This is a genomic window from Sphingomonas crocodyli (assembly GCF_004005865.1).
GTDB classification, from domain to species: domain Bacteria; phylum Pseudomonadota; class Alphaproteobacteria; order Sphingomonadales; family Sphingomonadaceae; genus Rhizorhabdus; species Rhizorhabdus crocodyli.
This window is the reverse complement of sequence record NZ_SACN01000001.1, coordinates 113,041-224,644: the sequence shown is the minus strand read 5'-3', so window position 1 is coordinate 224,644 and position 111,604 is coordinate 113,041. Positions and strand designations below refer to the sequence as shown.

At 65.9% G+C, this 111,604-nt stretch carries 113 protein-coding genes, 2 tRNA genes and 1 pseudogene (2 of these 116 running past the window's edge); 71 read left to right on the top strand and 45 right to left on the bottom strand.

Features of this window, described 5'->3' with window-relative positions:
- The 3 genes in view from EOD43_RS01135 to EOD43_RS01125 are tightly spaced (at most 54 nt apart) and all read right to left on the bottom strand, a layout consistent with a single transcriptional unit that may run on beyond the window.
- On the bottom strand, positions 1–708 hold the 5' end (the start) of the coding sequence (locus tag EOD43_RS01135; RefSeq protein ID WP_127740284.1) for an AMP-dependent synthetase/ligase. Its footprint begins 1,062 nt before the window's first position; the window shows 708 of its 1,770 coding nt (coding positions 1–708); it begins with the start codon at positions 706–708; the stop codon falls past the left edge of the window.
- Between the two features lie 54 nt (positions 709–762).
- A complete protein-coding gene (ggt, locus tag EOD43_RS01130; RefSeq protein ID WP_240653035.1) occupies positions 763–2,487 on the bottom strand; it encodes a gamma-glutamyltransferase in 1,725 nt (574 codons plus the stop codon).
- 39 nt (positions 2,488–2,526) lie between these two features.
- On the bottom strand, positions 2,527–3,561 hold the full coding sequence (locus EOD43_RS01125; RefSeq protein ID WP_127740282.1) for a quinone-dependent dihydroorotate dehydrogenase: 1,035 nt from the start codon (positions 3,559–3,561) through the stop codon (positions 2,527–2,529).
- 297 nt (positions 3,562–3,858) lie between these two features.
- Between EOD43_RS01125 and EOD43_RS01120 the strand changes: the two genes are divergently transcribed.
- The 18 genes from EOD43_RS01120 to EOD43_RS01035 all read left to right on the top strand — a co-directional run bounded on the left by EOD43_RS01120 (position 3,859) and on the right by EOD43_RS01035 (position 18,481).
- On the top strand, positions 3,859–4,740 hold the full coding sequence (locus tag EOD43_RS01120; protein WP_164857052.1) for a helix-turn-helix domain-containing protein: 882 nt from the start codon (positions 3,859–3,861) through the stop codon (positions 4,738–4,740).
- A 77-nt stretch (positions 4,741–4,817) separates the two neighbouring features.
- Complete coding sequence (locus tag EOD43_RS01115) at positions 4,818–5,243, top strand: SUF system Fe-S cluster assembly regulator (protein ID WP_127740278.1); 426 nt, start codon at positions 4,818–4,820, stop codon at positions 5,241–5,243.
- Positions 5,240–6,712, top strand: coding sequence for a Fe-S cluster assembly protein SufB (sufB, locus tag EOD43_RS01110; protein ID WP_127740277.1), 1,473 nt, complete (start codon positions 5,240–5,242; stop codon positions 6,710–6,712). The genes EOD43_RS01115 and sufB overlap by 4 nt, the downstream gene beginning before the upstream one ends.
- 73 nt (positions 6,713–6,785) lie before the next feature.
- On the top strand, positions 6,786–7,529 hold the full coding sequence (sufC, locus tag EOD43_RS01105) for a Fe-S cluster assembly ATPase SufC (RefSeq protein WP_127740275.1): 744 nt from the start codon (positions 6,786–6,788) through the stop codon (positions 7,527–7,529).
- The gene (locus EOD43_RS01100; RefSeq protein ID WP_127740273.1) at positions 7,526–8,269 is read left to right on the top strand and encodes a SufD family Fe-S cluster assembly protein; all 744 of its coding nucleotides are present in this window, start codon (positions 7,526–7,528) and stop codon (positions 8,267–8,269) included. The genes sufC and EOD43_RS01100 overlap by 4 nt, the downstream gene beginning before the upstream one ends.
- Complete coding sequence (locus EOD43_RS01095) at positions 8,266–9,456, top strand: cysteine desulfurase (RefSeq protein ID WP_127740271.1); 1,191 nt, start codon at positions 8,266–8,268, stop codon at positions 9,454–9,456. The genes EOD43_RS01100 and EOD43_RS01095 overlap by 4 nt, the downstream gene beginning before the upstream one ends.
- Positions 9,456–9,920 (top strand): SUF system Fe-S cluster assembly protein, encoded by a 465-nt coding sequence (locus EOD43_RS01090; protein WP_127744564.1) that lies wholly within the window; start codon positions 9,456–9,458, stop codon positions 9,918–9,920. The genes EOD43_RS01095 and EOD43_RS01090 overlap by 1 nt, the downstream gene beginning before the upstream one ends.
- Positions 9,920–10,273: a HesB/IscA family protein gene (locus EOD43_RS01085; RefSeq protein ID WP_127740269.1), complete on the top strand. Its 354-nt coding sequence runs from the start codon at positions 9,920–9,922 to the stop codon at positions 10,271–10,273. The genes EOD43_RS01090 and EOD43_RS01085 overlap by 1 nt, the downstream gene beginning before the upstream one ends.
- 170 nt (positions 10,274–10,443) lie before the next feature.
- On the top strand, positions 10,444–12,414 hold the full coding sequence (locus tag EOD43_RS01080) for an OPT family oligopeptide transporter (RefSeq protein WP_127740267.1): 1,971 nt from the start codon (positions 10,444–10,446) through the stop codon (positions 12,412–12,414).
- Positions 12,414–13,061: a nicotinate-nucleotide adenylyltransferase gene (locus tag EOD43_RS01075; protein ID WP_127740265.1), complete on the top strand. Its 648-nt coding sequence runs from the start codon at positions 12,414–12,416 to the stop codon at positions 13,059–13,061. The genes EOD43_RS01080 and EOD43_RS01075 overlap by 1 nt, the downstream gene beginning before the upstream one ends.
- A 77-nt stretch (positions 13,062–13,138) precedes the next feature.
- Entirely contained in the window at positions 13,139–13,468 is a 330-nt protein-coding gene (gene rsfS / locus EOD43_RS01070) for a ribosome silencing factor (RefSeq protein WP_240653214.1), read from the top strand.
- A gap of 21 nt (positions 13,469–13,489) precedes the next feature.
- Complete coding sequence (locus EOD43_RS01065) at positions 13,490–13,912, top strand: 23S rRNA (pseudouridine(1915)-N(3))-methyltransferase RlmH (protein WP_127740263.1); 423 nt, start codon at positions 13,490–13,492, stop codon at positions 13,910–13,912.
- Positions 13,902–15,086: a murein hydrolase activator EnvC family protein gene (locus EOD43_RS01060; RefSeq protein ID WP_240653034.1), complete on the top strand. Its 1,185-nt coding sequence runs from the start codon at positions 13,902–13,904 to the stop codon at positions 15,084–15,086. The genes EOD43_RS01065 and EOD43_RS01060 overlap by 11 nt, the downstream gene beginning before the upstream one ends.
- Before the next feature lie 130 nt (positions 15,087–15,216).
- Positions 15,217–16,563, top strand: coding sequence for a S41 family peptidase (locus EOD43_RS01055; RefSeq protein ID WP_127740259.1), 1,347 nt, complete (start codon positions 15,217–15,219; stop codon positions 16,561–16,563).
- 79 nt (positions 16,564–16,642) lie between these two features.
- Positions 16,643–17,110: a disulfide bond formation protein B gene (locus EOD43_RS01050; RefSeq protein WP_127740257.1), complete on the top strand. Its 468-nt coding sequence runs from the start codon at positions 16,643–16,645 to the stop codon at positions 17,108–17,110.
- Positions 17,107–17,610, top strand: coding sequence for a demethoxyubiquinone hydroxylase family protein (locus tag EOD43_RS01045; protein ID WP_127740255.1), 504 nt, complete (start codon positions 17,107–17,109; stop codon positions 17,608–17,610). The genes EOD43_RS01050 and EOD43_RS01045 overlap by 4 nt, the downstream gene beginning before the upstream one ends.
- A gap of 29 nt (positions 17,611–17,639) precedes the next feature.
- Complete coding sequence (locus tag EOD43_RS01040; RefSeq protein WP_127740253.1) at positions 17,640–18,032, top strand: hypothetical protein; 393 nt, start codon at positions 17,640–17,642, stop codon at positions 18,030–18,032.
- 59 nt (positions 18,033–18,091) lie between these two features.
- Positions 18,092–18,481, top strand: coding sequence for a hypothetical protein (locus EOD43_RS01035; RefSeq protein ID WP_240653033.1), 390 nt, complete (start codon positions 18,092–18,094; stop codon positions 18,479–18,481).
- Here the strand turns inward: EOD43_RS01035 and EOD43_RS01030 are convergent.
- On the bottom strand, positions 18,478–19,374 hold the full coding sequence (locus EOD43_RS01030; protein ID WP_240653032.1) for a LytR/AlgR family response regulator transcription factor: 897 nt from the start codon (positions 19,372–19,374) through the stop codon (positions 18,478–18,480). The genes EOD43_RS01035 and EOD43_RS01030 overlap by 4 nt on opposite strands.
- Positions 19,375–19,398: 24 nt before the next feature.
- On the opposite strand from EOD43_RS01030, the gene EOD43_RS01025 reads away from it, so the two are divergent.
- Positions 19,399–19,926 carry a DUF2306 domain-containing protein gene (locus tag EOD43_RS01025; protein WP_127740249.1) on the top strand — a complete coding sequence of 176 codons (528 nt, stop codon included), beginning with the start codon at positions 19,399–19,401 and terminating at the stop codon, positions 19,924–19,926.
- On the opposite strand, the gene EOD43_RS01020 is transcribed toward EOD43_RS01025, so the two are convergent.
- Entirely contained in the window at positions 19,923–20,456 is a 534-nt protein-coding gene (locus EOD43_RS01020) for a nuclear transport factor 2 family protein (RefSeq protein ID WP_164857051.1), read from the bottom strand. The two genes, EOD43_RS01025 and EOD43_RS01020, sit on opposite strands and share 4 nt — an antisense overlap.
- 77 nt (positions 20,457–20,533) lie before the next feature.
- On the opposite strand from EOD43_RS01020, the gene aat reads away from it, so the two are divergent.
- Positions 20,534–21,250: a leucyl/phenylalanyl-tRNA--protein transferase gene (gene aat / locus EOD43_RS01015; protein WP_127740245.1), complete on the top strand. Its 717-nt coding sequence runs from the start codon at positions 20,534–20,536 to the stop codon at positions 21,248–21,250.
- Between the two features lie 35 nt (positions 21,251–21,285).
- Here the strand turns inward: aat and EOD43_RS01010 are convergent.
- From EOD43_RS01010 to EOD43_RS00985, 6 genes and pseudogenes are all read right to left on the bottom strand, one after another.
- Positions 21,286–21,771 (bottom strand): annotated as a pseudogene (locus tag EOD43_RS01010) (DUF2155 domain-containing protein); the annotation flags it as partial.
- Entirely contained in the window at positions 21,768–22,259 is a 492-nt protein-coding gene (mlaD, locus tag EOD43_RS01005) for an outer membrane lipid asymmetry maintenance protein MlaD (protein ID WP_127740243.1), read from the bottom strand. The pseudogene EOD43_RS01010 and the gene mlaD, both read right to left, overlap by 4 nt.
- Positions 22,260–22,296: 37 nt before the next feature.
- Positions 22,297–22,686 (bottom strand): NADH:ubiquinone oxidoreductase subunit NDUFA12, encoded by a 390-nt coding sequence (locus EOD43_RS01000; RefSeq protein ID WP_127740241.1) that lies wholly within the window; start codon positions 22,684–22,686, stop codon positions 22,297–22,299.
- A gap of 55 nt (positions 22,687–22,741) precedes the next feature.
- Positions 22,742–23,215, bottom strand: coding sequence for a DUF192 domain-containing protein (locus EOD43_RS00995; protein ID WP_127740239.1), 474 nt, complete (start codon positions 23,213–23,215; stop codon positions 22,742–22,744).
- 5 nt (positions 23,216–23,220) lie between these two features.
- The gene (locus EOD43_RS00990) at positions 23,221–23,787 is read right to left on the bottom strand and encodes a cold-shock protein (RefSeq protein WP_240653031.1); all 567 of its coding nucleotides are present in this window, start codon (positions 23,785–23,787) and stop codon (positions 23,221–23,223) included.
- A 117-nt stretch (positions 23,788–23,904) separates the two neighbouring features.
- Positions 23,905–24,438 carry a regulatory protein RecX gene (locus EOD43_RS00985; RefSeq protein ID WP_206363470.1) on the bottom strand — a complete coding sequence of 178 codons (534 nt, stop codon included), beginning with the start codon at positions 24,436–24,438 and terminating at the stop codon, positions 23,905–23,907.
- A 176-nt stretch (positions 24,439–24,614) separates the two neighbouring features.
- On the opposite strand from EOD43_RS00985, the gene EOD43_RS00980 reads away from it, so the two are divergent.
- The 8 genes from EOD43_RS00980 (at position 24,615) to EOD43_RS00945 (ending at position 31,235) form a co-directional block, all read left to right on the top strand.
- On the top strand, positions 24,615–26,339 hold the full coding sequence (locus tag EOD43_RS00980; RefSeq protein ID WP_127740233.1) for a fatty acyl-AMP ligase: 1,725 nt from the start codon (positions 24,615–24,617) through the stop codon (positions 26,337–26,339).
- Between the two features lie 17 nt (positions 26,340–26,356).
- On the top strand, positions 26,357–27,067 hold the full coding sequence (locus EOD43_RS00975) for a hypothetical protein (protein WP_127740231.1): 711 nt from the start codon (positions 26,357–26,359) through the stop codon (positions 27,065–27,067).
- A 67-nt stretch (positions 27,068–27,134) separates the two neighbouring features.
- Positions 27,135–27,210: transfer RNA gene (locus EOD43_RS00970), tRNA-Trp, on the top strand.
- Between the two features lie 102 nt (positions 27,211–27,312).
- Positions 27,313–27,510 carry a preprotein translocase subunit SecE gene (gene secE, locus EOD43_RS00965; protein ID WP_127740229.1) on the top strand — a complete coding sequence of 66 codons (198 nt, stop codon included), beginning with the start codon at positions 27,313–27,315 and terminating at the stop codon, positions 27,508–27,510.
- 14 nt (positions 27,511–27,524) lie between these two features.
- Positions 27,525–28,064: a transcription termination/antitermination protein NusG gene (nusG, locus tag EOD43_RS00960; RefSeq protein WP_127740227.1), complete on the top strand. Its 540-nt coding sequence runs from the start codon at positions 27,525–27,527 to the stop codon at positions 28,062–28,064.
- Between the two features lie 134 nt (positions 28,065–28,198).
- Positions 28,199–28,630: a 50S ribosomal protein L11 gene (rplK, locus tag EOD43_RS00955; RefSeq protein ID WP_127740225.1), complete on the top strand. Its 432-nt coding sequence runs from the start codon at positions 28,199–28,201 to the stop codon at positions 28,628–28,630.
- A 4-nt stretch (positions 28,631–28,634) separates the two neighbouring features.
- Positions 28,635–29,333: a 50S ribosomal protein L1 gene (rplA, locus tag EOD43_RS00950; RefSeq protein WP_127740223.1), complete on the top strand. Its 699-nt coding sequence runs from the start codon at positions 28,635–28,637 to the stop codon at positions 29,331–29,333.
- 474 nt (positions 29,334–29,807) lie between these two features.
- Positions 29,808–31,235 (top strand): M20/M25/M40 family metallo-hydrolase, encoded by a 1,428-nt coding sequence (locus EOD43_RS00945; RefSeq protein WP_127740221.1) that lies wholly within the window; start codon positions 29,808–29,810, stop codon positions 31,233–31,235.
- A 31-nt stretch (positions 31,236–31,266) separates the two neighbouring features.
- Here the strand turns inward: EOD43_RS00945 and EOD43_RS00940 are convergent, their stop codons facing one another.
- Positions 31,267–32,019: a hypothetical protein gene (locus EOD43_RS00940; protein WP_127740219.1), complete on the bottom strand. Its 753-nt coding sequence runs from the start codon at positions 32,017–32,019 to the stop codon at positions 31,267–31,269.
- Between the two features lie 384 nt (positions 32,020–32,403).
- On the opposite strand from EOD43_RS00940, the gene rplJ reads away from it, so the two are divergent.
- The gene (rplJ, locus tag EOD43_RS00935; protein ID WP_127740217.1) at positions 32,404–32,919 is read left to right on the top strand and encodes a 50S ribosomal protein L10; all 516 of its coding nucleotides are present in this window, start codon (positions 32,404–32,406) and stop codon (positions 32,917–32,919) included.
- A 63-nt stretch (positions 32,920–32,982) separates the two neighbouring features.
- A complete protein-coding gene (gene rplL, locus EOD43_RS00930) occupies positions 32,983–33,366 on the top strand; it encodes a 50S ribosomal protein L7/L12 (RefSeq protein ID WP_127740215.1) in 384 nt (127 codons plus the stop codon).
- A 66-nt stretch (positions 33,367–33,432) separates the two neighbouring features.
- Here rplL and EOD43_RS00925 read toward each other — a convergent pair whose 3' ends face one another.
- Both EOD43_RS00925 and EOD43_RS00920 read right to left on the bottom strand, forming a co-directional pair.
- Entirely contained in the window at positions 33,433–34,188 is a 756-nt protein-coding gene (locus EOD43_RS00925; protein ID WP_127740213.1) for a VOC family protein, read from the bottom strand.
- A 10-nt stretch (positions 34,189–34,198) separates the two neighbouring features.
- Positions 34,199–34,936 carry a DUF899 domain-containing protein gene (locus tag EOD43_RS00920; protein WP_127740211.1) on the bottom strand — a complete coding sequence of 246 codons (738 nt, stop codon included), beginning with the start codon at positions 34,934–34,936 and terminating at the stop codon, positions 34,199–34,201.
- Between the two features lie 58 nt (positions 34,937–34,994).
- Here EOD43_RS00920 and EOD43_RS00915 point away from each other — a divergent pair, with 58 nt between their 5' ends.
- Positions 34,995–35,441 (top strand): MarR family winged helix-turn-helix transcriptional regulator, encoded by a 447-nt coding sequence (locus EOD43_RS00915; RefSeq protein ID WP_127740209.1) that lies wholly within the window; start codon positions 34,995–34,997, stop codon positions 35,439–35,441.
- Positions 35,442–35,477: 36 nt separating this feature from the next.
- Positions 35,478–36,944, top strand: coding sequence for a sulfatase family protein (locus EOD43_RS00910; RefSeq protein ID WP_127740207.1), 1,467 nt, complete (start codon positions 35,478–35,480; stop codon positions 36,942–36,944).
- Positions 36,945–36,947: 3 nt separating this feature from the next.
- Here EOD43_RS00910 and EOD43_RS00905 read toward each other — a convergent pair whose 3' ends face one another.
- Positions 36,948–37,919 (bottom strand): L,D-transpeptidase, encoded by a 972-nt coding sequence (locus EOD43_RS00905; RefSeq protein ID WP_127740206.1) that lies wholly within the window; start codon positions 37,917–37,919, stop codon positions 36,948–36,950.
- A 291-nt stretch (positions 37,920–38,210) separates the two neighbouring features.
- Between EOD43_RS00905 and rpoB the strand changes: the two genes are divergently transcribed.
- From rpoB to EOD43_RS00865, 8 genes are all read left to right on the top strand, one after another.
- Positions 38,211–42,359 (top strand): DNA-directed RNA polymerase subunit beta, encoded by a 4,149-nt coding sequence (gene rpoB, locus EOD43_RS00900; protein ID WP_127740204.1) that lies wholly within the window; start codon positions 38,211–38,213, stop codon positions 42,357–42,359.
- 80 nt (positions 42,360–42,439) lie between these two features.
- Complete coding sequence (rpoC, locus tag EOD43_RS00895) at positions 42,440–46,717, top strand: DNA-directed RNA polymerase subunit beta' (RefSeq protein WP_127740202.1); 4,278 nt, start codon at positions 42,440–42,442, stop codon at positions 46,715–46,717.
- 202 nt (positions 46,718–46,919) lie between these two features.
- Entirely contained in the window at positions 46,920–48,185 is a 1,266-nt protein-coding gene (locus tag EOD43_RS00890; protein WP_127740200.1) for a glycoside hydrolase family 130 protein, read from the top strand.
- A gap of 32 nt (positions 48,186–48,217) precedes the next feature.
- Positions 48,218–48,928 (top strand): glutathione binding-like protein, encoded by a 711-nt coding sequence (locus tag EOD43_RS00885; protein WP_127740198.1) that lies wholly within the window; start codon positions 48,218–48,220, stop codon positions 48,926–48,928.
- 173 nt (positions 48,929–49,101) lie between these two features.
- Complete coding sequence (locus EOD43_RS00880; RefSeq protein ID WP_127740196.1) at positions 49,102–50,283, top strand: DUF459 domain-containing protein; 1,182 nt, start codon at positions 49,102–49,104, stop codon at positions 50,281–50,283.
- Positions 50,280–51,722 carry an SGNH/GDSL hydrolase family protein gene (locus tag EOD43_RS00875; protein WP_127740194.1) on the top strand — a complete coding sequence of 481 codons (1,443 nt, stop codon included), beginning with the start codon at positions 50,280–50,282 and terminating at the stop codon, positions 51,720–51,722. Before EOD43_RS00880 ends, EOD43_RS00875 begins: the two co-directional genes overlap by 4 nt.
- Positions 51,723–53,120 (top strand): MBOAT family O-acyltransferase, encoded by a 1,398-nt coding sequence (locus EOD43_RS00870; protein WP_127740192.1) that lies wholly within the window; start codon positions 51,723–51,725, stop codon positions 53,118–53,120. It begins immediately after the preceding gene.
- 14 nt (positions 53,121–53,134) lie between these two features.
- Positions 53,135–53,464 carry a hypothetical protein gene (locus tag EOD43_RS00865; RefSeq protein ID WP_127740190.1) on the top strand — a complete coding sequence of 110 codons (330 nt, stop codon included), beginning with the start codon at positions 53,135–53,137 and terminating at the stop codon, positions 53,462–53,464.
- A 98-nt stretch (positions 53,465–53,562) separates the two neighbouring features.
- On the opposite strand, the gene ybaK is transcribed toward EOD43_RS00865, so the two are convergent.
- Positions 53,563–54,036: a Cys-tRNA(Pro) deacylase gene (ybaK, locus tag EOD43_RS00860; RefSeq protein ID WP_127740188.1), complete on the bottom strand. Its 474-nt coding sequence runs from the start codon at positions 54,034–54,036 to the stop codon at positions 53,563–53,565.
- A 73-nt stretch (positions 54,037–54,109) separates the two neighbouring features.
- Positions 54,110–54,682: a cell wall hydrolase gene (locus tag EOD43_RS00855; RefSeq protein ID WP_127740186.1), complete on the bottom strand. Its 573-nt coding sequence runs from the start codon at positions 54,680–54,682 to the stop codon at positions 54,110–54,112.
- 462 nt (positions 54,683–55,144) lie between these two features.
- On the opposite strand from EOD43_RS00855, the gene EOD43_RS00845 reads away from it, so the two are divergent.
- Positions 55,145–56,302 (top strand): AI-2E family transporter, encoded by a 1,158-nt coding sequence (locus EOD43_RS00845; RefSeq protein ID WP_240653212.1) that lies wholly within the window; start codon positions 55,145–55,147, stop codon positions 56,300–56,302.
- A 104-nt stretch (positions 56,303–56,406) separates the two neighbouring features.
- Positions 56,407–56,483 (top strand) — tRNA-Asp (locus tag EOD43_RS00840).
- A gap of 139 nt (positions 56,484–56,622) precedes the next feature.
- Here EOD43_RS00840 and EOD43_RS00835 read toward each other — a convergent pair.
- From EOD43_RS00835 to EOD43_RS00815, 5 genes are all read right to left on the bottom strand, one after another.
- Positions 56,623–58,437 carry a DUF885 domain-containing protein gene (locus EOD43_RS00835; RefSeq protein ID WP_127740180.1) on the bottom strand — a complete coding sequence of 605 codons (1,815 nt, stop codon included), beginning with the start codon at positions 58,435–58,437 and terminating at the stop codon, positions 56,623–56,625.
- A 115-nt stretch (positions 58,438–58,552) separates the two neighbouring features.
- Positions 58,553–59,182, bottom strand: a complete 630-nt coding sequence (locus tag EOD43_RS00830; protein WP_127740178.1) for an arylesterase — start codon at positions 59,180–59,182, stop codon at positions 58,553–58,555.
- Positions 59,183–59,220: 38 nt separating this feature from the next.
- Positions 59,221–59,823 (bottom strand): M23 family metallopeptidase, encoded by a 603-nt coding sequence (locus EOD43_RS00825; RefSeq protein ID WP_164857050.1) that lies wholly within the window; start codon positions 59,821–59,823, stop codon positions 59,221–59,223.
- Between the two features lie 7 nt (positions 59,824–59,830).
- Positions 59,831–60,814 carry a L,D-transpeptidase family protein gene (locus tag EOD43_RS00820; protein WP_420822429.1) on the bottom strand — a complete coding sequence of 328 codons (984 nt, stop codon included), beginning with the start codon at positions 60,812–60,814 and terminating at the stop codon, positions 59,831–59,833.
- A gap of 65 nt (positions 60,815–60,879) precedes the next feature.
- Positions 60,880–62,466 carry a peptide chain release factor 3 gene (locus tag EOD43_RS00815; protein ID WP_127740176.1) on the bottom strand — a complete coding sequence of 529 codons (1,587 nt, stop codon included), beginning with the start codon at positions 62,464–62,466 and terminating at the stop codon, positions 60,880–60,882.
- 56 nt (positions 62,467–62,522) lie between these two features.
- Between EOD43_RS00815 and EOD43_RS00810 the strand changes: the two genes are divergently transcribed.
- Positions 62,523–63,695, top strand: coding sequence for a BaiN/RdsA family NAD(P)/FAD-dependent oxidoreductase (locus tag EOD43_RS00810; RefSeq protein ID WP_127740174.1), 1,173 nt, complete (start codon positions 62,523–62,525; stop codon positions 63,693–63,695).
- Here EOD43_RS00810 and EOD43_RS00805 read toward each other — a convergent pair.
- Positions 63,650–64,801 carry an acyltransferase family protein gene (locus tag EOD43_RS00805; protein WP_240653030.1) on the bottom strand — a complete coding sequence of 384 codons (1,152 nt, stop codon included), beginning with the start codon at positions 64,799–64,801 and terminating at the stop codon, positions 63,650–63,652. The two genes, EOD43_RS00810 and EOD43_RS00805, sit on opposite strands and share 46 nt — an antisense overlap.
- A 179-nt stretch (positions 64,802–64,980) precedes the next feature.
- Here EOD43_RS00805 and EOD43_RS00800 point away from each other — a divergent pair, with 179 nt between their 5' ends.
- Positions 64,981–66,678, top strand: coding sequence for a DEAD/DEAH box helicase (locus EOD43_RS00800; protein WP_127740172.1), 1,698 nt, complete (start codon positions 64,981–64,983; stop codon positions 66,676–66,678).
- Here EOD43_RS00800 and EOD43_RS00795 read toward each other — a convergent pair.
- A complete protein-coding gene (locus EOD43_RS00795; protein WP_127740170.1) occupies positions 66,675–67,091 on the bottom strand; it encodes a response regulator in 417 nt (138 codons plus the stop codon). The genes EOD43_RS00800 and EOD43_RS00795 overlap by 4 nt on opposite strands.
- A 194-nt stretch (positions 67,092–67,285) precedes the next feature.
- Between EOD43_RS00795 and EOD43_RS00790 the strand changes: the two genes are divergently transcribed.
- The 11 genes from EOD43_RS00790 (at position 67,286) to EOD43_RS00740 (ending at position 77,752) form a co-directional block, all read left to right on the top strand.
- Positions 67,286–69,127 (top strand): methyl-accepting chemotaxis protein, encoded by a 1,842-nt coding sequence (locus EOD43_RS00790; RefSeq protein ID WP_127740168.1) that lies wholly within the window; start codon positions 67,286–67,288, stop codon positions 69,125–69,127.
- A gap of 70 nt (positions 69,128–69,197) precedes the next feature.
- A complete protein-coding gene (locus EOD43_RS00785) occupies positions 69,198–70,589 on the top strand; it encodes a methyl-accepting chemotaxis protein (protein ID WP_127740166.1) in 1,392 nt (463 codons plus the stop codon).
- 14 nt (positions 70,590–70,603) lie between these two features.
- Complete coding sequence (locus EOD43_RS00780; RefSeq protein WP_127740164.1) at positions 70,604–70,897, top strand: STAS domain-containing protein; 294 nt, start codon at positions 70,604–70,606, stop codon at positions 70,895–70,897.
- The gene (locus EOD43_RS00775; RefSeq protein ID WP_127740162.1) at positions 70,894–73,041 is read left to right on the top strand and encodes a chemotaxis protein CheA; all 2,148 of its coding nucleotides are present in this window, start codon (positions 70,894–70,896) and stop codon (positions 73,039–73,041) included. The genes EOD43_RS00780 and EOD43_RS00775 overlap by 4 nt, the downstream gene beginning before the upstream one ends.
- 16 nt (positions 73,042–73,057) lie before the next feature.
- Positions 73,058–73,918, top strand: a complete 861-nt coding sequence (locus tag EOD43_RS00770) for a CheR family methyltransferase (RefSeq protein WP_127740160.1) — start codon at positions 73,058–73,060, stop codon at positions 73,916–73,918.
- The gene (locus tag EOD43_RS00765) at positions 73,915–74,943 is read left to right on the top strand and encodes a protein-glutamate methylesterase/protein-glutamine glutaminase (protein WP_127740158.1); all 1,029 of its coding nucleotides are present in this window, start codon (positions 73,915–73,917) and stop codon (positions 74,941–74,943) included. Before EOD43_RS00770 ends, EOD43_RS00765 begins: the two co-directional genes overlap by 4 nt.
- Before the next feature lie 26 nt (positions 74,944–74,969).
- Positions 74,970–75,449 carry a chemotaxis protein CheD gene (locus EOD43_RS00760; RefSeq protein WP_240653029.1) on the top strand — a complete coding sequence of 160 codons (480 nt, stop codon included), beginning with the start codon at positions 74,970–74,972 and terminating at the stop codon, positions 75,447–75,449.
- Positions 75,450–75,540: 91 nt separating this feature from the next.
- The gene (locus tag EOD43_RS00755) at positions 75,541–75,909 is read left to right on the top strand and encodes a response regulator (protein ID WP_127740154.1); all 369 of its coding nucleotides are present in this window, start codon (positions 75,541–75,543) and stop codon (positions 75,907–75,909) included.
- Between the two features lie 21 nt (positions 75,910–75,930).
- Entirely contained in the window at positions 75,931–76,380 is a 450-nt protein-coding gene (locus tag EOD43_RS00750; protein ID WP_127740152.1) for a chemotaxis protein CheW, read from the top strand.
- A 24-nt stretch (positions 76,381–76,404) separates the two neighbouring features.
- Positions 76,405–77,448, top strand: coding sequence for a chemotaxis-specific protein-glutamate methyltransferase CheB (gene cheB, locus EOD43_RS00745; protein WP_127740150.1), 1,044 nt, complete (start codon positions 76,405–76,407; stop codon positions 77,446–77,448).
- Positions 77,449–77,458: 10 nt separating this feature from the next.
- The gene (locus EOD43_RS00740; protein ID WP_127740148.1) at positions 77,459–77,752 is read left to right on the top strand and encodes a hypothetical protein; all 294 of its coding nucleotides are present in this window, start codon (positions 77,459–77,461) and stop codon (positions 77,750–77,752) included.
- 16 nt (positions 77,753–77,768) lie between these two features.
- Here EOD43_RS00740 and EOD43_RS00735 read toward each other — a convergent pair whose 3' ends face one another.
- The 11 genes from EOD43_RS00735 to ispG form a co-directional block, all read right to left on the bottom strand.
- Positions 77,769–78,089 (bottom strand): hypothetical protein, encoded by a 321-nt coding sequence (locus EOD43_RS00735; protein WP_127740146.1) that lies wholly within the window; start codon positions 78,087–78,089, stop codon positions 77,769–77,771.
- Between the two features lie 33 nt (positions 78,090–78,122).
- On the bottom strand, positions 78,123–79,310 hold the full coding sequence (locus EOD43_RS00730) for a glycosyltransferase family 4 protein (protein WP_127740144.1): 1,188 nt from the start codon (positions 79,308–79,310) through the stop codon (positions 78,123–78,125).
- Positions 79,310–80,443, bottom strand: coding sequence for a Gfo/Idh/MocA family protein (locus tag EOD43_RS00725; protein ID WP_240653028.1), 1,134 nt, complete (start codon positions 80,441–80,443; stop codon positions 79,310–79,312). Before EOD43_RS00725 ends, EOD43_RS00730 begins: the two co-directional genes overlap by 1 nt.
- Before the next feature lie 115 nt (positions 80,444–80,558).
- Positions 80,559–81,224, bottom strand: a complete 666-nt coding sequence (locus EOD43_RS00720; protein ID WP_127744557.1) for a JAB domain-containing protein — start codon at positions 81,222–81,224, stop codon at positions 80,559–80,561.
- Positions 81,140–81,577 (bottom strand): hypothetical protein, encoded by a 438-nt coding sequence (locus EOD43_RS00715; RefSeq protein WP_127740142.1) that lies wholly within the window; start codon positions 81,575–81,577, stop codon positions 81,140–81,142. Before EOD43_RS00715 ends, EOD43_RS00720 begins: the two co-directional genes overlap by 85 nt.
- Before the next feature lie 67 nt (positions 81,578–81,644).
- Positions 81,645–81,992, bottom strand: coding sequence for a hypothetical protein (locus tag EOD43_RS00710; protein WP_127740140.1), 348 nt, complete (start codon positions 81,990–81,992; stop codon positions 81,645–81,647).
- 85 nt (positions 81,993–82,077) lie between these two features.
- The gene (locus tag EOD43_RS00705) at positions 82,078–82,611 is read right to left on the bottom strand and encodes a helix-turn-helix domain-containing protein (protein ID WP_127740138.1); all 534 of its coding nucleotides are present in this window, start codon (positions 82,609–82,611) and stop codon (positions 82,078–82,080) included.
- A gap of 250 nt (positions 82,612–82,861) precedes the next feature.
- Positions 82,862–83,317 (bottom strand): hemerythrin domain-containing protein, encoded by a 456-nt coding sequence (locus tag EOD43_RS00700; protein ID WP_127740136.1) that lies wholly within the window; start codon positions 83,315–83,317, stop codon positions 82,862–82,864.
- A gap of 70 nt (positions 83,318–83,387) precedes the next feature.
- Entirely contained in the window at positions 83,388–83,870 is a 483-nt protein-coding gene (locus tag EOD43_RS00695; RefSeq protein WP_127740134.1) for a GNAT family N-acetyltransferase, read from the bottom strand.
- Entirely contained in the window at positions 83,867–84,757 is an 891-nt protein-coding gene (locus EOD43_RS00690; protein ID WP_127740132.1) for a DMT family transporter, read from the bottom strand. Before EOD43_RS00690 ends, EOD43_RS00695 begins: the two co-directional genes overlap by 4 nt.
- A gap of 106 nt (positions 84,758–84,863) precedes the next feature.
- Complete coding sequence (gene ispG / locus EOD43_RS00685; RefSeq protein WP_127740130.1) at positions 84,864–85,994, bottom strand: flavodoxin-dependent (E)-4-hydroxy-3-methylbut-2-enyl-diphosphate synthase; 1,131 nt, start codon at positions 85,992–85,994, stop codon at positions 84,864–84,866.
- Positions 85,995–86,086: 92 nt separating this feature from the next.
- Between ispG and EOD43_RS00680 the strand changes: the two genes are divergently transcribed.
- Positions 86,087–87,043, top strand: a complete 957-nt coding sequence (locus tag EOD43_RS00680; RefSeq protein WP_127740128.1) for an isoaspartyl peptidase/L-asparaginase family protein — start codon at positions 86,087–86,089, stop codon at positions 87,041–87,043.
- A gap of 142 nt (positions 87,044–87,185) precedes the next feature.
- Here EOD43_RS00680 and EOD43_RS00675 read toward each other — a convergent pair whose 3' ends face one another.
- Complete coding sequence (locus EOD43_RS00675; protein WP_240653027.1) at positions 87,186–88,421, bottom strand: phospholipase D-like domain-containing protein; 1,236 nt, start codon at positions 88,419–88,421, stop codon at positions 87,186–87,188.
- Positions 88,422–88,475: 54 nt separating this feature from the next.
- On the opposite strand from EOD43_RS00675, the gene EOD43_RS00670 reads away from it, so the two are divergent.
- The 3 genes from EOD43_RS00670 (at position 88,476) to EOD43_RS00660 (ending at position 90,146) form a co-directional block, all read left to right on the top strand.
- Entirely contained in the window at positions 88,476–89,333 is an 858-nt protein-coding gene (locus EOD43_RS00670) for a S1/P1 nuclease (protein ID WP_127744556.1), read from the top strand.
- Positions 89,334–89,433: 100 nt separating this feature from the next.
- Positions 89,434–89,880 carry a hypothetical protein gene (locus EOD43_RS00665; protein ID WP_127740124.1) on the top strand — a complete coding sequence of 149 codons (447 nt, stop codon included), beginning with the start codon at positions 89,434–89,436 and terminating at the stop codon, positions 89,878–89,880.
- Between the two features lie 2 nt (positions 89,881–89,882).
- Positions 89,883–90,146: a hypothetical protein gene (locus EOD43_RS00660; RefSeq protein ID WP_127740122.1), complete on the top strand. Its 264-nt coding sequence runs from the start codon at positions 89,883–89,885 to the stop codon at positions 90,144–90,146.
- Between the two features lie 216 nt (positions 90,147–90,362).
- Here EOD43_RS00660 and rplT read toward each other — a convergent pair whose 3' ends face one another.
- Both rplT and rpmI read right to left on the bottom strand, forming a co-directional pair.
- Complete coding sequence (gene rplT / locus EOD43_RS00655; protein WP_127740120.1) at positions 90,363–90,740, bottom strand: 50S ribosomal protein L20; 378 nt, start codon at positions 90,738–90,740, stop codon at positions 90,363–90,365.
- A 14-nt stretch (positions 90,741–90,754) separates the two neighbouring features.
- On the bottom strand, positions 90,755–90,958 hold the full coding sequence (gene rpmI / locus EOD43_RS00650; protein ID WP_066968311.1) for a 50S ribosomal protein L35: 204 nt from the start codon (positions 90,956–90,958) through the stop codon (positions 90,755–90,757).
- 154 nt (positions 90,959–91,112) lie between these two features.
- Between rpmI and EOD43_RS00645 the strand changes: the two genes are divergently transcribed.
- Complete coding sequence (locus tag EOD43_RS00645) at positions 91,113–93,242, top strand: AsmA family protein (protein ID WP_127740118.1); 2,130 nt, start codon at positions 91,113–91,115, stop codon at positions 93,240–93,242.
- 39 nt (positions 93,243–93,281) lie between these two features.
- On the opposite strand, the gene EOD43_RS00640 is transcribed toward EOD43_RS00645, so the two are convergent.
- Genes EOD43_RS00640 through EOD43_RS00630 form a run of 3 tightly spaced genes read right to left on the bottom strand, consistent with a single transcriptional unit; the run spans position 93,282 to position 96,001 of the window.
- Positions 93,282–93,800 (bottom strand): GNAT family N-acetyltransferase, encoded by a 519-nt coding sequence (locus tag EOD43_RS00640; RefSeq protein WP_127740116.1) that lies wholly within the window; start codon positions 93,798–93,800, stop codon positions 93,282–93,284.
- Positions 93,797–94,561 (bottom strand): histidinol-phosphatase, encoded by a 765-nt coding sequence (gene hisN / locus EOD43_RS00635; protein WP_127740114.1) that lies wholly within the window; start codon positions 94,559–94,561, stop codon positions 93,797–93,799. The genes EOD43_RS00640 and hisN overlap by 4 nt, the downstream gene beginning before the upstream one ends.
- A gap of 36 nt (positions 94,562–94,597) precedes the next feature.
- On the bottom strand, positions 94,598–96,001 hold the full coding sequence (locus tag EOD43_RS00630) for a helix-turn-helix domain-containing protein (protein ID WP_127740112.1): 1,404 nt from the start codon (positions 95,999–96,001) through the stop codon (positions 94,598–94,600).
- A gap of 248 nt (positions 96,002–96,249) precedes the next feature.
- On the opposite strand from EOD43_RS00630, the gene EOD43_RS00625 reads away from it, so the two are divergent.
- From EOD43_RS00625 to EOD43_RS00585, 9 genes are all read left to right on the top strand, one after another.
- Positions 96,250–97,782 (top strand): acyl-CoA carboxylase subunit beta, encoded by a 1,533-nt coding sequence (locus EOD43_RS00625; RefSeq protein ID WP_127740110.1) that lies wholly within the window; start codon positions 96,250–96,252, stop codon positions 97,780–97,782.
- Positions 97,783–97,791: 9 nt separating this feature from the next.
- Positions 97,792–98,052, top strand: a complete 261-nt coding sequence (locus EOD43_RS00620; protein WP_127740108.1) for a hypothetical protein — start codon at positions 97,792–97,794, stop codon at positions 98,050–98,052.
- Positions 98,049–98,492, top strand: a complete 444-nt coding sequence (mce, locus tag EOD43_RS00615) for a methylmalonyl-CoA epimerase (protein ID WP_127740106.1) — start codon at positions 98,049–98,051, stop codon at positions 98,490–98,492. The genes EOD43_RS00620 and mce overlap by 4 nt, the downstream gene beginning before the upstream one ends.
- Positions 98,492–99,274 (top strand): enoyl-CoA hydratase-related protein, encoded by a 783-nt coding sequence (locus EOD43_RS00610; protein WP_127740104.1) that lies wholly within the window; start codon positions 98,492–98,494, stop codon positions 99,272–99,274. Before mce ends, EOD43_RS00610 begins: the two co-directional genes overlap by 1 nt.
- Positions 99,275–99,276: 2 nt before the next feature.
- Complete coding sequence (scpA, locus tag EOD43_RS00605; RefSeq protein WP_127740102.1) at positions 99,277–101,418, top strand: methylmalonyl-CoA mutase; 2,142 nt, start codon at positions 99,277–99,279, stop codon at positions 101,416–101,418.
- On the top strand, positions 101,418–102,428 hold the full coding sequence (gene bioB / locus EOD43_RS00600) for a biotin synthase BioB (protein ID WP_127740099.1): 1,011 nt from the start codon (positions 101,418–101,420) through the stop codon (positions 102,426–102,428). Before scpA ends, bioB begins: the two co-directional genes overlap by 1 nt.
- Before the next feature lie 34 nt (positions 102,429–102,462).
- Entirely contained in the window at positions 102,463–104,445 is a 1,983-nt protein-coding gene (locus tag EOD43_RS00595) for an acetyl-CoA carboxylase biotin carboxylase subunit (RefSeq protein WP_127740097.1), read from the top strand.
- Positions 104,446–104,593: 148 nt separating this feature from the next.
- The gene (locus EOD43_RS00590) at positions 104,594–104,941 is read left to right on the top strand and encodes an energy transducer TonB family protein (RefSeq protein WP_127740095.1); all 348 of its coding nucleotides are present in this window, start codon (positions 104,594–104,596) and stop codon (positions 104,939–104,941) included.
- A gap of 130 nt (positions 104,942–105,071) precedes the next feature.
- Positions 105,072–105,344, top strand: coding sequence for a hypothetical protein (locus EOD43_RS00585; RefSeq protein WP_127740093.1), 273 nt, complete (start codon positions 105,072–105,074; stop codon positions 105,342–105,344).
- Positions 105,345–105,346: 2 nt separating this feature from the next.
- Here the strand turns inward: EOD43_RS00585 and glk are convergent, their stop codons facing one another.
- From glk to zwf, 4 genes are read right to left on the bottom strand one after another with little or no spacing between them, the layout of a single operon-like run.
- On the bottom strand, positions 105,347–106,312 hold the full coding sequence (gene glk / locus EOD43_RS00580) for a glucokinase (protein ID WP_127740091.1): 966 nt from the start codon (positions 106,310–106,312) through the stop codon (positions 105,347–105,349).
- 1 nt (position 106,313) lies between these two features.
- A complete protein-coding gene (gene edd, locus EOD43_RS00575; RefSeq protein WP_127740089.1) occupies positions 106,314–108,134 on the bottom strand; it encodes a phosphogluconate dehydratase in 1,821 nt (606 codons plus the stop codon).
- A 16-nt stretch (positions 108,135–108,150) separates the two neighbouring features.
- Complete coding sequence (gene pgl / locus EOD43_RS00570) at positions 108,151–108,855, bottom strand: 6-phosphogluconolactonase (RefSeq protein WP_127740087.1); 705 nt, start codon at positions 108,853–108,855, stop codon at positions 108,151–108,153.
- A gap of 11 nt (positions 108,856–108,866) precedes the next feature.
- Positions 108,867–110,327 carry a glucose-6-phosphate dehydrogenase gene (gene zwf, locus EOD43_RS00565; RefSeq protein ID WP_127740085.1) on the bottom strand — a complete coding sequence of 487 codons (1,461 nt, stop codon included), beginning with the start codon at positions 110,325–110,327 and terminating at the stop codon, positions 108,867–108,869.
- A 275-nt stretch (positions 110,328–110,602) separates the two neighbouring features.
- On the opposite strand from zwf, the gene efp reads away from it, so the two are divergent.
- Positions 110,603–111,166, top strand: a complete 564-nt coding sequence (gene efp / locus EOD43_RS00560) for an elongation factor P (protein ID WP_127740083.1) — start codon at positions 110,603–110,605, stop codon at positions 111,164–111,166.
- 46 nt (positions 111,167–111,212) lie between these two features.
- Positions 111,213–111,604, top strand: partial view of an inositol monophosphatase family protein gene (locus EOD43_RS00555; RefSeq protein WP_127740081.1) — the 5' end (the start) only. Its footprint extends 430 nt past the window's final position; the window shows 392 of its 822 coding nt (coding positions 1–392); it begins with the start codon at positions 111,213–111,215; the stop codon falls past the right edge of the window.

The window sequence follows — 111,604 nt, the reverse complement described above, 5'->3', positions numbered from 1 at the left end:
CGAATGCTCATAAGCGTGGCTCAGCGGCAGGAAGCTCAGGAACACCTCCTCGCTCGTGCCGAAATCGGCCGCGATGATGTCGATGCAGCCTTCGACGTTGAGCAGGATCGCGCCATGATGCTGGCGCACGCCGCGCGGGGCGCCGCCGGTGCCGCTGGTGTAGATCAGGCAGGCGAGGTCGGATCGCTTGAACGCCGCCGCCGCCGATCGCGCCTCACCGACATCGGCCGGGCCGGAGCACATCGCGTCGAAACCGACGCAGCGCACGCTGCTCTGCCCCAGCGGCTCCATCGGGATCACCAGTTCGCACGCGGTCGATCGCACCACGGCGGGCAGGAGGGTCTGCGCGAGCTTCGCATTGGAGACGATCGCCGCGCGCGCGCCGCTATTTTCAAGGATGTGCGCGTGATCGCGCTCGGTATTGGTGGTGTAGGTCGGCACGGTCACGCAGCCCGCCGCCATGATGCCGAGATCGGCGATGCACCAGTCGGGCCGGTTCTCGCTGACCAGCACCACGCGATCGCCGGGGTTCAGCCCTTCGGCACGCAGCGCCTTGGCGAAGGCGGCGACGCGGCGTGCAGCCTCGTTCCAGCTGATCGGGGTCCAGGCGCCATCCTGCTTGGACCAGAGGAAGGGGGCGTCGCCCTTCTCCGCCGCGCGCGTGAAGAACATCGCGACGAGGCTATCGAAGCGTTCAAATCCGGGCATGGTCTCTCCTCGTCGCCGTTCTTCAAATGACGGCGATCTATTCTGGTTCCTAGCTTATTCGGACGGGCGGTTCACCTGGTCGCCGATCGGCTTCGGTTTTACTGCCTTGCCGTCGAGCCCCATCGACACGCCTTCGCTGCGCGGATCGGCCGCACCGCGCGACGTGCCGCCGACGAACTCGATCGCATTGGCCTTCAGCCCCAGCGGCGCGACGACCACCTTTTCGCCCAGCGCCTGCAGCGCGGGCACCATCGCCTCGCGCTCCGTACCCTTTTCGGCGACGGCGTTGAGCGTGGGGGCGTAGAGCAGGCCCATCGAGATCGCGTCCTGCGCGCTCAGTTTCCAGTCGACGACGCCGATGATCGCCTTGGCGACCTGCGCGATGATGGTGGAGCCGCCCGCCGCGCCGATCGACAAGCGCACCTTGCCTTGCGGGTCATAGACGATCGTCGGCGACATTGAGCTGCGCGGGCGCTTCCCGCCCTCGACCCGGTTGGCGGCGCGATAGCCGTCTTTGACCGGGAAGAAATCGAAATCGGTCAGTTCGTTGTTCAGGAAGATGCCGTTGGTGGTCAGCCCCGATCCGAACACGCTTTCGATCGTGACCGTTGCCTGCGCCACGTTGCCGGCGGCGTCGACGACGGTCAGCGAACTGGTGCCATGTTCGGGCTGCAGATCGGCGCGGACGCGCTTGGGGGCGCCGGCGGGCATGCCCGGCTCGACGCTCGCCATCGTGCTGGTTTCGGAAATCAGCGCCGAACGCTTGGCGATATAATCCTTCGCCAGCAGCCCCGCGATCGGCACTTGCACATATTGCGGATCGCCGAGCCAGGTGTCGCGATCGGCATAAGCGAGGCGCGAGCTTTCGGCGAACAGATGCCACGCGACGGGTGAATCCTTGCCCAGCTTCGCCATGTCGAAGCGTTCGAGCTGCTTGAGGATTTCGAGCACGATCACCCCGCCCGATGCCGGCGCGCCCATCCCGCAAATCTTGTAGCCGCGATAGGTGCCGCACACCGGCTGGCCTTCGCGCGCGCTGTAGGTGGTGAGGTCGCCCGCCGTCATCTTCGATGGGTGACGCGCCGATCCGTTGACCGTGGCGACGATGTTCTGCGCGACGGGGCCGGTGTAGAAATAGCCCGGCCCGACCGTCGAAATCTTCGTATAGAGATCGGCGATCTCGGGGTTCTTCAGCACCGTGCCGACCGGCTTGGCTGTCCCGTCCGGATTCTTCAGATAATCGGTCGCCCAGGGGGTGAAGAAGCTGGCGGGCATGCGCGACACGAAATTGTAGAAACGTGGGCTTATCGCCCAGCCGTCGCGCGCATAGGTGATCGCCGGCTGGAAGAGGTCCGCCCACTTGAGCTTGCCATGTTCGCGATGCGCGGCCTCCATCAGGCGCAGTTCGCCCGGCACGCCGACACTGTGCCCGCTGTTGATCGCGTCGCGGAAGGGAAGCGGCTTGCCGTCGGCGCCGAGGAACCAGTTGCCGTCGGCCGCCGCAGGCGCGGCCTCGCGCGCATTGTAGGTCGAGACCTTCTTCGTCTTCGCATCATAATAGACCAGGAAGCCGCCGCCGCCGATGCCCGAATGGCCGGGCTCGACCACGCCCAGCGCGGCCATCACCGCCACCGCCGCATCGGCCGCCGTGCCGCCCTGCTTCAAAATCTCGATGCCCGCCGCAGCGGCGCGCGGATCGGCCGCCGACACCATCGGTTCGGCCGCGAGTGCGGGCACGGATGCGGAGATCAGGAGGGCGGCGGCAAGGAGCTTTCTCATGGAGAAAGACCCTAGCCCGCTTTGCCGCGCGGGCAAGCCTCAGGCGGTGCCGATCGCCTCGGAAATGCTCGAAAAACCGTCGCGCGCCATCAGTGCGGGCAAGGCGCGCTTGATCCGCATCGCCAGATCCGGCCCTTCATAGACGAGTGCCGAATAAATCTGGACCAGGCTCGCCCCCGCACGGATGCGCGCCCAGGCGTCGTCGGCGGTCTCGATCCCCCCCGCCGCGATCAGCGGAACGGTGCCGCCGGTCGCGCGGCGGAAGTCGCGCAGTCGTTCGAGCGCCAGTTCCTTCAGCGGCGCGCCCGAAAGCCCGCCCGTCTCGCCCGCATGCCGCGATCTCAGCGCCGGCCGGCCGATCGTAGTGTTCGATACGATCAGCCCGTCGAGCGGCCGATCGGCGAGCGCGGCGGCGATGTCGTCGATATCGGCGGGCTCCAGATCGGGCGCGACCTTGAGGAAGATCGGCGGCCCGTTCTCGCCCCGCGCCTCGCGCACCGCCGCGAGCAGTTCGTCCAGCGCGGCGCGATCCTGCAACGCGCGCAGGCCCGGCGTGTTGGGGGAGGAGATGTTGACCGTCAGATAGGTCGCGACGCCCGACATCACCCGCACGCCATTGGCATAATCGGCGATGCGATCGGTCGCGTCCTTGTTGGCGCCGATATTGACGCCGACGATGCCCGGCCGATCGCGCCGGCGCAGCAGCCGTTCATAGGCCGCCGCCTGCCCGCCATTGTTGAACCCCATCCGGTTGATGACGGCGCGGTCCTCGGCGAGTCGGAACAGGCGCGGGCGCGGATTGCCGGCCTGCGCGAAGGGGGTCAGCGTGCCCACCTCGACGAAATCGAAGCCGCGGCCCAGCATCGCATCGGGCACCTGCGCGTCCTTGTCGAACCCGGCGGCGAGGCCGATCGGCCCCGGAAAGGCGATCCCCGCCACCGACACGGCCAGCCGCGGATCGGGCGCGGGCGCGGTTCCGTTCGGCATCACACGCAGCCCGTAAATGGCCATGCAATGCGCGCGTTCGCCATCGATCTGGAACAGGAAAGGGCGGATCAGCGCATAGGTCGACATGCCAGCCGCTTAGCGGCAATTCCCGCCCGAAGGAAAGTCTCACCAAAACGGAGATGCCTCTCCCCCAAATCGGGGATGCGCGCGCACTCGATCGCGAGCAAATGAGAACCAGAAGCAGATCGTCGAATCCGTGCAATTTTTCGACGAGAAGCTTGCATAGTTAAGCGAGGCGACCCGAGGGGCGCGGCCTGTGGACGGCAGCACCCTCAACAACTGGATCCGACACGTTCGCGTGTCGGATCCAATTTTGATATGGGAATCACGGTCGCTTCGTTTGGGGGGACTGTTGATATGCCAATGATGGCGATGTTCAGGCGATTGGAGCGCGCTTCGCCCATCGGTCTGCGTCATGTCGCGCCCTCGCCCGCGCTGCGACCCTATGTGTCCAGTTTCTCGCTGTTCCACGCCGATCTGGCGGAGATCGAGGAGCCGTTGCGCGCCGATCTGCCCCAGTTGCGCTTCGTTCTGGCGGGGCAGAGCGAGGTGTCGCTGGCCGGTCGACCCGCCGAACCCCTGCTGCCGATCAGCCTGGTCGGCCCGATGATGGCCGCGGCGCGATTCCGCGCGAAGGGGCCGGTGCTGATGTTCTCGGCGACTCTGCTGCCCGCGGGCTGGGCCGCGCTCGTGCGCGAGGATGCTATGCTCTATCGCGACCGGCAGATCGATGCGACGCACATCTTCCCGTCTGCCGGCGACGTGCTCGACACGATGATGAAGCTGCCGATGGTGTCGGCGATGACCGAGGCGCTCGATCGGCTGTTGATCGGATCGCTGCCGGGGCCGCGCACGCGCACCGATCTGTCGAGCCGCTTCACTGCGATCACCGACAAATGGCTGCTGGGCGCCCCATCGCCCGAGGTTGGCGATTTGCTCGGCCAGCTCGAATTGTCGGCGCGGCAGGTCGAACGGCTGGCGGGCCGGCTCTATGGCGCGCCGCCCAAGCTGCTCGCCCGCAAATATCGCGCGCTGCGCTCGGCCTCGCTGCTGCGCCACGATCCCGCGCAGTGGCAGGCGACCGCGGCGGAGGCCTTTTACGATCAGTCGCACATGATCCGTGAAGTGCGCCATTTCACCGGCCTCACCCCGCGCCGGCTGCAGATCGACCCGCCGATCATGATGCGTTTGAGCCTCGATCGACGGAATCTCGACATACTTCCCCCGCTCGCCGCGCTCACCTAAGGGGTTGACGAGCGAGGGCGAAGCGCCCACCTGCCCAATCGGATCGAATCAGTCCGATTGAAAGGTTTTTGCGCGAGATGCGCCTGTCGAGCTTAGCCGATTATGCCGTCGTGATGTTGTCGGCCGCCGCCCGCCACGGGATTGGTGGCCGCCTGACCGCGACGAATCTGTCCGAAGAAACCGGCGTTCCGCTGCCCACCGCGCAGAAATTGATGGGGCGGCTGGCGGCGGCGGGGCTGCTCGTCTCGGCGCGCGGCACCGGCGGCGGCTTCGCGCTGGCGCGCGATCCGGCGGCGATCAGCCTGGCCGATATCGTCGAGGCGGTTGAAGGGCCGATCGCGATGACGGCGTGCGTCGACGATCATCGCCACGATTGCGGGCTGGAAAGCGCGTGCCGGGTCAAGCCGCACTGGGGCGTCGTCAACGACACGATCCGCGGCGCGCTGGGCGGGGTCAGCCTCGAAACGCTGTCCGGGGTGCAGCCGGTGGAGGCGTCGGCATGAGCGACGTCCGTAACGCCGAAGCGCAGGCCGCCGCTGATCGCGCGTCGACCTACGAATGGGGCTTCACCAGCGATATCGAGCAGGATTTCGCGCCGAAGGGCCTGTCCGAAGACACCGTCCGTTTCATCTCCGCCAAGAAGAACGAACCGGAATGGATGTTGGAGTGGCGGCTCAAGGCCTATCGCCACTGGCTGACGATGACGCCGCCCGACTGGGCGAAGCTGAACGTGCCGCCGATCGATTATCAGGACGCCTATTATTACGCCGAACCGCGTAAGAAGGAGGGGCCGGCGAGCCTCGACGAGGTCGATCCCGAAATCCTGAAGGTGTACGAAAAGCTCGGCATCCCGATTGAGGAGCAGAAGGTGCTCGCGGGCGTCGAGGGCAGCCGCAAGGTCGCGGTCGATGCGGTGTTCGACAGTGTGTCGGTCGCCACCACCTTCCGCGCGGAGCTGGAAAAGGCCGGAGTCATCTTCCGTTCGATTTCGGAAGCGATCCGCGAATATCCGGATCTGGTGAAGCGCTGGCTGGGCAAGGTCGTGCCGATGCACGACAACTATTTCGCCACGCTCAACTGCGCGGTCTTTTCGGACGGCACCTTCGTGTACATTCCGGAGGGTGTTCGCTGCCCGATGGAGCTGTCGACCTATTTCCGCATCAACGCGGAAAATACCGGCCAGTTCGAACGCACGTTGATCGTCGCCGACAAGGGTTCGCACGTCAGCTATCTTGAAGGCTGCACCGCGCCGATGCGTGACGAGAACCAGCTGCACGCCGCGGTGGTCGAACTGGTCGCGCTGGACGATGCCGAGATCAAATATTCGACCGTCCAGAACTGGTATCCGGGCGACGCCGAAGGGCGCGGCGGCATCTACAATTTCGTCACCAAGCGTGCGCTGTGCCAGGGCAGGAACAGCAAGGTGTCGTGGACGCAGGTCGAAACCGGATCGGCGATCACCTGGAAATATCCCAGCTGCGTGCTGGCGGGCGAGAACAGCGTCGGCGAATTTTATTCGGTCGCGGTGACCAACAATCGTCAGCAGGCCGATACCGGCACCAAGATGATCCACCTCGGCAAGAATACGAAGTCGACTATCGTGTCGAAGGGCATTTCGGCCGGGCGCAGCGACAACACCTATCGCGGGCTGGTGCGTGTCGCCCCGACCGCCGAGGGTGCGCGCAATTTCACCCAGTGCGACAGCCTGCTGCTGGGCAGCACCTGCGGCGCGCACACCGTCCCCTATATCGAGGTGCGCAATCCGTCGGCGCAGATCGAGCATGAGGCGACGACCAGCAAGATCAGCGACGACCAGCTCTTCTACGCCATGTCGCGCGGGCTGGATCAGGAGGCCTCGGTTGCCCTGATCGTCAATGGCTTCGCGAAGGAAGTGCTGCAGCAACTCCCGATGGAGTTCGCGGTCGAGGCGCAGAAGCTGCTGGGCATTTCGCTCGAAGGTTCGGTCGGATGACCATCACCCATCACGTCATGCCGGATCAAGTCCGGGGTGACGAAGTAGAGACCAAGGGACTGTGACAGAGCAGATGCTCAAAATTGAAAACCTCCACGCCGAAGTCGATGGCAAGGCGATCCTCAAGGGGCTGTCGCTCACGATCAATCCGGGCGAGATCCACGCGATCATGGGGCCGAACGGGGCCGGCAAATCGACGCTGAGCTACACGCTCGCGGGGCGGCCCGGCTATGACGTGACCGAGGGCGAGGTGACCTTCGACGGGCAGGATCTGCTCGATCTCGAACCGCATGAGCGCGCGGCCGCCGGCCTGTTCCTGGGCTTCCAGTACCCGGTCGAGATTCCGGGCGTCTCCAACGTTCAGTTCCTGCGCGAGGCGCTCAATGCGCAGCGCAAGAAGCGTGGCGAGGATGCGCTGTCGGGCGGCGATTTCCTGAAGCGCGCCAAACGCCAAGCGGACGAACTGGGCCTGAGCATGGACATGCTCAAGCGCCCGGTGAATGTCGGCTTTTCGGGCGGCGAGAAGAAGCGCAACGAAATGGTGCAGATGGGGATCATCGATCCCAAGCTCGCGATCCTCGACGAGACCGATTCCGGCCTCGACATCGATGCGCTGCGCACCGTTGGCCACGGCATCAACACGATCATGCGCAAGCCCGACAAGGCGGTGCTGCTGATCACCCACTATCAGCGGCTGCTCGATTATGTGAAGCCCGACTTCGTCCACGTCCTCGCGGGCGGGCGGATCGTGCGCACCGGCGGCGCGGAGCTTGCGCTCGAACTGGAGCGTGAGGGCTATAAGGACATTGCGGCGTGACGAGCCTGCCTTCCCGGCATGACGAGGCGTGGCGCTATAGCGATATCGACGCGCTCGCCCGCGTCTGGCCGATCGCGACCGAGACGATCCACGTAGCGGCGGGCGAAAGCGCCACGCGCCAGTTGATCCGCAACGCCGGCGGCGACGCGGTCGAGGTGCGCGACTTCGCGATCACCGTCGAGGCGGGTGCGCGGCTCGATCTTCACATCCTCAATGCGGGCGGTGCTTATGGCCGCTTCGCGCTCGATATCACGCTGGGCGAAGGCGCCGAGTTCCATCTGGGCGGTGTCCAGATCGGCGGGGGCACTGCGACGCTGGAGATCGTGACGGTGATGCGCCACACGGCGCCCGGCGCGGTCAGCCGGCAGATCGTCCGATCCGTGCTCGGCGACAAGGCGACCGGCACCTATCTCGGCAAGGTCGCCGTCGCGCGCGATGCGCAGCACACCGACAGCACCCAGTCGGTCAAGGCGATGCTGCTGGCGCGCACCGCGACCGCCAATGCCAAGCCCGAACTCGAAATCTTCGCCGACGACGTGAAGTGCGCGCATGGCGCGGCGGTCGGCGAACTCGACGCGCAGGCTTTGTTCTATCTGATGAGCCGCGGCATTCCCCCGGTCGAGGCGAAGCGGCTGATGCTGCAGGCGTTCATTGCCGAAGTGTTCGTCGACGTCGCCGACGATGCGGCGCGCGAGGCACTCGAAGCCGCCGCGCTCTCCGCGCTGGAGCAGCTGCAATGAACGCCTGGGCAAAGGACTTCCCGGCCATCCCCGAGGGCTGGCACTATCTCGATACCGCCGCGACCGCACAGAAGCCGCGGCAGGTGATCGACGCGATCGAGCGGGCTTATGCGCGCGATTATGCGACCGTGCATCGCGGGGTCTATCGCCGCTCGGCCGACATGACGATCGCTTATGAGGCCGCCCGCGCCCGCGTCGCGCGTTTCCTCAACGCCGCTTCGGCCGACGAAGTCGTTTTCGTGCGCGGCGCGACCGAGGCGATCAACCTCGTCGCGCAAAGCTGGGGCGTCGCCAATCTCAAGGCCGGCGATCGCATCCTCGTTTCGCAGCTTGAGCATCATTCGAACATCGTGCCGTGGCAGATCATTCAGGATCGCACCGGCGTGGAAATCGACGTCTGCCCGCTCACCGAGGACGGCAAGATCGATCTCGACGCCGCAGAGGCGATGCTGACCGAGGCGCACAAGCTCGTGGCCTTTGCGCATGTCTCGAACGTGCTCGGCTCGGTTCTCGATGCAAAGCGCGCGACCGAACTCGCGCACCGCGTGGGCGCGAAGATCCTGATCGACGGATGCCAGGCGGTGCCGCGCATCGGCGCGGACGTGCAGGCGATCGGCTGCGACTTCTACGTTTTCTCGGGCCACAAGCTCTACGGGCCGACCGGGATCGGTGCGCTGTGGGCGAAGGGCGACATCCTGAACGCGATGCCGCCGTGGCAGGGGGGCGGATCGATGATCGATCGCGTCACCTTCGCGAAGACGACCTGGGCGCCAGCCCCGCAGCGTTTCGAGGCGGGGACGCCCAACATCGTCGGCGCGCTCGGCCTCCACGCCGCGATCGATTATGTCGAAGGGATCGGCCTGCCGCTGATCCACGCGCACGAAGCCGCGCTGGTAAAGGCGGCGCGTGAAGCGCTGGGCGCGATCAACAGCGTCAAGCTGTTCGGGCCGGCGGATTCGGCGGGGATCGTCTCCTTCGCGATCGAGGGGGTGCATCCGCACGACATCGGCACCATATTGGACGAAGGCGGGGTGGCGATCCGGGCCGGGCATCATTGCGCCCAGCCCTTGATGGAGCATCTCGACATTCCCGCCACGGCGCGCGCGAGCTTCGGCATTCACAATGACGAGGCCGACGTTGCGGCGCTGGCGAAGGGCATCGAACGCGTGACACGGATTTTCGGATGATGGACGAGCAGGAACCGGTGAAGGTCGAGGAAGTCGAGGCGGTGGCATCGCCCCCCAAGGCGCGTGTCGATCAGGTCGAAGAAGCGGCCCCGCGCCAGCGCGACTATCTCGGCGATTTTCTCGCGGAAAAGCCCAAGCCCCTGTCGGGGCATGAGCCGGGCGGCGATCTCTATGAGGGCGTGATCGACGCGCTCAAGGAAATCTACGATCCCGAAATCCCGGTGAACATCTACGAACTGGGGCTGATCTACGGGGTCGACATCACCACCGACGGCCATGCCGCGGTCACCATGACGCTCACGACGCCGCACTGCCCGGTTGCGGAATCGATGCCGGGCGAAGTCGAACTGCGCGTCGGCGCGGTGCCGGGGATCGGATCGGCCGAGGTCAACCTCGTCTGGGATCCGCCGTGGGATCCGCAGAAGATGTCGGACGAAGCCAAGCTCGAACTGGGGATGTTGTGATGACCACGACCACTCGTGCCCGCCCTGCCGCGCTCACCCTCACCGCTTCCGCCGAAGCGCGCATCGCGCATCTGATGGCGCAGGCGCCCGCCGACGCGATCGGCGTCAAGCTGTCGACCCCGCGTCGCGGGTGCTCGGGCCTTGCCTATTCGGTCGATTACGTCACCGAAGCGGACGCCTTCGACGAAAAGATCGAGACCCCCGGCGGCACCTTCTATGTCGATGGCGCGTCGGTGCTCTACCTGATCGGTTCGGTGATGGACTGGGTCGAGGACGACTTTACGGCCGGCTTCGTGTTCCAGAACCCGAACGCCAAGGGCAGCTGCGGCTGCGGCGAGAGCTTTACGGTCTGACTTCAAAATCCTCCCCGACACGGGGAGGTGGCATGCCGCAGGCATGACGGAGGGGGCAGGAGGCCGGGCGGATCGCCTGTGACGATCCCCCTCCACCGCTTCGCGGTCCCCCTCCCCGTACCGGGGAGGATCAAATTGCCTTTCCCGTCGCCCTCCCCCAATATGCCCGCATGGCAAGCCTTCCCGCCGCGACACGCGAGCTGACCGTCCGGGGTATCGTCCTCGGCATCCTCATCACCTTCGTCTTCACATCGGCGAACGTCTATCTGGGCCTCAAGGTCGGTCTGACCTTCGCGACGTCGATCCCGGCGGCGGTGATATCGATGGCGGTGCTGCGCTTCGTGCGCAACGCCACGATCCACGAGAATAATATCGTTCAGACGGTCGCGTCGGCGGCGGGGTGCATCGCGTCGGTGATCTTCGTCCTGCCCGGCCTGATCATGGTCGGCTGGTGGCAGGGCTTCCCCTTCTGGCAGACGTTCCTGCTGTGCGCATCGGGCGGGATGATGGGCGTGGTCCTCTCGGTGCCGCTGCGCCGCGCGCTCGTGACCGGATCGGATCTGCCCTATCCCGAAGGCGTCGCCGCGGCCGAAGTGCTGCGCGTCGGCACGCAGACGCGCGAGGGCGCGGAAGAGAGCCGGGTCGGCCTGCGCGTCATCCTCGTCAGCTCGCTCGCCTCGATCGGCTTCGCGATCCTTTCGGCCACCAAGCTGGTCGCGGCGGAGGCGGCGACATGGTTCCGCATCGGGGGCACGAGCGCCGCGACGGGTCTCTGGGGCTCGCTCAGCTTCGCTTTGCTCGGCGCAGGGCATCTCGTCGGGCTGTCGGTCGGCATGGCGATGCTGCTCGGCCTCGTCATCGCCTTCGGGATCGCGACCCCGATCCTGAGCTTCATCGCCGCCACGCCGGGCGAAGCCGCCGATGCTGCTTTGGGCGCGTGGAGCGGACAGGTGCGCTTCCTGGGCGCGGGCGTGATCGGCGCGGCGGCGATCTGGACCCTGGGTCAGCTCGTCCGCCCGATCTGGAACGGACTGATGGCGGCGGCCGCTGCCTCCAAGGCGCGCAAGAATTCGGCCGAACTCCTCCCGATCGAAGAACGCGATCTGCCGGTTGGCTGGATGGGCGTGATCACCCTCGTCACCGCGCTGCCGATCGTCGGGCTGCTCTGGCATTTCGTCGCGCAGGGGCCGCTCTCGGCCTATGCGATCCCGCTGTCGTTGGGCTTCTGGCTCTACGTCCTGCTCGCGGGCGCGTTCGTCGCGGCGGTGTGCGGCTATATGGCGGGGCTGATCGGATCGTCGAACAGCCCGGTCTCGGGCCTCGCCATCCTGGCGGTGCTGGGGTCGGCGGTGCTGCTGGCGGTCGCCGTCCGCCCGCTGGTGAATGGCGATGCGGTGCCGCAGCTTGTCGCTTTCGCCTTGTTCGTGACCAGCTTCGTTCTTGCCTGCGCGGTGATCGCCAACGACAATCTGCAGGATCTCAAGACCGGCCAGCTGATCGGCGCGACGCCGTGGAAGCAGCAGGTGGCCCTGATGGTCGGCACGATCGCGGGCGCGGCGGTGATCCCACCGATCCTCGATCTGCTCAACGGCGCTTATGGCTTCGCGCCGCTGCCGGGCGTGGCGGGCGATCCGCGCGATCCCCTGCCCGCCCCGCAGGCGACTTTGATCTCCACGCTGGCACGCGGCGTGCTGGGCGCGGGTGATATTCCCTGGAACATGGTGGGCATCGGCGCAGTGCTGGGCCTCGCGCTCGTAGCGCTCGATGGTGTGATGGGGCGCAAGGGTTGGTTGCGTCTTTCGCCGCTTGCGGTCGGCATCGGTATCTATCTGCCGATGTCGGTGACTTTGCCGGTCGTGATCGGCGCGCTGATCGGCCACTATTACGAACGTAAGCGCCCCGATCCGATCTCGCAGCGCATGGGCGTGCTGCTCGCTTCGGGTTTCATCGTCGGCGAAAGCCTGTTCGGGGTGCTGCTCGCGGGCCTGATCGTCGGCACCGACAGCGGATCGCCGCTCGCCCTGATCGGCGAAGGCCATGAAGGCGTGACGATGGCGGCGGGCACCTTGCTGGTCGTCGCGATGCTGGCGGGTCTCTATCGCTGGACGGCGCGCGCCGCCGATCGCGCGGCCGCGGCCTGATGATCCCCACCGGATTGCTGGGCGGCAGTTTCAACCCCGCGCATCGCGGCCACCGCCATATCAGCCTGCACGCGCTGGACGCGATGGGGCTGGAGGAGGTGTGGTGGCTCGTCTCCCCCGGCAATCCGCTGAAGGCCGGCGCATCGGACATGGCGCCGATGGCCGCGCGCTATGCCTCCGCCCGCAAGATGGCCGCGCGCGCGAAAATCCGCCCCACCACGATCGAGGCGCGGCTGGGCACACGCTACACCGCCGATACGCTGAAGAAACTGGTGCGCCGTTTCCCCAACCGCCGATTCGTGTGGATCATGGGGGCGGACAATCTGGTCCAGTTTCACAAGTGGCGTGATTGGCGGACTATCGCGCGGACGGTCACCATTGCCGTGATCGCGCGACCGGAGTATGATGGCCCTGCCCGCGCTTCGAGGGCGATGGGTTGGCTGCGGCGCTTCGTCCGGCCCGCAAGTCAGGCAAGGCAGTGGACGACGTGGAGTCCGCCCGCGCTCGTGTTGTTGCGCTTTTATCCCGATCCCGCGTCGGCGACGCAGTTGAGGGCGGCCAACCCGCGCTGGCATCTGTCATATAATCAGAAGGGTCCCGACGGTGCCGCCGCGCCGCCGATCCCGGTACATCAGGAGGCACATTGACCGCCCAAAGTAGCATCGAGCCCCCGGCTCCGAACGAGCCCGCTCATGATGCCGACCCGATCGACGCGCTGCACCAGATGGTGCTCCAGTCGCTCGATGATGACCAGGCCGTGGAAACGGTCAGCATCCCGCTAGCCGGCAAGTCGTCGATCGCCGATCACATGGTGATCGCCAGCGGCCGGTCGACGCGTCAGGTCGCGTCGATGGCGACGAAGCTCGCCGACAAGATCAAGCAGATGACCGGCCGTGCCGTGCGGATCGAAGGTCTGCCGACGGCGGATTGGGTGCTGATCGATGCGGGGGACATCATCGTCCACCTGTTCCGCCCGGAAGTGCGCAGCTTCTACAATCTTGAGCGGATGTGGAATTTCGGCGACGCGCCGGCCCCCACGATGGCGCAAGCCTGATCCGCATCCTCTGACGCGCCCGTGCTGCTGCATATCGTCGCGCGCGGGCGCATCGGGCGCAGCCCGGAGGCCGATCTGGTCGATCGCTATATGAAGCGGATCGGCTGGCCGACGCGCATCACCGAATTGCCCGATACCGGCGGCAAGATGCCCGAACGCGCGCCCAACAGCGTGCTGATCATGCTCGATGAAAAGGGCGAACAGCTTCCCTCGACGATATTCGCGGAAAAGCTCGGCCGCTGGCGCGATGACGGGCGGCGCGAGGCGCGCTTCCTCATCGGCGCGGCGGACGGGTTCGACGATGCGCAAAGGAAGGATGCCGATCTGCTGATCGCCTTCGGGCGGATGACGTGGCCGCACATGATGGCGCGCGCGATGCTGGCCGAACAATTGTGGCGCGCGACCAGCATATTGGCCGGGCATCCTTATCATCGTGAGGGCTAGGGCACTTCTCGCCGGGGCGCTCGCCCCCATTCTGCTGTCCGCCGCCGATCCGACGGTGGTGGCGCAACGGCGTGCCTTGGTGACGGCGCAGGCATCGGCCAGGGCGGCGGAGCATCGCGCCACCGATCTCGATCGGCAGGCGAAGGCGATGGGCAAGGCGGCCGAACGATCGCAGGCCGATCAGGTCGCCGCTGCCGCCGCGATCCAGGCGGCCGAGGCGCGGATCGAGGCCGCAAAAGGCCGTGTCGCCCTGATCGATCGGCTGCGCGCGATCCAGCGGGCGCGGTTGGCCGAGCGGCAGGGGCCGGTCGTGCGGCTCACCGCCGCATTGCAGACGATGGCGCGCCGCCCCGCTGCGCTCGCGCTCGTCCAGCCCGGATCGGTCGACGACATGATCCACGTTCGCGCCTTGCTGGGATCGACCCTGCCGGTGATCCGCGAACGGACCGCAGGCTTGCGCGCCGAGGTCGCCCGTGCCGATGCGCTGCGGCGGCGGGCGGACGCGGCGGTCGCCGAACTGCGCCACGATCGCGAACAGCTTGCCATCCGCCGCACCGCGCTCGCCCGATTGGAGGCGGTTCAGCGCCAGCAGCAGCAGGGGCTGGTCGACGATGCGATGGCGCAGCAGGATCGCGTGTTGGCGATGGGCGAAAGGGCGCACGATATCGCCCAGCTGATCGAGACGCTGGGCGAACAGTCCGACGTGCGCGATCGGCTGATGAACCTGTCCGGCCCGATCCTGCGCCCCAATGTGCCGGGGCAGGTGGCGACCGCGCCCGACACGCTGATGCAGGCGGGCGTCACCGCCGCCCCGCCCTATCGCCTCCCGGTGATCGGCCGGCTGGTGTCGGGCATGGGCGAGGTCGGCGATTCGGGGGTGCGGGCGCGCGGCATCACGCTGTCCACCGCGCGCGCCGCGCAGGTGGTCGCCCCCGCCGCGGGCCGCATCGCTTATGCCGGGCCGTTTCGCGGCTATAAGGGCATCGTGATCATCGATCATAATGACGGCTGGGCCACGCTCGTCACCGGCTTGCGCGTCGCCGCGATCCGCCCCGGATTGTCGGTTTTGCAGGGAAGTCCGCTGGGCACGGCGGACGGCGCGGATCCGCGCATCACGGTCGAGCTGCGTCACGCCGGAAGCCCGGTCGATATCGTGCCCCTGCTGGCGCGTTAACCAGGTTTGCGCGACAAAAGTCTAACGCCCGTCGCAAAGTGCAATGTCTGGTCAAGGTTCGCGTGATATTTGCCTGAACCCTGAGATGCCGGTAGCATCCCCGTTTCCTCATGCTTGGACGACGAAGCTGATGAACAAGAGCCTGTTGCGTAGTTTGGGTCTTTTCGGCGCCGGTGCGATGGTCGCCACGCTCGCCCCCGCCATCGGCGCGGTGGACATGAACACCTATAAAGAACTCGACCAGTTCATGTCGGTGTTCGAGCGCGTCCGCACCGACTATGTCGACAAGGTTGACGATCGCAAGCTCATCAAGGGCGCGATCGACGGCATGCTCGCCAGCCTCGATCCGCACAGCTCCTATCTCGACGTCCGCGATCGGCAGAATATGCGCACCCAGACGCAGGGCGCCTATGGCGGCCTCGGCCTTTCGGTCACGATGGAGGACGGCGCGGTCAAGATCATGACCCCGCAGGAAGACACGCCGGCGTGGAAGGCGGGGCTGAAGGCGGGCGACTATATCACCCACCTGAACACCAACCTGCTCTATGGCGGCACGCTGGACGAGGCGGTCGATCAGATGCGCGGCAAGCCGGGCAGCAAGATCACGCTCACGATCGTCCGCCCCGGCCGCGACAAGCCGTTCGACGTCACGCTGACCCGCGAGCTGATCCAGCTCAAGCCGGTCAAGTGGGAGGTGAAGAACGGCGTCGGCGTCATCAACATCAACACCTTCGTCAATTCGAACACCGCCGATTCGGTGCGGGCGGCGATCATGGGCATCCAGAAGACGGTCGGCCACGATCCGTTGGGCTATGTGATCGATCTGCGTTCGAACCCCGGCGGTCTGCTCGATCAGGCGATCGACGTGTCGGACATCTTCCTGGAACGCGGCGAGATCGTGTCGCAGCGCGGCCGCGAGAAGACCGATATCGAACGCCGCTTCGCGACGCCGGGCGATCTGGCCCACGGCCTGCCGATCATCGTGCTGGTCGATGCCGGCTCGGCCTCGGCCGCCGAGATCGTCGCGGGCGCGCTGCAGGATCAGAAGCGCGCGCTGGTGATGGGCGAACGCAGCTTCGGCAAGGGTTCGGTGCAGACCGTGCTCGAACTGTCGGACGATACCGCGCTCAAGCTCACCACGGCGCGTTATTTCACGCCGTCGGGCCGTTCGGTGCAGGAAGGCGGGATCAATCCCGACATCGCGGTGCCGCAGCTGTCGGATGCCGATTACAAGGATCGCCCGCGCCTGCGCGAAGCCGATCTGCGCCGCCATCTTATCAACGAGGCGAAGGTCGACGACAAGGTGCTCGAGGATGACGGCAAGCCCGATCCCCGCTTCATCCTGACCGCCGATCAGCTTAAGAAGGATGGCGTCGAGGACTTCCAGCTCGATTATGCGGTCAAGACGATCGCCCGCATGGCGCAGCCCGCGCTCAAGACGGCGATGTCGGGCGCACGCACCGGCGCGCGTCGCTGATCTGATACGCTGATCCGAACAGCCCCTCCCTTGCAGGGAGGGGCTTATTTTTGGTGACGCGGGCTTCTATACCGCCCCCATGACACCGTTCGCCAAGGCGCGCCTCGCCACCCTGTCGCTGCCCGCCGCTCTGATGGCCGGCGCGCTCGGCTCGCAATATATCGGCCATCTGTTCCCGTGCGAGATGTGCCACTGGCAGCGCTGGCCGCATTATACCGCGATCGTCCTCGCGTTCCTCGCCTTCCTCGTCCCCGCCAGGATCGGCCGCGCCCTCGTTGCGCTGGCGCTGGTCGCGGTGCTGGTCAGCGGCGGGATCGGCGTCTTCCATGCGGGTGTCGAATATCATTGGTGGCCGGGCATCACCCGCTGCGCCGCGACGATGGCGACCGGATCGCATGCCGACATGCTCGCGCAGATCATGGCGACCCCGATGATCCAGTGCGATGTGGCGCAGTGGACCCTGTTCGGTATCTCGCTGGCCGGCTTCAACGCGATCATCTCGATCCTGGGCGGGCTGGGCATCTTTTTGTGGTGGAGGGGGCGATGAAAGACGAGATCATCCGCGTCGATCAGGCCGGCGAGTACGGCGCGACCCGCATCTATGCCGGGCAGCTTGCGATCATGGGCGGCCGCCATCCGATGGCCGGATCGATCGCGCGCATGGCGGCGCAGGAGGAGGTTCACCGCGAACGCTTCGACGCCTTGATCGCCGAACGCGGCGTGCGGCCCACCTTGCTCCAGCCCTTCTGGAACGTCGCCGGTTTCGCGCTGGGCGCGGCAACCGCGTTGATCGGGCCGAAGGCGGCGATGGCCTGCACCGCCGCGATCGAGACCGAGATCGATCGCCATTATGGCGAGCAGCTCGATCGGCTGGGCGACAGCGACCCCGAATTGTCGGGCGTGATCGCGGAGTTCCGCGCCGAGGAGGTCGAGCATCGCGACACCGCGATCGCCAATGGTGCGGAACAAGCGCCCGCCTATCCGCTTTTGTCAGGGGCGATCAGGCTCGGTTGCCGCATTGCCATCAACCTGTCGCGCCACATATAGATAAGAACCAGCAGCTTAGGATGACGCCGATGAAGATGGTTCGTGCTTTCGCCCCGGCGCTTCTGATCGCGCTGGCCCTCCCCAGCGTCACCGCGCCCGTCGCCGCCCAGCGCAGCGAGCGCGTGCTCGTGATCTACGGCAACGACAAGTGCCCGACCAGCGGCGGCGAGGAAATCGTCGTCTGCTCGCGCAAGCCCGAGAGCGAGCGCTATCGTATCCCCGAAGAGCTGCGCAAATCCGATTCGCGCGCGAACGAGACGTGGGGCGATCGCGCCAGCAGCCTCGAATATGTCGGCAAGACCGGCGTCACCAGCTGTTCGCCGATCGGCCCCGGCGGCGCGAATGGCTGCGTCCGCGAACTCGCGCGCAAGGCGTGCGACGAGGATAAGGCCGACGGCAAGAAGTGCGGGATCAAGTTCTGATCCGCTGAGGGTCTGAACGTTCAGATACGCGAAAGCCGTTCGGGCGCACCGCTGCGATCATGCTGATCCTCCCCCTCCTGATCGCCGCCGCATCGGTGCCGGCCGTCACGCCCGAACCGCCGCCGGCGCAGATTTCGACGCTGGTGGTGTTCGGCAACGATCCGTGCCCGCGCAGCAAGGATGACGAGATCGTCGTCTGCGCGCGCCAGCCCGAAAGCGAGCGTTACCGCATCCCCAAGGCGCTGCGCGACAAGCGCAAGAAGGACGCGCCCGTCGAAAGCTGGGTCGCGCGCGCCCGCACGATGGACGTGGTGTCGAAACAGGGCCTGCCCAACAGCTGCTCGCCGATCGGCACCAACGGCCAGACCGGCTGCTTCCGCCAGTTCCAGGATTTCATGCGCGCGCAGCGTGCCGCCGACCGCGCGGAGGCGGCGGCCGAAAAGCCCTAAAGCCAGCCCTGCTCGCGCAGTTCCGGAACGACGTTCCGCGCGACGGGGGCGGTCAGCCCGCCGCGCAGTTCGAGCCGGACGTTACGGCCGTCGCGCGCCACCTTCTCGATCGCGTCGCGCGCGACCCACCAACTGCGATGCACCTGCGCGCCGTCAACCCCGCCGAGTTCGGCGACCGCGTCGCGCAGCCGCAGCAGGATCAGGTCCGATCCTCTGGTCGTGTGCGCGCGGACATAATGATCCTCCATCTCCAGCGCGATCAGATCGCGCCCCAGATGCGGCGGCAGGCGATCAAGGAAGGGTGATGGCGCCGCCGCGGCCATGACGCTGTCGGCCTGCGGCATCGGGGTCTCCGCGCGCGAGCGGCGGAACCAGAAGATCAGGCACACGATCGCCGACACGACCACGATATAGAAATAGAGGGTCAGGATCGTGTCGATCGCCAACGGCCTGTCCGCGCCCACCATATGATTGGCAAGCCAGACCACGATGGTCATCGGCGCGCTCATCGCCAGGCAGGTCGCGGCCCACAGGCCTGGCATCGGCAGCGCGAGCGCGGGGCCGCGCGCCGATACGAAGCGCATCGCGGGGAAGAAGATCGCATAGCCGGCGATCGCCAGCACCAGCCAGTAGAGCAGTCGGATCGAAAGCGGCATCGCAAAGGTGCCGAACGGGCCGAGCAGGGCGAAGGCGATGGCAAGGAATCCCATCACCGTCAGATCGATCAGGAAGCCGCGCAGGATCATGATCGGCTTGGTCGCCTGTCGGCGGGTGCGATGCAAGCCGCCCGTTCGCGCTTCGTGAACGGGCAGTTCGTCGCCGCCCGCGAAGCAACCCGCCCGGCGACGCAGGCGGCGTTGCGCAAGGCCCGGTTTCGGCCAGTTGGAAGCCATCGACCCCGATGGAGACGCCCCGACATGGCCACCCTGCCCGCCACCGCCCCCAAGCCCCTGCCGACCGACATCCACCCGCTTCTGCGCGCCGCGATGATCGCGGGCGGCGGGCTGGTGACGATGCTGTCGATCGTCGCGGTGCTGCGCTGGACGGCGGGCATGGCGCCCGATCATCCCGCGCTGAAGCAGGCGGCGGTCGCGATCCACCTTGTGGTCGTGCTCCCTGCGGTGCCGCTGGGCCTCGTCCTGATGCTCCGGCGCAAGGGCGGGCGTTCGCATCGGACGCTGGGGATGATCTGGATGGCGCTGATGCTGGCGACCGCGCTGTCGGCCATCTTCATCCGCAACATCAACGGCGGCGGCTTCAGCATCCTCCACCTGTTCATCCCGCTGACGCTGTTCGCGGTGGTCCGCGCGATCGGCACCGCGCGTCAGGGCCGGATCGACAAGCACAAGCGCGTGATGCTCAGCTTCTATCTGGGCGGGCTGATCCTGCCGGGGCTGTTCGCCTTCCTGCCCGGCCGGCTGATGTCGCTCTGGCTGCTCGGTTAAGCGCGCTGGCCTGCGAACATCGGCAACTGCGCATAGATCGGGTCGTTCGCATCGGGCGCACCCAATAGCGTGCCGTCGGTTGGTCGGGGCACCGACGCGCGCTTCTCGTTCCAGTCGAGCACGACGGTGCGGTGTGCATAGCGCCAGATGCCGTCGCGCTTCGCATAACGATCCAGATAGCGGCCATGCGCCACCCATTCGCGCTCGCCGTCGCGATGCCGATGATAGGCGGTGAAGCACACCTCGCCTTCCGCCGCGTCGCCATCGACCAGGAACAGCATGTTGGTCAGCCGGTGCGCGGACAGCTGCCATTTCGACAGGATCGTGGGGAGCCAGGCGACATAGCCATCGGCCGATCCGCGGAACATCGGCCCGTGATCGTCGGTCGCATCATCGTGATAGAGCGATCGGACCAGCGCATAATCCTGCCGGTCGACGGCATGGCAATAGGTGAAATTGAGCTGTTCGAGCGCTGCCTTGTCGAGCATTTCGTCGACAGTCATGGGGTGGGGTGCAAGCGATGCCGGCATCAAACTCTCCCTTTTTCCCAACCTACCATATTGGCGGATCATCGGCAGTCGGATAGGCTGTTTTCCGAAGGAGCCGGATGAAAGTCATAGATCCCGAGCTGCTGTTGCGCGCCTATTCGATCGGCGTCTTCCCTATGGCCGACAGCCGGGGGGCCGATGACGTATTCTGGGTCGAACCCAAGATGCGCGGCGTCCTTCCCCTCGACGGATTCCGCCTGTCACGCTCGCTGGCGAAGACGTTGCGGTCCGATCGCTTCACCGTCACCGCCGATCGTGCCTTTTCCGAAGTGGTCGCGATGTGCGCGGAGAGCACGGAGGGGCGGCCCGACACCTGGATCAACCCCGCGATCGAGACCGCCTATGCCGATCTCCACCGGCGCGGCCATGCCCATTCGATCGAAACGTGGCGCGACGGGAAACTGGTCGGCGGGCTCTACGGCGTCACGCTGGGCCGCGCCTTTTTCGGCGAAAGCATGTTCAGTCGGGAAAGCGACGCGTCGAAGGTCGCGCTCGCGCATCTCGTCGCGCGGATGCGCGTCGGCGGGTTTCAGCTGCTCGATTGCCAGTTCATCACCGATCACCTCGCCTCGCTGGGCGCGGTGGAGGTGAGCCGCGATGCCTATGTCGCGTTGCTCGATTCGGCGCTGGGGGTCGGCGCGGGCGCTTCGGCATCGACCGGCTGGGCGGGGGCGGACTTCTTCGCGATCGACGGCGCGGTCGATCCCGAAACGCGCACCGTCGCCGGGCCGATATCGGGATGCGTCATCGTGCAGCTCTTGGGCCAGACGTCGTAAACCGGATCCTGCACCGCGTTCAGCGACGGCGATTCCTTGTAGAGCCAGCCGGAGAAAGCGCGGCGATAGCCGCCCTCGCGCCGCTGAACATCCAGTTGCACGAAGGCGCCGGTCAGCTTCTGGTCCTCCCACGGCGCGGTCGTCTCGCACGATGCGAGGCGGACGATCACGTCGCGCACGCGCACGGCCTGTCCGGGGCGCAGCGTCAGTTCGCGCGATTCCCCGTTGCGCTTGTTGAGCAGGCCCAGCACGGCGACGCGTTCGTTCAAAGGAGTCTCGGCCGTCGCCAGCGGCGTATCGGCGGGAACGGGGGCTTTGGCGACTTCCTTGGGCGCTTCGGCGGCAGGCGCCTCTTCCTCGGCCGGGGCGGCAGGCGCCGGCGCGGCGGCAGCGGCCGCCGCTTCGTCGGGCACCGCCTCGATCTCGGCCTGCTGGAAGGCGTCGGCTTCCCAGGCTACCAGCCCGGCCGCGCCCAGCACCGCGATGCCGAGCGTCAGCGCGCCCAGCGTTGTCCGGTTCATTTCGTGGCGTCGGCCGGCGCGTCAGCCTTGGCGTCGCCGGACTTGTTGATGAACTGACCGACCATGCTCATCAGGTCCATCGCGCCCTGCGTGTCGGCGATCGTGTCGCCATCCTTCAGCGGCACGGTGTCGCCGCCGGGGATGAGCGCGACGAAGTTGGAGCCGAGGAAACCTTCGGACGTCACGGCCGCACTGCTGTCGGCTGGCAGCTTGACCGACGGATCGATCGCGAGGGTCAGCTTCACCTGAAAGCTTTGCGGGTCCAGCGTCTGCTGGGTGACTGTGCCCACCTTCATGCCCGCGACGCGTACGTCGCTGCCCACGTTGATCCCGCTCGAATTCGGGAACAGCGCCGCGACATGGATCGCGCCCGCCTTCGTGCCGCCGCCGGTCTGCCCCCAGGCGAACCAGACGAACCACGCCGCGAAGACGACGACGAACAGGCCGACAAAGGCCTCGCCCAGATGATCGCGCAGCACAGCCTTCATTGTGGTCGGGAGCCTTCCTGGAAGTTCTGGCGGCGCCTCAATTGGGCGACCATGCCTCATAATCGCCGGTCGCCGCAGCGCGCACGCCGCCGCGTTCCATCGCGCCCGACGGAAGATAAGCGGCCTCGGTGCCCGTCAGGTTGGGCAAGGGCTGCTTCTGCCAGGTGCGCGGGGCCGGCAGCTGATCGGGGGTGATGTCGGTCGTGTGGTGCAGCCAGGTGTGCCATTCGGCGGGCACGCGGCTGGCGTCGTTCGAACCGTTGTAGATCACCCAGCGGCGCTTGCGGCCGTCGGTGGTCGTACCCCCTTCGAAATAGACGTTGCCCAGCGCATCCTCGCCAACGCGGGTGCCGTTGCGGCTGCTGAAGAGACGCGTGCCGATCGTGGCGCCGTCCCACCAGGTGAAGATCGATTTGAGCAGACCCATGAGCGCCGCTTAGCCCGGATAACCGCCCCTACGCAATATAGGGGCGCGTGCAATATCAGTGATGGCGGGCGGGATCGGCCCAGATCACGCGATCACCCTCGGCAATCCCGGCCTTGGCCGCGCCGCCGCCCACGATTTCGAGCACCGCGGCGACCGGCTCGCCCGAATCGACCGTGTCGAGCGTCTCGGGCTGGGCGGTCGCGATCCGCGCGATCGTGCCGTCGGCGCGGATGAAGATCATGTCGAGCTGGATCAGCGTGTTCTTCATCCAGAAGGTCGCCACCCGATTGGGCACCATCGGGAAGATCATGCCGCCCTGCGGGGGCAGGCTGGTGCGAAACATCAGCCCGCGCTCCTGCTCTTCAAAAGTGCGCGCGACCTCGACCAGGAAATGGCGTTCGCCCGTCGCCGTCTTGATCGTCAGCGGAACCGCCGCCTTCGCGTCGGCCTTGGCGGCGGTGGTGGCGGTCGGCGCACAGGCAGCCAGCGTCGCGCAGGCGAGCGCCACGGCAATACGAAAACGCAGCATGGAAATCAGTCCGTGATCAGTTCGACCGCGAGCGGCCCCTTGCGGCCCGCGGCGATCCGCGCGCGCATCCGCGTTTCGGGAAGGAGATCGGCGAGGCCGGCACGGCGCACCGTCTCCATATGGACGAAGATGTCCTGCGTATCGCCGTCGCGCACGACGAAGCCGTAACCCTTCAGCCGGTTGAACCATTTAACGATCACGGGCTCGGGCTCGCCGGCATCGTCGATCAGCGCGATCGGATCGACGCGGTCGGCATTGCGGCGGGCGATCAGATCGGGATCGGGGCCGGTCGCGGTTGACAGGTCGATTGCCAGGATGCGGCGCGCCTGCAGGCCGCGATCGCGCGCCACGACTTCGCAAGCCACGCGCGCGCCTTCGGGCAATGTCCGGCGGCCATGATCGCGCAGAACCGAGAAGTGGACCAGAACGTCGCCGCGCCCGCCATCGGCCGCAATGAAACCGAAGCCGCGGGTGGCGTCGAACCACTTGACCGCACCGACTACGGTTTCGGCAGGTTCATTGGCTGCAGACACAAGACGACCGTCGTCGGCGACATCGCCGGAATCGCGCATGGATAGGGACGCAACCGACTGTTCGTTCATTATCGAAACACCTGCCCTTTACCGGCTAAGTTAACATATAACATTTGTGAAACGAAGCTGCTTATAACTCGATTTCAATCGATGTTTTTACGGCCAATCATCCAATTCGGTCCCGTCGAGGGACGGATCGAGATCGATGATCCGCCGTGCGATCGCGGGGTTATGTCCTGCGCGAAGCATCGCCGCAAGCGCGCGGTTCCGCGATTCGCGATCAACCGTGCCGGTGGCGAAGGGGCCGATCCGCTTGCGCCGGGCAAAGGCGATCGCGGCGGCTTCGGCCTGTTCCTCGTCGGGCGCGGCGTCTGCCGCCACATCGCGATCGATCCCGGCGGCGGCGAGCGCGGCGGCGATCCGGCGTCCGCCATAGCCGCGCCGTGACAGCGAGTCGGCGCGCGATCGGGCAAAGCTTTCGTCGTCGACGTAGCGCAGCTCGCGCATCCGATCGACGATCGCGTCGACCGGCGCCGGCCCTTCCCCGGCCCAGCCATGCTCCCGCAGCTTGCGGCGCAGATAGTCCGCCAGCTTGGCGCGCGTCGTCGCATAACGGCCGACATAAGCGAGGGCTATCCTGTCGAGGCCGGCGCGGTCATAGGGGCGCGGCTTTCGGGTTTCGTATGGCATGCGCCATCTTTGTGCCACAGTCGGGCCGGATTTTGAACGCGGGAGCGATTGTAAAAGCGTAACATTGCGGGCCTTGGGCCCATTAACCCGACCGGGTTTCCGCGCGCGAATATCGGCAGAAAATGCCGGTTTTGCGCGGCGCGGACGACCCCGATCGAGTGAGGAAAAGAACGATCATGGCCCTTGTGCCGACGCCGACGACCGACACGCTTGCCCGACGTTTCGCCGACTTCGACACGCTCGATGAGGCGCTCGATTATGCCGCCAGCGGCGTGCGCGGCCTCAATTTTCATGATGCGCGCGGCAATCTGGCGCGCCCGTACAGCTTCGCCGAACTGCGTGCGGATGCGATCGTCCACGCGCATCGCCTGATCGCCGCGGGCATTGCGCCTGGCGATCGCATCGCGCTGGTCGCCGAAACCGGTGTCGATTTCGCGGTGGCCTTCTTCGGTGCGGTCTATGCGCGTGCGTGGCCGGTGCCGCTGCCGCTACCGACCAGCTTCGGCGGCAAGGACAGCTATATCGATCAGCTGGCGGTCCAGCTCGGCTCGTCGGACCCGCGCCTGTTCCTGTTCCCGGCCGAACTCGCCGAAATGGCGGGTGCCGCGGGCGCGCAGCGCGGCGTGGAGAGCGTCTCCTACGAAGATTTCAACGCGGCCGACGCCCCGGCGGTCGATCTGGTCCGCGCCGATGGCGACGACATCGCCTATCTTCAATATTCGAGCGGATCGACCCGCTTCCCCCACGGCGTCGCCGTCACGCACCGCGCTCTGCTCAACAATCTCGCCGCGCATTCGCATGGCATGGAACTGGTGGACGGTGATCGCTGCATTTCGTGGCTGCCCTGGTATCACGACATGGGTCTGGTCGGCTGCTTCCTGTCGCCGGTCGCGAACCAGGTGTCGACCGACTATCTGAAGACCGAGGATTTCGCCCGCCGTCCGCTCGCCTGGCTCGACATGATCAGCCGGAACGAGGGCACGAGCATCAGCTATTCGCCGACCTTCGGCTACGATATCTGCGCACGCCGCATGTCGAGCCAGACCAAGGCGGCCGACCGCTTCGATCTGTCGCGCTGGCGGCTTGCCGGCAACGGCGCGGACATGATCCGTCCGGACGTGATGCAGGCCTTCGTCGATGCCTTTGCCGAGGCGGGGTTCAAGGCCAATGCCTTCCTGCCCAGCTACGGCCTGGCCGAAGCGACCCTCGCCGTCTCGATCATGCCGCCGGGTGAAGGCATCCGCGTCGAACTGGTCGAGGAGACCCAGCTGTCGGGTGGCGACCATAGCCAGGATCGCCCGCGCCGCTTCCGCTCGATCGTCAATTGCGGCAAGCCGGTGCGCGACATGGCCGTCGAGATTCGCGACGAAGACGGCGCCGTCCTGCCCGAAAAGATGATCGGCAAGCTGTGGGCGAAGGGCCCGTCGATCATGACCGGCTATTTTCGCGACGACGAAGCGACCGCCGCCTGCATGGTCGACGACTGGCTCGACACCGGCGACATGGCCTACATTTCGGACGGCTATATCTACATCGTCGGCCGCGCCAAGGACATGATCATCATCAACGGCAAGAACCATTGGCCCCAGGATATCGAATGGGCCGTGGAGCAATTGCCGGGCTTCAAGGCGGGCGACATCGCCGCCTTCGCGATCACGACGCCAGGCGGCGAGGAAACCCCCGCCGTCCTCGTCCAGTGCCGCACGTCGGACCCCGAGGAGCGTGCCCGCCTGCGCGAACAGATTCGTGAGAAGGTGCGCGCGATCACCGGCATGCACTGCGTCGTCGAACTGGTGCCGCCGCGCACCCTGCCGAAGACCAGCTCGGGCAAGCTCAGCCGCGCCAAGGCGCGCAACCTCTATCTGGCGGGCGAGATCCAGGGCTACGACATCGCGGCCTGATCGGGCATAGAGGGCGCATGCGCGCTCTCCTCCTCGTTCTCATAGCCCTGGCCGTCCCGGCCGCCGCCGCCCCGCTCGATCCGATGGCGGGGGCGCAGGAAATGGCGCGCCAGCTCGACGCGATCAACGCCAAGCCGCTGCCCGAGGGCGAGCCGCTGGCGCGCGCCGTCGCCGATGTGCTGCGCGTCGATGCCGAACGGCGCGGCGGCTGCATGCCCGCCGCTGTGAAGCTGGGCGTGCTGCGCCCCGTCACGCTCGACAATTTCGTGACGCAGGCGATCGTCGCAGGGCGGATCGAAAATGGCTGGCTGGTCTCGGCGACGGTCGAGAATTGCCCCGACGAAGACCCTGCCCGCATCCTCGTCCTGCGCGGCGCGGACGGGCAGTCGCTGAGCGCCTTTTATGACGGGCGCGGCGAAGGGCTTGCCTGGCCCTCGCTCGCTCGCGCGGTGATGCCCGCGATCGTCCGGCCTGCCCTCGCAAAGCTCGCGCTGTCCGATCCGCGCTGCAAGCCGGTGGGAATCGCCCCGGTCGCGGTGCGCGTCGCCAGTCGCAGTGCCGATCTGTCGCCCGACCGGCTGGGCCTGCGTTACAAGGGATCGTGGAGCGAGGTTTGGAGCTTCGCGCCGTGCGGCCACCGAATCGCCGTTCCCGTCACCTTCACTGCCGACGGCAAGGGCGGCGCCGGATGGGATGTGGCGGAAGACAAGATCGTCTATAAACCCTGATCCTGCGCGCTCCCAGCCACTTGCGCTTGGATGGTCGCACCGCTATGTGCCGCCGTCTCCGATCCGGAGGAGTGTAGCTCAGTTGGTAGAGCATCGGTCTCCAAAACCGAGGGCCCACGGTTCGAGTCCGTGCACTCCTGCCATCCTTTGGATGTTGGATCGCGAGAGAGACGAGGTCAGGTTCGCCGGCCGAAAGGCTTGAAAGGCGGATCGCGGCCTCGTGTCGCTATTAGGAAGGTTTGTTGGTGGCGAAGACTTCACCGGGCGAGTTCATCCAGCAGGTCAAGGCCGAGACCGCGAAGGTCGTGTGGCCCAGCCGCAAGGAAACGATCATGACCACGGTCATGGTCGGCATCATGACGATGGTGCTTGGCCTGTTCTTCTTCGGCATCGACCAGCTGTTCAGCCGCATCGTTCAGATGCTGCTGTCGCTGCTGGGCTAAGGGATACGGATCGCGTGGCGCGCTGGTACATCATTCACGCCTATTCGGGCTTCGAAAACAAGGTGAAGGAAGCCATCCTCGCCGATGCGACGCGCCTGGGCCTTGAACAGCTCGTCGAGGCTGTCGAGGTTCCGACCGAAAAGATCACCGAGGTTCGCCGCGGCAAGAAGATCACGTCGGATCGCAAGTTCTTCCCCGGCTATGTGCTGGCGAAGCTGAGCATGAACGACGACGTCTATCACCTGGTGAAGAACACGCCGAAGGTGACGGGCTTCCTGGGCTCTTCGGGCAAGCCGCAGCCGATCAGCGAAGCTGAAGCGGCGCGCATCCTGAACACCAAGGAAGAAGCGGCCGCCGCTGCGCCCAAGGCGAAGCTCAAGGTCGATTACGAGATCGGCGATCAGGTCAAGGTGCTCGACGGCCCCTTCGCCAGCTTCAACGGCACCGTCGAGGAGCTCGATTTCGATCGCAGCCGCGTCAAGGTGTCGGTGTCGATCTTCGGCCGCGCGACCCCGGTCGAGCTCGAGTTCGAGCAGGTCGAGCGCGTCAAGTAATTCGCGCCCTCGGGTGCACAATGAATTCCGGCTTCGGCCGGGATGTTCGCGGGAGGGGGCTTCGGCCGCCGCATGAACCGCTAAACTTGAACCGGCGGCGCCTTCGGGCATCGCCTCTACAGAGTGAGTGAAACATGGCTAAGAAGATTACAGGTTATATCAACCTGCAGGTTCCGGCCGGCAAGGCGAACCCGTCGCCGCCGATCGGCCCCGCGCTCGGTCAGCGCGGCGTCAACATCATGGAATTCTGCAAGGCGTTCAACGCCGCGACTGCGGATCAGGAAGTCGGCACCCCGCTGCCGACCAAGATCACCGTGTATGCCGACCGCAGCTTCTCATTCGAGACGAAGACCCCGCCGGCGACCTATCTGATCAAGAAGGCGCTCAACCTGAAGTCGGGCTCGAAGGCGCCTGGCAAGGAAAGCGCCGGCAAGATCAAGCGTTCGCAGCTGGCCGACATCGCGAACATCAAGATGAAGGATCTGAACGCGAACGACATCGACGCGGCGACCCGCATCATCGAAGGCTCGGCCCGCGCGATGGGCCTCGAAGTGGTGGAGGGCTGATTCGATGGCCAAGCTGAGCAAGAAGCAGAAGAACCAGGCCGCCTCGGTCGACGCGAACAAGCTGTACGGCGTCGATGAAGCGATCGCGATCGCCAAGAGCAACGCCACCTCGAAGTTCGACGAGACGATCGAAGTCGCGCTGAATCTCGGCGTCGATCCGCGGCACGCCGACCAGATGGTCCGCGGCGTCGTCACGCTGCCCAAGGGCACCGGCAAGGACGTTCGCGTCGGCGTGTTCGCGCGCGGCGCCAAGGCTGACGAAGCCAAGGCCGCCGGCGCCGAAGTCGTCGGTGCCGAAGACCTGCTCGAACAGATCCAGGGCGGCACGGTCGATTTCGATCGCTGCATCGCGACCCCGGACATGATGGGCCTCGTCGGCCGCCTGGGTAAGATCCTGGGTCCGAAGGGCCTCATGCCGAACCCGAAGCTGGGCACGGTGACCATGAACGTCGGTGAGGCCGTGAAGGCCGCCAAGGGCGGTCAGGTCGAGTTCCGCGTCGAAAAGGCCGGCATCATCCACTCGGGCATCGGCAAGGCGTCGTTCCCGGCGGAAGACCTGCGCGCCAACTTCGACGCCTTCGTCGACGCGATCGTCAAGGCGAAGCCGGCCGGCGCCAAGGGCAAGTACCTCAAGAAGGCCGCCATCAGCTCGACGATGGGCGCGGGCATCAAGCTCGACGTCGCCGACGTTTCGGCCGCCTGATAGGTTCACGCCTTTCGAAACAGAGAGGGCCGGGAGCAATCCCGGCCCTTTTTGTTTGCGCGCCTTCTATCCTCAAACCGTCACCCCGGACTTGATCCGGGGTCCCGCTTCTTCCTTCTGAAGCCTTCTCCCGCGTGCGGGAGAAGGTTTGGATGAGGGTCTTCTTTCTTCTTTTATCGTCGCGAGGAGGAGAGGGAGCAAAGAAGCGGGACCCCGGATCAAGTCCGGGGTGACGAACATAGAGCAGGCGCTGTCCTACATGCCCGCCCGGCGTTACGCAGATCGCATGTCGAACTACCCCACCTTCGGCGTGCATCATGTCACCGGGCCGTATCGGGGAAGCGATTCCGAAGCCGACGTAGTGACAAGTTTGACAACTTTCGCCGAATCGTGCGCCCTCTGAATCGCCCCTTCCGTCGCGCCCTGCCGATGTGCTTTGATGGCATCATCAGGGACATGAAGAGGGCGGGCAGCATGCGGGCATGGGCGAAGTTGATGGCGGCGAGCGCGCTGGTGGCGGCGCCTGCGCTGGCGCAGGATGCCGGGCCGCCGATGGGGCCGCTGCGCCCCGATCAGGTCGAGTTTCGCGCGCTCTATAAGGAACTGGTCGAAACCAACACGACCCTGTCGGCGGGCAGCTGCACGTTGGCGGCCGAGAAGATGGCCGCGCATCTGAAGACCGCCGGGTTCAAGGACAGCGAGCTGACCCTGTTCGCCACGCCCGAAAATCCCAAGGAAGGCGGCCTCGTCGCGATCCTTCAGGGCCGTTCGAAGACCGTGAAGCCGATGCTGCTGCTCGGCCATCTCGACGTGGTCGAGGCGAAGCGCGAGGATTGGACCCGCGATCCGTTCACCCTGATCGAGGAGAACGGCTATTTTTACGCGCGCGGCACATCCGACATGAAGGCGATGGACGCGACCTGGGTCGATATCCTCGCGCGGATGCGTAAATCGGGGCAGGTGCCCAAGCGCACGATCAAGCTCGCGCTCACCTGCGGTGAGGAGACGACCTACGCCTTCAACGGCGCCGATTGGCTGGCGAAGAACAAGCCCGATCTGATTGCGGCCGAATTCGCGCTCAACGAAGGCGGCGGCGGGCGCAGTGACGGGCATGGCAAGGTCGTCTCGCAATCGATCCAGGTCGGCGAGAAGGCGGTCCAGAATTACAAGATCGAGACGTTCAATGCGGGCGGGCACAGCTCGGTCCCGATCCGCGACAATGCGATCTACGAGCTGTCCGATGCGATCGCGAAGGTGCGCGATTTCGAGTTTCCCGTAACGCTCAGCGACACGACCCGCGCCTATTTCGCCAAGCTTGGCGCGTCGCGGAAGGATGCGATGGGCGCGGCGATGCTCGCCATTTCGAAGAACCCGGCCGATGCGGAGGCGGCGGCGACCTTGTCGACCGATCGCAGCTTCCATTCGATGCTGCGCACCACCTGCGTCGCGACCCTGCTCGATGGCGGCCATGCCAATAACGCGTTGCCGCAGCATGCGACCGCCAACATCAACTGCCGCATCTTCCCCGGCGAAAGCGTCGAACAGGTGCAGGCGAAGCTGACGGAGGTGATCGGCGATCCGAAGGTGAAGATCAGCCTGGTTCCGCCGATCCGCCCGCCGGCGGTGCCGCCGCCCCTCGACCCGAAGATCGTCGGCCCGGCCGAAAAGCTGGTCGCCAAATATTATCCGGGCGTGCCGCTGATCCCGTCCATGTCGACCGGCGGGACCGACGGCATCTTCCTCGCGGCGATCGGTATCCCGGTTTACGGCGCGCCGGGCGGGTGGGGCGATCCCGACGGCAATGGCGCCCACGGCCTCAACGAACGCCGCTCGGTCCGCTCGGTCTTCGTCGGCCGCGATTTCCTGACCGAACTGGTCAAGACCTACGCCGAGATGGATTGAGGAAAGAGATCCTCCCCCGGTGGGAGGATCATCAATCCGGCTTCTTGCTGTTGGAAATGTTGAACCGGATGCGGACCCAGCTGCCGATCAGGGTCTTGCCGCCCACGCGCGGGGGGCGGACCTTGAACTGCCAGGAGGCGAGCCGCACCGCGCGGGCGAGGCCGGTTCCGGGCGGGGATTCGTCGAGCTCGTGGCAATCCTCGACCCGCCAGTCGGGCGCCGTGCGGCAATAGACGTCGCCCCACGCGCCGTCGGGGATCTGGCGCTTGGGCATGTAGGTCGCCATTTCGGCGTCGGTCGGCTCGCGATACCAGGCGGCGTCGTACAGTCGCTCGCCATTGGGTGCGCGCGCGCCCTGCGACATGGCGTCGCCGCCCTCGGCGACCTGCGCATTGCCCGCGGCGGCGCCCGATCGCGGCAGATTGGCGATGTCGCCCGCGCGAAACTCGTCGCTGGTGACGACGATCATGTTGAGCGCGCGGGTTTCGGGCGTGGGCGGCGGGACGCTGGGGGCGGCCGCCTGCTGGACGGAGACGGTCGGCGTCTTCTCCTGCTCCTTCTGCGCGCGGGCGGCCTTCTTCTCCTCCTGCTTCTCGCCGTCGATCTGGATCAGGGAGAAGTTCTTGAGCAGGCCCGACTTGCGCAGATCGGCGGCGGGGGCGAGCGTCAGGAACGCCCACAGCAGCAGCGCGTGGATAAATGCGACGATGATCAGGGTGACGGCGCGGCGGCGCACCGAAGGGGCATGCGGGTCGGCCGAGAATCGTAACAGTGCCGCGCGCATCACAAAGGCGCGTTAAACTGCCGCTCGGCCGCCCGCAACGGGGCAAAGCCCGCTCCGGTCATCGTGGCGAAAGGCGCAGGGGGCCGCGCTGGGAGTCGACAAGGCTCCCCCGATCCTGTAGGGGCCGCGCCTCATGGTTTCGGAGCATCCTTTCGGGTGATTCGGGCCTGTGCCGTCCGAGACAGCAGGTGCGGGGGATTTGCCCCGCTTAATGCCCTGCCTAGACGGGGAAAAGTTTTACCGGGCATCTGCCCGGGTCTGCCGCGCTCCTAAGTGTGCCCGGCCAGGCGACCGACCCCTCGGACGGGTCATGGAGCGGCGTTTTTGCTCCGTGGCTCAAAACTTCGGCGGATGTTCTGCCGAGGTGGTTTGAAGGAGTAAGGCATGGATCGGGCTCAGAAGACCGAGCTGGTCGCCGAACTGAAGAGCACCTTCGAAGGCACGAGCGTGGTGATCATCACCCGCAATCTCGGCCTGACCGTGGCGCAGTCGACTGCGCTGCGTACGAAGATGCGCGAAGCCGGTGCCAGCTACAAGGTTTCGAAGAACAAGCTCGCCAAGATTGCCACCGAGGGCACGTCCTACAGCGCGATCAATGATCTGCTGGTGGGTCCGACCGCTCTGAGCACCTCCGTCGATCCCGTGGCTCCGGCCAAGGTGATCGTCGATTTCGCGAAGACCAACGACAAGTTGGAAATCGTGGGTGGTGCGATGGGCGAAACCGTCCTCGATGTCGCTGGCGTGAAGGCGCTGGCCGAACTGCCGTCGCTCGACGAGCTGCGCGCCAAGATCGTGGGCCTGGTTCAGGCTCCCGCGACCAAGGTCGTTCAGATCGTGCAGGCGCCGGCTGGCCAGCTTGCCCGGGTGTTTGGCGCATACGCCGCCAAAGAAGACGCCTGATCTTCGATATCCATCGATTGAACGAAACACTTTGGGGCGCGATGCCCCGTATGGAGACTACACATGGCTGACCTGCAGAAGCTTGTTGACGATCTTTCGGCTCTCACCGTTCTCGAAGCCGCGGAGCTCTCGAAGCTCCTCGAAGAGAAGTGGGGCGTTTCGGCCGCTGCGGCCGTCGCGGTTGCGGCTCCGGCCGCTGGCGGCGCCGGCGGTGGCGCTGCCGCTGCTGAAGAGAAGACCGAGTTCGACGTGATCCTCACCGGCGACGGTGGCAAGAAGATCAACGTCATCAAGGAAGTCCGCGCCATCACCGGCCTGGGCCTGACCGAAGCCAAGGCTCTCGTCGAGTCGGCTCCGAAGGCTGTCAAGGAAGGCGTCAGCAAGGACGAAGCCGAGAAGCTCAAGAAGCAGCTCGAAGAAGCCGGTGCGACCGTCGACCTCAAGTAAGCTTCTTCTCGCTTCGGCGACAAGAACAGGAAGGGCGGCCTCTCGGGGCCGCCCTTTTCCTTTGCCTTAAGCCGGCGGATTGGGTCGCATGCCGACCATCGCGAACAAGGCGCCTTGCGGATCGATCGCGGGGATCACCCAGGCGCCGCCCGGCACCTCCATCGGCCCTTCGGGCACGGTGCCGCCCGCCGCCTTCACCCGCGCCTCGGCCGCGTCGATATCGTCGCAGCCGATATAATAGAGCCAGTGCGGCTTATCCGACCCGATGTTGAACATGCCGCCGATCGCATTCCCGCCTGCGGCGAACAATTGGTATGTGCCCATCGGCCCCATGTCGACGGGGGTATCCTTGGTCCAGCCGAACAGCCCCGAATAGAAGGCGAAGCCCGCCTCCCAGTCGCTCGTGTTCAGTTCGTGCCAGCTGATCGATCCGGCGGTCATGAAGGGCGGCAGTGCCATGTCCATGCCGGGCAGCCCCTTGAACAGGACGAAGGGCGCGCCCTGCGGATCGGCCACCATCGCGAAGCGGCCGACCTGCGGAATGTCGCTCGGCCCCATATGGACGGTGCCGCCCGCAGCTTTGACCTTGTCGGCATAGCCATCGACATCGTCGACCGCGACATAGCCGAACCAGCTCGGCGGCGGGCCGTTTTCCAGGCTCATCACCCCGCCCAGCGGCACGCCGTTCGCGTGGATGATCGAATAATCCATGCCGGGCAGGCCGGAATCGGTGAAGGTCCATCCCGCCACCGCGCCATAGAAGGTCTTGGCGGCTTGCGGATCGCTGGTGATCAGTTCGTACCAGCAGAATTGGTTGGGCATCGTGCTCTCCTTATTCGGCGGCGTGACAGCAGGAATGGACGGGGGCCGCCGCATATTCGTCGTGGCGCTTGAGGAAGCTCATGGTCCCCGTCTCGTTGCGACCGAGCGGCGCGCGATCGAGGATCATCATCGTCGACATCCAGTTTTCGATCCCGCGCGCATAGCTCGAATAGGTGTGGAACAGGCTCGCATCGGGATCGCGCCAGAAGCTGCTCATCCCGTGCAGCTCGTCATGCCCCTGATCGGAGGGGAGGGCTTCGTAATTATAGTCGATCGTCCCGCTCGCCATCTGCTCGGGCGTGAAGGAGACGTTGAAGTCGTAATTGAAGTCCGATCCGTGCGACGAAACCCACGGGAAGCGCCAGCCCATCCGCGCCTTATAGGCCGCGATCTCCGCCATCGGCGCGCGCGACACCGCGACCCAGCTGACGTCGTGATTGTTCAGGTGGACGAGCGTGCCGTCGATATGGTCGCCGATGAACGAGCAGCCAGGGCATCCCGCCGCCCAGCCCGGCCCGAGCATGAAGTGATAGACGATCAACTGGCGGCGCCCTGCGAACAGATCGCCGAGCGACGCGGCGCCGTCCGGCGTCTCGAAGCGATAGTCCTTCTCCACCCGCTCCCACGGCAGTGCGAGGCGGGCGGCGTTGACGCGATCGCGCAGATGCGTCTCTTCGCGCTCCAGATCGAGCAGCGCCTTGCGCGCTTCCAGCCAGGCCTCGTGGTCGACGATCTTGTGGTCGGGCATTCGGACCTCTCCTCTTCGCGACTCTTGACTTTTGAGTTGATATCAACCTAAATAGGTCATGTCAAAACGACCGGTTCCCTTCGAGACGACGATCCATGTGCGCGATCATTGCCTGTGCCTGCATGTGCAGCGCGCGGCGCGGATGCTGGCGCGGCATTTCGATCAGGCACTGAAGGGTCTGGGCCTCACCAACCAGCAATTCTCGCTGCTGATGGCGCTCAATCGGCCCGGCCCCGCTCCGATGGGGCCGCTTTCCGCCTTGCTGGGGATGGACCGCACCTCGCTCACCGCCGCGCTCAAGCCGCTCGAACGGCGCGGACTCCTCAAGGTCGCGGTGTCCGAAAGCGACAAGCGCGCGCGCGAACTGACGCTGACGCCCGATGGCGAGGCACTGCTCGCACGCGCGGTGCCGATCTGGGTCGAACATCATGGCGCGATCGAGGCGGCGATGGGCGATGGCGTGGCCGATGCGCTGCGCGGCAATCTGGTGAAGATCGCGGCCTGATTGCCAATCCGGGCGCGCGCCGCCATCGTCGCGCGCATGACCATATCCCGTCGTCACCTGCTGGGCGCTGCCGCCGCCACGGCCGCTGTCTCCCGGCTCGGAGCTGCGCCGCAACGCCGCCCCAACATCCTCCTGATCCTCGCCGACGACTGGAGCTGGCAGCCTGAGGATGACAAAGACCGGTTGATCGATCATCTGCCGACCTTCGCGCGGCTGCAGCGTGAGGGGACAACCTTCCGCAACGCCTTCTCGGCCTCGCCGAGCTGCACCGCGTCGCGCGGCGGCATCCTGACCGGCCAATATCCTTGGCGACTGGCCGAGGGTGCAAACCTCGCCTCGATCCTGCCGCGCCGGTTCAAGGTCTATCCCGATGCGCTGGAGGGGGCGGGCTATCATGTCGGCTATGCGCGCAAGGGGTGGGCGCCGGGCCAGATCGATCCGGCGCGGCGCACGCGCAATCCGGCGGGCAAATCCTACGAAGATTTCGATGCCTTCCTGGCCGCGCGCGCCAAGGATGCGCCCTTCGCCTTCTGGTTCGGATCGCACGATCCGCATCGGCCCTATGTAAAGGGCGCAGGCGTCGCGGCGGGCGGCGATCCGAAGGCGGTGACGGTGCCGCCCTACCTGCCCGACACGCCGGTCGTGCGATCGGACATCGTCGATTATCGGTATGAGATCGAACGGCTCGACCGCGAGGCGGGGGCTTTGCTCGCGAAGCTCGAGGCGATGGGCGAACTCGACAATACGATCGTGGTGATGACCGGCGACAATGGCTGGCCGTTCCCGCGCGGCAAGGCGACGCTCTACGATGCGGGCTGGCACGTGCCGCTCGCGATCCGCGGCCCCGGCGTGCGGGCGGGCGCGGTAAGCGAGGTTCCGGTCAGCCTGATCGATCTGGCGCCGACCTTCCTGGGCGCGGCGGGCCTGCCGGCCCCGGCCGAGACGACCGGGCGCGATCTGCTGCCTTTGCTGTCCGGGCGTGGCAAGTTCGGGCGCGATCATGTGCTGGGATCGATGGAGCGCCATATGGACGGGCGCACCCATCCGGGCGAGGGTTATCCGATGCGCGCCTATCGCACCGCGCGGCACCTCTATATCCGCAACTTCAGGCCCGATCGCTGGCCGGCGGGCGATCCGAGCGGCCGCCCGCGCGATCGCGCCGAGATCGAGGCGGGATCCTATGCGGGCTTCGCCGATATCGACGGCGGGCCGACCAAGGCCGAACTGATCCTGCGGCAGGACGAGGCCGCCGTGCATCCGGCGTTCGAACGCGCAACCGGCCGGCGGCCCGCCGAGGAATTGTTCGACATCGTCGCCGATCCCTGGTGCCTGACCAACCTTGCGGCTGATCCGAAGCATCGCGCGCTTGTGCGGTCGTTCGCCGCGAAGCTCGACGCCGAATTGCGCGCGAGCGGCGATCCGCGCGCCCTGGGCAATGGCGACGTGTTCGACGATTATCCGAGCTATAGCGATCCGGGCTTCGGGCGTCCGAAGGAGATCTGACGCCTACTTCTTGTCAGTCGTCAGCACGGTCATCTTCGTGCCGGTGCCACCGCTGCGCAGCGTATCGGGGGTGACGACCACGGTGGTTCCGGGCGTCACGACCGAGGCCATCGACAGGCGGATATCCTCCGGCACGACCAGCCGGTCGCGCTCCTCCTGGCTGACAGGCTCGGGGGCGCTCAACCCCTGGCCGGGCAAAGGCAGGCGGCTCCAGCGGTAGTTCTCGCCCTCGATCGCGGTCAGCGTATAGGCGGTGGCGCCCGGCACGGCGCCGTGGATGCGGACCGGGGAGGAGCCGATCGGCACGCCGTTGCGCAGCACCAGCATCCGTTGATCGGCGGCCGAGATGATGATCGAGACGGGGCCGCTCGTCGATCGTTCGGGCTGCCACAGGCTTCCGCCCATCAGCCATTCGTCGGCATGGCTGGCAGCACCCTTGGCCATGAAGGCGGGGGTGGGCGCGACGCGTGGCACTTGCGCATCGTCGGTGATGATCACGGTCAGGCCCAGCTTGGTGATGCCGTAGAGCAGTTTGGAGAAGGCCAGCGGCATCCGCACGCAGCCGTGACTGGCGGGATAGCCGGGCAGATTGCCCGCGTGCATCGCGATCCCGTCCCACGTCAGCCGCTGCATGTAGGGCATCGGCGCGCTGTTATAGAGGTTCGACTTGTGGTCGATATTCTTCTGCAGCAGCGTGAAGACCCCGGTGGGCGTCTCATGCCCCTTCTTGCCCGTCGATACGGTGGTGATGCCGATCGGAATGCCGTTGCGATAGGCATAAGCGCGCTGCTGCGGGATCGAGACGACGATCACGACGGGGCCGCCGGGTGCGATATCGGGCGCCCACAGATAGTCGCCGGGCTTCATCTTGGTGACGATGTCCGCCACCGCCCCGTCGGACAGCGCGATCTGCGCGACAGCGGGTGCAGCGAACAGGGCGCTGGCGAACAAGAATGTCAGCAACCGGCGAATCATATGGGCCATCCCCCTTCCCAAACATATGGTCGGGGACTATATAGCCGTCTTCCAGACATCGGCAGAAGCCCACGAAACGCGATCGTGGGTGCCGCCCTTGCCGCCTCGGGACACGGACCGCCTTGCGCACGGTTCGCGACGAATTGGGGCCGGTTATACAAGGGTTTCATCAGACGCTGCAGTGCGGTTCCGACAGCCCGGACCCGCACTTTTTTGCGTGGGATCGCGCCCGCGAATCGGCTGCTTTCCGCTGCAAGGCGGCGAAAAAATTTGACGCGAGGGATCAACTCAATGGCCACCAAGGCAGTTCCGGCGACCGCCAAGAAGCGCATCCGCAAGGTCTTCGGCAACATCCACGAAGTCGTGCAGATGCCGAACCTGATCGAGGTTCAGCGCGAAAGCTACGAACAGTTCCTGCGCTCGGACCCGTCGACGGGCTATGTTTCGGGCCTCGAAAAGACGCTGCGCAGCGTTTTCCCGATCCGCGACTTCGCCGGCACCGCCGAGCTCGATTTCGTCCAGTACGAGCTGGAAGATCCCAAGTACGACACTGACGAGTGCCGCCAGCGCGGCATGACCTATGCCGCGCCGATGCGCGTCACTTTGCGCCTGATCGTGTTCGAGGTGGATCCCGATACGGAGACCCGCTCGGTCCTCGATATCAAGGAGCAGGACGTTTACATGGGCGACATGCCGCTCATGACCGAGAACGGCACCTTCATTGTCAACGGCACCGAACGCGTCATCGTCTCGCAGATGCACCGTTCGCCGGGCGTGCTGTTCGATCATGATCGCGGCAAGACCCATGCGTCGGGCAAATATCTGTTCGCTGCGCGCGTGATTCCGTATCGCGGTTCGTGGCTCGATTTCGAATTCGACGCCAAGGACATCGTCAACGTCCGCATCGACCGCAAGCGCAAGCTGCCGGTCACCAGCCTGCTCTACGCGCTGGGCCTCAGCGGCGAAGACATGCTCAACTATTTCTACCGCACGCAGACCTATGTCCGCGGCGAAGGCGGCTGGAAGGTGCCCTTCGTCGTCGAAAACTGGCGCGGTCAGAAGCCGGCGTTCGACGTCGTCAATGGCGAGACCGGCGAAGTCGTGTTCCCCGCGGGCACGAAGATCTCGCCGCGCGCCGCCAACAAGGCCGGCAAGGACGGTCTTTCGACGCTGCTGATCCCCACCGATCAGATCTACGGCCGTTATTCGGCGTTCGACCTGATCGATGAATCGACCGGCCGCATCTACATCGAGGCCGGCGACGAAGTGACGCCGGAAAATCTCGAGGCGCTGGACAAGGCGGGCTTCGACCATGTCGACCTGCTCGACATCGATCATGTCTCGACCGGTCCGTGGATCCGCAACACGCTGAAGGCCGACAAGGTCGAGGAGCGCGATCACGCGCTCAGCGAAATCTATCGCGTCATGCGCCCTGGCGAACCGCCGACAAAGGAAACCGCGGAATCGCTGTTCGCCGGCCTGTTCTTCGATCCGGAACGCTATGACCTCTCGGCCGTCGGCCGCGTGAAGCTCAACATGCGCCTCGAACTCGACGTCGAGGACACGGTGACCACGCTGCGCGCCGAGGACATCCTGGCGGTCGTGAAGACCCTGGTCGACCTGAAGGACGGCAAGGGCGAAATCGACGACATCGACAATCTCGGCAACCGCCGCGTGCGTTCGGTGGGCGAGCTGCTGGAGAACCAGTATCGCGTCGGCCTGCTCCGCATGGAGCGCGCCGTGAAGGAGCGTATGTCGTCGGTCGACGTGTCGACCGCGATGCCGAACGACCTGATCAACGCCAAGCCGGCGGTGGCCGCGGTTCGCGAATTCTTCGGCTCGTCGCAGCTGTCGCAGTTCATGGACCAGACCAACCCGCTGTCCGAAGTGACGCACAAGCGTCGCGTCTCGGCGCTCGGGCCGGGCGGTCTGACGCGTGAGCGCGCGGGCTTCGAAGTCCGCGACGTTCACCCGACCCACTATGGCCGTATCTGCCCGATCGAAACGCCGGAAGGCCCGAACATCGGTCTGATCAACTCGCTGGCGTCGTTCAGCCGCGTCAACCGCTACGGCTTCATCGAGACGCCGTATCGCAAGATCATCGACGGCAAGGTGACCAACGAGGTCGTCTATCTGTCGGCGATGGAAGAGGCCAAGCACACCATCGCGCAGGCGAACGCCGAGCTCGACGGTGAAGGCCGCTTCGTCGAGGATCTGATCTCGGCGCGCGAAGCGGGCGAATTCCTGATGGCCCCGCGCGATCAGGTGACCCTGATGGACGTGTCGCCGAAGCAGCTCGTTTCGGTCGCGGCCTCGCTGATCCCGTTCCTGGAAAACGACGACGCGAACCGCGCGCTCATGGGCTCGAACATGCAGCGCCAGGCGGTGCCGCTGGTTCGTGCCGAGGCGCCGTTCGTCGGCACCGGCATGGAAGAAACCGTTGCGCGTGACTCGGGTGCGGCGATCGCCGCGCGTCGCGCCGGCGTGATCGACCAGGTCGATGCGACCCGTATCGTCGTCCGTGCCTCGGGCGCGGTCGAAGCGGGCAAGTCGGGCGTCGACATCTACACGCTGATGAAGTTCCAGCGTTCGAACCAGTCGACCTGCATCAACCAGCGTCCGCTGGTGAAGGTGGGCGACGTCGTGCAGGCCGGCGACATCATCGCCGACGGCCCGTCGACCGAGTTCGGCGAACTGGCGCTGGGTCGCAACGTCCTCGTCGCGTTCATGCCGTGGAACGGCTACAACTACGAAGACTCGATCCTGATCAGCGAGCGCATCGTGAAGGACGACGTGTTCACGTCGATCCACATCGACGAGTTCGAGGTGATGGCCCGCGATACCAAGCTTGGGCCGGAAGACATCACCCGCGACATCCCGAACGTCGGCGAGGAAGCTCTGCGCAACCTCGACGAAGCGGGCATCGTCTATATCGGTGCCGAGGTCGAGCCGGGCGACATCCTGTGCGGCAAGATCACGCCGAAGGGCGAAAGCCCGATGACGCCGGAAGAAAAGCTCCTGCGCGCCATCTTCGGTGAAAAGGCCAGCGACGTGCGCGACACTTCGCTGCGTCTGCCGCCGGGCGTGTCGGGCACCGTCGTCGACGTGCGCGTGTTCAACCGTCACGGCATCGACAAGGACGAGCGCGCGATGGCGATCGAGCGCGAAGAGATCGATCGCCTGACCAAGGACCGCGAAGACGAACGCGCCATCCTGAACCGCGCAAACTATGCGCGTCTGCGCGAAATGCTGCTTTGCCAGACCGCCAGCTCGGCGCCCAAGGGCGTCAAGAAGGGTGGCGAGATCACCGATGAGCTGCTGAACGAAGTCGAGAAGCGTGAATGGTGGAAGTTCGCGGTCGCGGACGACGCCGTTCAGGCCGATCTCGAAGCCGTGAAGGCGCAGTACGACCAGGCCGTCAGCCTGATCGTCAAGAAGTTCGAGGATCGCGTCGAAAAGCTGCAGCGCGGCGACGAGCTGCCGCCGGGCGTGCTCAAGATGGTCAAGGTCTTCGTCGCGGTGAAGCGCAAGCTGCAGCCGGGCGACAAGATGGCCGGCCGTCACGGCAACAAGGGCGTCATCTCGCGCATCCTGCCGAACGAGGACATGCCGTTCCTGGCGGACGGCACCCCGGTCGACATCGTGCTCAACCCGCTGGGCGTGCCTTCGCGCATGAACGTCGGGCAGATCTTCGAAACCCACCTCGGCTGGGCTTCGCGCGGTCTGGGCAAGCAGATCACCGAGGCTCTCGAAAACTGGCGTGAAGCCAATCCCGACGCGACCGGCGGCAAGCCGCCCGAAGCCGTCGTGGAGCGGATGAAGGCCGTTTATGGCGAGCATTATCACGCCGACATCGAAAGCCGTTCGGCCGACGAGATCGTCGAGATGGCGAAGCTGCTGAAGAACGGCGTGCCGATGGCGACGCCGGTGTTCGACGGCGCCCGTGAATCGGACGTGTCCGACATGCTCGAACTGGCCGGGGTCGATACCTCGGGTCAGTCGGAGCTGTTCGACGGCCGCACCGGCGACACCTTCGATCGCCGCGTGACCGTGGGCTACATCTACATGCTCAAGCTCCACCACCTGGTCGACGACAAGATCCACGCGCGTTCGATCGGGCCCTACTCGCTCGTCACCCAGCAGCCGCTGGGTGGTAAGGCGCAGTTCGGTGGCCAGCGCTTCGGCGAAATGGAGGTGTGGGCGCTCCAGGCCTATGGCGCGGCATACACGCTGCAGGAGATGCTGACGGTGAAGTCGGACGACGTGGTCGGCCGCACCAAGGTGTACGAAGCGATCGTCAAGGGCGACGACACCTTCGAAGCCGGCATCCCCGAGAGCTTCAACGTGCTCGTCAAGGAAATGCGCTCGCTGGGCCTCAACGTCGAACTGTCCTCGATCGAGGATGCGGGCGACGACGACATCGCCGAGGCGGCGGAGTGATTGGATCGGTGCAGCGGTTTACAAAACCGCTGCACCGTCCCTCCGCTCACCAGATTTGACCCTCCAGAGGGACGAAAGACATGAACGAACTGACCAATTTCGCGAACCCGGTCGCCAAGCCCGAGACGTTCGACCAGATCCAGATCGGGATCGCCAGCCCGGAGCGTATCCGCAGCTGGTCCTTCGGCGAGATCAAGAAGCCGGAAACGATCAACTATCGCACGTTCAAGCCCGAACGTGACGGCCTGTTCTGCGCGCGCATCTTCGGTCCGATCAAGGATTACGAATGCTTGTGCGGCAAGTACAAGCGCATGAAGTATAAGGGCATCGTCTGCGAAAAGTGCGGCGTCGAGGTTACCGTCTCGAAGGTCCGTCGTGAGCGGATGGGCCATATCGAACTGGCGGCGCCCGTCGCGCACATCTGGTTCCTGAAGTCGCTGCCGTCGCGCATCGGCCTGCTGCTCGACATGCAGCTCAAGCAGCTCGAGCGCGTGCTCTACTTCGAAAGCTATATCGTGATCGAGCCGGGCCTGACCCCGCTTGAGAAGTATCAGCTGCTCACCGAAGACGAGCTGCTCGAAGCGCAGGACGAATATGGCGAAGACGCCTTCTCGGCCGGCATCGGCGCCGAAGCGGTTCGCCGCATGCTCGAGGATCTCGATCTCGAGGGCGAGCGCAAGGAGCTGATGGAAGAGCTCGCGGTCACCAAGTCCGAGCTCAAGCCCAAGAAGATCATCAAGCGCCTGAAGGTCGTCGAGAGCTTCATCGATTCGGGCAACCGCCCGGAATGGATGATCCTCGAAGTCGTTCCGGTCATTCCGCCCGAACTGCGCCCGCTGGTGCCGCTCGACGGCGGCCGCTTCGCGACGTCGGATCTGAACGATCTCTATCGCCGCGTGATCAACCGTAACAACCGCCTCAAGCGCCTCATGGAGCTGCGCGCGCCGGACATCATCGTCCGCAACGAAAAGCGCATGCTGCAGGAGTCGGTCGACGCGCTGTTCGACAACGGCCGCCGCGGCCGCACGATCACCGGTGCCAACAAGCGTCCGCTCAAGTCGCTGTCCGACATGCTCAAGGGCAAGCAGGGCCGCTTCCGCCAGAACCTGCTCGGCAAGCGCGTCGACTATTCGGGCCGTTCGGTCATCGTGACCGGTCCGGAACTCAAGCTGCACCAGTGCGGCCTGCCGAAGAAGATGGCGCTCGAACTGTTCAAGCCGTTCATCTACGCGCGTCTCGACGCCAAGGGTCTGTCGATGACCCTGAAGCAGGCGAAGAAGTGGGTCGAAAAGGAGCGCAAGGAAGTCTGGGACATCCTCGACGAAGTCATTCGCGAGCATCCCGTCCTGCTGAACCGCGCGCCGACGCTCCACCGTCTGGGCATCCAGGCGTTCGAGCCGGTCCTGATCGAAGGCAAGGCGATCCAGCTGCACCCGCTCGTCTGCTCGGCGTTCAACGCCGACTTCGACGGTGACCAGATGGCCGTCCACGTTCCGCTGTCGCTCGAAGCGCAGCTGGAAGCGCGCGTGCTGATGATGTCGACCAACAACATCCTGAGCCCCGCGAACGGCAAGCCGATCATCGTGCCGTCGCAGGACATGGTGCTGGGCCTTTATTATCTGTCGATGATGAAGGAAAACGAGCCGGGCGAAGGCACGTTGATGTCGAGCATGCAGGAGGTGCATCAGGCGCTCGCGGCCAAGGCCGTGACGCTCCACACCAAGATCATCACCCGCGTCCCGCAGACCGACGAGGACGGCAATCAGTATATGAAGCGCGTCGAAACGACGCCGGGTCGTATGCTGCTGGGCGAAACCCTGCCGAAGTCGCACAAGGTGCCGTTCGAAACGGTCAACCGCCTGCTGACCAAGCGTGAGATCGGCGACGTCATCGACATCGTCTATCGTCACACCGGCCAGAAGGAGACCGTGCTGTTCGCCGACGCCATCATGGCGCTGGGCTTCCGTCACGCTTTCCAGGCCGGCATCTCGTTCGGCAAGGACGACATGATCATCCCCGACGCGAAGGAACCGCTGGTCGAAGAGACCCGCGCCCTCGTGAAGGACTTCGAGCAGCAGTATCAGGACGGCCTGATCACGCAGCAGGAGAAGTATAACAAGGTGATCGACGCCTGGTCGCGTTGCGGCGACCGTGTGGCTGCCGAGATGATGAAGGAGATCCAGGCGGTCAAGAAGGACCCCGAGACCGGCCGTGAAATGCCGATCAACGCGATCTACATGATGGCGCACTCCGGTGCCCGTGGTAGCGCCGCGCAGATCAAGCAGCTCGCCGGCATGCGCGGCCTGATGGCCAAGCCGTCGGGCGAGATCATCGAAACGCCGATCATCTCGAACTTCAAGGAAGGCCTGACCGTCCTTGAATATTTCAACTCGACCCACGGCGCCCGTAAGGGCCTGGCCGACACCGCGCTCAAGACGGCGAACTCGGGTTACCTGACCCGCCGTCTGGTCGACGTGTCGCAGGATTGCGTCGTCGTCGAACTCGATTGCGGCACCGAACGCGCGCTCGACATGAAGGCGATCGTTCAGGGCGGCGCCACCATCGCGTCGCTGGGCGAGCGCATCCTGGGCCGAACCACGGCCGAGGACGTGATCGACGTGAAGTCGGGCGAAATCGTCGTCGCGGAGGGTGTCCTTCTCGACGAGCCGATGGTTGCGGCGATCGAGGCGGCCGGCGTGATCGGTGTCAAGATCCGCAGCCCGCTGGTCTGCGAATCGAAGGGCGGCGTCTGCGGCGCATGCTACGGTCGTGACCTTGCCCGCGGTACCCCGGTGAACATCGGCGAAGCCGTCGGCGTCATCGCGGCGCAGTCGATCGGTGAACCGGGCACGCAGCTGACGATGCGTACCTTCCACATCGGCGGCGCGGCGCAGCTCAACGAGCAGTCGAACCTCGAAGCGGTGTCGGACGGCAAGATCGAATATCGCGAACTGCGCACGATCACCGATCCGCGCGGCCGTCGCGTGTCGCTCAGCCGTAACGGCGAGTTCGCGATCCTCGACATGGAGGGCCGCGAGCGTGCGGTCCACCGTCTGCCTTACGGTGCGCACCTGCTCGTCGACGACGGCGCCGTCGTCTCGAAGGGCGATCGCATCGCCGAGTGGGATCCCTTCACCATGCCGGTCATCACCGAGACGGGCGGCGTCGTGAAGTATCAGGACCTGATCGACAACCAGACGCTCACCGAGCAGACCGACGAAGCGACCGGCATCAGCCAGAAGGTCGTGATCGAGTATCGCGCCACCAGCCGGAAGGAAGATCTCCGTCCGCGCCTGACGCTGCTCGATGACTCGTCGGGCGAAACCGCGCGCTACATGCTGGCGCCGGGTGCGATGCTCTCGGTCGAGGACGGCCAGACGGTGAAGGCGGGTGAGGTTCTCGCCCGTGTCAGCCGCGAGTCCGCCAAGACCCGCGACATCACCGGCGGTCTGCCGCGCGTCGCCGAGCTGTTCGAAGCGCGCAAGCCCAAGGAAAACGCGATCATCGCGAAGGTCTCGGGCCGCGTCGAATTCGGCAAGGACTATAAGGCGAAGCGCAAGATCATCATCCGTCCGGACGATGGCGCGGAGCCGGTCGAATATCTGGTGCCCAAGTCGAAGGTGATCGACGTTCAGGAAGGCGACTACGTCAAGCGTGGCGACAACCTGATCGGCGGTTCGCCCGATCCGCACGATATTCTCGAAGTGCTCGGCATCGAGCCGCTCGCCGAATATCTCGTGTCGGAAATCCAGGAAGTCTATCGACTCCAGGGCGTGAAGATCAACGACAAGCACATCGAAACGATCGTTCGTCAGATGCTGCAGAAGGTCGAGATCACCGCGGCCGGCGACACCACCCTGCTCCCCGGCGAGCAGGTGGATCGCGAGGAGATGGACGAGGTCAACGCCAAGGTCGTCGCCACCGGCGGCCAGCCGGCGGAGGGCAAGCCCATCCTGCTCGGCATCACCAAGGCGTCGCTCCAGACCCGGTCGTTCATCTCGGCCGCGTCGTTCCAGGAAACGACCCGCGTGCTCACCGAAGCTTCGGTGCAGGGCAAGATCGATACGCTCAACGGCCTCAAGGAGAACGTGATCGTCGGTCGCCTGATCCCGGCCGGCACCGGTGCGGGCATGTCGCGTCTGCGCGTCACCGCATCCAGCCGCGACGCCGCGCTTCGTGCGCAGCAGCGCAGCTGGCAGGCCTCGCTCATCGCGCCGCAGTCCGCGGCCGAGGAGCATGAGGCGGAACTGCGCCGCAGCCCGCGTGACGCCGCCGGCACCGGCGATGATGCGCTGGGTGAGGTGGTCTCCTCGGGCCACGGCACCGATGCGGATGCGGGCGACTATCTGAACGATTGATCGCCGGCCTAGCCGACAGAATTGGCCTCGCCGGAGCGATCCGGCGGGGCTTTTTCATGCGCGGTGCCCATAAAGCTGACGGGGAATCGGCCCGTTTCAGTATGTTAACGATTGCGTATTGCGCGACGCGCCGAGCCGCGCGCAAAGAGGGGCCACGCTACGGCCGAAAAGAGCCGGGCACCCCCGTTTCCCCGAGTATTCTTTGTTCGACATCATCCACTGTTCGCTGCGGCTCAAGGCCGATCCCACCCGCCGCGTCGTCCGTCCTTTCCACCCCGCCAACGGATCCAATGGCAGCGATGTTCGCCGGATCGTCGACTATGTGGCCGCGCTCGATGAGGCGACGGCAGGCGACGAGCTGGAGCGCGTGCTGCGCGATTTCGATCCGCGCCGCTGGCAGGCGCGGAACATGTTCGATGCCCGTTTCGCCCGGATCGAGGCTGAACTGGGCCTTGGCCATGCCGGCTTGTCCGAGGTGCGCAGGCGGCTGATCGGCGCCTTCTTCTGCCACGCTCACGGCTATGCCGCCGCCGCGCTCACCAATCCCGGCGTCGTGCCGCATCCCGATCAATCGGGCATGGGCAGGGATGCCGTCCGCATCATCATCTCGCTGCGCGCGGTCGGCGAAGGCCATATCGGCTCGGTCGCCTTTCGCGAGGGGATATTGGGGCCGGGGCCGGTTCTGGATCTGATGCCCGAGCCGCCCTTCGCCACCGCCGCCGATGGCGCGGGCGATCCGGGCGGTGATGCGATCGCAATCCACCGCCACCGCGACAGCTCACTATCGGGCACGGTACTGTTCCCGATGACCGAGGCGCAGCGCGAGGGGCTGGAGGATCTCCGCCTCGTCCGCTTCACGCATGACGACGGCGCCGTCGAATGGCTCGGTACCTATAGCGCGCATGATGGGGTGCGGCGCCGGCCGGAGCTGCTGCGCACGTCGGATTTCCGCAGCTTCACGCTCGCGCCCATGTCCGCTCCGGCGGCGCAGGGCCGGGGCATGGCGCTGTTCCCGCGCAAGATCGGCGGGCGCTACGCGATGATCGGACGGCGCGACAATGCCACGATCGTTCTGATGACATCGGACCGGCTCGACGCGTGGGGCGAGGGCGTGCCGCTGCTCAGCCCCGTCCATGCCTGGGAACAGGCACAGATCGGCATTTGCGGATCGCCGATCGAGATCGACGAGGGCTGGATCGTGCTGACTCACGGCGTCGGCGCGATGCGCAAATATGCGATCGGCGCGGTGCTGCTCGACAAGGCCGATCCGTCGAAGGTGATCGGTCGCGCTGAACTGCCCCTGATCGCCGCCACGCAGGAGGATCATGAGGGCTACAGGCCCAACGTCGTCTATAGCTGCGGCGCGATGCGCCACGGCGAACATCTGTTCGTTCCCTATGGCGTGGCGGACAGTTCGGTCGCCTTCGGCTTCGTCGCGCTCGGCGAATTGCTGGCCGCTCTGAAATGAAGCAATCTCCCCTCCAAAAGAGGAGGGGGGACATGATCGATCTCTATTATTGGGGCACGCCCAACGGGCATAAGATAACCCTGTTTCTGGAAGAAGCGGGCCTGCCCTATCGGGTGAAGCCGGTGAACATTGGCAAGGGCGAGCAGTTCGCGCCCGGCTTCCTGAAGATCGCGCCGAACAACCGCATCCCCGCGATCGTCGACAGCGAGCCGACGGGCGGCGGCGCGCCGATCTCGATCTTCGAATCCGGCGCGATCCTGCTCTATCTGGCCGAAAAGACCGGGCAATTCCTGCCCACCGGCGTCAGGGCGCGGGCGGACGTGCTGCAATGGCTGTTCTGGCAGGTCGGCGGGCTGGGGCCGATGGCGGGGCAGAACCACCATTTCAACGGCTATTCGCCCGAAGACATTCCCTATGCCCGCCAGCGTTACGTTCGCGAAACCGCGCGGCTCTACGGCGTGCTCGACCGGCGGCTGACCGATCACAGCTTCGTGGGCGGGGAGGATTATTCGATCGCCGACATGGCGATCTATCCGTGGATCGTCCCCCATGAACGGCAGAAGCAGGATCTGGACGACTTCCCGCACGTGAAGCGCTGGTTCGACGAGATCGCCGCGCGCCCGGCCACCGCGCGCGCTTATGCCGTCGCCGACAGTTTGAAGAACCTGCCCCCGCCCGATCCGGTCGAGTTTGCGCGCATCCTATTCGGGATTGAGCCGCCCAAGCCCGCGAAGAAGGTGTGATCGCGACCGAAAGTCCCGGCTTCGACTCGTCTCACCGCAGCCATGCGCCGATCGGCTCGACAGGGCGGCGCGCGCTGCGATAGGAGCGGGGTGACGACGTCCCGCCCGAGCCCGTTCAGCGCCCGTTTCGGTTCGTTTCGATTAGAAGATGCGGACGGTTCGCGAAGGGTAGAATGAGGGCGGCGCTTTTCCTGTTCGATCGCACGGCGGTCCTGTTCCTCGGCGTCGCCGCGGGGGCGGCGATCGGCTATGCCTTTGGCGTCCACACCGCAACCGAGCCTGTCGCGCCGCCGATCGAGGTCGGCACGTCCGACGTGGCGGCGCCGCTTGGCACCGATGCCAATCCGGGCGATGCGCTGCCGACGCAGCCGGCCGATGCGCCCAAGCCTGCGCCTGGTGCGCTGCCCGAACAGCCGACGGTCGCCGAAAGTCGCCCGATCCAGCCCGGCATCGTCAATGCGATCGCCGCCGGCCGGCCGGTGCGCATCGGCGTGTTCGGCGACAGCTTCGGCGACGGCATCTGGTCTGCGCTCTACAATCAGCTCAGCCGGAAACAGGGCTATCAGGTCGTCAAGTTCAGCCAGCAGGCGACCGGCTTCACCCGGTACAAGACGCTGAATCTGGAGGAGCATGATCGCGCCCGCCTGGCCCCCGCGCCGGTCGATATCGCGGTGATCAGCTTCGGTGCGAACGACATGATGGGCGTCGCGGCGAACGGCCATGTCTATGCGTTGCTCAGCCCCAATTGGAAGGCGGAGATCGCGCGGCGCGTGACCCGCTATGTCGCCATGCTGCGCGGGCAGGGGGCGATCGTCTATTGGGTCGGCCTGCCCAAGATGCGCGAGGCGGCCTATGATGCCGACGTCGTCCGCATGAATGCTTTCTACCGCGATCTGATGGCGCAGCTGGGCGTCGCTTATGTCGAAACCGCGCCCTACAGCGTCGATGCCGACGGGCGCTATGCGGCCTATCTGCCGGGCGCCGATGGTCGGCCGATGCTGATGCGCGCCAATGACGGCATCCACATGTCGATGAACGGCTATGTCCGGATCACGCGCGGGTTGGCCGGGCGCATCCGCACCTATGTCGATCGCGCGCGCAGTGAGGCGGGGGGCGATGCCGCGCCGCCGCCGCCCGTGGTCGCCCCGCCTCCACCCCCGCCGCCTGTCGCGCGAGTGAAGCCGCCAAAGCTGGAAGATCCGCTGGCCGCGCCGCCGCCCACCGCCGCCACCGCGCCCACCACGGCCCCGCCGCCGGTGGCGACCGAACGCCGTGCGCCGCCTGCCAAGGGCGCGCCCGTTGATCTGCTGCCGCCCGATCTGCGCGGTGAGGAAGAGGGCAATCGCAGCGAATGATGTCGCTGCTCGCCCTTGCCGCGGCGGCTGCCGCTACGCCTGCCGTCACCGCCGATTGTGCGGGCGGCCTGTGCGGCTATCCGGCGCTCAAATCCTATTTCGAAAAGCTGGCGACCTCGCGCGGCCGTTCGGGCAAGCCCGTTCATATCCTCCAGATCGGCGACAGCCATACGGCGGGCGATGCGATCACCGGCGCGTGGCGCGAAATGCTCCAGGCGCGCTACGGCAGCGGCGGACGCGGCGTGATGCCGCCGGGCAAGCCGTTCAACGGATACAATCCGCGTGGCGTGAGCGTCGACATGTCGGACGGCTGGTCGATCGCGTCGATCTTCGGCCCCGGATCGCAATCGCCGCGTCCGCCGATCGGCCTGTCGGCCTACAGCCTGACATCGACCCGCGACGGCGCGCGCATCTCGATGGTCGCCGGCGCCAACGAACAGTTCGATCGCTTCGTCGTCTGTGCGCTCGCGCAGCCGGGGGCGGGCACGCTGGCGATCAGCATCGGCGGCAAGACCGAGCGGATGGACCTCAACGCCTTCCTCTCGCGCCCCGAATGCAAGGAGCTGACCTTCGATAGCCCGCAGGTCGCGGTGTCGGTGGTGGCGGAAGGCAATCCCGTCACGATCACCAGCTGGGCCAGCTTCCGCGACGCGGGCGGGGTCGCCCTGTCCAATGTCGGCGTGGTCGGATCGCAACTCGTCCACTTCTCGCGCAACGACGATGCCGTCGTTGCGGAGGAGCTGCGCAGTTACGATCCTGACCTGATCGTCGTCGCCTTCGGCACCAATGAAGGCTTCGCGCCGCGCATCGCGCCGCAGGAATATGAGATCACCCTGCGCACCCAGATCGGCCGCATCCGCCGCCTGGCGGGGCGTGTGCCGATCCTGCTGCTGGGCGCCCCCGATGCGCTGACCCGGCGCAGCGAACTGCTCTCCAACGCGCCGACCGTGACGCCCGCGCCCTGCCTCGAGCCCGCGCCGCTGCCGCCCACCGCGCCCGTCGCGCAGACGCCGCCGCCTTCGCAGGCCGCGCCCGACAGCATCGAGGATATTTTGGGTGAGCTGGAGGCGCAGGCGACCCAGACGGTCGACGGCCGCCGGATGATCACCACGCCGCCGCCCGCAACCGCGCCGGTGCTGGCGCCGCCCCCGGTCACGCAACCGACCCAGATCGGCTGGTCGATCACCGCGCGGCCGCTTTTCCCGCCCGCCGGCCTCAAGATGGTTCGCGACGTGCAGCGCCGCGTCGCGCAGCAACTGCGCCTCGGCTTCTGGGATTGGGAAGCGCGCATGGGCGGGCGCTGCACCGCGGTCAGCTGGGTCAAGCTGCAGCCGACCCGGATGCGCGGCGACTATGTCCACTTCAACAGCCTGGGCGGGCAGGAGATCGCGACGCGGCTCCAGACCGATCTCGACGCCGCAGCCGGCGCGGTCCGCTAGATGCTCTTTCCGACGCTCGACTTCGGGCTGTTCTTCCTCGCGGCCTTCGCGATCATCTGGGCCGTGTCCGGATCGAACGAGTGGCGCAAGATCCTGCTGCTGCTCGGCAGCTGGGTGTTCTACGGCGCGTGGGACTGGCGCTTCGTCGCCCTCCTGATCGCCTCGGCCTTCCTCAACTGGGGCGCGGCGCGGCTGATCTACGCGGCCGATACGCGCGGTACGCAGAAGACGGTCGTGACGTTGGGGGTGATCGCCAATCTCGGCATCCTCGGCTTCTTCAAATATTACGACTTCTTCCTGGAGCAGTTGGGCGTCCTGTTGGGCAGCTGGGGGATGGCGCGCGATCTGCCGCTGATGCAGATCGTGCTGCCGGTCGGCGTGTCCTTCTTCACCTTCCAGGGCATGTCCTACCTGATCGACGTTTATCGCGGGCGGGTGCGCGCGGCGGGGCTGCTCGACATCACTTTGTTGATGAGCTTTTTCCCGCACCTCGTGGCCGGCCCCATCGTGCGCGCGTCCGATCTGCTGCCGCAGTTCGAAAAGACGCCCCGGCTCAACCGCGACATGATCGCGATGGCGCTGCTGCTGATCGTGTGGGGGCTGTTCAAGAAGGCGGTCGTCGCGTCCGAATTGTCGGTCAACCTCGTCGATCCGGTCTTCTTCGATCCGGCGGCGCACTCCAGCCTCGATCTGCTGCTCGCCGCCTATGGCTATGCGGTGCAGATCTACTGCGATTTCTCGGCCTATTCGGACATGGCGATCGGGATCGCGGCCCTGTTCGGCTATCGCTTCCCGCGCAATTTCAACCAGCCCTATCGCGCGCAATCGCTGCAGGATTTCTGGCGCCGCTGGCACATCAGCCTGTCCAGCTGGCTGCGCGACTATCTCTATATCGGCCTCGGCGGCAATCGCGGCGGGCTGTTCGGCCAGTGCCGCAACATCCTGATCACGATGTTGTTGGGGGGCTTCTGGCACGGCGCCAAATGGACCTTCCTCATCTGGGGTGGCCTGCACGGCGGTGTTCAGGTCATTGAAACGCTGTGGCGCAAGGCTGGGCTGCCGGGCCTGCCCAAGCTGCTCGCGATCCTCGTCACCTTCCACATCGTGACGTTGGGCTGGATCTTCTTCCGCGCGGACACCTTCGACGGCGCGATCAGCTTCATCGGCGGCATGGCGGGCGGCGACTGGCGCAACACGATGACGACGCCTTTGCTCGCCGGGCTGATGGTGCTGGGCATGGCGTTCCACTTCACCCCGCCTGGGCTGGCGCAGGGTGTTGCGCTGCGGCTGCGGCTGATGCCCGCCTGGGCGCTGGGCCTGCTCACGGCGGTCGCGATCATCGTGATCGATGCGATGCGCTATGAAGGGGTCGCACCCTTCATCTATTATCAGTTCTGACGGGAGACGGTCGGATGGCGCGCGAGATGAAGGAGCATGAGCTGGCCTCCCCGGTCGATCTGCCCGCAGAACCGATCGAGGGCGGTCATCCGCTGGCTTATGCCAGCGTCGCGATCATCGTGGCGACGTTGGTGCTGTTCTTCGCCAATGCCGGCACGCTCTCCGCCTGGGTCGACGAAAAGCCGCCGAGCGACGTTCAGCTGCGCGCCTCCGAAGCCGCAAGCGGCTGGGCCGCGACGATGGACGCGATCGGCATCGGCAAGCCGCGCACCGCGCTCCACGATGGCTGGAAAAAGCTGCAGGCCGCGCGCTTCGGGGATGAGGCGGCGGGCGGCATGCAATAAAGCTCCTCATCCCAGCGGAGGCCGGGATCTCAGGAGGCTCCTGCGGCTAACTCGTCCCTAGATGCTCGCTGAGATCCCGGCCTCCGCCGGGATGACGGTTACGCGGTGAGCGCCGTCACGATCGCGTCGGCCGCCTTCGCCGCATCGCCCGGCGCGAGCCTGACCTGAAGCCCGCGCTGGCCGCCGTTGATGAAGACGAGCGGAAGCGCCATCGCGTCCGCCTCGATCGCCGTCGGCACGCGCTTCTTCTGGCCGAAGGGGCTGATCCCGCCCACGACGAAGCCGGTCGCGCGCTCGGCATCGGCGGGTTTCATCATCTGCGCGGACTTGCCCCCGAAGGCCGCGGCCGCCTTCTTCATCGACAGTTCGCGGTCGGATGGGATCACCGCGCAGGCGGGCTTGCTGTCGACGAGGATCATCAAAGTCTTGAGCACCTCACCCGGATCCGCGCCCAGCGCCTCGGCCGCCTGCAGCCCGACGCGTTCGGCATCGGGATCATAGGTGTAGCTGTGGACCGTGAAGGGGACGCCGGATCGGGTGAGCGCCTGCGTGGCGCGGGTGGTGCGGGACATGATCCCACCTAGCCCCAAAACACAAAACCCCGCCAGATGGCGGGGCCTGTGATCCAACCGGCAGTGAAGCCGATCAGCGGTAGAAGATGTGATCGCCGACGCTGGCCAGCTTGGTGCGCGTGCGGAAGAAGGCGTTCGGGCGGGCATAGGCCGCGTGGTAGAAGACCGCGCCGGGAACGACGGCATCGCCGTCGCCAGCCATCGCCTGCCGCGAAACTTCGACCGCGTTCGCCCAACGCTCGCCATCGCGGCGCGGATTGTAGCCGGCGGTACGGAAGAACTGGCCCGGCTGGTTCACGACTTCGCAAACCGTCTCGCCAAAGCGATCCTGGCCGACGCGGTTGACGATCAGCTGCGCAACCGCAAGCTGGCCTTCGCGCGGCTGATTGGCGGCTTCGTGCATCACCACCTTGGCAAGGCATTCGAGCTGCTTGTCGATCTTCGCCGTCGAAGCGGCGGCTTCTTTGTAGAGAACCTGGTCGATCCCGTCGTCGGCAACGATTGCGTCGGCCGTGATCTGGGTATCGAGATTATAGGCGAGCTGGGGCTCGCTCGTCGGAATAGCCGCATAGCCCATCACGCCAGTCGCAGCAGCAATCAGCATCGCCGCGATCATCAGCGGATGTTGAGCCAGTTTCGCAGCCATTCAGCACTCCATGCCATGCGCCAATGGCCGAATCCGTCCCGATAAACTCACAACAAAACCCAGGGACGGGCGGTCATTCACGACTTGTCGCAGGCAGGGTGAGTGACATGGATTGTCTGCCCCCCGGCGACCGGATCTGGCGCGCCCATGCGGGACAAACCTTAAAATGGCAACCAATCCACGGTGAATCGTTTCACCTGCGCGGTGGACGGAGGAACAAATATGGCCGTTTCGGGCGCAAAATTACGCTGATTTTGCCTTTGAACCGACACGAAAACCCTGTCTTTATGTAATAATTGCGCGGGTCGTACGGCCTGCGGATCGAGACGCGTCGGATCGCCTGCGATAGTGTGCGATTCGGCATGTGAGGGCTTGGGAGCGCGGATTTTGGCGGAAGCCGACGACAATCGGTTGGCGGATGAGGCGGCGCAGGCCGAGGAACGGCGCGAACGCGTCGTTGAGATCGTGCGCGAATCGATCGTCGCGAGCGCCGATCATGCCTTCCGCCGCGATCGTCTGCTGGCCTGGCTCGCCTTGTCGGCGGGCGCGGGCCTCGTTCTCGCCATCCCCTTCGCCTTGCGCGCGGGCGCCGAATTCTTCCTGCCGACCACGACCGCCCTGGTGATCGCGATCGCGCTGGTGCCGCTGCTCGAATGGATGGAGCGGCGCGGCCTGCCCTCGGGCCTTGCAGCCCTGTCTTGCGTGCTGCTGTTCCTGACGGTCGCCAATGTCGCGATCGCGTCGATCGTGGTACCGGCGACCGACTGGTTCGCGCTGCTGCCGTCGCGCATCGCGCAGATACGGCGCAATCTGTCGCCGCTGATCGATCTCTATTCGGCGTTCGAACGCTTCATCGATCAGACGATGGGCGCGATCATGCGATCCTCGGCATCGAGCGCGCGCACCGTGCGGGTCGAATCGCCCAATTCGCTGTTCGATCTGGTCGCGACCTCCGCGCCGCACGCCATCGTCCAGATGGTGTTCGCGACGCTGGTCGTCTATTTCTTCCTCAGCGGCTGGACGCGGATGCGCCGCCGCACGATCACGAGCCGGGGCAGCTTCTCCAGCGCGATGACGACTGCGCGCGTGATTCAGGAAATGGTCGATCGCACATCGGCCTATCTGGCGACGATCACGCTGATCAATATGAGTCTGGGCGTGATCGTCTCGCTCGTCCTGTGGTTCGTCGGCATGCCGACCCCGGTGATGTGGGGCGGGCTGGTCGCGATCCTCAACTATATCCCCTATTTCGGGCCGGTCGCGGCGGCGGGCCTGCTGGGCGTCGGCGGGCTGATGACCTTCGCCGATCTCGGCTATGCGCTGGTGCCCGCGGCGATGTTCGTCGGCCTCCATCTGGTCGAGGCGAATCTGTTCACGCCTTTGCTGGTCGGCCGGCGCCTGACGATCAACCCGCTGCTGATCCTGATCGCGTTGAGCTTCTGGAGCTGGGTGTGGGGGACGACGGGCGCGTTGCTCGCGGTGCCGCTGCTGATCATCGTCAAAACGATTCTCGATGCGGCGGGGCGGCCCGACATCGCCGGCTTCCTGTTCGCGGAGGGGACGTTCACCAACGGTCCCGACGATGAGGACTCGACCCCGTCGGCGCCATTGGGGCGCTGAGTTCGGGCACGAAGGCGAACCGTTTCGCCTTACGTCAAAAAATCGTCGCATCACGCTGTTGACAGGCTACCGACCCTCCACTAGGTGCCCCCTCCACGCCATATGCGGGTGTAGCTCAGTTGGTTAGAGCGCCGGCCTGTCACGCCGGAGGTCGCGGGTTCGAGCCCCGTCACTCGCGCCACTTTCCAGATGGAAAAAGGCGCATGAAAAAGGGCGGGATCGCAAGATCCCGCCCTTTTTGTTTGATCCGCTCACGCAGATAGTGCGGCACCGGCCCGCTCCCGCCGCTGGTCCGGCAAAGCCGGACCAGCCACAGAAGATCACGCTTTGCTGCGCTCCGCCACGCGGGCTTCCAGCATCGTCAGCGGCAGCGCGCCGTCCAGCAGGACCTGGTGGAACTGCTTGAGGTCGAACTTCGCGCCCAGCGAAGCCTTGGCGGCCTCCCGCGCCTTCATCCAGCTCATATGGCCGACCTTGTAGCTGCAGGCCTGACCCGGCCACACGCAGTACCGCTCGACCTCGCGCAGCGTGCGCGGGCGGGCGAAGCCGGTCGCCTGGACCATATAGTCGGTCGCCTGCTCGCGGCTCCACTTCTTGTAATGGATGCCAGTGTCGGTCACGAGGCGGACCGCGCGGAACAGGAAGCTCTGCAGGAAGCCCGCACGGCCCAGCGGATCGCCTTCATAGACGCCCATTTCGTCCGCCAGCTGTTCGGCATAGAGCGCCCAGCCTTCGACATAGGCCCCGAACGGCGCGATCTTGCGCAGCATCGGGATATCCTTCGATTCCTGCGCCAGGCTGATCTGCAGGTGATGGCCGGGAACGCCTTCGTGATAGGTCAGCGACGGCAGGCCATATTTCGGCCAGTCGGCCGTGTCCTTCAGGTTGATATAGTAGATGGCGTCGCGCGATCCATCGAGCGCGGCGGAGTTGTAATAGCCGTTGGGCGCGCCATCCTGAATGAAGGGGGGCACGCGCTTGATGTCGAGCTTCGCCTTGGGCAGCGTCGCGAACGCCTCCGGCAGCTTCGCCTCCATCGCCTTAACCTGACGGTTAAGGTCGGCGATCAGCTGGGCTCGGCCGGCATCGTCGTTCGAATAAAGCTGCTTGGGATCCTTGTTGAGCGCGGTCAGCCGATCGCCGACCGAACCCTGCGTCATGCCCTGACCCTTCAGGATCGCATCGATCTGCGCGGTGATCTCAGCCACCTGCTCGAGGCCCATCTTGTGGACTTCCTCGGGGCTGTAGGTGCTGGTCGTCGCGTTCATCAGCGCGTCGGCATAATATTCGTCGCCCTTGGGCAGGCGCCACACGCCCGCATCCTTCGACGCCTTGGTGCGCAATTCGGTGATCAGCGCGATCTGCCGGTCGAGCGCGGGGAAGATTTCGCCGGTGACGATCTTCTCCGCCTGCGCGGCATAATCGCCTGCAATCTTCTTTTCCTTCGTGCGGCGGACGACCGATTCGACCAGCACGGTCTCGGCCGCCGGCTTGTCGCGCAGCGCCTTCAGCTGGGTCAGAGCGAGATCGAGCGTGAAGTCGGGGCCGAACACGCCCTGCGCCGCATCGGCCTTCTGGAAGGCGGTGCTTTCGTCGAGGACGCGCGCGAAATCGTGGAGGCGCGCGACATAGGCGTCGGCATCGGCCTTCGTCTCGATCACATGCTGCGAATCGAGGAAGTCGGGGACGTTCGAATAAGGCCCGCTCAGCTGCGTGATCGCATAGGGGACATAATAGCCGGTGGTGTTGCCATAGCTGTACTTGTCCCCGCCCTTGGTGAAGGCGGTCAGCAGATAGGCGACGACGTCATAGTTGATCGCGGCCGTGGGCGAGAGCGCGGCGCGATCGATCGCCTTGACCTCTTTCAGATAGGCCTTGGTCTCGGCCAGGCTCTTGGCCTGCTCGGCCTTGGAATAATTGTCGAGCTTGCTCTTGAGCGCGACGCGCGCGCCCTTGTCATAGCCCAGGCTGGTCGCGGTCTCGGGGCTGTCGTCGACGATCTTGTCGAAGATCTTGGTCAGCAGCGCATCGAGCTTGGCATCAGCGGGATTGCCGGTGGCGGCAAGCGCCATGCGCGGCAGGCTGGCGGCGAGCGTGGCAAGGCCGGCCGCGCCGAGGAATTGACGTCTATCCATGTATATTGCTCCCCTGTTGGGCATGGCGGGGGAGACTAGAGACGGATTCGTGACACGCAAGAGCGTGTTACGGATATGATACGGTTGCCCATTCCGGCCTTTGCCGGGATGACGGCTATTTGGTGAGGGCGGACCTTACCTGCGGCAGGATTCCCTTCACGATCACCGCGACCCCGTTCGCATTGGGATGGAGGTTGTCGCCGATGTGGAGCCCGCGATTGCCGATCATTCCGTCGAGGAAGAAGGGGTAGAGCGGCGCGCCGTATTTCTTCGACAGATCGGGGAAGATGCTGTCGAAACGGCGGCGATAATCGGCGCCCAGATTGGGGGCGGCGCGCATGCCGGCGATCAGCACGGGGATGTCGCGCTTTTTGAACTCAGTCATGATCGCATCGAGATTGGCGCGCGCCTGTGCGGGCGGAAGGCCGCGCAGCATGTCGTTCGCACCCAGCTCGACGATTGCGAGATCGGGCTTGGCCTTCAACGCGTTCAGCACCCAGCCGAGCCGCGCGCGCCCTTGCGCGGTCGTATCGCCCGAAACGCCCGCATTGTGGACCCGCGCAGGCACCCCGCTCTTGCGCAAAGCGGCTTCGAGCTGCGGTGCGAAGCCCTGCCCCGGCGGCAATTGGTAGCCGGCCGTCAGGCTGTCGCCGAAGGCGAGGACCAGCTTGTCGGCCGCCTGTGCGGGGGCTGCTGTGGCAAACAGGGCGGCGAGCGCGATCAGCGCGTGGCGAAGGATCGTCATAGATGGGATATTGGTGGCAATACGGCCCGCCTCAACCCCTATTTCCCGCCGAGGAGTGGATAGGGGTTCACGGCCTTGCCCTGCCACCAGCCTTCGCCGGGGGCCATCGCCTTGATCTCATAATGGAGGTGCGGGCCTTCAGGGCTGGCGTCGCCGGTGAAGCCGACCGCGCCGATTTCCTGCCCGCGCGTCACGCTCTGCCCCTCGGCAAGGCCGGGGGCATAGTGATCGAGATGGGCGTAATAATCGATCCAGCCGCCGTCCGTCCGGCGGACATAGATGGTCAGGCCGCCCAGCTTGCTCGTGAACAATTTCTCGACCGTGCCTGCCGACGCCGCGAGGACCGGGGTGCCGCGCGGGGCCATGATGTCGAGCGCGCCGTGCGATCGGCTGCCGTCGCCACGCGCATCGCCGAACGTGTCCTGCAACTGCGCCGCCGTCACGCCCGCGACGGGAATGACGAGATCGCCGGTCGGGGCGACCTGCTCGGGCGCGGGGGCGGCCGCGATCGACTTGGCCGGGCCGACCATCGCGCGCGGCTGCGGCGTGTCGGTGCCGGGCAGGTTAAGATAGATAACCCACCCCACATAAAAGATAACCGCCGCCAGCAGGATGATCGCGATGCGGCGGATGATCCTCATGGCCGCCTCAGTTCTGGAAGATCGCCGGGGTGCCCGGCTTCACCATCATCGCGACGCGCGCCGCATCCCAGTTGGTCAGGCGGATGCAGCCGTGGCTTTCGGTCTTGCCGATATTTTCGGGCCGCGGCGTGCCGTGGATGCCGTAATGCGCCTTGTTCAGGTCCATCCACACTACCCCCACCGGGCCGTTCGGGCCGGGTTGCAGCAACGCCTTCTCATCCTTGGACGACGCATCCCAGAACAATTTGGGATTGTAATGGAAGGGTGGGTTGTAGGCGACACCCTGAATCTTCCAGGTGCCAATCGGCAGCGGATCATGCTGGCTGCCCATCGTTGCGGGGAATTGGGCGATCAGCTTGCCGTCCTCCCCGATCACGCGCAGCACGCGATCCGATTTGTCGACCACGACCTTGGCCGCCTTGGGCTGATCCGATCCGACGTTGAGCGTCCACAAGGTGTCGCGCCATTCGGGCTTGAGATCGGCGGCATAATCGCGCGTCTCGGGGATGACGTTGGGCACCTTGATCTGCGCGCCGGGTTCCAGTTTGGGGCTGTCGGGGTTGAGCGCGGCGAGGGTGGCGGGCGTGGTGTGATAGCGTTCGGCCAGCTTCTCGTTCACGTCGGCATAGCCGATCGTCTTCAGCTTGGCCTGATCGCTTTCCTTGGCCGGGATCGGTCCGACGAAGGGGCCGGCGAGAATCTGCTCGTCGAGCTTGATCGTGATGACGCCGGGCATGCCGCGATAGGCATCGAACTTCGCCTGGGTCGCGGCGTCGAGCTTACCCGTCACCTTGAGGCCGTTCGCCTCCTGATAGCCCTTGAGCGCCTGCGTGTAGGACGCACCCGCTCTGCCGTCGATCACGCCGGGGCCGAAGCCAAGCCGGTCGAGCAGCACCTGGGCGCCCATCACTCCCGCATCGGGGCCGGATGGCGCGGATTGGGCGATGGCGGCGACCGGAAGCAGCGCGACGGCGGCGAGCAGATAACGCAAAGGGCACTCCTCTCTCTTTTATGGAGAGGGGAAACGTGCCGGGCGCGAAATCTATCCCGCTGCGATCAATGACGCTCCTTGGTCGCGGAGAAGCGAATGTTCGGGAAGCGGCCGGCGATGTAGTTCAGCTCCCACGCATCCTTCGCCATGAACACCGGCGCGCCGTCACGATCGGCGGCCATCGCGCTGCGGTGCAGCCCTTCGAACTCGGTGATCGCCTTGGGATCGTCCGACGCGATCCAGCGCGCCGTATCCCACGGCGACGGTTCGAACATCGCGTCGACCTTATATTCGGCCTGCAAGCGGCTGATCAGCACGTCGAGCTGCAGCTGGCCGACGACGCCTACCACCATCTGCGAACCGATCTGCGGCACGAAGACCTGCATCACGCCTTCTTCGGCCATGTCGTTGAGCGCGGTGCGAAGCTGCTTGGTCTTGGTGGGATCGTTGAGCTTCACGCGGCGCAGGATTTCGGGAGCGAAGTTGGGGATGCCGGTGAAACGGATCGTCTCCGCGCTTTCCAGCAAAGTATCGCCGACGCGCAGCGTGCCGTGGTTCGGAATGCCGATGATGTCGCCGGGGAATGCTTCCTCGGCCAGTTCGCGATTCTGCGCGAAGAACAGGATCGGGCTGTGGACCGCGATCGCCTTGCCGGTGCCGACCTGGTTCAGCTTCATGCCGCGGCGGAACTTGCCCGAGCATAGCCGCATGAAGGCCACCCGGTCGCGATGCTGCGGGTTCATGTTCGCCTGCACCTTGAACACGAAGCCCGCGACCTGCGGCTCGCTGGGATCGACGTCGCGCGGATCGCCCGGCTGCGGGCGCGGCGAGGGCGCGAAATCGGCGAGCGCGTCGATCAGTTGCTCGACGCCGAAGTCCTTGAGCGCGGAGCCGAAATAGACGGGGGTGAGATCGCCGTTGAGATAGGCGGTCTCGTCGAACGGGGCATAGCCGACCTGCGCCAGTTCGGCCTCCTCGCGCAGCAGCGCCAGCCCTTCGGCCGACAGCATGTCCTCCAGCTGCGAATCGCCCAGGCCCGCGACCGAGGCGGCATCGCCTTCATAAGCGCCGGTGGCGTCGGCGGCGGGACGGTGGAGCCGATCCTTGGCGAGATCGTAGATGCCTTCGAACTGGCCGCCCATGCCGACCGGCCAGCTCATCGGGCAGACGTCGAGAGCTAGCGCATCGGCGACCTCGTCGAGTAGCTCGAAGGGCGGGCGGCCTTCGCGATCGACCTTGTTGACGAAGGTGATGATCGGGACGGAGCGCAGGCGGCAGACTTCGAACAATTTGCGCGTCTGCGGTTCGATGCCCTTGGCGGCGTCGATCACCATCACCGCCGAATCGACCGCGGTCAGCGTGCGATAGGTGTCTTCGCTGAAATCCTCGTGGCCCGGCGTGTCGAGCAGGTTGAAGGTGATGCCGTCACGCTCGAACGTCATCACCGACGACGTGACCGAGATGCCGCGCTGCTGCTCTATCTTCATCCAGTCTGATCGCGCGCGGCGATTTTGGCCGCGTGCCTTCACCTCGCCCGCCAGATGGATCGCGCCGCCGAAATAGAGCAGCTTTTCGGTCAGCGTGGTCTTGCCGGCGTCAGGGTGCGAGATGATCGCGAAGGTGCGGCGGTCGGGGCGGTTCGGCTTGCTCATGATGGCGGCGGCCGATAGCAGCCTTCGCACCGAAACCCAACTCAGCCGCGGCGAGAATGACCCACGACATCATCATCATCGGCGCCGGCGCCGCCGGCATGATGTGCGCCGCGACCGCGGGGCAGCGCGGGCGGCGGGTATTGCTGCTCGATCATCTGGATCGGGCCGGGGCGAAGATCCTGATTTCGGGCGGCGGGCGCTGCAACTTCACCAACGTCAATGGCGGGATGGCCGACCGCTATCTGTCGGCCAATCCGCATTTCGCCAAGTCGGCGCTGGGGCGCTATCGCCCGGCCGACTTCATCGCGATGGTCGATGCCTATGGGATCGCCTGGCACGAAAAGACGCTCGGCCAATTGTTCTGTGACGGATCGGCTAAGCAGATCGTCGCGATGCTCGAGGAGGAATGCGCCAAAGGCGGCGTCGAAACGCGGTTGCTGACCCGGATTGCGGGGATCGCGCATGCCGATGGTACGTATCGCATCGAGACACCGAACGGCGATGTCTCCGCGCCATCGCTGGTGATCGCGACGGGCGGCCCCTCGATTCCCAAGATGGGCGCGACCGGCTTTGCCTATGATGTCGCGCGCCAGTTCGGTTTGAAGGTGGTCGAGCCGCGCCCGGCGCTGGTGCCGCTGACTTTGGGTGCCGACGATCGGCTGTTCGAGGAATTGTCGGGCGTGTCGCTCGATGTCGTCGCGTCGGCCGGCAAGGCGAGTTTTCGCGAGGCGGCGCTGTTCACGCATCGCGGGCTTTCCGGCCCGGCGATCCTGCAGATCAGCAGCTATTGGCGCAATGGCGGGGAAATCGCGCTCGATCTGCTACCCGATGTTCCGGCGACGATGCTGGTCGATGCCAAGGCGGCGCGCCCCAAGGCCGAGTTCCGCACGGTGCTGCGCGATCTGTTTCCCGATCGCCTCGCCGATGCGCTGTCGGCGCGGCTGGCGCTGACGGGGACGATGGCGGGCTTGAAGGATCAGGCGCTCGCCGAAGCTGGCCGCCGCCTCAAGGCCTGGCGCTTCACGCCGTCAGGATCGGAAGGCTTTGCCAAGGCCGAGGTGACGATCGGCGGGGTTTCGACCGACGGCCTCGATCAGAAGAGCCTGGTGGCAAAGAAGGTGCCGGGGTTGCACTTCATCGGCGAGGCGGTCGACGTGACCGGCTGGCTCGGCGGCTATAATTTTCAGTGGGCCTGGGCGAGCGGGCGGGCGGCGGGCGAGGCCGCCTGACGCTTGCCGAGGCGGCCGCCGCTCAGCATCTCCGCCGCCTTGGGCGAGATCGCGAGGATCGCCTGCGCCAGCCCGATCGCGAAGCCCAAGGCCAGCAAAGGCTGCAGCAGGAAGTAGGCGGGCCACCAGCGGCTGCCCATCGTCCCGGTCAGATCGCCGATCGCGGGGCCGATCAGCCACATGAAGATCAGGTGCGAGCAGAACAGGAAGAAGGCGTAGCGTTCGAGGACGAGCGCGCGGCGCCCGGCTGCGGTCTGTGCCAGCGCGATCGCGCAGCGCCAGACGAGCAGCGCCGCCGCCGCACGCAGCGCGAGGTCGGTCGAGGCGAGCAGGAAGCGGTGATAATCGGCCGATCCGTGGCCCCAGATCGACAAGAGAGTCTTGGGCACGACCAGGATCGCGAAGGGCAAGACCGCCTGCCACCACGGCAGGATCGCGAGTCGTTCGGCCCAGCCGTGGCGGCGCGCGATGATCCCTAGCGTGAAGAACATCAGGATCGACGGGCGCAGCAGGATCGGCGCGTTAAACTCGGAGATCATGTAGATGCCGCTCAGCACCGCGACGCTCGCCAGCGCGCTTGTCGGCCAGCGGGCGATGACGGGCGCGATCAGCATGCACAGGAACAGATCGCGCAAGAATCCCATCTGGACGTTGATGTCGCCCGCGCGGGTGAGTTCGAGCATGTTGTCGAGCACCCAGCGCAGATCGCCCAGCAACGGCGCCGGCACGATGCGAAGTGCGCCGGCACCGACCACCAGCACGATCGCGATCGCGTTCCACAGAAGCATCGGCAGCAGGATCGCGCGCGTCTTGCCGCCCACGAAGGTGCCGTAGCCGCGCTTCGTTACCGACTTCGCGACCAGCCAGCCCGAAATGACGCTGAGCAGCGGCACCGCGCTGCGCCCGAACAGCTCGACGACCGACCAGCGCAGCACGTCTTGCCCGGACCCGGCCTGGCGGGCCATTTCGTCGCCGCCAATCCCCGTCCAGGCGTGGACATAGACCACGCCCAAGATGCAGATCAGCCGCGACAGGCCGATCGCGTCGGACACGGCCGGCATCGGCGTGCGCTTCTTGGTCCAGTCGGGCAGCGGGATGGCGTCCATCCTCATGACCTTAATTCCGCCGCCTGAACCGAAGCTGTCATCCTTTCGTATGCGTCACGGCTCATCGCGTCGGGCGCACGGCCAAACGCCCGCTGGCTTTTCGGGCGATCCGCGACTATAGCGCCGCGATCAGAGCCGGTGCGCCACAGGGCGCTCGCCATCCAGATATCGGAACTTCGATGCCATTTTCTTCCCTGCCGCGGCCCGTCGCGGAGGCAATTACCGAGCGTGGATATACCGCGCCCACGCCCGTCCAGGCCGCCGTGATCACGGAGGAAGCGATCGGTCGCGACCTTCTCGTCTCCGCGCAGACCGGCTCCGGCAAGACCGTCGCTTATGGCCTTGCGATGGCCGATACGCTGCTGGGCGGCGAGGAGCATTTGCCGCGCGCCGGTGAACCGCTCGCCCTCGTCATCGCGCCGACTCGCGAACTTGCGCTCCAGGTTCAGCGCGAGCTTCAGTGGCTCTACGCGAAGCTGGGCGCGCGTGTCGCAAGCTGCGTCGGCGGCATGAATATCCGGGTCGAACAGCGCAATCTCTCCTATGGTTGCCACATCGTCGTCGGCACGCCGGGGCGCCTGAAGGACCATCTGGAACGCGGGAACCTGCAGCCGGGCTCCCTGCGCGCCGTCGTTCTCGACGAAGCGGACGAAATGCTCGACCTGGGGTTCCGCGAGGATCTCGAGGAAATCCTCGATCTCACTCCGCCCGAGCGCCGCACTTTGCTGTTCTCCGCGACGATGCCCAAGCCGATCGCGATGCTCGCCAAGCGTTATCAGCGCGACGCGCTGCGCATCCAGACGACCAGCGAGCGTGAAAGCCATGCCGATATCGACTATCGCGCGATGGCGGTCGCCCCGGCCGACATTCAGAACGCCGTCGTCAACGTCCTGCGCTTCCACGAAGCCAAAGGCGCGATGGTGTTCTGCGCGACCCGCGAAAATGTCCGCCGCTTGTCGGCGACGCTGACCGAGCGCGGCTTTTCGGCGGTGACGCTGTCGGGCGAACTCAGCCAGAACGAGCGTAACCATGCGCTGCAGGCGCTACGCGACCGCCGCGCCCGCGTCTGTATCGCGACCGACGTGGCCGCGCGCGGCATCGATCTGCCGGGCCTCGAACTCGTCATCCACGCCGAACTGCCGATCAACCCGGAAACGCTGCAGCACCGTTCGGGCCGCACCGGCCGCGCAGGCAAGAAGGGCACCTGCGTCCTGATCGCCCCCTATCAGCGCCGTCGCCACGCCGAACGCCTGCTGCGCGCCGCGAACGTGCAGGCGACGTGGGAATCGGTGCCCAGCGCCGAACAGATTCTGGCACGCGATCAGGAGCGGCTGATCGAAAGCCTCGCCTCGGTCGAGATCGGTGACGAGGATCGGGAAGCGGCGGCGAAGCTGCTGGAGATGCGCTCGGCCGAGGATATCGCCGCGGCGTTCATCCGCGCGCATCGCCAGAGCCTGCCTGCGCCCGAGGATCTGATCGATTCGGCCCCCGCCCCGCGCGAGCGCGAGCAGGTGGCGCGTCCGGGCTTCGAGGAAGCCGTCTGGTTCCGCATCAATATCGGCCGCAACGACAATGCCGATCCGCGCTGGCTGCTGCCGCTGCTGTGCCGTCGCGGGCATCTGACGAAGCGCGACATCGGATCGATCCGCATCTTCGCCGACGAGACCCGCTTCGAAGTGCCGAGCGCGCTGGCCGCCAAGTTCAAGGATGCGGTGCGCCGCACGGCCGAGGATGGCGACGGCGTGGCGATCGAGGCGGCCGGCGATGCACCGCCCCCCGCCGATCGTGGCCGCCGTCCCTATCAGGCGCGGCCGACCGGCGAACGTCGCGGTCCGCCGCGCGGCCCCCATCGCGGCCCGCCCCGCCGCCGTTCTTAAACGGCGGGCGGCCTCCACCCGTCGGCGACAGGCGCGCCGGCGGTGGGCATCATCAGCATGTGCGGCGCGGCGGTGCGAATCGCGCGCGTCATCGCCTGCGCGTTGACCGGCTTGTCGAGCAGGCAGACCGCGACGGGCGCCGCGGTGCGCAGGCGATCATGGTCGGCCGACATGATGATCGCAGGCGTTGCCGGCGCGATCCGGCGCAGCCGCAGCGCCAGCGTCGCGCCGTCCATGTCGGGCAGGCCCATGTCGATCAGGAAGATGTCGAAGCGGCGCCCCATCTCGCCCATCGCCTCGGTGCCGCTGCCGACGGCGACCACGTTCAGGCCGAAGGTTTCCAGCAGCAGCGACAGGCTGAGCCGGACCGATTCGTCGTCCTCGACAATCAGGATGCGGGCGGGTGAGTCCATGCCGGCATCATAACCGCGCGGACCGCGCGTCGCGCGCAGGGCTATTACCTAATCCTATGACATAATTGGCGTAAATCGCGGCGAAAATGTCCTATTCCGGGCGTCTTTCGTGGTGAACGCGTGGCTAACCATTTCTTCAGGAAGCATCGGCATCCTCGCGGCGGACAAGACCAGAATCGCCTGCGAGGACCAGAATGCGCCTGCTCACCCACACCAGCGTCACCGCCAAGATCGGCATGGTGATGGCGATGATGTCGATCACGTCGACCGTGATCACCGCGATCGCGTGCTGGCGCCTGACCACGCTGTCGAGCGACTATTCGGAACTGAGCGCGAAGGAATATCCCGCCGTCGTCCAGATGGGCGTGGCGAATCGCGCGGCGGTGGAGATGGTCTATGCCGCTTATCGCGCAATGGCTTATCCGGCGGGCGATACGCAGGCGAAGATTGCGCGTTCGATGAGCCGCTTCGGCTATAATGACGCGGTCGAGGCGCTCGACAAGGCGGCGAAGCTCAATCCGTCGATCGCGGGCGATGTCGCCCCGATCCGCACCCAGCTCGACGCGATCAACACACTCAATCAGGCCGCCGTCACCGACAGCGCGACCGACAATGACGATGCGGCGCGCCGCAAGCTGGCACAGGTCGATCTCAAGCTTGCCGATCTTTCGGATTCGATCGCCAATCTCAACGATCGACTCGAAGCCGGCGTCACCGATCGCACCGAGGCGCTGGAGGCCGACGCGCATCGCACGCTCTACGTCGTGCTCGCCTGCTGGGGCATTGCGGTCGTGCTGTTCACGGTGTTCGGTTATGTGATCGCGCGGCTCGGCATCGTGAACCCGCTGGCGCGGTTGACCGATCGCATGTCGAAGCTCGCCAGGGGCGACGACCAGAGCGGCATCCCCGGCTACACCCGCAATGACGAACTGGGCACGATGGCCCGCGCGCTCGAAGTCTTCCGCGCAGCATCGGTCACCAAGGGCGAGGTCGAGGCGGCCAAGGCCGAGGCCGAGGCCGAGCAGGCGCGCGTCGTCGGTCTGGTCAGCGGTGCGCTGGGCCGTCTCGCCGAACGCGACCTGACCGTGTCGATCGACGAGCCGGTGGGCGACGCCTATCTGCGCCTGCGCGACGATTTCAACGATGCGGTCGGCGAACTGCTCGAAGCGATGCGCCAGATCGATGAAGCGACCAACGGCATCGGCAGCGGCGCGCAGCAGATCAGCGCGGCGTCCGACGATCTGTCGCGCCGGACCGAGCAGCAGGCGGCCAGCCTGGAAGAATCGGCCGCGGCGATGGATCAGGTCACGGTGTCGGTGCAGGGTTCGGCCCGCAGCGCCGAACAGGTCAACCAGCTTGTCGGCATCGCGCATGGCGATGCGGCGGAAGGCGGCCGCATCGTCCGTCAGGCGATCACGGCGATGGACGGCATCGCCGCCTCGTCGAGCCAGATCGGCCAGATCGTCACGATGATCGATGGCATCGCCTTCCAGACCAATTTGCTCGCGCTCAATGCGGGCGTCGAGGCGGCGCGTGCGGGCGATGCGGGCAAGGGCTTTGCCGTCGTCGCGAACGAAGTCCGCGCTCTCGCGCAGCGTTCGGCCGATGCGGCGAGCGAGATCAAGGATCTGATCGGCAAGGCCGGCGAACAGGTCGAAGGCGGCGTGAAGCTGGTCGGCCAGACCGGTGAGGCGCTCGATCGCATCCTTGGCCGCATTGCCGAGATCAACCAGCTGGCCGCCGGCATCAGCGAGGCGACCGTCGCGCAGGCGTCGAGCATCGAACAGGTCAACGTCGCGGTCACCGAAATGGACCGCACCACGCAGCAAAATGCCGCGATGGTCGAGGAATCGACCGCCGCCGCGCGCAGCCTGCATGGTGAGGCGGATCGCCTGGCCGCTTTGGTCGGTCGTTTCCGCCTTGGCATGGATCGGATGCGCGCGCCTTCGCCGGCACCCGTTGCCGGTGCGCGCGCCGTCCACGGCAATCTCGCGCTGAAGTTCGACACCGCTGAGGATGACTGGGCCGAGTTCTGATCGCCCCTCTTAACGCTTCATTATCCATATTTCGGCCAAGCTGCGCACCGATATCGCACGAGGAGTCTCCATGACCTGGTTCAACAGCCTGTCCTTCGAAAAGAAGGTGCGCGTCGTAGGGGCGATCTTCGTCGCGATGCTGGCCGTGAGCGCGCTGACCGCGTTCGTCGCGCCGGGTGCTGCGGGTTATGTCGCGCTGGTGCTGGTCGCTGTGGGCAGCGTCGGCGCTTATGCCGCCGGCCGCCTGATCGGCGCGCCGATCGCGGACCTGACCATCAGCGTCGAACGCTTCATCGACGATGGCGGCAAGATGCCCGAACTCTACATCGATCGCGCCGACTGTGTCGGCCGAATCAACCGCGCGATGCTCCACATCCGCAACCTGGGTGACGACATGGTCGCCGATCGCGATGCGGGCCAGAAGGCGCTGCACGCGGCGATCGCCTCGGTCGGCGAAGGGCTCAAGCGCCTTGCCGAAGGCCGCGCCGGACAGCCGATCACCACCCCCTTCGGCGACGGCTATGAGCCGCTTCGTCTCGATTTCAACCGCGCGGACATGCAGCTTGGCGAATTGCTGAGCCGCGTCGCGCGAGTCTCGTCGGGCATCATCACCGGCGCTGGCGAAATCGCCCAGGCGTCGGACGACCTCGCCCGCCGCACCGAACAGCAGGCGTCGAGCCTCGAGCAGACCGCCGCCGCGATGGCCGACATCACCACCACCGTTCGCGAAACCGCGCAGGGCGCCGCCCACGTCAACCAGTCGGTCGGCGAAGCGCATCGCGATGCCGAGGCGGGCGGCCGCATCGTCCGCGACGCGGTGTCGGCGATGGCCGGGATCGAAAAGTCGTCGGCCGAAATCGGCCAGATCGTGACCCTGATCGACGGCATCGCGTTCCAGACCAACCTGCTCGCGCTCAATGCGGGCGTCGAAGCGGCGCGTGCGGGCGATGCGGGCAAGGGCTTTGCCGTCGTCGCCAACGAAGTGCGTGCTCTGGCGCAGCGTTCGGCCGATGCCGCCAAGGACATCAAGGAACTGATCGCCGCCAGCTCGGCACAGGTCGAAACCGGGGTGCAGTTGGTCGGCCAGACCGGGCAGGCGCTCGACCGGATCGTCACCCGCGTCGCCGAGATCGCGACCCTGGTCGCGCAGATTTCGGCAGCCGCGGAAACGCAGGCGGGCAATCTGCAGCAGGTCAACGGCGTCGTCGGCGACATGGACAAGATGACGCAGCAGAATGCCGCGATGGTCGAACAGTGCAGCGCCGCCGCGCGCAGCCTGCGCGACGAGGCGGCGACGCTCGGCAATCTGATCGGCACGCGCAACGATCCGGGGGCGGCCTTCACCGCGCCCGAGCCGTTCGCCGCGCCGCGCCGCAGCGCCCGTCCGGCCGCTTCGTTCGGCGTGCAGGGCAACCTCGCCCGCGCGGTCGAGCCGAGCGACGAGGACTGGAGCGAGTTCTGAACGGAGAGCCGGCCATGACGCGGATCATCCTTCCCCAGACGATCGACCGACAGGCGGTCGTCGACCAGATCGAGCCGCTGCGCGCGGCCTTCGAGGCCGGCGTGCCCGTAGAGATCGTGTGCGATGCGGTGGAACAGATCGGTCAGGCCGGGCTGCAATTGTTGATGAGCGCGGTTCGCACGGGCCGTGAAACGGGGGTGGCGCTGTCGCTGAGCGGCGCCGGGGGCGCGGTCGAGGCCGCGGCACGGTTGGCGGGCATGTCCGACATGCTGTTCGCGGCCGATGGCACAGGCGGAGACGCGCGATGAAGCTGGAGGAAATCCAGGACATCTTCTTCCAGGAATGCGACGAAGGGCTCGGCCAGGCCGAGGCCGGTCTGCTCGCGCTCCAGGCCGGGGCGCAGGATGACGAGACGGTCAACACCGTCTTCCGCGCAGTCCATTCGATCAAGGGCGGTTCGGGCGCGTTCGGCTTCGAACGGCTCCAGGCCTACACCCACCATTTCGAAACTTTGCTCGATCAGCTGCGCGAGGGCGAACATGCGCTGACGCCGTCGCTGATCGGCCTGCTGCTGTCCGCATTCGACATGCTCGCCGATCATGTCGCGGCGGCGCGCGGCGATCAGCCGACGCCCGACGATGCGGGCATGCTGCAACGACTTCAGGAGACCGCGAGCGGGGCAGGGGGCACCGTCGAGGTCGCGGACGATGCGGGGCTTGCCGCCGCGCTCGACTTCGACCTCGACGGCCTTCTGGGCGATCTCGACACCGGCGAGGATCCCTTCGCCAATTGGGAACGCGACGCCGCCGAAGAAGAGATCACCGACGCGACCCGCCTGTTCGTCCGCCCGCGCGAAGGCGCGCTGGCGCATGGCGGCGAACCGCTGCTGCTGATCCGCGAACTGGTCGACATGGGCGGGATCATCCGCGCGGTCGATGCGGCCGCGGTTCCCACCATCGATCGCTTCGATGCGGCGGGCGCCTATCTCGGCTGGCATGTCGATGTACCGGCGACGGTGGCACGCAGCGATATTGAGGATATCTTCGAATTCGTCGCCGACGATTGCCTGCTCGAATTCAAGGCGGCGACCGCGCCGGTGGCCGAACCGACTGTTGCCGAACCCGTCGTGGCGGAAGCACCGGCTGTCGCGATCGCGCCCGAGCCGGAGACCGCGCCCGTCACCAACATCCTGCCCTTCGTGGCGCCCGTCGAACCGGCCAAGGCCGATCCGGCGCCCGCCGACGTCGCCGAAAAGGGCGCCGCGCAGCCGGGCATGACCGCGACGATCCGTGTCGACCTCGAAAAGCTCGATCGGCTGATCAATCTGGTCGGCGAACTCGTCATCACCCAGGCGATGCTGGCGCAGCGGCTCCACAATTCGGGCCTCGCCCAGATCGACGAACTCAACGACCTCGATCACCTGACCCGCGAATTGCAGGACAGCGCGATGTCGATCCGCGCGCAGCCGATCCGTTCGGTGTTCAGCCGCGTTCCGCGAATCATCCGCGAAGTCACCGCGACCACCGGCAAGGAAGTCCGCCTCGAAGTCGAAGGCGAGGCGACCGAACTCGACAAGACCGTGGTCGAACGGATCGGCGAGCCGCTGACCCACCTGATCCGCAACGCGATCGATCATGGCCTCGAAAGCCCCGAGGAGCGTCTGGCCGCGGGCAAGAGCGCCGAAGGGCGCATCCGCCTGTCCGCCGAACATCGTTCGGGCCGGATCGTGATCTGCGTATCCGACGACGGACGCGGCATCGATCGTCCGCGCGTTCTGGCCAAGGCGATCGAACGCGGTCTGGTCGCGCCTGATGCGCGGCTGAGCGATGAGGAGATCGACAATCTGATCTTCTCGCCCGGCTTCTCGACTGCGTCGACCGTATCGAACATTTCGGGCCGCGGCGTCGGCATGGACGTGGTTCGCCGCAACGTGCAGGCGCTGGGCGGCCGCATCACGATCACCTCGACCCCCGGCGAGGGCACGACCTTCACGCTGGCATTGCCGCTGACGCTCGCGATCCTCGACGGCATGATCGTCACGGTCGGCAGCGAAACCTATGTCATCCCGCTGACGCACATCATCGAAAGCGTTCAGCCCGAGCCCGAAGAGATCAAATATATCGGCGCCAACCAGCCGATGATCTCGGTGCGCGGCACCTGGCTGCCGGTTCAGTCGGTCGCGAACCAGTTCGGCATCGGCGGCGCGCAGGTCGATCCGGCCAAGGCCGTGCTGATCGTCGTCGAATCGGAGGCGGTCGGCCAAGCGGTGCTGATGGTCGACGAGATCCGCGATCAGCGGCAGGTGGTCATCAAGAGCCTGGAGACCAATTATCGCCAGATCGAAGGGCTGGCAGGCGCCACGATCCTGGGCGACGGCCGCGTCGCGCTGATCCTCGATGTGGAGGGTGTCACCGCCTTCCGCGCGCCCGATCGCATGCTCCGCCGCGCCTGATCGATCGACCGCGCGCATGAACGACATGACCCCCCGTCCTTTCGACGGGCGCGAATATCCCTACACGCCGCGCGACTTCGCGGCCGTTTCGGCGATGGTTCATGCGCATTCGGGCATCTGCCTGCCGCAGACGAAGACAATGCTGGTCTATTCGCGGCTGGTGAAGCTGGTGCGCGAACGGGGGCTGCGCGACTTTGCGACCTATATCGACCTGATCCGCCGCGACCCGGCCGAGCGCCAGCGCGCGATCGAGGCGATGACGACCAATCACACGAAGTTCTTTCGTGAAGATCATCATTTTCACCAGTTCGAGCGCGAGGTGCGCCCCCTCCTGATCGATAGGCTCGATGCCGGCGGGCGGGTACGGATGTGGTGCGCGGCGGCGTCGACGGGGGAGGAACCCTATTCGCTGGCGATGAGCCTGCTCGGCGTCGATCGCGCGGAGGGGCGGGTGATTGCGGGCGGCGACGTCGCGATCCTGGGCACCGATCTGTCGGGCGCCGTCCTCGATGTCGCGCGGCGCGGGCTTTATCCGGCGGCGCTGGCGCAGGACATTCCGGACGATCTGCGCCGCACGTGGACGCGCGTGTCGGGCGGGACGATGGCGGTCGCGCCGATGCTGCGCGATATGGTGCGCTATCGCCGGCTCAACCTGCTCAACGCCTGGCCGATGCGCGGCCGGTTCGACGTCATCTTCTGCCGCAACGTGATGATCTATTTCGACGAACCGACCCGCGAACGGCTGGTTGCGCGTTTGGTCGATCAGCTCGCGCCTGGCGGCTATCTCTATATCGGCCATAGCGAGCGGATCGGTGGCGAGGCCGCCCGTCGCCTGCGCGCGATCGGCCAGACCGTCTATCGGAAGGATGCGGCATGAGCATTCGCTGCTTGATCGTCGATGATTCGCCGACGATGCGCGCGCTGCTGACGGCGCTGCTGACGCGCGACCGCGAGATCGAGGTGATCGGCACCGCCGAGGACGCGCACAAGGCGCGCGCGCTGATCCGCGAACTCGATCCCGACGTCATCACGCTCGATATCGAAATGCCGCACATGAACGGCCTCGATTTCCTCGATCGCCTGATGCGCCTGCGCCCGACCCCGGTGGTGATGTGTTCGACGCTGACGACCAAGGGTGCGGAGGCGACCGTCCGCGCGCTCGAACTCGGCGCGGTCGATTGCTTCGCCAAGCCCGAAGGGCGGTTGCAGGATGTGCTCGCGCTCGACGACGGCAAGCTGGCCGAAATGGTCAAGCAGGCCGCGCGCAGCCGCCGCCGCCTTGGTCTTGGCCGCAGCATGCGCGCGACGGTGCAGCCGGCCAGCTTTCAGGGTGATGATCGCATCGTCGCGATCGGCGCGTCGACCGGCGGCGTCGAGGCGCTGGCGACCCTGCTATCGGGTTTCCCCGCCAATTGCCCGCCGACCGTGGTTGTCCAGCATATGCCGGGCAGCTTCACCAAATCCTTCGCAGGCCGGCTCGATTCGCTGTGCGCGCCGAAGGTCGTGGAGGCGGCGGACGAAATGCCGCTGCGGCCCGGCCACGTCTATATCGCGCCCGGCGGAACCCGGCACCTGATGGTGCGTGGCGGATCGTCGCCGCATTGCCGGCTGGTCGAAGCATCGCCGGTCAGCGGGCATCGCCCCTCGGTTGATGTGTTGTTCCGTTCGGTCGCGCAGAATATGGGCGACAAGGCGGTCGGTGTGATCCTGACCGGCATGGGCCGCGACGGCGCGTCGGGCCTGGCCGAGATGCGCGAAGCCGGATGCCGCACGATCGGGCAGAATGAGGCGAGCTGCGTCGTTTACGGCATGCCGCGCGCCGCCGCGCAGATCGGCGCGGTCGAGGAAGAACAGTCGATCGACCAGATCGCGAACCGGATCCTGGCGCTGTGCAGCCGCTGAACGCCGTCCGCGAACAGAGGATCAGCGTGAGCCAGGGGACGAGCCGGGTATCGCGCGATCCCACCGTCGTGCTGACGACGGTGCTGGGCAGCTGCGTCGCCTGCTGCCTCTACGATCCGCGCGCGCGGATTGGCGGCATGAACCATTTCCTGCTGTCCGATGGCGACGCAGCCGACGAACGTTACGGCCTGTTCGCGATGGAGCAGCTGGTCAACGCGATGCTGCTGGCCGGCGCGACGCGATCGAGCCTGCGTGCGCATCTTTATGGCGGGGCCAATCTTCACGCAGGGCTCGCCGCGATCGGGCAGGGCAATATCGCCTTCGCGCAGGGCTTTCTGGAACGCGATCGGATTCCCGTGATCCGCAGCCATCTGGGCGGCGTCGCCGCGCGGCGTGTCGATTTCCGCGCGGTCGATGGAAAGGTGCGCTGCCAGTTGGTCGATGCGCCTGCCGATCTGCGCCCGATCGTGCCATCGCGCCGCGCAAACGATGTCGAATTCTTCTGATCGGAGCGTGGCCACTCAACGAGTCGTTAACTCTCCCAATTTACAGCCGGATCAAACGGTCCACGCCTTGGACCGAAGAGCAGAGGTAAGCATGCCCAAGACGATTTTGACCGTCGATGACAGCCCCAGCATGCGGCTGCTCCTGCGCAGCGCTCTGGTCGAGCGCGGCTATGAGGTGCGCGAGGCCGAAGACGGCATCGCCGCGCTCGAATGGCTGGCGACCAACGATCAGCCCGCGATCATGATCACCGACATCAACATGCCGCGCCTCGACGGGTTCGGTCTGATCGAAAAGCTGCGGGAAAACCCCAAGCATCGCGACATGCCGGTGCTGGTGCTGACCACCGAAAGTTCGGACCAGAAGAAGGCGCGTGCACGCGAAGCCGGGGCGACCGGCTGGATCGTGAAGCCCTTCGATCCGGAAAAGCTCCACTCGGCGATCCGCCGCGTCATCCATTGATCTGATCGGGGGACAGGCATCATGGCCCGCCAGCTCATTACCTTCCAGATCGGCCAGCAATATCTGGGCGTCGACATCATGGCGATCCGCGAAATCCGCGCCTGGACGCCGACGACGATGCTGCCGCACGTCCCCGCGCACGTCCGCGGCGTCGTCAACCTGCGCGGCACCGTGCTGCCGGTGATCGATCTGTCGGCGCGTCTGGGCTGGGGCCTGACCGATCCGACCGCGCGCCACGTGATCATCGTGGTGCGGATCGGCGAACAGCTTCACGGCATGATCGTCGATGCAGTGAACGATATCGTCGCGATCGACGAAGCTACGCTGCAGCCGCCGCCCGCGCTTGGGACCGGCGAAACCACGTCCTATCTCGAAGGGCTTGTCACCGTAGAAGACCGGATGGTCATGGTGCTCGCACTCGACAATCTTTCGATGGACCTCGGGGGCGTGCCGCTTCCCGAGGCCGCCTGATCCCGTAAGGAGTCCATTACCGCGATGATCAACGCGCGCGTGCTCATCGTCGATGATTCGTTCACCATGCGCGCGCTATTTGGTGGGGTGCTGGAACGCGCCAAGGGCATTGAGGTGGTCGGAATGGCCGCCGACGCCGCCGAAGCCCGCAAGATGATGGACACGCTGCGTCCGTCGGTGGTGACGCTCGACGTGGAAATGCCGGGAATGAACGGCATCGACTTTCTCGAAGAAATCATGCGCGAACGGCCGACGCCGGTCGTGATGCTGTCGTCGCTGACGCAGAAGGGCGCCGAAATCTCGTTCCGCGCGCTGGAGCTGGGCGCGGTCGATTGCTTCCCCAAGCCCAAGAGCGCGACGCCCGAGGAGTTCAACGAACTCGCGCCGCGTCTTGCCGCCCTGGTCCATGCCGCGTCGCGCACCAAGGTCGGGCCGCAGCGTGAGGTGAAGCATCACGCGCCGGTCCAATATTTCGACTGGAACGGCAATATCCTGGCGATGAGCGCATCGACGGGCGGGGTCGACGCTGCGCTCAAGATGCTGCCGGCCTTCCCGAAAAATTGCCCGCCCACGATCATGGTGCTGCAGATCGAGGAAGGCTTCGTCGCCCCGCTGATCAACCGCCTGCGCGCCAAATGCGCCGCGCGCGTGGTGATGGCGGAGGATGGCCAGCCGCTCGAACAGGGTACGATCTATCTCGTTACCGATCCCGGCGCGCATGCCGTTGTCGATCGCTGGCCCAATCCGTCGCTGCGCCTGCTGCGCACCGATCCGGTCAATGGCGTCCGCCCGTCCGCAAGCCTGCTGTTTGCCACGATGGCGAAGACGGCGGGCAAGCATGGCGTGGGTGCGGTGCTGACCGGTCTCGGCAATGACGGGGCGGCGGGATTGAAGGCGCTACGGGCGGCGGGGGGCCGCACGATGTGTCAGGACGCGGCCACGTCGGTCGTGCACGAAGCGCCGGCTGCGGCGCTCGCGGCCGGTGCTGCCGAGGTGGAGCTTCCGCTCGACCGCATCACCACGGCCGCGCTCGATGCGTGCCGCCGGCGTGACGCGGACGCGGCCTAGGGGAACGGGCATGGCGGTGATAGCCGAGGACGAATTGCTGGCGATGCTCGCTGACGAGCTCGACGCCGCGCGCGCCGAGCTGGAGCAGCTGGGCGTCCGCCTCTGCTCGAACCCCGATACTGCCCGCGCGCACGTCCATGATCTCCAGTCGCTCGATCATGTCGGGCAACGCTGCGCCTCGGTCGCGGCGATCCTGCGTTCGGACGATCTTCAGGCCGCCAGCCGCGACGCGCGGCTCGAAAGCATCACCGGCCGTCTCGCCGCGCTTATCGAAAGCCTTGCGAGCCGCCAGCAGCAGCATTGATCGGCGCCAGCGGCGGCTAGTTTCCGTCCGCGTCGACCATGAACACGACGGGCTTGCCGCGCGACGTTGGCTCCCACCCCGCCAGCAATGCGGCACGAATACCGCGCGAGATGATGGCGTCGCCGACCTGCAGGCGGCCGCGCTGCAATCCCTTCATCAAACGCTTGGGCGGCGGGAATTCGATCACGGCCTCACGCTGCGAACCTTCCTGCAACAGCGCGACGGTCATGCCTTGCCAGCCGTCGGTTTCGCCCCATTGGGGTTCGCGTCGAACTTCCCATTCATATTGAAGGCCGTCCACTGTGACAGTGCCGGCAAGCTTGGCGGTATTGGACATGGCCGGGCGCGTAGCACGTTTTGGCGATGCCGTTTAGTCGGCGAATAAAGCCAGAAGCTGCGGCGTGATCGCGTCGATATCGTGGTTTTGGGCGACGCGGCGGGCGCCTTCTTCGCCCATCTGAGCGAGTTGACTGGTATTGGTTTCGAAGGCGGCGGTGATTGCAGCGAGCAGGCCATCGGCGGAGCCTGCCGGGTAGAGCCAGCCGCAGCCTTCGTCGACCAGTTCGGGAATGCCGGCGATCGTCGTGCTGATGACGGGGCGACCGCTTGCAAGCGCCTCCATGATCACGACGGGCAAACCTTCGGCATGGCTGGGGAGGAGCAGCGCGCGGCAGGATCCGAGCAGCGCGCGCACCTCATCATTGGTGCGCCAGCCGAGCAGGCGGACGCGATCGGGGATCTTGTGCTGCGCGATGGCGGCTTCGATGTCCGCGCGCGATTCGCCGTCGCCGACCAGCAGGACGCGCAGATCGGGAAAGCGATCGGCCAGCGCCGCGACCACCGCCGGGATTTCGATCTGGCCTTTCTGCGGACAGAGACGGCCGACGCACAGCAGGTCGCCGCCCGATGGGGGCGGCATATCGGCATAGGCGCGCGGCTCGATCCCGCACGGAATGATCGCGATGCGATCGTGCAATTCGGGCGGCAGCGCATCGTGCAAGCGTGTGCGGCAATAGGCACTGATCGCCATGATGTTGCGCGCATGCTGCGCCTTGACGGCGATGGCGTTGGCGGCGGGATCGACCAATTCGTCGGGGCCGTGCACGGTGAAGCTGTAGGGCGGGCCGCCCAGCAACCGGCACAGCATCGCCACACCCGCCGCATTGGTCGAGAAATGCGCGTGGATGTGGGTGATGCCCAGTTGCGCACAGCGATGCTGCAGATGGATCGCCTGCAGCAAATAGCCGATATGCCGCACCAGCCCGCCGTCGCTTGCGCAGTGCATGCTGCGCCAGGCGGGCCATGTCGCGACGAGTTTGCCGGGGCGCGTGAGCAGCGCGCAGGCGGCGCCGAGCAGGAGCATGCCGACATTGCGGGTCAACAGATATTCGGTGCGCGCCTGTTCGGCGATGTCGGCGGGATCGACCAGCGTCTCGCTCCAGTGCCGCACCGCAAAGCGTTTGACCGGCACACCGGCCCGCTCGATCGCCTCGATCTCGCGCCGGATGAAGGTGGTGCTCGTCATCGGATAGCTGTTGAGCAGATAGGCGAGGCGCATCAGCTCCAGTCCATCGGCGCCATCGCATCGAAGCGGCTGGCGATGCGATGCTCCCCGCCCGCCTGCATCGCGATCGAGACTTCGGTCAGGTGCAGCGCATAATCGCCGGCCAGGCGCGGCGCGCGGCCGGCGGCGATCGCCTGCGCCATTTCGGCGACGCCCAGCGCGAAGTTCATCGATGCGGCGCCCTTGCGCCCGACCAGCGGGTGCGGCGCGCCGGGTGCTGCGGCGCGCGCGGCGAACGGGCTGTTGATCAGGCGGCGGCGCAGGGTGAAGCGCTTGCGGATCCGCACCGGGGCGGCATTGGCCCACGCCTCTTCCACCTCAACGATCCCACCGTCGCCGAAGATGCGCAGCCGATGATCGTGCCGCGCGACGATCGAACAGGTCAGCCGCGCCACCATCCCGCCCGCGAAGAACAGGCTGGCGGAGGCATAGTCCGGGGTCGTGTGGCCCCCGCCGGTCTGGTGATCGTCCAGCAGGCGTGCGGCGCCCGATACGACCCGCTCGACCGGCCCGAACATCGCCATCAGCCAGCCGAGATAATAGCCCGCATGTTCGAGCGTACAGCCGGTGCGGAACTCGCCTTCCGCCGGCCAGGGCGCGCCGCTGGCGCTGCGCCAATGCTGATGCGGGGCGGCGGGGATGAAGTCGTCGTCGAGCTCGGCATAAACGAGGCGCGGCTTGCCGATCCTATTGTCGCGCACCGCAGCCCAGGCCGATTGCGCCGCGCGGCCCAGCACGCTGCACGGCGCGGAGGCGAGGTAGAGGCCGCGCTCGGCCGCCAGATCGCGCAACGCCACCGCATCCTCGACGGTGAGCGCGAGCGGCTTTTCGCACCAGACATGCCGGCCGGCCTCGATTGCCGCGCGGTTGATCGCCGCGTGCGCGGTCGGATCGGTCAGGTTGAGGATGATCGTAGGGGCGCCATCGCCCAGCAGATCATCGAACGAGGTCGCCGCACGCACGCCCCAATGTGTCGTGAAGGCGCTGAGGCGCCCCGCATCGATATCCCATGCGCCGGTGATCGTGAGGCCGGGGAAGGTGGCGAGCGAGGGCATGTAGAGATCGGCGACATAGCCGGTCCCCACGATCGCGATCCGCGCGCTGATGCTGTCCGTGCCCCGTGCCACGCGCCAAGCCTATGAGGGTCGTCGGCTCCGAACAAGAAGGGAGCGGCTTCGCCTGCGCGAAGCCGCTCCAGCGAGATGGCCGTCATCCCCGTACGACGGCTCACCTGATCCTTGTTCAGAGCAGCCCGCGCTCCCGGAAACTGGTCCAGCCGTTGCGCGAGATGACCAGATGGTCGTGGATCGCGATGTCGAGCACGGAGGCGGCGGCGACGATGCGCTCGGTCGCCTCGACGTCGCCCCGGCTCGGCAGCGGATCGCCCGACGGATGATTGTGGACCAGGATCAACGCGGTCGATCCGAGTTCCAGCGCGCGCTTCATGATCTCGCGCGGGTAGATCGGCGCCTGCGTGACCGAACCCTTGCCCATCACCTCGTCGCGCAGCAGGCAGTTCGAGGCGTTGAGGAACAGGACGCGCAGATGCTCGGCCGGGTCATAGGCCATGCTGAGCTTGAGATAGTCGATCAGCGCCTCGGACGTGGAGAAGACCGGGCCGCGCCGCGCCTGGGTGCGCAGGCAATGGAGCATGGTCGATCGCACGATCATCAGGAAGCCGGCGATTCCCGGCTCGTCTGGCACGGCGGCGGTCAGGGCGTCGGGGCCGGCGGCGAAGATCGACGGGAGCGAACCGAATTCTTCGATCAGCTGCGCCGAAAGCGTCTCCGCCCGACACCAGCCGAAGGGCTGGAGAAGAGACTCTAGAAGCGCACGCCCCTGTGCATCGCCCTGGAACGGTTCTCCCGAACCCCAATCGCCAAGGCCACCAGCATCGGATAGGCCCAGAAGCCCTGCGCCATCGAATAGGCGCGAGGGATGATTCCGGGATCGGCGAGCCGGGCGAGATGCGTTGCGACGCCCACGAGTTGAAACGCTGTTGTCCATAATGGCCAAAATCTGTCGCTGCGCAGAGCGATAGCGAGGAATCCGCCGAGAACGGCCAGATCCACGGCGAGGACGCCGAAGGCGGGCGATTGCCACTGCGCGACCAGCTTGGCCGCAGGAACCGTCAGGACCGATCCGGCGAACATGATCGCCGCACCCTGACGCTCGGGTCGCCCGCCACAACGCACCGCATAGGCGCAGACGGAAATCAGGGTGATGAGGTAGGCCAGCTGAAGGATGTTGAGGAGGGACATCCTTTGACGGGACCATAAGGGGAGGAGCCGGTCAAGCCAGCTGGCCTACCTCATCGGGGGGGCTGGTTCAGGCGGCGGTCCGCTCGACGACCGACAGGCCGCCATTGCGATGCTCGGCCTTCTCGGCGAGGCCACCCAGCGCCACGGTGCGCAGGCCGATCTGATCCTTGGTCACGGCGAGCGACGCGTGGGTATCGACGATGTTGCGGCGGGCGCGGATCAGCGACGCGAAGGTCTCGGCGGCGCCTTCGAAGGCTTCCTGGCCGACACAGGCGGCCAGATTGGCCTCGCAGCGCGCGACCGGCAGATAGCCCGAAAGTTCGGCGACGGCGGCGAGTGCGGCGTCGATCGCCTCTTCGGCGGCCATCAGACGGTTGGCGACTTCCTGGGCGGCGTTGCGGCGCTTGACGAGCATGTGAGTCTCCCTCTCGCGCCGCCCCCTGCGGCAGCGCGTCGATTAAAAGTCGAACCTTTTGAAGGGAGACGCTTTTGCGGAGTGCCTAGAGCAACCGCGAGAGCGCATCGAGACCGGCGATCAGGGCTCCAAACGAGAGCGCGGTTCCGATGGCGATGCCACCGATCCATGCAACCCTCGGCAAGGTGCCGAGATCATTCCTGTCTCCTCCCACCATCGGCATCGGGAGCCGGAGGGGCGGCGCGAAGTGCCAGGGGGTCGCCCGGAAGGCGACCTGTTCCTCACGGAGCTGATCTGCTCCGTAAGGCTGGCCATAGCGTCGATCCTCATGACTGCCCGACGAGCCCATGATGGGATGACGGGGGTTGGGAGCAATGTGCGGTGTTTGATATACGGGCGCTTGATATAGATCGGGGCGCTCGTGTTGCGCGAGCAGGCGGGCCGCTTCGAACCGGCTGCTGACGCCCAGCGTCTGGATTGCGACGCGAAGCCGCTGATCGACCGTGTGCGGAGAGATATCGAGCTCGCGCGCAATGTCCTTGGACGACATATGGAGCAGCACACGCCGTAAACAGGCGCGCTGACCCTCGGTCAATTTTGAGACTGGGTCGGTGATCATGGGCCCCAAAGCTCGATAGTGCGCGACTCAGGCAATACACTTAAAGCGGCCCGGGTTCCACCAGAACGCGCTCAAATTCGCATTTGGGAACGAAAAGCTGGGGTGTTTTCGGCTTTTGGGACGTGCAGCGGCCCTGCGGATCGTTACACGGCCGTTTTTGGGGCCGTGTAACGGTTACGCGGTATCAAAGTTTGAGATGCGGACTGCTCAATGCGCGAGTCTCAATCATTTCGATGGGTATCAAAGCGCCTTATGCGGCACGCAACGAAGCATCGGTATCGATTGCGGCGTCGGCATGCGGATAGAGCTGCTCATTCTCGCGGGTGATTCGGTCGGCAAGCGCGGTGAAAATCACCTTCGATTCGCGACGGAAGCCACGGGGATCGTTCAGAATCTGCGTCGCGGACTCCCAGCGCTGGGCGAAGGCGCCATAGGCCTGGCCCAGATCGCCCATCTCTTCGAAGAAACGGCGCGCGATTTCGGCGACGCCGCCGCGGCCCGACGCCATCAGCGACGGATAGAGCTGCCGGTCCTCCTGCGCGAAGTGGATGCGGAGCAGGCCGGTCAACTTGGCGAGAAGCAGGCTCGCCTGAAAGGCGCCGTCGCGCGCTTCGATGCCGGGCCGCGCCAGCAGAAGGTTGTTGATCTCCCCGACGATGATGACGGCGGCATCGTGCTGGCGGCGCAAATTGGCAGTGCGGCTCATTATGGCATCTCTCCGAAACCGTTTGCGCGGTGCTACTTTCGGATGATTTCCGCCGGCTTGCCGATCGTGGTTAGTTGGGCGTTAGCAAAGCGGTGAGCGCGTCGCCGTCGATCCGCCACGGCTCCCACCCCGCCTTGTGCCGCGCGCCGAGGCGGCGGTAGAGGCCTTTGCCCAGCTCGTTCCAGTCGAGCACCTGCCAGTCGATCCGCGCGCAATTCCGCACCTCGGCCTCGGCCGCCATCGCTTCGAACAGCTTGCGCGCGATCCCGCCGCCCCGCGCCGCGGGATCGACGAACAAATCCTCCAGATAGATTCCGTGCCGCCCGGTCCAGGTGGAGAAGTTGAAGAACCACACCGCAATGCCGACGACATGTCCGTCCTGTTCGGCGACATGCGCGAACACTTTTGGATCGGGGCCGAAGAAATGCGCGGCCAACCCCTCCTCGGTCGCTTCCACCGCATCGGGCTCATTCTCATAATCGGCGAGCGCATGGATCAGGCGCAGGATGTCGCCCTCGTCGCCGGGATGCGCGGGGCGGATGATCAAGGTCATGGCAGTATGTCTCTTTCGGGCAGATTGGCGGGCGACCGTGCGGCGATCAGGCAGCCGCCGATGATCAAGGCGGCGCCCGCAACCGTGGTCAGCCGCACATGCTCGCCGAACACGACAAATCCCCACAGGCTTGCCCAGACGAAGGCGGTGAACTCGACAGGCGCGAGATAGCTCGCCTCGGCACGGGCATAGGCCCAACTGAGCAGGAACAGCGAAAAGCTGGCGAGCGCGGCGGCGGCGATGATCGCGGGCCAGTGCGGCGCGGGCGGCAGTTCGGCCATCCACGGCATCGCGCAGGCCAGCACGATCGCGACGATGCCGTTCTGGAAAAAGGCGACTTCGTAAGCGTCGGCCACCTGCGACTGCCGCCGCATCAGGATGATGTTATAGGCATAGGCCACCGCCGACAGCACGACGGCAACGGCGCCGAGCGCCGCCTCGGCATCCATCGCCTTCATCGCCTGCCCGGACAGGATCACGATCACGCCGACGAGCGCGAGGGCCGAACCGAGCATCGCCCCGCGCCGCAGCCTTTCCTTGAGCAGCACGACGGCCAGCCCCTGCGCGATCAGCGGCGAGATGAAGGTCAAGGCGATCGCCTGCGCCATCGGCGTGCGCGCCAGCCCCCAGAAGAACAGCACCGCCATCAACGCGGCGACCAGCCCGCGCTCGATATGGATGCGCAGCACCTTCCCCTGCGGCCATGTCGGTCGGCGCAGCAGCCAGGGGCTGAGCGTCATCGGTACGCCGGCCAGACTGCGCCACAGCAAGGTATTGTAGGTACCGATAGCGAGGCTGAGGTGCTTCACCACCGCATCCATCGACGAAAAGACCGCGATGCCGAGACAGGCGACCGCGAAGGCGATGATGGTGGGCGTTTGCCTCATAGCCGTCGCCCCAGCGGAGGCTGGGGCCTATCGCTCTTTTGGCGGGCGATGCCGCTGGTGATGACAGACATGGGCTCCAGCCTTCGCTGGAGCGACGGGCGTAGGATCACTCCGCCGCCTGGGCCGCGCTCGCTGCCGCTTCGGCCGCTTCAATCTCCGCCGCCTTGGCTTCGACCAGCTTGACGATATGGTCGACCATGCCTTCGTCCTGTACCGTGTGATCGGTGACGCCGGACAGATAGACCATGTGCTTGCCATTGCCGCCACCGGTCAGGCCGATGTCGGTTTCGCGCGCTTCGCCGGGGCCGTTGACGACGCAGCCGAGCACCGAGAGCGAGAGCGGGACGCGGATATGCTGGAGCCGTTCCTCGAGCGTCTGGACGGTGCGGATCACGTCGAAGCCCTGCCGCGCGCAGCTGGGGCAGGAGACGACGCGGACGCCGCGATTGCGGATGCCCAATGCCTTCAGTATTTCGAAGCCCACGCGGACTTCCTCTTCCGGCTCGGCCGAGAGCGAGACGCGGATCGTGTCGCCGATCCCCGCCCACAACAGGTTGCCGATGCCGATCGCCGACTTGACCGTGCCGCCGATCAGCCCGCCCGCCTCGGTGATACCCAGATGCAGCGGGCAATCGACCGCTTCGGCCAGGCCCATATAGGCCGAGACGGCAAGGAAGACGTCCGACGCCTTCACTGCGACCTTATATTCGTGGAAATCCTGATCCTGCAGCAGCTTGATATGGTCGAGCGCGCTTTCGACGAGCGCCTCGGGGCACGGCTCGCCATATTTTTCGAGCAAATCCTTTTCGAGGCTGCCGGCATTGACGCCGATGCGGATCGCACAGCCGTTCGCCTTGGCGGCGCGGACGACTTCGGCCACGCGCGCTTCGGACCCGATATTGCCGGGGTTGATGCGCAGGCAGGCAGCACCGGCATCGGCGGCTTCCAGCGCGCGTTTATAATGGAAGTGGATGTCGGCGACGATCGGCACGCGCGCGGCGCGCACGATCTGCTTGAGCGCGGCGGTCGATGCCTCGTCGGGGCAGGAGACGCGGATGATGTCGGCGCCCGCATCCTCGCACCGGCGGATCTGGTCGATCGTCGCTTTGACGTCGTCGGTAGGGGTGTTGGTCATCGTCTGGACGGTGACGGGCGCGCCGCCGCCGACAGCGACATTGCCCACCATGATCTGACGCGACTGGCGGCGCGCAATATCGCGCCAGGGACGAACCGACATGCTTTTCCGTTCTGAAAGCTACCTCATCGCCGCTATAGGCGTTTCACGTGCCTGTTTGAAGGCATTCCCAACAATCGAAGGTTTTGGAAAGCGTGACGGCAGATCGCAGCATCACATCGCAATGGAGCGCCCCGGATGCGGGCTGGACGCTCGTGGTTCATGGCGGCGCCGGGCAGATCAGGCGCGACACGCTCGACCCGGCGGTCGACGTCGCAGTGCGCGCGGCGCTGAATGCCGCGCTGGCGGCGGGATCGGCGATCCTGTCGGGCGGCGGCAGCGCGCTCGACGCGGTCGAGGCTGCGGTGCGTGTGCTGGAGGATGATCCCAATTTCAACGCCGGGCGCGGCGCGGTGTTCACCGCCGAAGGCGTCAACGAACTCGATGCCGCGATCATGGACGGCAGCAATCGCGATGCGGGCGCGGTGAGCGCGGTGACGCACAGCCGCCACCCGGTCACGCTGGCGCGTGCGGTGATGGAGAAAAGCCCGCATGCGATGCTGACCGGCGCGGGCGCCGATCGTTTCGGGGCGGAACATGACATCGAACAGGCGCCGCCCGCCTGGTTCCACACCGACGAACGCTGGCGCCAATATGAGGAACTGCGCGCGGGCGGGCGCTTCGATGCCGATCTGAAATATGGGACGGTGGGTGCTGTGGCGCGCGACGCTGAGGGCCATCTGGCGGCGGCGACCTCGACCGGGGGGCTGACCGGCAAGCGCTGGAACCGGATCGGCGATTCGCCGGTGATCGGAGCCGGCACCTGGGCCGACGATCGCGGTGCCGCCATCTCCTGCACTGGCTCCGGCGAGCATTTCATTCGCGTGGGGGCAGGCCATGAGGTGTCGAGCCGGGTGCGGCTGGCGGGCGAGGCGCTGGGCGCGGCCGCGGTCGCGACGATCGGGGAGATCGGCGCGCTCGGCGGCACCGGCGGGATCATCGCGGTTGGTCATGATGGTGCTGGCGGCTGGTGCTTCAACAGCGCCGGCATGTATCGCGGCCGCGTGGCGGCGGGCGGCGAACCGCAGGTCGCACTCTACGGGGATGAGTGACCGATAAATCCTCCCCCGGAGGGGGAGGGGGACCGCGAAGCGGTGGAGGGGTATTTGAGGCTTGGCGGTTCGCTGCCGGCCAATACCCCTCCGTCAGTCCTGCGGACTGCCACCTCCCCCGCCGGGGGAGGATCTTGAGTGGTCAGTTCGCCGCCGCGGCCGCTTCCTTGGTATTTGGCCGCGGGATCAGCTTCGCTTGCGCGAAGGGCTTGGCGTAGGGGGAATCCCACAAACGGGTCTCCATTGCGCCGAGCCGCTTCGCCATTGTCCGATCGCGCAGCACGATCTCGAGGTTGCGCGAATTATCGAGATAGCCGCCTTCCCAGTTGCTCGTGCCGACCCATGCGATCTCGTCGTCGATCGTCATCACCTTGGTGTGGACGACGCGCGTGAAGGGGATGAAGCCGGTCGATGCCTGCGGGATCGACGCGACCCGCACCTCGGCGGTCGGCAGATTGTCGAGCCGTTCGAGGCTGGGCAGGTTGTTCGGCCACATCGTCCAGTCGGCGACGAGCAGCTGTACCTTCACCCCGCGTTCGGCCGCAGCGCGCAGCGCGTCGTCGATCACGGTGTAGGTGCCGCCGCCGAAGGCGTTGGCCGAATATTCCATCACCTCGACCCTTATCTCGCGCTTCGCCGCGCCGATCAGCTTGACGAGCGCGGCCTGTGAGTCCGCCACGTCGGCGGGGTCATAGGCATTGGGGCTGGCGACGAGGAACGCCTTGGCGTCGATCGGCGCATAGATGGTGTCGCGCAGCCTGGGCACCGGCTGGCCGGCGATGGTCAGCGGCACGGCGGCCCAGTCATGGTCGAAGATGCGCTGCAGCTGGCCGACCATCTTGGCCTGCGTGATCTTCAGCCCGGTCTCGTCGATATGCTTGAGCGCGCGCCAATCGAAATTCTGGCTGCCGACGAATGCGGCCTTGCCGTCGACGACGAAATATTTGGCGTGGATGATGCCCGATCCGTTGACCTTGGCCCAGCTGAGCATCCGGAAGGTCAGGTTGGGGATCGCCTTCACCTTGTCGATCGTCGCCTGATCGGAGGCGCCTTGCCCCTTCTCCTCCATCAGGAAGCGGATTTTCACCCCGCGTTTGCCCGCGGCCTCGAGCGAGGCGATCACGCGGTCGAGCGGTTCGCCGCTCTGCCCGGAAATGTAGAATTGCTCGATATCGATCGTCGACTTTGCGGCATCGAACATCTCGCACCACACCGTCGTCGGATCGCGCAGGTCGGCGGTGGCGAGGCTGGTTTCGACGGGCGCGGTGTGGACCAGTTCGAAGCCCGGAATCTCGAACTTGGCGTGCGCCGCGCCGATCGGGAGCAACAGCGCGGTCGCCGCGAGGCAGAAACGGCCGAACATCGTTGTCATCGTCATCACCTGCGCATCGAAACCACGTCGACATCCGCGCTACCGGGCTTAAATGCAAGGATCGTGACGCGCCTGATCCTCATCCTCATCGCCGGGCTTTCGAGCCTCCTTGCCGCCGCGCCCGCTTATGCCTGGTGGGAATATGGGCATGAGACGGTCGCGACGATCGCGCTGCACGAGGTGAACCCGAAGGCGCGCGCCGAGATAAAGGCGCTGCTCGCCAAATCGGCTCTGCTCGAAACGCCGACCTGCCCGGCCAAGACGATCGAGCAGGCGTCGGTCTGGGCCGACTGCATCAAGCCGATGCGCGACCGCTTCAGCTATATTTATAGCTGGCATTATCAAAATATGGACGTGTGCAAGCCGTTTGATCTGAAGGCGGCCTGCCCCGACGGCAATTGCGTCGCCCGACAGATCGAGCGCAATGCGCGGCTGCTTAAGGATCGCAGCCAGCCCGTCCGCGTGCGCGTCGAGGCGCTGGCGCTGCTCGTCCACTTCATGGGCGATCTGGCGCAGCCGCTCCACGCCGGCGACCGGCACGATCGCGGCGGCAACGATACCAAGGCGAATTACGGCGCGTTGAAGAACACCAACATCCATTCGATCTGGGATGGCCTGCTCGCCGATCGCGCGATCTCGACTCCCGTTGGTGGGCCGATGGGGATTTTGGCCGAGGTGCCCGCGGCCGATCGGCCGGCGATGGCGCAAGGCTCGGTCGAGGATTGGAGCCGCGAAAGCTGGCAGGTCGCGCACGACGCTTATGCCGCGCTGCTCGGCGGCGACGGCTGCGGTCCCTCCCCGGCGGAGAAGCCGACGTTGACCAACGAGACAATCCAGGCGCTGATCCCGGTCCTGCGCCTGCAGGTCGCGCGTGGCGGCATCCGGCTTGCGCGGCTGCTGAACGAGGCGTTGTCCTAACCTCCCCAACTCCGCTCGTGTCGAGCGAAGTCGAGACACGTTGGCTGGGTGTTCGCGAACGTGTCTCGACTTCGCTCGACACGAGCGGTTAGGTGGAGAGATGCGCTACTATCTGGACACCGAGTTCAACGGCTTCGGGGGCGAACTGATCAGCGTCGGCCTCGCGGCGGAGGACGGTGAGGACTATTATGTCGTCCTGCCGATCGAGCATCCCTATGAGGAATGGGTCGATCGCCACGTCGTTCCCTATTTGCGATCGGTGCCGCCGATGCTGCTCAATGTGCTGGATCGCGAGGCGGCGGCCTATGACATCGCCAATTATCTGCGGGGCGATCCCGATCCCGTCATCATCGCCGACTGGCCCGAGGATATCGCCCTGTTCTGCCGCCTGATGCTGATCAGCGAGCGTGAGGTGGTCGACCTGCCGAACCTGTCGTTCGAATATCGCCGTACCCCCGGCTTTTCGACTGCGCGCAACAGCGCGGTGCCGCACAACGCCCTCCATGACGCCCGCGCGCTGCGCGATCACCTGATGGCATTGGATTGACCATGAAGATCCGGACGATCGCCTATCTTATCGCGCTGTCGCTGTCGGCGCCCGCGCTCGCCAAGGCGGACTGCGCGGCGGCGCGGATGCAATATAATGCGGCGGTGCGCGAGATGCAGACGGCGATGAACGTCTATGTCGCCTGTTTGGCCGAAGGTTCGGACACCTATGACTGCGGCGCCGAGTTCAAGAAGATCGAGGCCGCGCACCGGATGATCAGCGCGGCTGTCGGCCAACTCTCCACCAACTGCGTTCGCGTCGACTGAAAGCCAGGGATTGATCCGGACGCTTGCCGAAATGGTGGTTCAGGCGATCGGCGAATTGATCGTCGACCGCCTCCTGAAGCGCTCCGATAAGTCGAGTGTGCAGCACGCCGCTGCTACCCTCATCAGAAAGCGAAAGCGCAGGGCGCAACGACTGGCAAAGAAAAAGGCGCGGTAGCCGAAGCCACCGCGCCCTGATCTCTTGAGCCGAAGCGCAGCTTATGCCGCGACGCGGGCGTCCGCCGGAAGGGCTGCCTTCGCCTGCGCGATGATCGCGCTGAAAGCTGCACCTTCGTGCATCGCCAGATCGGCCAGGACCTTCCGGTCCAGTTCGACGCCGGCCAGCTTCAGGCCGTGCATGAACACGCCATAGGTCAGGCCTTCGGCGCGGACCGCGGCGTTGATGCGCTGGATCCACAGGGCGCGGAACGAACGCTTCTTAACCTTGCGGTCGCGATAGGCGTACTGGCCGGCCTTTTCGACGGCCTGCTTGGCGATACGGATCGTGTTCTTGCGGCGGCCATAATAGCCCTTCGCCTGTTCAAGAACGCGCTTGTGCTTTGCGTGGGTGGTTACACCCCTCTTGACGCGTGCCATCTATCGGGCCTCCCTTAGTTCAGGCCGTACGGCGCCCAGAGCTTCACGCGAGCCGTATCGGCTTCGGCGAGAACACTGGTGCCACGATTCTGGCGGATATACTTGGCGTTGTGGCTGATCAGGCGGTGACGCTTGCCAGCGACGCCGTGCTTGATCTTGCCGGTGGCCGTGAGCTTGAAGCGCTTCTTCACGCCGCTCTTGGTCTTCAGCTTGGGCATTTTCGTCTCCTGATATGCGACGTTTGCAGACAGCCACGGCAGCCCATTCAGCCGGACCGTCCATCAAATCGCGGAAGCGCGGGCCTATAGGGAGGTTCTCGGCGCAATGCAACGATTCGGAACCCCCTTGGTCTTTCGGGGGTTTTGGGGCGTCATGGTAGTAGAGCCCCACCCGCCGATCACGGTGCCCGAAACGGACAAAAACCCCGTCCGCCGGCGTCGCGACCCCGCCAATACCACGCTGGCGGTGGGGGTGGGCATCGTCGCGACGATCATTGGCCTGATCGTCCTCGCCTGGTTCGTGCTCTACGTCACCAAGGGTCGTTTCCTGAAGAACACCTTTGAAAATGTCGCGAGCCGGATGGCCGAACGCGACATCAAGGTGGCAGGCGACTTCCAATTCTATTTCGACGTCATCGACGCCAAATTCCTGGCCGACGGGATGACGATTTCCAATCCCAAGGGCGCGACCTGGGCGACCAAGCCCAATTTCTTCGAAGCGAAGCATATCGAGACGCGGATCAAGACGATCCCGCTGATCTTTGGCGAGCGGCGCGCGGAGTGGCTGGTGCTCGATGGCGGGCGCGTCGATGCTGAATGGTCGCCGGACAAGAAGAACACCTGGACCTTCGGCGATCCGAACAAGAAGGGCGAGCCGTTCCAGTGGCCGATCATCGGCCGCGCGAACGTCACCGATACCGAGGTTCGCTATATCGATCCGGCTTTGTTCGTGAAGGTCGACGTCAAGGTCGGCGATATCGCGGCGGGCGACACGCGGATCGACGGCAAGGTGCCGTTCACCGGCGAAGGCACGCTGCGCGACAAGCCGTTCACGATGGAAGGCGCGATCCTCAGCCCCAATTCGACCGTGACCTTCGGTCGCACGCAGTTCGAAATGCATGCGAAGTCGGGCGCGACCTATCTGGATCTGAACGGCACGCTGCCGGCCGCGACGCAGATCGAGGGATCGGACCTGAACCTGAAGGTGCGCGGCCCGAACATCCGCTACCTGTTCGATTTCCTGGGCGTCGCTGCGCCCGATACGCGCAATTACCTCTTCACGTCGAAACTGACCAAGGCGGGCGACGAGTGGCGCTTCACCCGGATCAACGGTCGCTATGGCGCGTCCGATCTGGCGGGCAAGATGACGATCAGCTTCCCGAACGATCGGCTGTTCCTTAATGCCGTGCTCAATTCGAAGCTGGTCGACATCATCGATGTCGGGCCGTTCATCGGTTACGAGCCGACCGCGCTGGCGACCAAGGGGCCGACTGCGGCAGTCGTGCAGACCGGCGCCACGCCGCGCGTCCTGCCCGATGCGCCGCTGCGCATGGATGCGATCAGCCATTTCGACGCGCACATCCTGTATAAGGTGAAGGATTTCCGGAATCCCAAGTTCCCGATCTCCAATGTCGATCTGACCTTCGATCTGAAGGACAAGTTGATGGTGCTGTCGCCCTTCACGCTCGACATTGCGGGCGGGCGGCTGGCGTCAGATATCTCGATCAATGCGCGCGTGCCCTCGGTCATCACCGATTATGACATCCGCCTGTCGCCGACCCCGATGGGCAAGCTGCTCGCGGGCTTCGGCGTCACGCAGAATGGCACGACCGGCACGATCAAGGCGCGCGTCCAGATGAAGGGCACCGGCGATACGCTGCGCGATTCGCTCGCCACGTCGAATGGCCGGATCGCGATCATCCTGCCGCGCGGCACCTTCTGGACCCAGTACGTCCAGCTGGCCGAGTTCGATATCGGCGTGTTCGTGCAGAAGCTGTTCGAGGATAAGCTCAAGAAGCCGATCGAGATCAATTGCGGCCTGATCGCTTTCACCGTGAAGAATGGCGTCGCGGCGGCCGATCCGATCCTGATCGACACGACCAAGAACGTCATGACGGCCAAGGGCGGCTTCAGCTTCAAGGATGAAAGCCTCGACATGGCGTTCCGCGCCGACGGCAAGAAGTTCAGCCTGTTCTCGGGCCAGTCGCCGGTTGGCATCCGCGGCTATTTTGCCGAGCCGGGGATCAACATCATCAGCCCGCAGCTTCTGGCGCGCGGCGGCGCGGGCGTGGCGCTGGGCGTCGTCGCAAGTCCGCTCGCGGCCGTCCTCGCGTTCGTCGATCCGGGCGATGCCAAGGCGGCGGCGTGCGGCCCGATCCTCGCGGGCGCCAGCACCGCCGCGCAGCGCACCGCCAAGGGCGAGCGCCGCAAGGATACGGGCAACGTCTCCGAAAACCGTCAGCAGGCCGGCGACCGCAAGCAGCCGACGACGTTGATCAAGTGACCGTTGCAGGAAGTTTCCTATAGGAAACTTTCGCGAGACTTAGCCCCGCCGGAAGATAAACTCATGGTCGCGCCATGCGCCGACCGGGAACTCATATTCGCCGACCTTGGAAAAGCCGCGCTTGGCATAGACGGCCTGCGCCTTGAGGTTGCCCGACCAGACGCCCAGCCAGATCGGCCCCGGCCGCGTCTCGCCCAGATGATTGAGGGTGAGGTCGAGCAACTGGCCGCCCAGTCCCAGCCCCTGCGCCGATTTGAGCGCGTAGAGCTGGTAGAGTTCGCCATGCCCTTCGCGAACGTCCGGGTGCGGCAGCTTGGAGGGGCCGACCTGCGCATAAGCGATCAGCGTTCCATCGCGTTCGGCGACCCAGGTCGCGCGGCCGGGATCGGCGATCTCGCGCGCGACCACCGCCGGATCGTAGCTATCGCGCTCGAAGATCGCGAGGTCGGCGGGCGGATAGGGGATGGCGAAACCGTCGGTCAGGAAGGTCTGGCGAAAGGTTTCGAGCTTGAGCGCGGCGAGCGCGGGCGCATCTTCCGGCCGGGCGGCGCGGATCATGCGAGCAGCTCGGCGATCGGGGCGATCAGCGACGGATCGCCCGCCGCGATGACATGGCCGGCGCTGTCGCGATCGAGGTCGCGGCCCTGCCAGTCGGTCATCCGCCCGCCCGCGCCTTCGACTACCGGGACCAAAGCCGCAAAGTCGTAAAGCTTGAGGCCCGACTCGATCACGGCGTCCAGATGGCCCGACGCGACCAGCCCGTAATTGTGGCAGTCGCCGCCCCACAAAACATCGCGCGCGGCGGCGCCCAGTTTCTGGAAGTGAGCGAGATCGTCGCCGGGGAAGGCGGCGGGGGATGTGGTGCCGAGATGCGCGTCGGCCACGCCCGAACAGGCGCGGGTTTTGGCGGGTTCGCCGTTGAACAGCGTCGCGCGGCCCTTCGCGCCCAGCCAACGATCGCCGATGATCGGCTGATCGATCACGCCCAGCACCGGCTTTCCATCCTCGATCAGCGCGATCAGCGTGCCGAACAAAGGCCTGCCGGCGACGAAGGCGCGCGTGCCGTCGATCGGATCGAGTACCCAGACACGGTTCGCGCCGCCATTCTTGTCGCCATATTCCTCGCCGATGATGCCGTCCTCGGCGCGCTCGGCGTCGAGGATGCGGCGCATCGCGGCTTCGGATGCGCGATCGGCCTCGGTGACGGGGGACGCATCCTCCTTGGTCTCGCGGATGAAGCGGCGGCGGAAAAAGGGGCGGATCGCGTCCCCCGCCGCGTCGGCGAGGCGGAGGGCGAGGGCGATGTCGGCGTCGGTCATGCCGCCCTCATCCCCGCACTGGGCGACGGTTGCAAGTCACAGCACGCGATAGGGCACCACGTCGCGCGTGTCGGCGTCCACCGCGATGCCGCGATCGGCGGGGGGGAAGGCGCGTTGGTCGCATTGCTCGCGGGGGCACAGGCGGCACGAGACGCCGATCGGGGTGGCGGCGCCTGCATTGCCGACGTCGAGCGCGTCGGCATAGATGAAGTCGCGCGCATGATCGGCTTCGCAGCCCAGCGCCACCGCGTAACGGCGCGGCGACCGCGTAAAACTGCCCGATGGTTTCACCAGCCCCTTGGCCATCGAGACGTAGCGCACGCCATCGGGCATTTCGGCCAGCTGGACGAGAATGCGATCGGGGATCGCGACCGCCTCATGCACGATCCACAAGGGGCAGGCGCCGCCGAAGCGCGCGAATTGCAGGCGCGTGGCCGAATGGCGCTTGGTGATGTTGCCCGCCATGTCGACCCGGCAGAAGAAGAAGGGCACGCCGCGCGCGCCGGGGCGCTGGAGGTTCGAGAGCCGGTGGCACGCCTGCTCGAAACTGACCCCGAACAGCCGGCACAGCCGATCGATATCGTGCCGCACCGCCAGCGCCTGCTCGCGGAAGCGACCATAGGGCATCAGCAGCGCGCCCGCCGCATAGTTGGCGAGGCCGACCGACAGTAGGGTGTGCGCCTCGGCCGATCGCAGCCGCGCCTGTCCGGCGACTTCGCCGATCGCCTCACGGAATTCGAGCAAGGCCAGCTGGTGCGCCAGCATGAAGCGGCGCGTCTCAGGCGGCAGCGCGGCGCCGATCGTCAGCAGCCCCCGCGCGCGATCGAAGCGGCGCATCGATCCGCTCTCATCGGTGCCGGACAATATGTCGACGCCGTGGCGGCTGCGCAGGACGTGCGCGATCAGCGCCTCGGGCAGCGGCTGGGCATCGAGTTCGAGCGCCAGCGCCTCGGCCGCGCGGTCGAGCGCGTCGACATAATTGCCCGCCTCGTGAAACCAGTCGCGAACCTCCTCCCACGGCAGGCGATCGTCGCCGGGAACGCCGCTGGCGATCCGATCGTCGACATGGTGGAGCCGTTCGTCGGCGCGGCGCCACGCCTGATGGAGCCGCACGAATCGGTCGGCGAGTGCGGGCTGCTGCTCGACCGCGCGATGCAGTTGATCGGGCGAAAGCAGCGGATCGGCGAACAGCGGATCGGCGAGGGCGGCACGCAGGTCGATCAGCCGCCGGTCGTCGGGATCGCTGCCGGCATCCCATTCGGGGAAGGCGCGGGCCAGCGCCTCGGCGACTTTGGGCGTTACCGGCCGATCGTCATTCTCCAATTGCGACAAATAGCTGACCGACAGATCGAGCCGCGCGGCCATCGCCGCCTGCCCCAGCCCCGAACGGCGGCGCAGCGCGCGGATATCGCCCCCGGCGAAGCGGCGAGGTTTCCTCATCGATCCCCCAGCCTCGTCATTGCGAGGAGCCGAAGGCGACGCGGCAATCCAGGCCCGAATGTGAGTGGGTCGCGAGCCTCTCCAGTGCGGGCCTGGATTGCTTCGCTCCGCTCGCAATGACGAGGGAGGGAGAGGTGCTTGCGCCCACTTTGCAAAATGTCCTTCGCAATTTCACAAGTTCACATTTGCATGTTCGGGCGAAGATTGGAAAGAGGCAGACTTCCGGATTCCCGTGGAGACAGCCCGACATGCTCGCCATCCTGCAGAAACTCGAGGACAAGCGCGCCGCCGCCCGGCTGGGTGGTGGCGAAAAGCGCATCGAGGCGCAGCACAAGAAGGGCAAGCTGACTGCCCGCGAACGTCTCGAAGTGCTGCTCGATGCCGACAGCTTCGAAGAGCTCGACATGTATGTCGAGCACAACTGCACCGACTTCGGCATGGAGCAGGAGCATATTCCGGGCGACGGCGTCGTCACCGGATCGGGCACCGTCAACGGCCGCCTCGTCTTCGTCTTCAGCCAGGACTTCACCGTCTATGGCGGTGCGCTTTCGGAGCGGCACGCGCAGAAGATCTGCAAGGTCATGGACATGGCGATGAAGGTCGGCGCGCCCGTGATCGGCCTCAACGATTCGGGCGGCGCCCGCATCCAGGAAGGCGTCGCATCGCTCGGCGGCTATGCCGAAGTGTTCCAGCGCAACATCCTGGCCTCGGGCGTGATCCCGCAGATCAGCCTGATCATGGGCCCGTGCGCGGGCGGCGCGGTCTATTCGCCGGCGATGACCGACTTCATCTTCATGGTGAAGGATTCGTCCTTCATGTTCGTCACCGGCCCCGACGTGGTGAAGACCGTCACCAACGAGGTCGTGACCCAGGAGGAACTGGGCGGCGCTTCGGCGCACACCACCAAGTCGGGCGTGGCCGATCTGGCGTTCGAGAACGATATCGAGGCGCTGCTGGCGACCCGCGACTTCATCGATCTGCTGCCCTCGTCGAACCGGCATGACCTGCCGACCCGGCCGACCGACGATCCGTGGGATCGTCTCGACCCGAGCCTCGACACGCTGATCCCGGACAGCGCGAACAAGCCCTATGACATGAAGGAGCTGATCACGAAGGTCGTCGACGAAGGCGATTTCTTCGAGGTTCAGCCGACCCACGCGCCCAACATCGTCTGCGGCTTCGGCCGGATCGAAGGTTCGCCGGTGGGCATCATCGCCAATCAGCCGATGGCGCTGGCGGGCGTGCTCGACATCAATTCGTCGAAGAAGGCGGCGCGCTTCGTCCGCTTCTGCGACGCGTTCGAAATCCCGATCGTCACCTTCGTCGACGTGCCCGGCTTCCTGCCCGGCACCGCGCAGGAACATAGCGGCATCATCAAGCATGGCGCCAAGCTGCTGTTCGCTTATGGTGAGGCGACCGTGCCGAAGATCACCGTCATCACGCGCAAGGCCTATGGCGGCGCCTATGACGTCATGTCGTCGAAGCATCTTCGCGGCGACCTCAACTATGCCTGGCCGACCGCCGAAATCGCGGTGATGGGCGCGAAGGGCGCGGTCGAGATCATCTTCCGCAAGGAAGCCGGCGACCCCGAAAAGATCGCCGCGCGTACCAAGGAATATGAAGACCGCTTCGCCAACCCGTTCGTCGCGGCGTCGAAGGGCTTCATCGACGAAGTGATCATGCCGCACTCGACCCGCAAGCGCATCGCGCTGGGCCTCCGCAAGCTCAAGAACAAGAGTTTGGAGAACCCCTGGAAGAAGCACGACAACATTCCGCTTTAAGAGGCTGCGATGTGGTGGTTCTGGACGCTGTTTATGTGTTTCTGGATCGCCTCGGTCAGTGCGTGGGCGGCATATATTTGGCGGTCAGCCCACCGCATCGAGCAGCGGGGCTGGTGGAGTAACGGCGTCGGTACGACGATCCAAAGGGATGACGGAACTGCTTCGTTTCGCTTGTTGCTGATCGGATATCGGGCGTTTGGTTTAATCGTCGCAATTGCGGCAATCTTGGGGGTGATCGGGATGATCATTCGGATAGCGCAGGCACTATGAAACTCGGCCGCCTGAACCATATCGGCGTTGCGACCCCCTCGCTGGAGGCGAGCATCGCTTATTATCGCGACGTGATGGGCGCGACGAAGATCCACGAGCCGTTCGACATGCCTTCGAACGGGGTGAAGGTCTGCTTCGTCGATACGCCGGGCGAGAATGGCACCGCGGGCACGCAGATCGAACTGATCGAGCCGCTTGGGGCGGACAGCCCCATCCACGGGTTCATCGCCAAGAACCCGGCGGGCGGGCAGCATCATATGTGCTATGAGGTGCCCGACATTCACGAAGCCCGCACATGGTTCGAAGGGCTCGGCAAGAAGGTGCTGGGCGACACCCGCATCGGGGCGCACGGCACTTTGATCTTCTTTGTCCACCCCAAGGACATGAACGGGGTGCTGACCGAGATCATGGAGACCCCGAAGGAGGGGGCTGCGCACTGATGAGCTACGAGACGATCAAGCTCGACCTGACCGACGGCGTCGCCACGCTGACGCTCAACCGTCCCGATCGGCTGAACGCGCTGACCCCGCATCTGTTCGACGAGGCGACCGCCGCGATCGACGGCGCGATCGCGGCCGGCGCGCGCGCTCTGGTCATCACGGGCGAAGGCCGCGCCTTCTGCTCGGGCGCCGATCTGCAGGCGCGCGGCGATGCCGGGCTGCCGTCGGACCTCGGGCTGATCGTCGACGAAGCTTATAATCCCTTCGCCAAGAAGATTGCCGGCCTCGACATACCGGTCATCACCGCGATCAACGGCATTGCGGCGGGCGCGGGCGCGTCGATCGCGCTCTCGGGCGACATCAGCGTGATGGCGCGATCGGCCTATGTGCTGCTCGCCTTCGTCAATATCGGCCTCGTCCCCGATGCCGGCGCCACCTGGTTCGTCGCCAAGGGCGCGGGCCGGGTGAAGGCGCTCGAAATGGCGCTGCTGGGCGAAAAACTGTTCGCCGAGGATGCTAAGGAAGCGGGCCTGATCACCCGCGTCGTCGATGACGAGAAGGTGCTGGAAGAAGCGCAAGCGATCGCCGCGAAGCTCGCGCGCGGGCCGACGATCGCGATCGGCATGATCCGCAAGCAGGTCGCTTTGGCGCTGAACTCGTCGCTCTCCGAAAACCTCCAGATCGAGCGCGATAATCAGAGCGCCGCCGGCAAGACTGCCGATTTCGCCGAGGCCGTGAAGGCGTTCGGCGAGAAGCGTCCCCCCCAGTTCGAAGGCCGTTGAGCATGAGTGAGAAGCCCACCCTCGACCAGTGGTCCGCCGCCGCCTCCAAGGAGGTGAAGGGCAAGGATCTGACCTGGAACACGCCCGAGGGGATCGCGGTCAAGCCGCTCTACACCGCCGAAGATCTGGAGGGCTGGGATGCCGGCCTGCCCGGTTTCGCGCCCTTCACGCGCGGAGTGAAGGCGTCGATGTATGCGGGGCGTCCGTGGACGATCCGCCAATATGCCGGCTTCTCGACCGCCGAAGCGTCTAACGCTTTCTATCATCGCAACCTGAAGGCGGGCCAGAAGGGCCTGTCGGTCGCCTTCGATCTCGCGACCCATCGCGGTTACGATTCGGACCATCCGCGCGTCACCGGCGACGTCGGCAAGGCGGGCGTCGCGATCGACACGATCGACGACATGAAGATCCTGTTCGACGGCATTCCGCTCGATCAGATGTCGGTTTCGATGACGATGAACGGCGCGGTGATCCCGATCCTCGCCTTCTTCATCGTCGCGGGTGAGGAGCAGGGCGTCGATCGCAAGCTGCTCGACGGGACCATCCAGAACGACATCCTCAAGGAGTTCATGGTCCGCAACACCTATATCTACCCGCCCGAGCCGAGCATGCGGATCATCTCGGACATCTTCGGCTATACGTCGCGTGAGATGCCGAAGTTCAACAGCATCTCGATCTCCGGCTATCACATGCAGGAAGCCGGCGCGACGCAGGTGCAGGAGCTGGCGTTCACGATCGCCGACGGCGCCGAATATGTGAAATACGGCGTGGCGAGCGGCCTCGACATCGACAAGTTCGCCGGGCGCCTCTCCTTCTTCTTCGCGATCGGCATGAACTTCTTCATGGAAGTCGCCAAGCTGCGCGCCGCGCGCGTGCTGTGGCACCGTGTGATGACGAAGCTGGGCGCGAAGGACGAGCGCAGCAAGATGCTGCGCACGCACTGCCAGACGTCGGGCGTCTCGTTGACCGAGAAGGATCCGTACAACAACGTCATGCGCACCACGATCGAGGCGATGGCGGCGATGCTGGGCGGCACCCAGTCGCTCCACACCAACGCACTCGACGAAGCCATCGCGCTGCCGACCGACTTCTCCGCCCGCATCGCGCGCAATACGCAGCTGGTGATCCAGGAGGAGACCGGCATGTGCAATGTCGTCGATCCGCTGGGCGGCTCTTATTATGTCGAGAGCCTGACCAAGCAGCTCGTCGATGCGGCGTGGGAGATCATCGAGAAGGTCGAGGCCGAAGGCGGCATGGCGAAGGCCGTGGCGGCGGGCTGGCCCAAGGCGATGATCGAGGAAGCGTCGGCCGCCAAGGCCGCGCGCGTCGACCGCGTCGAAGAGGTCGTCGTCGGCGTGAACAAGTACGCCAAGGACAAGGAAGATCCGATCGACATCCTCGATGTCGATAACGTCGCGGTGCGCGAGGCGCAGATCGCGCGGATCAACAAGGTCAAGGCGGGCCGTGACGAAGCCGCGTGTCAGGTCGCGCTCGATGCGCTGCGCGAAGGCGCGAAGGGCAAGGGCAACCTCCTCGAACTCGCCGTCGAATGCGCCCGCAAGCGTGCGACCCTCGGCGAAATCTCGCTGGCGATGGAGGACGTGTTCGGCCGTCACGGCACCTTCCCGACCCCGGTGAAGGGCATTTACGGCGGCGCCTATGGCGAGGATGCGAAGTGGCAGGGTCTGGTGGACGGCGTGTCCTCGATCGAGCGTCGCATGGGCCGCAAGCCCAAGATGCTCGTCGCGAAGATGGGCCAGGACGGGCATGATCGCGGCGCGAACCTCGTCTCCTCGGCCTTCGGCGATCTCGGCTTCGATGTCGTCGCCGGGCCGCTGTTCCAGACGCCGAAGGAAGCCGCCGATCTCGCGATCAAGGCCGATGTCGACGTGGTCGGCGCGTCGTCGCTTGCCGCGGGCCACAAGACGCTGATTCCAGAGCTGATCGGCTATCTGCGCGATGCCGGGCGCAGCGACATCAAGGTGATCGCCGGCGGCGTCATCCCCGCGCAGGATTATCAGGTTCTGCGCGACGCAGGCGTGCAGGCGATCTTCGGGCCGGGCACCAATCTGGTCCACGCCGCGACCGAGGTGCTACAGCTGTTGGGTCACAACCAACCGCCGATCGACGAGGCCGCCGAATAATGACTGCACCTACCATCCGCAACGACTGGACCCGCGACGAGATCGCGGCCCTGTTCGACCTGCCGTTCAACGACCTGCTGTTCGATGCGCAGACCGTCCACCGCGCGAACTTCCCGCGCAACGAGGTCCAGCTGTCGACCCTGCTGTCGATCAAGACCGGCGGCTGTGTCGAGGACTGCGGTTATTGCAACCAGTCGACCCATGCCGAAACGGGCCTCAAGGCCACCAAGATGATGGATGTGCGCGCCGTGCTGCAGGCCGCGGCCCAGGCCAAGGACGGCGGATCGTCGCGCTTCTGCATGGGCGCCGCCTGGCGTGAGCCCAAGGATCGCGACATGCCCGCCATCATCGAAATGGTGAAGGGCGTGCGCCAGATGGGCATGGAAACCTGCATGACGCTGGGGATGCTCACCGACAAGCAGGTCGGCCAGCTCGCCGATGCGGGCCTCGATTATTACAACCACAATATCGATACCTCGCCCGAAAATTACACGAACGTCATCACGACGCGCAGCTTCGAGGATCGCGTCCAGACGCTGGAGCGCGTGCGCGAGGCGGGGATCAACGTCTGTTCGGGCGGGATCGTCGGCATGGGCGAGACGCGATCGGATCGCGTCGGCTTCCTCCATGCGCTCGCGACGATGGAGCATCCCGAAAGCGTGCCGATCAACGCGCTGGTGCCGGTGAAGGGCACGGTGCTGGGCGACATGCTGGCCGATACGCCGCTCGCCAAGATCGACGAGATCGAGTTTGTCCGCACCGTCGCGGTCGCCCGCATCCTGATGCCCGCATCGATGGTGCGCCTGTCGGCGGGCCGTGAGAGCATGAGCGAGGCGTGTCAGGCGCTGTGCTTCATGGCGGGCGCCAACTCGATCTTCACCGGCGACAAGCTGCTCACCACGAACAATGCCGGCGACGACAAGGACGCCGCTCTGTTCGCGAAGCTGGGCGTCGTGCCGATGGCCGCTGCCGAGCAGCAGCCGTCGCCATGCGCCATCGCCGCCGAATAACCGAACGCTGACCAGACGACCTGAAGGGGCCAAGATGTTCAAGAAGATCCTGATCGCCAATCGCGGCGAGATCGCCTGCCGCGTCATCAAGACCGCGAAGAAGATGGGGATCGCGACCGTCGCGGTCTATTCGGATGCCGATGCGCGCGCGCCGCACGTTCAGATGGCTGACGAAGCCGTCCATATCGGCGCCTCGCCCGCGTCCGAGAGCTATCTGATCGCCGACAAGATCATCGCCGCCTGCAAGGCGACCGGGGCCGAGGCGGTTCATCCGGGCTACGGCTTCCTGTCGGAGCGGACGAGCTTCGCCGAGGCGCTGGAAGCGGCCGGCATCGCCTTTGTCGGCCCGCCGGTGAACGCGATCGCCGCGATGGGCGACAAGATCGAATCGAAGAAGCTCGCCAAGGCGGCGGGCGTCAACGTCGTCCCCGGCTTCGTCGGCGAGATCGAGGATACCGAGCACGCGGTCCGCATCTCGAACGACATCGGCTATCCGGTGATGATGAAGGCGTCGGCCGGCGGCGGCGGCAAGGGCATGCGCCTCGCCTATAACGAGAAGGACGTCCGCGAGAATTTCGAGAGCGTGAAGCGCGAGGGGCTGAACAGCTTCGGCGACGACCGCGTCTTCATCGAAAAATTCATCCTCAACCCGCGCCACATCGAGATCCAGATTCTGGGCGATAAGCACGGCAACACGCTGTATCTGAACGAGCGCGAATGCTCGATTCAGCGCCGCCACCAGAAGGTGGTCGAGGAGGCGCCGTCGCCCTTCGTCACCCCCAAGATGCGCAAGGCGATGGGCGAGCAGTGTGTCGCGCTGGCCAAGGCCGTCGGCTATTACAGCGCGGGCACGGTCGAGCTGATCGTCTCGGGCGCGGATGAGACCGGCGAAAGCTTCTATTTCCTTGAGATGAACACCCGCCTGCAGGTGGAGCATCCCGTCACCGAACTCATCACCGGGGTCGACCTGGTCGAACAGATGATCCGCGTCGCTTATGGCGAGAAGCTGGCGATGACGCAGGCCGATGTCGGTATCAACGGCTGGGCGATCGAGAATCGCGTCTATGCCGAGGATCCCTATCGCGGCTTCCTGCCGTCGACGGGGCGCCTGGTCCGCTATCGTCCGCCGGCCGAGGTCGATCATGTCCGCGTCGATGACGGCGTGTACGAGGGCAGCGAAATCTCGATGTTCTACGATCCGATGATCGCAAAGCTGATCACCTGGGGCGAGACGCGCGAGGAAGCGACCGCACGGCAGGTGACCGCGCTCGACCGCTTCGAACTCGACGGCATCGGCCATAATATCGATTTCCTGTCGGCGATCATGCAGCACCCGCGCTTCGCCTCGGGCAATCTGACCACCGGCTTCATTGCGGAGGAATATCCCGAAGGCTTCACCGGCGCGCCGGCCGACGCCGCGCTCACGCGCCAGCTTTCGGCGGTGGCGGGCGTGCTGGCCAGCGTCGATGCGGGCCGCGCCGCGCAGATCGACGGTCGCCTCAACGGCCCCGCCGAGCCGCCGTCCGACTGGGTCGTGACGATGGACGGTGCGGAGCATCGCGTGTCGATCGCCGATGCGGCGGTGACGGTGGATGGCGAGGCGGTCGTCGTCGACGTCGCTTATGTGCCGGGTCAGAAGCTGGTCGAGGCGGTCGTCGACGGTGAAGGCCTGTCGATCCGGGTCGAGCGCAAGCGCACCGGCTGGCGTTTCACGGCGCGCGGCGCGAGCCACAATCTGCGTGTGCTCACCCCGCGCGTCGCCGATCTGGCGCATTACATGATCGAAAAGATCCCGCCCGATCTGTCGAAGTTCCTGCTCTGCCCGATGCCGGGCCTGATCACCGCGATCAACGTCGGCGAAGGCGACAAGGTCGAGGCCGGTCAGCCGCTGGCAGTGGTCGAAGCGATGAAGATGGAAAACATCCTGCGCGCCGAAAAGGCGGGCGTGGTGAAGTCCGTTTCGGCCAAGGCGGGCGAAAGCCTCGCGGTCGATGCGGTGATCCTCGAATTCGAATGATCGCCATCCACCTAAGCGGATCAAACTAAACCGAATGTATGAGGGGGCGGGTTCATTTCCCGCCCCCTTTTTAACGGACCCTTAGGGCTGTCGCGTTACATCTCCCCCCGAACGGGCCGGACGGCCTGAACAGGGGACGGAGAGTAAGATGGCGAAGATGTGGGTTCGTGGCGCGGTATTGGCTCTGGTTTGCGCAGCCTCCGCGCCTGCCTTCGCGGCGCCTTCGCCCGAATGGACCGGCAAGGTCCGCCAGCTGCTCGCCTCCAAGCAGGATTATCCGCGCGCTGCGCAGGTTCGCGGCGACGAAGGCACCGCCAAGCTCAAGATCGATGTCGCTGCCGACGGTTCGCTTGCCGGCGTCGCGCTCGTGCAGCCGACGGGTTCGGCCACGCTCGACAAGGAAGCCCTCGCCGTCGCGCGCAAGGTCGGTGCCTTCCCGCCGCCGCCCGGTGGAGCCGCTTCGGTCGTCGTGCCGCTCACTTGGAAGATGATGTGAGCCTCAACACAACCAAATGATGATCTGACGCGTTAATCCCGGCGCTTACCCGATCTTAACCGATCGGGTGCAGGTTCGTTTCGGTGGCGTGTCGCGTCGGCATATTTGCTTTGATTTGGGGAGTTTCCCGATGAAGTTCGTTCTTCCCGTTCTGCTCCTTGGTGTCGCGATCGGCGCGGGTGCCGCCAATGCGTCGGCCCCGGCATGGAGCGACAAGGTCCGCGCCGCGCTGGCGCAGCAGGAAGCCGCGGCTGTCGAGGCGAAGGCGAAGCCCGCCCCGTCGTCGAACGCGGTCGTGCTGACGATCGGCGCGAACGGCACGCTCACCGCGGTGGCCCCGACCAAGGCGGCGGATCGCGCCGAGGCGGAGGCCAAGCCGGTCAACCCGACGAGCGGCCTCTAAATCTATTCCAGATCGGTCCCGAACGCCGTGGCTGCGCCGAGCAGCCCGGGGTCGGGATGAACCGCAAGGCGGATGGGGAATTGGCCCATCCGCTTTTCGAACCGGCCCTTGGCGCGAAAGCGTTCGTTGAACAAAGGGCCCGCAATCCGATCCTTGATGCGATTGGATAGCCCCCCGGTCAGCACCACCGCATTGGCGCCGTGCGCGAGCGCCAGATCGCCCGCGACCGACCCCAAAATCATGATGAAGCGATCGAGCGCGCTGGCCGCCAGCCGATTGGTCCCGTCGATCGCCGCCTGCCACAGCACGGGATCCTCGACCGGCACGATCGCCACCCCTTCGGTCGCCGCCAGCGATTCGTAGATGTTGGACAGGCCGGGGCCGGATGCGATCCGCTCGGTCGATACACGGCGATAGCGCGTGCGCAGCCGCTGCAGCAGCCGTTCCTCGACCGGATCGAGCGGCGCGAAATCCAGATGCCCTCCCTCGGTCGGCAAGACGGCGGCGCGGCCGTCACGGCGCAGCAACTGCGCGACGCCCAGGCCCGTGCCCGGCCCGATCACGCTGGTCACGCCTTCGTCGGGCAGGTCGCCCGGCGGGCCGCCGATATAGACGAGTTCGTCGTCCTTCAGCACGCTGACCGCCGCGGCCATCGCCGCGAAATCGTTCATCAGGTGGACCTTGTCGACGCCCAGATCGGCGGCGATCGTCTTCGGCCGGATCGTCCAGCTGCTGTTGGTGAAACGGATCAGCTCGCCCTCGACTGGCCCCGCTATCGCGATGCTCGCGGCGGGCGGCAGATCGCAGCCGCAGTCTTTGGCGAAGGCGGCCCAGGCGGCGGGCAGATCGGGATAGTCGGCAGTCTTGTACTTGCGCGCCTCCTCCATGCGGGGGCGGCCGCCGGGCTCGACCTCGGCCAGCGCGAAGCGGGCGTGGGTTCCCCCCAGATCGACCGCGACGAGCTTCATCTCAGAGTCCCGCCAGCGCCAGCATCGCCGAACCGCCCGCCTCGGCGCTGTCGGCCCCCGCGCGCATGAAGGCGAAAAGTTCGCGGCCCGTGCCGATCTGCGGCGGCGGGGGCATCGCATCTTCGCGCGCGGCCCATTCGCCTGCATCGACCAACGCCTCGATCGCGCCGGTTTCGGCGCACAGGCGAACGATGTCGCCGTCGCGCAGCTTGGCGATCGGGCCGCCAGCCAGCGCCTCCGGCGTCAGGTGGATCGCGGCGGGCACCTTGCCCGACGCGCCCGACATGCGCCCGTCGGTGACCAAAGCGACCTTGTGCCCGCGATCCTGCAACACGCCCAGCGCCGGGGTCAGCTTGTGAAGTTCGGGCATGCCGTTGGCGCGCGGCCCCTGGAAGCGGACGACGACCACAACGTCGCGATCGAGTTCGCCCGCCTTGAACGCGGCGTTGACCTGATCCTGATCGTCGAAGCAGCGGGCCGGCGCCTCGATCGTCCAACGGCTCTGATCGACCGCGCTCGTCTTGAAGGTGCCGCGTCCCAGATTGCCGCGGACGAGCCGCATGCCGCCATCGGGCTGGAACGGATCGCTCGCCGGGCGCAGCATATCGGTGTCGCGCGAGGGGGAGGGGGCGTCGGTCCACGCCAGCGCCTCGCCATCCAGCGCGACCTCCTTCGCATAATCGCCCATGCCGCCCTTCGCGACGGTCATCAGATCGCCGTGCATCAGCCCGGCATCCATCAGCGTGTCGATCACGAAGGCCATGCCGCCGGCCACGTGGAAGTGGTTCGTGTCGCCCGCGCCGTTCGGATAGACGCGCGCGATCAGCGGCACGACGGCGGAGAGGCGGTCGATATCCTCCCAATCGATCACGATCCCGGCCGCGCGCGCGATCGCGGGGATGTGGATCGCATGGTTGGTCGATCCGCCCGTCGCGAGCAGGCCGATCACCGCATTCACGATCGCCTTCTCGTCGATGCACAGCCCCAGCGGGCGATAATCCTCCCCATCCCAGCCGATCTCGGCAAGGCGGTGGACGGCGGCGCGGGTCAATTCCTGGCGCAACTTGGTGCCCGGATTGACGAAGGCCGCGCCGGGGATGTGGAGGCCCATCATCTCCATCATCATCTGGTTCGAATTGGCGGTGCCATAGAAGGTGCAGGTGCCCGCGCCGTGATAGCTCGCGGCTTCGGCCTCCAGCAGCTCCTCACGCCCCACCTTGCCCTCGGCATAAAGCTGACGGACGCGCACCTTCTCCTTGTTGGCGAGGCCGGATGGCATCGGCCCAGCGGGGATCAGGATCGTCGGCAGATGGCCGAAGCGCAAAGCGCCGATCAGCAGGCCGGGGACGATCTTGTCGCAAATGCCCAGCAGGGCTGCGCCCTCGAACATGCCGTGGCTCAAGGCGACGGCGGTCGAGAGCGCGATCGTATCGCGGCTGAACAGCGACAATTCCATGCCGCGCTGCCCCTGCGTCACCCCATCGCACATGGCGGGGACGCCGCCCGCCACCTGCGCCGTCACACCGATTTCGCGGGCGAAGACCTTCATCTGTTCGGGGTAGCGGCCATAAGGCTGATGCGCCGACAGCATGTCATTGAAGGCGGTGACGATGCCGATATTCATGGCGGTGCCGCCACGGATCGCGGCCTTGTCGTCCCCCGATGCCGCGAATCCGTGGGCGAGATTGCCGCATGACAGGTTCGGGCGATCAACCCCGGTATCGCGTTCGCGCGCGATCAGATCGAGATAGGCGCTGCGCGTCGGCGCCGACCGCGCGACGATGCGGGCGGTGACGGCTTCGACCTCGACGTGCAGCGCCATGTTCCTCGTCTCCCGTTCAGGCCGCCCAGTGGATGTCGATCGCCTGCTCGGCATCGGCCAGCACGCGGCCGATCGGCAGCTTCGACGAATGGCCGTCCTCGATCGCCTTCTCCAGCAGCGCGCGCTTCTCGTCGCCGGTCAGCACGATCGTGATCGCGCGGGCGGACAGGATCGCAGCCTTGGTCAGCGTCACGCGCGCGACGGCTGCGTCCTTCGGCATCGGATCGGGCATCACGCCCACCATCCGCCGCGCCTTGGGGGCGTCGAGCGCCTCCTGCAGATCCGGCCCGTCGAAGATCGACGCGGTGTGGCCGTCAGCGCCCATGCCCAGCCAGACCAGATCGGGCGGCCAGTGGAGATCCTGCAGCCGCGCGTCGGCGGCCTTGCCGGCCATGTGATGATCGGCAGCCTTGTCGGTCGTCACCGGCAGGACGCGCGCGCCCTTGGGCAGGAAGATCTTGGCGAGCATCGCGGTGTTCGACAGCGCGTCGGTCAACGGCACCAGGCGATCGTCGGTCGGGATGATCGTGACGTTCTTCCAGTTGATCTTCGCCTTGGCCAGCTTCTCATAGATCGGCAGCGGGGTCTTGCCGCCCGGCAGCGCGATCAGCGCCTGCCCGCGCGCGTCGAGCGCGCTTTCGATGATGAAGCCGACATCGCCGGCCACAGCCTCGGCGAACTCATCGGCATCGTCATAATCCCACCATTCGGCTTCAATCATGTTCTCGTCTTTCAGTCGTGCCAGGTAACGCCATCCCGCTCGGTAAGCGCGATGGCAGCAGATGGGCCCCATGTACCGGCGGTATAGGGGCGGGGTTTCATGGCGTTGGCGGACCAGCCGTCGCGGATCGCATCGACCCACTCCCACTGCGCCTCCACCTCGTCACGGCGGACGAACAGGGTCTGATCGCCTTCGACCAGATCGAGCAGCAGCCGCTCATAGGCGATCCGGCGGTGGCTGTCGGCAAAAGCATTCGGCATGGCGATGTCGAGCGGCACTTCGCGCAATTTGATCCCGTCGCGGTCCAGCCCCGGCACCTTGGACATGAGCAGCAGGCGGACATTTTCGTCGGGCTGCAAACGGATGACCAGCTTGTTGGGTTGCAACACCGCGCCGCGCGCTTCGAAGATTGAATGCGGCACCTGCTTGAACTGGATGAAGATTTCGGACTGGCGGCTGGGCAGGCGCTTGCCGGTGCGCAGGTAGAAGGGGACGCCCTTCCACCGCCAATTGTCGATGTTCGCCTTGATCGCGACGAAGGTTTCGGTGTCGGACGGCTTGCCCAGTTCCTCGGCATAGCCGGGCACCGCGCCGCCCGCGACCGCGCCGGCGCTATACTGGCCGATCACCGTCATCTTGTCGGCGTTGGTCCGGTCGATCCGGCGCAGCGATCGCAGCACCTTCACCTTTTCATCGCGGATCGATGTCGAATCGAAATGGGCGGGCGGCTCCATTGCGACGAGCGCGAGCAGCTGGAGCATGTGGTTCTGCACCATGTCGCGAATCGCGCCGGCGCCGTCATAGAAGCCGACCCGGCCTTCCAGACCCACCGTTTCGGATACGGTGATCTGGACATGATCGATCCCGCCTTCCTTCCACAGCGGCTCGAACAGCGAATTGGCGAAGCGCAGGGCCAGCAGGTTCTGGACGGTTTCCTTGCCCAGATAATGGTCGATGCGGAAAATCCGATCCTCGGGGAAGACGGCGGCGACCGCGTCGTTGATCTCGCGGCTCGACGCCATGTCGTAGCCCAGCGGCTTTTCGAGGCCGATCCGCACCCCGTCCCCCGCAAGCCCCGCCGAGGCGAGGCCGTCGATCGTGGCCTCGAACAAGGAAGGCGCGGTAGAAAGGAAGATGGAAAGACCCTTGTCGGTCGATCCGACGACGTCGGTCAGCGCCTTGAAATCGCCCTCCTTCGACGCATCGACCGGCACATAGCGCAGCCGGGCGAGGAAGGTGCCGAGCGCGGCCTCCGCGCAGCGTTCGGCGGGCACATATTTACGCAAGGCGGCCTCGGCGAAGGCGCGGAAGCCGGCATCGTCATGGCCCGACCGTGCGGTTGCGACGATCAGCAGATCGGCCGGCAGCAGTCCGTCGGCGTCGAGCCCGTAGAGCGAGGGCAGCAGCATGCGCTGCGACAGATCGCCGGTCGCGCCGAACAACAGGAGTTTGCCGCTGGGTGTGCGCACCATCGTCTGAAAGTCTCCCTGCCCGGAACCGCGCGACTCTAGGGAAAGCCGCGCCCTTCGGGTAGCCGTCTGCGCCAGAAATGTTTCGGGGGCGTGCGCGCTGGCCCCAAAAGCACCGTTCGTGTCGAGCGAAGTCGAGACACGGCAACACCCGCCCAGCCAACGTGTCTCGACTTCGCTCGACACGAACGGATGGGGGCTTGGCTTGCTCTTCGGGCGTCTCCCGGCTATGGCCCCCGCCGGCTCTTTCCACTCACATCGTGAATCCAGGTGAACCCATGAAGATCAGCGGCGTGGACATTCGTCCCGGCAACATCATCGAATATGAAGGCGGCATCTGGCGCGCTGTGAAGATCCAGCACACCCAGCCCGGCAAGGGCGGGGCCTATATGCAGGTCGAACTGAAGAATCTGCGCGACGGCCGCAAGAACAATGTGCGCTTCCGTTCGGCCGAAACGGTCGAGCGCGTTCGCCTGGACACCAAGGATTTCCAGTTCCTGTTCGCGGACGGCGAAACGCTGACCTTCATGGACAAGGACAATTACGACCAGATCACGCTGCCGCGCGACCTGCTCGGCGACGCCGCGGCCTTCCTGCAGGACGGCATGGACGTGGTGATGGAGCTTTACGACGAAGAGCCGATCAACGTGCAGCTGCCCGATCAGGTCGAGGCCGTGATCGTCGAGGCCGATGCCGTCGTGAAGGGGCAGACCGCCTCGTCCAGCTACAAGCCGGCTCTGCTCGACAACGGCGTGCGCGTCATGGTTCCCCCGCATATCTCGTCGGGCACCAAGATCGTCGTCGACGTTTACAGCCAGGAATATGTCCGCCGCGCGGATTGATCTTTTCTAACCCCTCCCCTTCATCGGGAGGGGAGGAGTTTTGAATATGGTTGCCCATTCCGGCCTCATCACCGTCATGGACCGCGCCGCGCGCAAGGCGGCGCCGCGCCTGCGTCGCGACTTCAACGAGGTGCAGCAGCTCCAGGTGAGCCGCAAGGGGCCGGCCGACTTCGTGTCGATGGCCGACAAGCGCGCCGAACAGACCCTCTATGAGGAGCTGAAGAAGGCGCGGCCCGACTGGGGCTTCGTGATGGAAGAGGGCGGCGAGATCGAGGGCGATCCCACCAAGCCGCGCTGGATCATCGATCCGCTCGACGGCACCAGCAACTTCCTGCACGGCATCCCGCACTTCGCGATCTCGATCGCGGTCGAGGAGCCGCGCGCGGGCAAGGACCGTGGCGAGATCACGCAGGCGCTGGTCTATCAGCCGCTGACCGA

What these genes read in the sequence shown, in the direction of transcription:
- ggt (WP_240653035.1), bottom strand. Translation starts at nt 2,487, where the DNA reads ATGAGAAAGCTCCTTGCCGCCGCCCTCCTGATCTCCGCATCCGTGCCC.
- EOD43_RS01125 (WP_127740282.1), bottom strand. Translation starts at nt 3,561, where the DNA reads ATGTCGACCTATGCGCTGATCCGCCCTTTCCTGTTCCAGATCGATGGC.
- EOD43_RS01120 (WP_164857052.1), top strand. Translation starts at nt 3,859, where the DNA reads ATGATGGCGATGTTCAGGCGATTGGAGCGCGCTTCGCCCATCGGTCTG.
- EOD43_RS01115 (WP_127740278.1), top strand. Translation starts at nt 4,818, where the DNA reads ATGCGCCTGTCGAGCTTAGCCGATTATGCCGTCGTGATGTTGTCGGCC.
- sufB (WP_127740277.1), top strand. Translation starts at nt 5,240, where the DNA reads ATGAGCGACGTCCGTAACGCCGAAGCGCAGGCCGCCGCTGATCGCGCG.
- sufC (WP_127740275.1), top strand. Translation starts at nt 6,786, where the DNA reads ATGCTCAAAATTGAAAACCTCCACGCCGAAGTCGATGGCAAGGCGATC.
- EOD43_RS01095 (WP_127740271.1), top strand. Translation starts at nt 8,266, where the DNA reads ATGAACGCCTGGGCAAAGGACTTCCCGGCCATCCCCGAGGGCTGGCAC.
- EOD43_RS01090 (WP_127744564.1), top strand. Translation starts at nt 9,456, where the DNA reads ATGGACGAGCAGGAACCGGTGAAGGTCGAGGAAGTCGAGGCGGTGGCA.
- EOD43_RS01085 (WP_127740269.1), top strand. Translation starts at nt 9,920, where the DNA reads ATGACCACGACCACTCGTGCCCGCCCTGCCGCGCTCACCCTCACCGCT.
- EOD43_RS01080 (WP_127740267.1), top strand. Translation starts at nt 10,444, where the DNA reads ATGGCAAGCCTTCCCGCCGCGACACGCGAGCTGACCGTCCGGGGTATC.
- EOD43_RS01075 (WP_127740265.1), top strand. Translation starts at nt 12,414, where the DNA reads ATGATCCCCACCGGATTGCTGGGCGGCAGTTTCAACCCCGCGCATCGC.
- rsfS (WP_240653214.1), top strand. Translation starts at nt 13,139, where the DNA reads ATGGTGCTCCAGTCGCTCGATGATGACCAGGCCGTGGAAACGGTCAGC.
- EOD43_RS01055 (WP_127740259.1), top strand. Translation starts at nt 15,217, where the DNA reads ATGAACAAGAGCCTGTTGCGTAGTTTGGGTCTTTTCGGCGCCGGTGCG.
- EOD43_RS01050 (WP_127740257.1), top strand. Translation starts at nt 16,643, where the DNA reads ATGACACCGTTCGCCAAGGCGCGCCTCGCCACCCTGTCGCTGCCCGCC.
- EOD43_RS01045 (WP_127740255.1), top strand. Translation starts at nt 17,107, where the DNA reads ATGAAAGACGAGATCATCCGCGTCGATCAGGCCGGCGAGTACGGCGCG.
- EOD43_RS01040 (WP_127740253.1), top strand. Translation starts at nt 17,640, where the DNA reads ATGAAGATGGTTCGTGCTTTCGCCCCGGCGCTTCTGATCGCGCTGGCC.
- EOD43_RS01035 (WP_240653033.1), top strand. Translation starts at nt 18,092, where the DNA reads ATGCTGATCCTCCCCCTCCTGATCGCCGCCGCATCGGTGCCGGCCGTC.
- EOD43_RS01030 (WP_240653032.1), bottom strand. Translation starts at nt 19,374, where the DNA reads ATGGCTTCCAACTGGCCGAAACCGGGCCTTGCGCAACGCCGCCTGCGT.
- EOD43_RS01025 (WP_127740249.1), top strand. Translation starts at nt 19,399, where the DNA reads ATGGCCACCCTGCCCGCCACCGCCCCCAAGCCCCTGCCGACCGACATC.
- EOD43_RS01020 (WP_164857051.1), bottom strand. Translation starts at nt 20,456, where the DNA reads ATGCCGGCATCGCTTGCACCCCACCCCATGACTGTCGACGAAATGCTC.
- aat (WP_127740245.1), top strand. Translation starts at nt 20,534, where the DNA reads ATGAAAGTCATAGATCCCGAGCTGCTGTTGCGCGCCTATTCGATCGGC.
- mlaD (WP_127740243.1), bottom strand. Translation starts at nt 22,259, where the DNA reads ATGAAGGCTGTGCTGCGCGATCATCTGGGCGAGGCCTTTGTCGGCCTG.
- EOD43_RS01000 (WP_127740241.1), bottom strand. Translation starts at nt 22,686, where the DNA reads ATGGGTCTGCTCAAATCGATCTTCACCTGGTGGGACGGCGCCACGATC.
- EOD43_RS00995 (WP_127740239.1), bottom strand. Translation starts at nt 23,215, where the DNA reads ATGCTGCGTTTTCGTATTGCCGTGGCGCTCGCCTGCGCGACGCTGGCT.
- EOD43_RS00990 (WP_240653031.1), bottom strand. Translation starts at nt 23,787, where the DNA reads ATGCGCGATTCCGGCGATGTCGCCGACGACGGTCGTCTTGTGTCTGCA.
- EOD43_RS00985 (WP_206363470.1), bottom strand. Translation starts at nt 24,438, where the DNA reads ATGCCATACGAAACCCGAAAGCCGCGCCCCTATGACCGCGCCGGCCTC.
- EOD43_RS00980 (WP_127740233.1), top strand. Translation starts at nt 24,615, where the DNA reads ATGGCCCTTGTGCCGACGCCGACGACCGACACGCTTGCCCGACGTTTC.
- EOD43_RS00975 (WP_127740231.1), top strand. Translation starts at nt 26,357, where the DNA reads ATGCGCGCTCTCCTCCTCGTTCTCATAGCCCTGGCCGTCCCGGCCGCC.
- rplK (WP_127740225.1), top strand. Translation starts at nt 28,199, where the DNA reads ATGGCTAAGAAGATTACAGGTTATATCAACCTGCAGGTTCCGGCCGGC.
- rplA (WP_127740223.1), top strand. Translation starts at nt 28,635, where the DNA reads ATGGCCAAGCTGAGCAAGAAGCAGAAGAACCAGGCCGCCTCGGTCGAC.
- EOD43_RS00945 (WP_127740221.1), top strand. Translation starts at nt 29,808, where the DNA reads ATGCGGGCATGGGCGAAGTTGATGGCGGCGAGCGCGCTGGTGGCGGCG.
- EOD43_RS00940 (WP_127740219.1), bottom strand. Translation starts at nt 32,019, where the DNA reads ATGCGCGCGGCACTGTTACGATTCTCGGCCGACCCGCATGCCCCTTCG.
- rplJ (WP_127740217.1), top strand. Translation starts at nt 32,404, where the DNA reads ATGGATCGGGCTCAGAAGACCGAGCTGGTCGCCGAACTGAAGAGCACC.
- rplL (WP_127740215.1), top strand. Translation starts at nt 32,983, where the DNA reads ATGGCTGACCTGCAGAAGCTTGTTGACGATCTTTCGGCTCTCACCGTT.
- EOD43_RS00925 (WP_127740213.1), bottom strand. Translation starts at nt 34,188, where the DNA reads ATGCCCAACCAATTCTGCTGGTACGAACTGATCACCAGCGATCCGCAA.
- EOD43_RS00920 (WP_127740211.1), bottom strand. Translation starts at nt 34,936, where the DNA reads ATGCCCGACCACAAGATCGTCGACCACGAGGCCTGGCTGGAAGCGCGC.
- EOD43_RS00915 (WP_127740209.1), top strand. Translation starts at nt 34,995, where the DNA reads ATGTCAAAACGACCGGTTCCCTTCGAGACGACGATCCATGTGCGCGAT.
- EOD43_RS00910 (WP_127740207.1), top strand. Translation starts at nt 35,478, where the DNA reads ATGACCATATCCCGTCGTCACCTGCTGGGCGCTGCCGCCGCCACGGCC.
- EOD43_RS00905 (WP_127740206.1), bottom strand. Translation starts at nt 37,919, where the DNA reads ATGATTCGCCGGTTGCTGACATTCTTGTTCGCCAGCGCCCTGTTCGCT.
- rpoB (WP_127740204.1), top strand. Translation starts at nt 38,211, where the DNA reads ATGGCCACCAAGGCAGTTCCGGCGACCGCCAAGAAGCGCATCCGCAAG.
- rpoC (WP_127740202.1), top strand. Translation starts at nt 42,440, where the DNA reads ATGAACGAACTGACCAATTTCGCGAACCCGGTCGCCAAGCCCGAGACG.
- EOD43_RS00885 (WP_127740198.1), top strand. Translation starts at nt 48,218, where the DNA reads ATGATCGATCTCTATTATTGGGGCACGCCCAACGGGCATAAGATAACC.
- EOD43_RS00880 (WP_127740196.1), top strand. Translation starts at nt 49,102, where the DNA reads ATGAGGGCGGCGCTTTTCCTGTTCGATCGCACGGCGGTCCTGTTCCTC.
- EOD43_RS00875 (WP_127740194.1), top strand. Translation starts at nt 50,280, where the DNA reads ATGATGTCGCTGCTCGCCCTTGCCGCGGCGGCTGCCGCTACGCCTGCC.
- EOD43_RS00870 (WP_127740192.1), top strand. Translation starts at nt 51,723, where the DNA reads ATGCTCTTTCCGACGCTCGACTTCGGGCTGTTCTTCCTCGCGGCCTTC.
- EOD43_RS00865 (WP_127740190.1), top strand. Translation starts at nt 53,135, where the DNA reads ATGGCGCGCGAGATGAAGGAGCATGAGCTGGCCTCCCCGGTCGATCTG.
- ybaK (WP_127740188.1), bottom strand. Translation starts at nt 54,036, where the DNA reads ATGTCCCGCACCACCCGCGCCACGCAGGCGCTCACCCGATCCGGCGTC.
- EOD43_RS00855 (WP_127740186.1), bottom strand. Translation starts at nt 54,682, where the DNA reads ATGGCTGCGAAACTGGCTCAACATCCGCTGATGATCGCGGCGATGCTG.
- EOD43_RS00835 (WP_127740180.1), bottom strand. Translation starts at nt 58,437, where the DNA reads ATGGATAGACGTCAATTCCTCGGCGCGGCCGGCCTTGCCACGCTCGCC.
- EOD43_RS00830 (WP_127740178.1), bottom strand. Translation starts at nt 59,182, where the DNA reads ATGACGATCCTTCGCCACGCGCTGATCGCGCTCGCCGCCCTGTTTGCC.
- EOD43_RS00825 (WP_164857050.1), bottom strand. Translation starts at nt 59,823, where the DNA reads ATGAGGATCATCCGCCGCATCGCGATCATCCTGCTGGCGGCGGTTATC.
- EOD43_RS00815 (WP_127740176.1), bottom strand. Translation starts at nt 62,466, where the DNA reads ATGAGCAAGCCGAACCGCCCCGACCGCCGCACCTTCGCGATCATCTCG.
- EOD43_RS00810 (WP_127740174.1), top strand. Translation starts at nt 62,523, where the DNA reads ATGACCCACGACATCATCATCATCGGCGCCGGCGCCGCCGGCATGATG.
- EOD43_RS00805 (WP_240653030.1), bottom strand. Translation starts at nt 64,801, where the DNA reads ATGGACGCCATCCCGCTGCCCGACTGGACCAAGAAGCGCACGCCGATG.
- EOD43_RS00800 (WP_127740172.1), top strand. Translation starts at nt 64,981, where the DNA reads ATGCCATTTTCTTCCCTGCCGCGGCCCGTCGCGGAGGCAATTACCGAG.
- EOD43_RS00795 (WP_127740170.1), bottom strand. Translation starts at nt 67,091, where the DNA reads ATGGACTCACCCGCCCGCATCCTGATTGTCGAGGACGACGAATCGGTC.
- EOD43_RS00790 (WP_127740168.1), top strand. Translation starts at nt 67,286, where the DNA reads ATGCGCCTGCTCACCCACACCAGCGTCACCGCCAAGATCGGCATGGTG.
- EOD43_RS00785 (WP_127740166.1), top strand. Translation starts at nt 69,198, where the DNA reads ATGACCTGGTTCAACAGCCTGTCCTTCGAAAAGAAGGTGCGCGTCGTA.
- EOD43_RS00780 (WP_127740164.1), top strand. Translation starts at nt 70,604, where the DNA reads ATGACGCGGATCATCCTTCCCCAGACGATCGACCGACAGGCGGTCGTC.
- EOD43_RS00775 (WP_127740162.1), top strand. Translation starts at nt 70,894, where the DNA reads ATGAAGCTGGAGGAAATCCAGGACATCTTCTTCCAGGAATGCGACGAA.
- EOD43_RS00770 (WP_127740160.1), top strand. Translation starts at nt 73,058, where the DNA reads ATGAACGACATGACCCCCCGTCCTTTCGACGGGCGCGAATATCCCTAC.
- EOD43_RS00765 (WP_127740158.1), top strand. Translation starts at nt 73,915, where the DNA reads ATGAGCATTCGCTGCTTGATCGTCGATGATTCGCCGACGATGCGCGCG.
- EOD43_RS00755 (WP_127740154.1), top strand. Translation starts at nt 75,541, where the DNA reads ATGCCCAAGACGATTTTGACCGTCGATGACAGCCCCAGCATGCGGCTG.
- EOD43_RS00750 (WP_127740152.1), top strand. Translation starts at nt 75,931, where the DNA reads ATGGCCCGCCAGCTCATTACCTTCCAGATCGGCCAGCAATATCTGGGC.
- cheB (WP_127740150.1), top strand. Translation starts at nt 76,405, where the DNA reads ATGATCAACGCGCGCGTGCTCATCGTCGATGATTCGTTCACCATGCGC.
- EOD43_RS00740 (WP_127740148.1), top strand. Translation starts at nt 77,459, where the DNA reads ATGGCGGTGATAGCCGAGGACGAATTGCTGGCGATGCTCGCTGACGAG.
- EOD43_RS00735 (WP_127740146.1), bottom strand. Translation starts at nt 78,089, where the DNA reads ATGTCCAATACCGCCAAGCTTGCCGGCACTGTCACAGTGGACGGCCTT.
- EOD43_RS00730 (WP_127740144.1), bottom strand. Translation starts at nt 79,310, where the DNA reads ATGCGCCTCGCCTATCTGCTCAACAGCTATCCGATGACGAGCACCACC.
- EOD43_RS00715 (WP_127740142.1), bottom strand. Translation starts at nt 81,577, where the DNA reads ATGTCCCTCCTCAACATCCTTCAGCTGGCCTACCTCATCACCCTGATT.
- EOD43_RS00710 (WP_127740140.1), bottom strand. Translation starts at nt 81,992, where the DNA reads ATGCTCGTCAAGCGCCGCAACGCCGCCCAGGAAGTCGCCAACCGTCTG.
- EOD43_RS00705 (WP_127740138.1), bottom strand. Translation starts at nt 82,611, where the DNA reads ATGATCACCGACCCAGTCTCAAAATTGACCGAGGGTCAGCGCGCCTGT.
- EOD43_RS00700 (WP_127740136.1), bottom strand. Translation starts at nt 83,317, where the DNA reads ATGAGCCGCACTGCCAATTTGCGCCGCCAGCACGATGCCGCCGTCATC.
- EOD43_RS00695 (WP_127740134.1), bottom strand. Translation starts at nt 83,870, where the DNA reads ATGACCTTGATCATCCGCCCCGCGCATCCCGGCGACGAGGGCGACATC.
- EOD43_RS00690 (WP_127740132.1), bottom strand. Translation starts at nt 84,757, where the DNA reads ATGAGGCAAACGCCCACCATCATCGCCTTCGCGGTCGCCTGTCTCGGC.
- ispG (WP_127740130.1), bottom strand. Translation starts at nt 85,994, where the DNA reads ATGTCGGTTCGTCCCTGGCGCGATATTGCGCGCCGCCAGTCGCGTCAG.
- EOD43_RS00675 (WP_240653027.1), bottom strand. Translation starts at nt 88,421, where the DNA reads ATGACGATGACAACGATGTTCGGCCGTTTCTGCCTCGCGGCGACCGCG.
- EOD43_RS00665 (WP_127740124.1), top strand. Translation starts at nt 89,434, where the DNA reads ATGCGCTACTATCTGGACACCGAGTTCAACGGCTTCGGGGGCGAACTG.
- EOD43_RS00660 (WP_127740122.1), top strand. Translation starts at nt 89,883, where the DNA reads ATGAAGATCCGGACGATCGCCTATCTTATCGCGCTGTCGCTGTCGGCG.
- rplT (WP_127740120.1), bottom strand. Translation starts at nt 90,740, where the DNA reads ATGGCACGCGTCAAGAGGGGTGTAACCACCCACGCAAAGCACAAGCGC.
- rpmI (WP_066968311.1), bottom strand. Translation starts at nt 90,958, where the DNA reads ATGCCCAAGCTGAAGACCAAGAGCGGCGTGAAGAAGCGCTTCAAGCTC.
- EOD43_RS00645 (WP_127740118.1), top strand. Translation starts at nt 91,113, where the DNA reads ATGGTAGTAGAGCCCCACCCGCCGATCACGGTGCCCGAAACGGACAAA.
- EOD43_RS00640 (WP_127740116.1), bottom strand. Translation starts at nt 93,800, where the DNA reads ATGATCCGCGCCGCCCGGCCGGAAGATGCGCCCGCGCTCGCCGCGCTC.
- hisN (WP_127740114.1), bottom strand. Translation starts at nt 94,561, where the DNA reads ATGACCGACGCCGACATCGCCCTCGCCCTCCGCCTCGCCGACGCGGCG.
- EOD43_RS00630 (WP_127740112.1), bottom strand. Translation starts at nt 96,001, where the DNA reads ATGAGGAAACCTCGCCGCTTCGCCGGGGGCGATATCCGCGCGCTGCGC.
- EOD43_RS00625 (WP_127740110.1), top strand. Translation starts at nt 96,250, where the DNA reads ATGCTCGCCATCCTGCAGAAACTCGAGGACAAGCGCGCCGCCGCCCGG.
- EOD43_RS00620 (WP_127740108.1), top strand. Translation starts at nt 97,792, where the DNA reads ATGTGGTGGTTCTGGACGCTGTTTATGTGTTTCTGGATCGCCTCGGTC.
- mce (WP_127740106.1), top strand. Translation starts at nt 98,049, where the DNA reads ATGAAACTCGGCCGCCTGAACCATATCGGCGTTGCGACCCCCTCGCTG.
- EOD43_RS00610 (WP_127740104.1), top strand. Translation starts at nt 98,492, where the DNA reads ATGAGCTACGAGACGATCAAGCTCGACCTGACCGACGGCGTCGCCACG.
- scpA (WP_127740102.1), top strand. Translation starts at nt 99,277, where the DNA reads ATGAGTGAGAAGCCCACCCTCGACCAGTGGTCCGCCGCCGCCTCCAAG.
- bioB (WP_127740099.1), top strand. Translation starts at nt 101,418, where the DNA reads ATGACTGCACCTACCATCCGCAACGACTGGACCCGCGACGAGATCGCG.
- EOD43_RS00595 (WP_127740097.1), top strand. Translation starts at nt 102,463, where the DNA reads ATGTTCAAGAAGATCCTGATCGCCAATCGCGGCGAGATCGCCTGCCGC.
- EOD43_RS00590 (WP_127740095.1), top strand. Translation starts at nt 104,594, where the DNA reads ATGGCGAAGATGTGGGTTCGTGGCGCGGTATTGGCTCTGGTTTGCGCA.
- EOD43_RS00585 (WP_127740093.1), top strand. Translation starts at nt 105,072, where the DNA reads ATGAAGTTCGTTCTTCCCGTTCTGCTCCTTGGTGTCGCGATCGGCGCG.
- glk (WP_127740091.1), bottom strand. Translation starts at nt 106,312, where the DNA reads ATGAAGCTCGTCGCGGTCGATCTGGGGGGAACCCACGCCCGCTTCGCG.
- edd (WP_127740089.1), bottom strand. Translation starts at nt 108,134, where the DNA reads ATGGCGCTGCACGTCGAGGTCGAAGCCGTCACCGCCCGCATCGTCGCG.
- pgl (WP_127740087.1), bottom strand. Translation starts at nt 108,855, where the DNA reads ATGATTGAAGCCGAATGGTGGGATTATGACGATGCCGATGAGTTCGCC.
- zwf (WP_127740085.1), bottom strand. Translation starts at nt 110,327, where the DNA reads ATGGTGCGCACACCCAGCGGCAAACTCCTGTTGTTCGGCGCGACCGGC.
- efp (WP_127740083.1), top strand. Translation starts at nt 110,603, where the DNA reads ATGAAGATCAGCGGCGTGGACATTCGTCCCGGCAACATCATCGAATAT.